The organism is Microbacterium sp. 70-16, assembly GCF_001898315.1.
Lineage (GTDB): Bacteria > Actinomycetota > Actinomycetes > Actinomycetales > Microbacteriaceae > Microbacterium.
The window spans coordinates 139,127-254,469 of the sequence record NZ_MKTQ01000009.1; the positions used below are offsets into that span (position 1 = coordinate 139,127).

Sequence of the window (115,343 nt, forward strand, 5' to 3'; positions counted from 1 at the left end):
GCCGCGAGACCCGCGGTCAGCACGTCGTGCACGGCCGCCCGACGCACGTCGGCGGGGGCGAACAGCAGCGCGGGATCGAGGTTGCCCTGCAGCGTGAGATCGGTGCCGACGCGCGCGGTCGCCTCGTCGAGCGGCACGCGGTAGTCGACGCCGAGCGCATCGACTCCGACCGAGGCCATGTCGGCCAGAAGCTCGCCCGTGCCGACGCCGAAGTGGATGAGCGGCACCGGCTCGGCGGTCTCGACCGCCCGCACCGGTGCGAGGGCCGCCGCCGACGCCGGCAGCACGGCACGGCGGTAGTCGGCGGGAGCCAGGGCTCCCGCCCACGAGTCGAACAGCTGGCCGGCGCTCGCGCCCGCGCGCACCTGCAGCGCGAGGAACCGCCCCGTCACCTCAGCGAGCCACATCGTCAGGTCGTGCCAGGCGGCCGGGTCGGAGTGGATGAGGCTGCGCGCGGCGAGGTGGTCCTTCGACGGACCGCCCTCGACGAGGTAGGCGGCGAGGGTGAACGGCGCGCCGGCGAAGCCGATGAGCGGGATCGGCTCGCCGCGCTGTGCGGACTCCTCCGCGAGCATCGCGGTCGTGCGTCCCACGGCGTCGGCGATCTCGCCGCCTCGCTGCTCGACGAGTGCCGGATCGATGCGCACGAGTTCGGCGATCTGCGCGGCCGTGCGCACGGGCTGCGCGAACACCGGCCCGCGGCCGGCCGAGATCTCGACGTCGAGGCCGACGAGCTTCAGCGGCACCACGATGTCGCTGAAGAACACCGCGGCATCCACTCGGTGTCGCCGCACCGGCTGCAGCGTGATCTCGCTTGCGAGCGCCGGATCGAGGCACGCGTCGAGCATCGATCCCCGGCTGCGCAGCGCCCGATACTCGGGCAGCGAGCGCCCCGCCTGCCGCATCAACCACACCGGCGCGACCTCGGGCCGTCGGCCGCGCAGCGCCTGGATGAGCCGGGAAGAAGCTGTGTCGTGCGCGACGAGGGGGTGCGATGCAGGCAAGAGCAGGAACCTTCGATGGGGCGAGCGAGTTAATCGTTATACTACTCACGATCCGAAGGAGCCCCCGCCGCCGTGCTCGTCTGCCTCTCCGCCCACCAGCGCACGACATCGCTCGAAGACCTCGAGCGACTGTCGGTGATCGGCGACGCCGCCGCGACCGAGCTCACGGCGGCGCACGAGGCGATCCGCGGGGCCGTCGTCCTCGCCACCTGCAACCGCTTCGAGGCGTACTTCGACGTCGCCGATGCACCGGATGCCTCGCCGATCCCGGCGATGGATGCCGTCATGGAACGCCTCGCAGATCTCACCGCGCTGCCCTACCGGCACGTGCGCGACACGGTCGACTTCACGCACGGAGCGGGCGTCGCCCAGCACCTGTTCGCCGTCGCGGCGGGCCTGGACTCGGTCGCCGTCGGCGAGGACGAGATCGCCGGTCAGGTGCGGCGCGCGCTCGACGCCGCGCACGGCGAGGGCGTGACGACCTCGCCGCTCGAGCAGCTGTTCCAGCGCGCGACCGAGACCTCGCGCGCCGTCAAGAACTCCACGCGGCTCGGCGAATCGGGCCGCTCGCTCGTGCGCCTTGCAGTCGAGCTGGCGACTCCGCGGGTCGGTGAGTGGGAGGATGCCCGGGTGCTGCTCGTCGGGACGGGCCGGTATGCCGCGGCATCCCTCGCGGCCCTCCGTGCCGTCGGCGCGCGTGACATCCGCGTCCACTCGCGGTCGGGCCGCTCGCGGTTCGCGCAGCGTGAACATCTCGTCCCGATCAACGCCGCCGACTTCGCCCGCGAAGCGGCCGAGGCGACCGTCATCGTCACATGCACGACGACAACCGATCGCCCCGTCCTCACCGCCGAAGACCACCGCGCGGCGCGCGCCGACAGCACCGCTGAGCAGCTCATCATCGATCTGGGGATGCCCCGCAACGTCGACCCGGGCATCCGCGGTCTCGCCGGTGTCGAGCTGCTCGACCTCGACACGATCCGCGTGCACGCGCCGATCGACGAGTTCGCCACCGTCGACGAAGCGCGCCTGATCGTGACGACGGCGGCGCAGCGTCACGCCGCCGCTGCCCGCGTGCACGAGGTCTCGCCCGCGGTCGTCGACATGCGCGGGTATGTGCACGGCGTGCTCGAGGCGGAGATCGCCCGGGCGCGCGCCCGCGGCAGCGATGATGACACCGAGGCGCTGCTGCGGCACTTCTCCGGCGCGCTGCTGCACGGACTCATCGCGCAGGGCCACGGGCTCGCCTCGACCGGTCTCGGACCGGACTGGGCGGACGCCGTGCGCACGGTGTTCCCGGCGCCGGGCCCGTCTTCGGTGTCCGGGCCGGCCTCCGACTCGGCATCCAGTGCGCCCTCCACCTCGGAGGACTGATGAGCCGCGTCACGCTGCGCGACGTCGCCCTGAAGGCGGGCGTGTCGACGGCCGCGACTAGTCAGGCCCTCAACGACCGCGGGAATCTGCGGCCCGAGACCCGCGAGCGAATCAAGGCGATCGCCGTCGAGCTCGGCTACTCGCCGAACCGCCACGCGGCGGCGCTGCGCAAGGGGCGCACGATGTCGATCGGCTTCGTGATGGCCGCCACTTCGCTGCAAGACGGACGGCGCGCCCTGCAGCGTGCGCGGCAGCTCGACGCCCTCGTGGGCGCCGGCGCCGTGCGCGGGTTCACCGTGACGGTGCTGCCCGACACGCGTCCCGACCTGCTCGCCGGCGCCCAGATCGACGCGCTGTACTTCCCCGATCCCGCCGACCACCGCGCGATCCTGCACGAGGCGGAAGCAGCGGGCATCCCCGTCGCGGCGAACGATCTGACGGTGCCGGGCGGCATCACGATCCGCACGGGGTATGCCGCGGCGGTGCGCGCGGGGCTCGCCCACCTCGTCGAGACGGGCGCGCAGCGCATCGGGTTCCTCGTCGACGAGAGCGAAGTGCCGCGGGATCAGCTCGGTGAGAGCGCCTACCTCGCCTGGAGCGCCGTGAACGGCCGCACCCCGCTCGTCGCCCGCGTCGACGCAGGGCGGCGGCGCCTGATCAGCGCCGTCCACTCGCTGCTGGATGCCGGGGCCGACGCGATCTTCGCGTACTGCGAAGAAGGCCCCGAGATCTATCTGCACCTTGAGGAGATCGGCATCGTCATGCCCCGCGACCTGCAGCTGCTCGCGCTGTGCACGACGGGAGGCGAGCTGAACGACCGGCTCGGCATCACCCACGTGCGGCTGTACCCCGAGCGGGCACCCGAGGTCCTGTTCGACGCGCTGGAGCGCGAGCCGCACTCCACCCGCAGCGTCGAGCTGCCCTTCGAGCTCGTGCGCGGCTCCACCACGCGGTAGCCGCGGTCCGGCCCGCTAGCCCCCGAGCCTGTCGAGGGACGCGCCGTCGTCATAGGATGACCCAATGCCCTCGATCGCCGAACTGATCGCACCGCGGCGCCTGGGCACGAGCTTCCGGTGGCTGTTGAGCTCGTCGTGGACGAGCAATCTCGGCGACGGCATCGCGCTGTCGGCGGCACCGCTGCTGTTGGCATCCATGACCTCATCACCCCTGCTGGTGGCCGCCGGCGCCATGCTGCAGTATCTGCCGTGGCTGCTGTTCGGGCTGTACGCGGGCTCGGTCGCCGACCACCACGACCGCCGCCGGCTCGTGATGGCGGCCAACGCCGTGCGCGTCGCGATCGTGGGGGCGCTCGTCGTGTTCCTCGTCACGGGCCACGCGAACGTGTGGATCGTGCTGGCGACCGCATTCCTGTACGGCACCGCCGAGGTGTTCGCCGACTCGGCGGGCAGCACGCTGCTGCCGATGTTCGTGCGGCCTGCCGACCTCGGCGTGGGCAACGCGCGCATGCAGGCCGGCTACCTCGTCGCGAATCAACTGGCAGGGCCTCCACTGGGAGCTTTCCTGTTCGCGATCGGGTCGTTCTGGCCCTTCCTGGTACAGATCCTCTGCGTCGCGCTCGCGGTCGTGCTGATCTCGCGTGTCGCGCACACGCCGGTTCCGGCGCGGGAGGCGGCGACGGATGCCGGTGCGCCGAAGCCGCATCCGATCCGGGAGGGGCTGCACTGGCTGCGCCACAATGCGCCGGTGCGCACGCTCGTGCTCATCATCCTGGTGTTCAACGTGACGTGGGCGGCTCCCTGGGGCATCCTCGTGCTGTACGCGACCGAGCACCTGGGCATGGGCGCGGTCGGCTACGGCTCGCTCACGGCGGTGTCCGCCGTCGGCGGGTTCGTCGCGATAGCGAGCTTCGGCTGGCTCGAGCGGCACGTGTCGTTCGCGGCGCTCATGCGCGTCTGCCTGTCGCTCGAGGTGATCATGCACCTGGCGTTCGCGCTCACGACGGTGCCCGCTGTCGCGTTCGTGATCATGTTCTTCTTCGGCGCGTATGCGTTCGTGTGGGCGACGATCTCAACGACCGTGCGTCAGCGCCTGGTCCCGATGCAGCTGCAGGGCCGGATCGCGTCGGTCAACATGGTCGGCGTCTTCGGCGGCCTCGTCATCGGACAGCTGCTGGGAGGTCTGATCGCGCAGGCGTGGGGCCTCACCGCACCCTGGTGGTTCGCGTTCGCGGGCTCTGCGATCACGCTCGCGCTCGTCTGGCGCCCGATCCGCAACATCGCCGCCGCGAAGCCCGTGCTGGAGGATGCCGCGGAAGAGGCATCCGGCGCGGGGGCGTCCTGAGCTCTGGCCCCCGAGCCTGTTCCTCTGGCCCCCGAGCCTGTCTAGCGACCTCCGTCGCGAACCAGGTGTCACCCCCGACCACCTCACCCGCGCTGAGCTGTGCCGGCGCGCCACCTGCCTCCCGACGCCCGAATCCAGGTGGCGCTCCGAGCCACCTCACGCCCGCTGAACTGTTCCGGCGCGCCACCTCTTTCCCGACCTTCAGATCCAGGTATCACCCCGACCGCCTCACGCGCCCGATCGCGCGGTGTAGACCACGGTGAAGCCCGCGGCGCCGGCGGCGTCGAGAAGGCGTCGGTCGCCGGACGCGAACACCAGGTCACGCGCAGGGAACAGAAGCGCCGTCGCAAGGTGCATCGCGTCGTAGCCGCGCAAAGAGTGCGTCACCGCGAGATCCGCGGCTTCATCGATGACCGACGCAGAGACATCGACGAGGATCATGTTCGTGGCGTAGCGCCAGGCATCCTCTCGCACAGGTTCGTAGTCGGCCGCGGTGAGGCGTCCCAGCCGCAGCCCCATCCCGATGGCCGCCGCCGCTTCGACGATGATCAACCGTGAGCTCACGCGTGCGGTGGAGTCGCGCCACAAGCGAAGCGCCGCCGCAGACCCGCTTTCCTCGACCAGCAGCGGGAAGAACGCGGAAGTGTCGAAGTAGACGATCACTCGCCGCGTTGCCTCGACACCAGATCACTCAGCGGCCCGGCTGTCGACCGTGGGTGCGGCGTCGGCGGCTGAGACTGTCGCGGCGGCATCGCGAGTCCGTCATCGATGAGGCGCTGCAACACGGCATCCGCCTCGATGGGAACGATGGCTGCGACCACCTTCCCTCTGTCGGTGATGACCACCCGCTCGCCCGAGCGCGCGACGTCGACGTACGCGCTCAGTTGGGCCTTGAGCTTGCGGATCCCCACGGTCTCCATGCGGCACCTCCGATGTAGTCCCATCGTACGCCGGGTGCGACTACTTTGGGACCCACCGCGGCGGCAGATCAGCGCGAGACCGCCCGCGCGAGAAGCACGCCGAGTTCATCGAGCCGGTTGACCCACGGCCCGGCCATCTCGCCCCGGGCGCCGCGACGGAACGCCTCTTCCAGCGTCACCCATTCGCTCTCGCAGACTTCGAGCGGGTCCAGTTCGAGCGACGGGTCGCCGTCGACGTGCGCGACGTAGAGATCGAACAGGGCGGATGCCTCGGTCACCCGCCCGACCAGCGCGAGGTCGTCCGGCGATACCCGCACCCCGGCCTCTTCGGCCAGTTCTCGCGCGGCCGTCTCAGCACTCGACTCACCGGCCAGCGCACTGCCGGCCGGGAACTCCCACGCGAGCGGCCAGTCCTTTATCGCGGCACGCCGCGTCATCAGCACGAGGCCGTCGCCCCGCACAACGCACACGGAGGCCACGATGTGGAACACCCCGGCCGGCATCGCGTCACCGCGACGCTGCAGACGACCGAGCGGCGCGCCGTCGGCATCGGTGAGGTCCCACAGCTCGTCGTCGGCCATGCTCAGTCCTCGAAACTGCCGTACACCTCGAGGGTGTTCGCGGCGAGTTGCGCGCAGAACGCGTCGAGGTCGACGCCGAGCTCGGATGCCATGAACCGCACCGTCAGCGGGATCAGGTACGGCGCGTTGGGCCGACCGCGCAGCGGCGCGGGGGTCAAGAACGGGGCATCCGTCTCGACGAGGATCCGATCGCGCGGCGTGACCGCGAGGGAATCCCGCAGGTTCTGCGCGTTCTTGAACGTGACGTTCCCCGCGAAGCTCAGCCAGTAGCCGCGGTCGGCGGCAATGCGCGCCATGTCGGCATCGCCGGAGAAGCAGTGGAACACCGTCCGCTCGGGTGCGCCGATCCGCTGAAGCGTCTCGAGCACCGCGTCGTGGGCGTCGCGATCGTGGATCTGCATCGCGATGTCGTGCTTCTTCGCGAGCGCGATGTGCGCCTCGAAGCTGGAGAACTGCGCGGGCACACCCTCTTCGCCCGTGCGGAAGAAATCCAGGCCGGTCTCGCCGATCGCCCGCACGCGCGGCTGAGCAGCCAGCTCGTCGATCACGGCGATCGCGTCCTCGAGCATGCCGCGCTCGGCATATACCGGCGCCTCGTTGGGGTGGATGGCGACCGCGGCGAGCACGCGAGGGTGGGATGCCGCGGCCCAGGCCGACCAGCGGCTCGACTCGATGTCTCCCCCGGCCTGCACGACACCCGCGACGCCGACGGCGACGGCGCGGTCGAGCTGCTCGTCGAGCGGCAGACCCTCGCCGTCCTCGATCTCGAGGTGGGTGTGGTTGTCGTAGACCGGCACGGTCAGCGGTTCGGGCGCGGGCGGGTACGAGGCATCCCGCGCGCCCTTCTCGCGCACGCGGACGTACTGCGACGGGTCGCCGCTCACTGCTCGACGCGGGGGAAGAGCGGCGCCAGCCCGTTCACCGAGGTACCGGGGCGGAGCACGCCCCACGCCCCGGCTTCGCGCAGCGGCTGGTCCTGCAGACGTCCGTCGTGACCGAGCGCCGCCCACAACTTGGCCGTCGCCTCGGGCATGAAGGGGCTCAGCAGCACCGCGAGGGCGCGCAGGCCCTCGGCGGCCGTGTACAGCACGGTGCCCAGGCGCGCGCGCTGCGCGTCGTCCTTGGCGAGGACCCACGGCTCGTTGTCGGTGATGTAGCCGTTGAGGGCATCCACGATCGTCCAGATCGCGCCGATCGCCTCATCGGGGCGGAAGCGCTCCATCGCCGCGTCAGCGGCGGTCGCGGCGTCGGCGACGATCCGCTGGATCTCGAGATCACCGGGCTCGTAGGAAGCCGCGGGCGGCACGATGCCCTCGAAGTAGCGCTCGATCATGGCGGTCGTGCGCGATGCGAGGTTGCCGAAGCCGTTCGCGAGCTCGGCCTGGTAGCGGGCCGACAGGTCCTCCCACGAGAACGAGCCGTCCTGGCCGAAGGCGATCGCCGACAGGAAGTAGAACCGGTAGGCATCCGACCCGAACACGTCGGTGATCTCGGTCGGCGCGATGCCGGTGAGCTTGGACTTGCTCATCTTCTCGCCGCCGACGAGCAGCCAGCCGTGCGCGAAGACGCCGCGCGGCACGTCGAGACCCGCCGCCATCAGCATCGCCGGCCAGATGACGGCGTGGAAGCGCAGGATGTCCTTGCCGACGACGTGGTAGGCCGGCCAGCGACGCTCGAACTGCTCGGGGTCGGTGCCGTAGCCGACGGCCGTTGCGTAGTTCAGCAGCGCGTCGACCCACACGTAGATGACGTGCGACGGGTCCCACGGCACCGTGATACCCCAGTCGAACGCCGAGCGCGAGATCGACAGGTCCTTCAGACCCGACCGCACGAACGAGACGACCTCGTTGCGCGCAGACTCCGGCCGCACGAAGTCGGGCTCGGTCTTGTACAGCTCAAGGAGACGGTCCTGGAACTCGCTGAGTTTGAAGAAGTAGTTCTTCTCCTGCAGCAGCTCGAGCGGCTTCGAGTGGATCGCACAGACCTTGAGGCCCTCGAACGCGCCCGTGCCGTCGACGATCTCGGCTTCGGGCTTGAACTCCTCACAGCCCACGCAGTACAGCGCTTCGTACTCGCCGGCGTAGATGTAGCCGCGGTCGTATAGCGCCTTGACGAACTCCTGCACGCGCTCTTCGTGGCGCGGCTGGGTCGTGCGGATGAAGTCGTCGTTGGCGACGTCGAGGGTCTCGAGCAGCGGGAACCACGACTCGGTCACGAGCTTGTCGACCCACTCCTGCGGCGTCACGCCGTTGGCGGCGGCGGCGCGGAGCATCTTCTGGCCGTGCTCGTCGGTGCCCGTGAGCATCCAGGTGTCATCGCCCGACTGACGGTGCCAGCGCGCGAGCGCGTCGACGGCCACCGTCGTGTACCCGTGCCCGATGTGGGGCAGATCGCTCGGGTAATAGATCGGGGTCGTGATGTAGAAGGACTGACCGGTGCTCACCCGTCGATTCTAGATGGGCCGGTCACTTTGCCCGCGGCGTGTGACGAGCCTCAGGCGCTCTCGCGCACGACGAGGTCGGTCGGCAGCATGACCGACTCGCGCGGCGTTCCGGCGATGACGTCGAGCACCATGTCGACCATCGTCGACGAGATCTGCGACCACGGCTGACGCACGGTCGTCAGCGGCGGCTGGAACGTCTCGGCGAGCCCCGAGTCGTCGAAGCCGGCGACGGCGACGTCCTCCGGCACGCGGCGTCCCGCGCGGCGCAGGGCATCGATCGCGCCGACAGCCATGACGTCGCTCGCGGCGAAGACGGCGTCGATGTCGGGGGCGCGTTCGAGCAGGCGCGTCATGGCGGCATCCCCCGTCGCGCGCTCGTAGCTGCCCTGTTCGACCAGGTCGGGGTCGAACCGGTCGCCGAGCTCTTCGCGGAAGCCGACGAGACGGAACCGCCCGCCCGGCGTGTCGTTGGGGCCCGTGATCAGCGCGATGCGCTCGTGCCCCTTGTCGAGCAGGTACCGCGTCATCATGCGCGCCGACCCGATCTCGTCGACCGAGACGTTGGGGGCGGATGCCGCATCACCGAGCGGGATGCCCGTACAGACGGTCGGCACCCCGGCGGCGACGAGCGAGGCCAGTAGCGAGTCGGACTCGTGCGAAGACACCAGCAGCACGCCGTCGACGTGGCCCGCCCGCACGTAGTTCTCGACGGTGGACTGCTCTTCGGCCGTGCCAGCGATCAGCAACACGAGCGTCATCGAGCGCTCGGCGAGCGCTTCGGTCGCGCCGCGCAGCAGCAGGGCGAAGGTGGGGTCGGAAAACAGCAGGTGCTGCGGCTCTGTCAGCAGGAATGCGAGCGAGCCGGCCCGACCGGTGGCGAGACTGCGGGCCGCGTGGTTGGTGGTGTAGCCCGTCGTGCGAATCGCTTCTTCGACCGCGGCGCGCGCTTCGGGCGAGACCCAGTGCCCGCCGTTGATGACGCGTGAGACGGTCCCATGCGAGACGCCGGCCACGGCCGCGACATCGCGGATGGTCGGCTTCCGGGTGCTGTCGGTGGATGCCACGGACGCGACTCTACTCGGCAAACCGCCCGAAACCGCGGCATGACCACGAAATCCTGTAACCGGTCACAGTTCGGTAACGAAGGCTCGATCCACTCACGGCGTCGACATATGATCGACACACGGCTGTGACCGGTCACAGCCTCGAGACGGACGATGAGGACCCCGACCGATGCATGACCAGGCGCACACCCGAGCGACGCCCGGCCCCGCCCAGCTGCGGTGGCCTGAGCTGCAGGGAATCGCGTACGGCGGCGACTACACGCCCGAGCAGTGGTCGCGTGAGGTGTGGACCGAAGACGTCGCGCTCATGCGCGAAGCCGGCGTGAACCTCGTGAGCATCGGGATCTTCGCGTGGGCGCTCATCGAGACGAGCGAAGGCGACTTCGACTTCAGCTGGCTCGACGAGATCATCGAGCTGCTGCACGCGAACGGCATCCGCGTCGACCTCGGCACGCCGACTGCCTCTCCCCCGGCCTGGTTCTTCGCGAACCACCCCGACGCCCGCGCGGTCACCCGCGACGGCGTCACGATGGGCTTCGGCTCGCGCGGCATGGCCTCACACTCGGCGCCCGCGTACCGCGAGGCATCCGTCCGCATCGCGACCGAGCTGGCGCGCCGCTACGGCGACCACCCCGCCGTCGTCCTGTGGCACGTGCACAACGAGTACGGTGTGCCGGTCGGTGAGGACTACTCCGACCACTCCGTGCGGGCGTGGCGGCTGTGGCTGCAAGACCGTTACGGCTCGCTGGATGCCCTCAACGCGGCGTGGGGCACGGCGTTCTGGGGCCAGCACTACGGCCAGTGGGAGCACATCGGCGCCCCCGCCGCCGCTCCGTCGGTGGTCAACCCCTCGCAGCGCCTCGACTTCGCCCGCTTCACCGACGACCAGCTGCGCGCGTGCTTCATCGCCGAGCGCGACGCGATCCGCGCGCACAGCGACCGGCCCATCACGACCAACTTCATGGCCAACCAGCACGGCGGCAGCGACCTGTGGAAATGGGCCGCAGAGGTCGACGTCGTCTCCGACGACCACTACCTGTGGGCGGCCGACGAAGAAGGCGAGATCGGCCTCGCGATCGCCGCCGACCTCACGCGGTCGGTCGGTGGCGGCGCCCCGTGGATCCTCATGGAGCACTCCACCTCCGCCGTGAACTGGCAGCCGCGCAACGTCGCCAAGCGCCCCGGCGAGATGGCGCGCAACTCGCTGTCGCACCTCGGTCGCGGCGCCGACGGCATCCTCTTCTTCCAGTGGCGCGCCTCGCGCTCGGGCGCAGAGAAGTTCCACTCCGCGATGATCCCGCACGCCGGCACGGGCTCGCGCGTGTTCCGCGAGGTCGCCGCGCTCGGCGCCACCCTCGGCAAGCTCAGCGAGGTGCAGGGCTCGCGCGTGCACGCCGACGTCGCGATCCTGTGGGACTTCGCCTCGTTCTGGGCGCAGGGCCTGGAGTGGCGTCCCAGCGAAGACCTCGACGCCGCCGAGCGCATCCGCGCTTATTACGAGCGCCTGTGGCGCGACGGCATCACGGTCGACTTCGCCCTGCCCAGCCACGACCTGTCGCGCTACAAGCTCGTCATCGCTCCCGCCCAGTACATGCTCAGCGCGGCGGATGCCGCAAACCTCAACTCCTACGTCGCCGGCGGCGGCACCCTCGTGGTGTCGTTCTTCTCCGGCGTCGTCGACGAGAACGACGCCGTCCACGCGGGCGGCTTCGCGGCGCCGCTGGAGCCCGCCCTGGGCATCCTCGTCGAAGAGCACCTACCACTGCGCCAGGGCGACACGGTGACGATCGACTTCGACGGCCGCCACTATGACGCCGACATCTGGCAGGAAGATCTCTCGGTCACGACGGCGCAGGCCCGTGCCGTGCACCTGGACGGGCCCGGGCGCGGCGAAGCCGCCGTCACGCGCAACGCGTACGGCGCAGGCTCTGGCTGGTACGTCGCGACGCGGCCCGATGCCACGGGACTGCAGGCGATCATGACCGCCGTGTATGCGGATGCCGGCATCAGCCCGGCGGGCTGGCCCGCGGGAGTCGAGGTCATCGTGCGCCACGGCGCCTCCGCCGACTACATCGTCGCGATCAACCACACGATCGAGACCGTTTCGTTGTCTGTTTCGGGGACGGACCTAGTGACAGGAGCCGTCTCAGAGGGAACCCTGATGGTGACAGGGGGCGACGTGGCCGTCGTCCGATCACCGCACTGAGTACAACCACTGCACGAATCACGGAAGGAAAGACCATGCGCAAGATGGGCATCGGTGTCGCCGCCCTCGCGGTGACCACCATCCTGCTGGCCGGCTGCTCCGGCGGCACCAGCACCACCCCCACCGAGGCTCAGACCGATGAGGCGATCGACGCCAGCGGCGTGACCCTCACGATCTGGACCGACGCGAACCGCAAGCCCGCCATCGAGGCGGCCGCGAAGACGTTCGAGGAGGAGACGGGCGGCAAGGTCGAGCTCGTCCAGAAGAACTTCGAGGACATCCGCAACGACTTCATCAACCAGGTGCCCACCGGCAACGGCCCGGACATCACGGTCGGCGCGCACGACTTCCTCGGCTCGTTCGTCGAGGCTGGCGTCATCGACACGGTCGACCTCGGCGCGGCTGCCGACCAGCTCGAGCAGGTTGCGATCGACGCGTTCACCTACGACGGGCAGGTGTACGGCTTCCCGTACGCGCTCGAGTCGATCGCGCTCATCCAGAACACCGACCTCGTCGGTGAGGACGCTCCGGCGACCTTCGATGACATGATCGCGGCCGGCGCGGCGTCGGGCGCCGAGCGTCCGCTCGTCATCAACACGGCCGGCCAGACCGGTGACGCGTACACGATGTACGGTTTCCAGACGTCGTTCGGCGCTCCTGTGTTCGTGCAGGATGCCTCGGGCTCGTACACCAGCGAGGTCGGCATGGGCGGCGACGCGGGCAACGCGTTCGCCGCGTGGCTGGGCGCCAACGGCGAGACCGGCACGGGCTACATCTCGACGACGATCGACTACGACACCAACAACGAGCTGTTCGCGTCGGGCAAGGCCGCGTACACGATCCAGGGACCGTGGGCGATCGAGGCGCTGACCGCGCAGGGCGTCAACATCAAGGTCAACCCGATCCCCTCGGCCGGCAGCGAGACGGCGGCGCCGTTCGTGGGTGTGCAGGGCTTCTACGTGAGCTCGCAGAGCCAGAACGCGCTGGTCGCCCAGCAGTTCCTGACGCACTACCTCGCCACCGATGAGGCGCAGCAGGCACTGTACGACGCCGACCCGCGCCTCCCCGCCTGGAAGTCCGTCGCCGACAAGGTCGCCTCAGACCCGGTCGTCGCCGGATTCCTCGCCTCGGCCGCCAACGGCGTGCCGCAGCCCTCGATCCCCGAGATGGGTTCGGTCTGGGAGCTGTGGAACACGGCACAGGTGCAGATCATCAAGGGAGCCGACCCCGCATCGACGTGGACCACCATGGTCAGCGACGTCGAAGCAGCCATCGGCTGACAGATCAGGTCCGGGCGTGGGACGATGCTCCCACGCCCGGACCGTCCGTCCCCGAAGAAGGAGACACACAGAGATGACGAATCCGCAGGGCGCCACCGTTGAGGCGGCGCCGCCGAGCCCGACCGAGCCGCGCCCACAGCGCAGCGAGCCGCACGGTCGACGATGGAACGGCCTCGGCTGGGGCTTCCTCGTGAAGCTCGCGATCATGGCGATCATCAACGCGTTCGGCGTGATGGGCATCATCGCGGCGTTCCGCGCGGAGTCGTGGCTCATCCTCGCGGTCGCAGTGATCCTGCTGATCGCGGCGGACTACGTCTATTTCAGCAAGCGCGCACTGCCGATGAAGTATCTGCTTCCGGGTCTCGCGTTCCTGCTGATCTTCCAGGTCTTCATCTTCGCCTACACGGCATACATCGCCTTCACGAACTACGGCGCCGGCCACGTCGGCACGCAGGATCAGGCCGTGCAGGCCGCACTCATCCAGGGTGAGCGCCTCGTCGACGGGTCCGAGCGGTATCCGCTGACGGTCGTCCAGCGTGGCGACGAGTTCGGTCTCGCCATCAACGACAACGGCGAGGTCAAAGCCGGCTCCACCGAGCAGCCCCTCGAGGTCGTCGCCGAGATGAGCGGATCGGGCGCCCCGACCGAGGTCCCCGGTTGGGACATCGTGTCGCTGAACCAGATCCTCGCCAACCAGAGCGAGATCACGTCGCTGCGGGTGTCGATCTCCGATGACCCCAACGACGGGTCGCTGCGCACCCGCGACGGCACGACGGGCACCGTGTACCTCTCCACGATGTCGTGGGATGCCGACGCGCAGACGATCACCGATTCCGCGACCGGAATCGTCTACCACGCCACCGATGAGGGCCTGTTCACCTCCGACGACGGGCAGAGCCTGCCGACGGGCTGGATGGTGCACGTCGGATTCGACAACTTCCTGCGTCTGTTCACCGACTCGTCGATGCTCGAGCCGCTCGCGCTCGTGACGGTCTGGACGTTCGCGTGGGCGTTCCTGTCGGTCGCGATCCCGTTCGCGATCGGTCTCGTGATGGCGATCATCTTCAACGACGAGCGCATCAAGGGCCGCAAGATCCTGCGGACGCTGTTCATCCTCCCGTACGCCTTCCCGGCGTTCATGTCGGCGCTGCTGTGGCGCGGCATGTTCAACTCCGAGTTCGGCGTCGTCAACCAGTTCTTCTTCGGCGGCGCGAACATCGACTGGCTGGGCGACCCCTGGCTCGCCCGGTTTGCGGTGCTGTTCGTCAACGTATGGCTGACGTTCCCGTACTTCTTCCTCGTGTGCACGGGCGCGATCCAGGCGCTTCCGGCGGACGCCCTGGAGGCGGCCGAGATCGACGGCGCGGGCAAGTTCCGACAGCTGCGCTCGATCATCCTGCCGCTCGTGCTCGTCGCGACCGCTCCCCTGCTGATCTCGTCGTTCGCCTTCAGCTTCAACAACTTCACGATCATCTACATGTTCAACAGCGGCGGACCGGTGATCCCGGGCGCGCCGTACACCCTCGGCTACACCGACATCCTGATCTCCGCGATCTGGGACATCTCCGGTGTCAACGGCGGCAAGGCCGACTACGGCCTCGCGAGCGCCCTGTCGATCATGGTGTTCATCGTGGTCGCCGTCATCTCCGCCCTGGCATTCCGCCAGACCAAGAAGCTCGAGGAGTATCAGTGATGTCCACTCCGACCGATACCCGCCACGCAGCGCGCGACGCCGCCGCGGCCGTCACTCTCGACGCGGGGCGCCGCGGCGCCGTCCGCAAGCGCTGGGCGCTCGAGGTGGGCTGGAAGTACCTTCTGGCCCTCGTCATCCTCTTCTATGCGATCTTCCCGCTGGTCTACGTGCTGTCGGCGTCGTTCAACCCCAGCGGCAGCCTCGCCGCGTCCAACACGCTGTTCAGCGCGTTCAATCTGTCGAACTACGCGGCCCTCGGTGACACGCGCTACTGGACCTGGTACGGCAACACGCTCATCGTCGGCATCGCGGCGGCGCTCGGCGCCGTGCTGATGGGCGCGGCTGCGGCCTACGCGTTCTCGCGCTTCCGTTTCACCGGCCGCCGCGTGGGTCTGACGGCGCTGCTGATCATCCAGATGTTCCCGCAGGCGCTCGCCTTCGTCGCGATCTTCCTGATGCTGCTCGCGCTCGGCGATGTGTTCCCGGTCCTCGGGCTGAACTCGAAGATCGCGCTGATCTGCATCTACCTGGGCGGCGCGCTCGGCGTCAACACGTTCCTCATGTACGGGTTCTTCAACACGATCCCGCAAGAGCTCGATGAGTCGGCGAAGATCGACGGTGCGACGCACGCGCAGATCTTCTGGACGATCATCATGCCGCTCGTGACCCCGATCCTCGCGGTGGTGGGCCTGCTCGCCTTCATCGCCTCGTTCGGCGACTACATCATCTCGAAGATCGTGCTGGTGTCGGAGGACAACTGGACGCTCGCCGTCGGCATGTACCAGTGGGTGTCGAACCAGCTGGCGAGCAACTGGGGCCTGTTCGCGGCGGGCGCGATCCTCGCGTCGATCCCCGTGCTGGTCCTGTTCCTGACCCTGCAGCGCTACATCGTGGGCGGCTTGACCGCCGGTTCGGTGAAGGGCTGAGCTCAGCGCCGGGCGAGAGCCGACTGATAGAGGTCGCGTGCGGACAGTCCCGTCTGGGACGACACCTCCGCCGCGGCCTCTTTCAGTCGCACGCCGCCGGCGACGAGGGCGAGCACCTGCGCGACCGCGTCGTCCTGCGACACTTCCCGGGCGGGCGCTCCCCCGACGACGACGACGATCTCGCCGCGGACGCCGTCCGCCGCCCATGCCGCGAGCGCGCCGAGGCCGTCGCGGACGACCTCTTCGTGCAACTTGGTGAGCTCGCGGCAGACCGCGGCGGGGCGGTCTGCGCCGAAGGCATCCGCCATCGTCGTGAGCGTCTCGGCCAGGCGCGACGGCGCCTCGAAGAAGACCATCGTGCGCGGCTCTGCAGCGAGTGCGGCCAGTGCGCGGCCCCGGTCGCCGGCCTTGCGCGGCAGGAATCCCTCGAAGGTGAACCGGTCGGTCGGCAGCCCGGCGACGGCGAGCGCCGTGACGACGGCGCTCGGCCCCGGGATGGCCGTCACTGTCACACCCTGCGCGATCGCCTCGGCGACGAGCGCGTAACCGGGGTCGCTGACGGTCGGCATGCCCGCGTCGCTGAGCACCAGCAGGTCTTCGTCGCGGGCTCGCGCGACGAGGTCAGCGGCGCGCTGGCGTTCATTGTGGTCATGCAGGGCGAGCAGCTTCGGCCGGTTCGCGACGCCGAGCGCCTGCAGCAGGCGCTGCGTCGTGCGCGTGTCCTCCGCCGCGACGACGGTCGCCTGCTCGAGCGCCGCGACGAGCCGCGGCGACGCGTCACCGAGGTTTCCGATGGGGGTCGCGGCCAGGATGATCACCGCCCCAGCATAGGCTGGAGCCCGTGACGACGCCCGCCCAGCCACTGCTTGCCGCTGATCGGCCGTCCCGCTACGACCTCTGGCGCACGCGGGTCGCGGCAGACCCTCGACTGCAGCGTCTGTACGGCTGGCTCGCGCCGACGCTGATCACTCTTCTCGCGGGCATCCTGCGACTGTGGAACCTGGGGCATCCGTCCACGCTCGTCTTCGACGAGACGTACTACGTGAAGGATGCCTGGACCCAGTGGATCCTCGGCTACGCCGCCAAGTGGCCCGACGGTGCGGACGACCTGTTCAACGCCGGCACGACCGACGCCTTCACGACCGACCCGAGCTTCGTCGTGCACCCGCCGCTCGGCAAGTACCTGATCGGGGCGGGCATGGCGCTGTTCGGCCCGGACAACCCGTTCGGCTGGCGCATCGCCGCGGCACTGTTCGGCACGGCGCTCGTGCTGCTGCTGTTCTTCTTCGCGAAGAGCCTCACGAACTCCCTCGCGTTCGCGAGCCTCGCGTCCTTCCTGCTCGCAATCGACGGTCTCGGCATCGACATGAGCCGCGTCGCCCTGCTCGACATCTTCCTCGCCTTCTTCGTGCTGCTAGCCTTCTGGTTCGCGGTGCTCGATCGGCACACGCGCCTGGACCGACTCGCGGCGGCGACCGTCGCCCGCGAACGCGGCGACCGGTCGCCCGCGTGGGGGCCGATCCTGTGGAATCGCCCGTGGGTGATCGCCGCGGGTGCGGCGGCAGGGGCGGCGGGCGCCGTCAAGTGGTCGGGCGTGTGGGTGCTGGCCGCGATCGGCCTCTATCTTGTCGTCACCGACGCACTCGAGCGTCGCCGACTGGGCATCACGTTCTGGCCCATGGACGCCGTGCGCCAGGGCCTGGCATCCTTCGTGCAGCTCGTTCCGATCGCGTTCGTCGTCTACCTCGCGTCGTGGACAGGGTGGCTCGTCACCGACGGCGGCTATGACCGCCACGCCGCCGACGCGAGCCCCGCGACGGGCTTCTTCTCGTGGGTGCCGCTGTCGTTGCAGAGTCTGTGGAAGTACCACGTGACGATCTACAACTCGACGGCGAACATCACCTCGCCGCACAGCTACGCGAGCCCGGCGTGGCAGTGGCCGCTGCTGTGGCGCCCGACGTCGATGTACGCGAACGCGACGGCCGGCGGCGAGTCAGGCTGCACGGGCGGCGACTCAGGATGCCTCGAAATCCTGTACAGCATGCCCAATCCGCTGCTGTGGTACGCGGCCGTCGCCGCGACCGTGTACCTGCTCTACCGGTTCGTACTGGAACGCAACTGGCGGCATGCGGTCGTCCTCGTGGGCGTCGCCGCGACGTGGCTGCCCTGGCTCGCCTACCCCGAGCGGACGGTGTTCCAGTTCTACACGATCGTGATCTGGCCGTTCATGCTGGTCGCGCTGACCTTCGCGCTGCGCGAGATCGCGGGCCCCGCGCACGCGAGCGTCGACAGACGCACGGCAGGCCAGCGGGTCGTGTTCGTCTTCCTCGGTGTCGCGATCGCGTTGTCGATCTTCTGGTACCCGCTGTGGTCGGCGATGCAGGTGCCGTACGAGTTCTATCGCCTGCACAGTTGGATGCAGGGCTGGATCTGACTCCATGGGGAGTGCTCCCCATCGCCGCGACGCGCGTCTGTTGCGTAGGTTGAAGACGACCAAGGAGGACCGATGGCCGACCTGAAGCTGGACGCCGACGAACTGCTCGCAAGTGCGACGCGTGCCGAGCGCATCGCGGGCGACATGTCTTCGGCAGAGCGGATCGCGAGCGAGACCGCCGGCTACACGGGGCACGACGGCCTCGCCGGCAAGGTGCACGATTTCGCCGACAAGTGGGACATCGCGCGCGGCAAGCTCGAAGAGAACCTCACGACGATCGCCGACTACCTGCGCGCACTCGTCGACACGTTCGACGACCTTGACACCAACCTCGAAGCGTCGCTGGAAGAATCCGCCGCGAAGGATGCCGAGGCGAAGCAGGAGCTCGACGACGCGATCGCGGCGGCCGAGTCCCCCGCGCCGACACCGTCACCCGGACCCGCACCGACCGATCCCACTGACGACGATGGAGAAGGCTGATGGCTCTTCCCGGCAATCCGCAGGCCCTCGCCGATCGGGCCGGTTCGCTCGTGACCTCCGCATCGCGTATCTCGCAGGCCGCGACCGATCTGCGATCGCTCGCGTACGACGGCACCGCGAAGTCGCTCGACGGCATCCGTGAACGGTCGACCGAGGTCGCCGGCACCCTCGACGACGCCTACGACCGCTACAGCGGCACGGCGAACGCGCTTGTGGAGTACGCGGCGGCGCTGCGTGACGCGCACCGTCGCGCGAACGCCGCCGACGAGGCCGAGTCGACCGCCGACACCTACGGCGCGCAGGCTGACTCGACCGTCCTCGCGCTGACTCGCAACGTGCGCTCGCTCGAAGAGGCCGACGCCCCGCAGGGGACGATCGACGCGGCGCAGCAGCGCCTCGACGACGCCCGCCGGGCGGCGCGTCGCTACGTCGACGCCGCGTCGAGCGCGCGCAGCGACCACGAGGCCGCGCGCGCTGAGATGGAGACGGCGGCGCAGCGCGCGATGTCGCTCATCGCGAATGCGATCGACGCCACGAACGAGAGCTGGCTCGACCACGTCGGCAACTTCTTTGAGGGCATCGGCTCGTGGCTCGCCGACATCGGCAAGTGGCTGGGCGATTTCCTCCAGGATCTGTGGGATGCGCTGCAGCGCATCCTCTCGACGGTCCTCGCGATCGTCGGCGCGATCCTGATCCTCGTCCTCGTCTACACGCTGCTGTCGATGATCCCCGTCATCGGCCCGATGATCGCGGCGCTCGTGGTCGGCATCCTCGCCGGATTCCTCCTCGCGAGCATCCTCTCCGATGTCACCAAGCCCACGCCCGAGGTCAGTGAGTACGAGCGCAACGACGACGAGGAGATCCTGAGCGACGGGCAGCCGAGCGACCTCGCACACGCATTGAAGGATGCCGCCTACGTCGACCAGTTGGGCCACCGCGTCGTGCTGAACCCGGACGGAACGCCCGAGCTCGACGCCGACGGCAATCCCGTCACGACGGCGGATGAGACGGTGATCCAGGTGACCCAGGTCGTCGATGCCGACGGCGTGACGCGCTGGCGCGTCGCGTTGCCGAGCACCCAAGAGTGGCTGTCGCGCTTCGGTGACCAGGGCGCCGTGAACGACCTCGACAGCAACCTCGCGCTCATGCTCACGCCCGCGCTGCAGTCGCAGTACGAGCGGGCCGTCCTGCAGGCGATGCAGCAGGCCGGCGTCGACCCGAGCGACCCCGTCATGCTCGTCGGATTCAGCCAGGGCGGCATCTTGGCCGGACACCTCGCTGCCTACAACTCCGACTACAACTGGGATGCCGTCGTCGTCGCGGGCGCCCCCATCGACAGCATGCCGATCCCCTCGTCGACGACGGTCGTCTCGGTGCAGCACGACTGGGATCCGGTGCCGCGCATCGACTCCGTCATCACGGGGGGCTACGGCGGGCACCCGCCGTACTCCAACAATTGGACGACGATCCAGGAGGCCTCGCCGCTCGCGGCGGAGGGCGTCGGCGGCATCCACAACGCGGCCGCGTACAACCAAACCCTGCAGAACAGCATCGACCAGATCCCCCAGTCGGCCCAGGACGAGCTCGCCGACTACTTCGTCGGCAGCGATTCGGCCTACGGTTATGACACGAGCTACTACAGCTGGAGCGAGGACTGATGCAGCGCCCCCTACTTCGCGGTTCGCGCGCCGCGGCGACCGTCGTCGCGGCGGCTCTCGCGGTCGCCGCCGTGAGCGGTTGCACGGCGTCGACGCCGAATGAGCCCACATCCACCACCGCCGAAGGGCAACAGACCGTGACCTACCCCGAGATCCGCGCGGCCGTGCAGGCCGCCGAGCCCCGCGTGCAGCGACTCGGCATTGTGGCGAGCAAGTCCGGCGCCTCGAACGTCCTGGCCGTCGGCGTCGTGCTCTCCGGCGACGAGCCGGTGACGACGACCTCGCTCACGGCGATGCTCGTGGCGGTGCGGGAGAATCTTCCGGCGAACATCGACCAGGTCAACTTCCTGGCACGCGACGACGCCGAGAACAGTCACCTCATCGACATCTCGGACGCCATCGACGGGCTCCCGGATGACGTCACCGTGCCCTACGACGGCACGATGACGATCATGCGCGGCGATCTCGACAAGCTGTGATGGCGGACATCGCGCCCGAGCTCGTCTTCCGCCTGCTCGGCACTTGGTGGCGCGTCGACGTCGAGTCCGACGACGCGGCCCGCGCGTCGGCGACCGTCGTCGCCCGCGGCACGCTCGGCGTGGCGGATACCGAGGCCACGGCCCGCCGCCGCATGCGCGATGACCTCGTGCGGGCGGCCGCCGCGGCGCGTGAGGCGCACGCCCGCCTGCTGCTGTTGCAGACCGAGCTCGGCCCCGGCGACCCCATGTCGGCGACGCTGACGGTGTACGACGACGACCGGGTGCGGATGAGCCCGGCGATCGGCACGGCGCCCGAGCGGGTGTTGGGGGTGCTCGAGGAGAGCCTGCCGCAGATCGCCCCCGATCTCGCCCCGACGGCCGTGCGCCGCCCGTTCACGGGCGGTGAGGTCGTGCGCGTGCACCGCATCGAGGAGACCGTCGAGGTCGAAGACGGCGCGGAGTTCACGCAGCGCCGCCTCGTCGCGCAGTACTGGTACCCGCAGCCGGACTCGAAGCAGTTGGTGCTCGTGGTGCTGTCGACGCCGCTCGGTGACATCCCGAATGCGCTGCTGTCGTACTTCGACGCGATCGTAGAGGTCTCGCGGTTCGCCATGCCCGACCCCGCGTAGCCGCCGCGCAGCTCGGCCACGCCGCCGCTCGTCTTACGAGCGTCTTAGGATGGAGGGCTATGCCTTCTGCCGAACCCGTCATCTCCTATCCCCCGGAGCTGCCCGTCAGCGCCGCGCGGGACGAGATCGCGCGCGCCATCGCGGGCAACCAGGTCGTGATCGTCGCCGGCGCAACAGGGTCGGGCAAGACGACGCAGCTGCCGAAGATCTGCCTCGAGCTCGGTCGTACCTCCATCGCGCACACGCAGCCGCGGCGCATCGCGGCGCGCACGATCGCCGAGCGCATCGCGCACGAGCTGCAGGTGCCGCTCGGCGGCGCGGTCGGCTACAAGGTGCGCTTCACCGATCAGGTCTCGGCCGACACGAAGATCGCGCTCGTCACCGACGGCATCCTGCTCAATGAGATCCACCGTGATCGGCTGCTGAGCCGGTATGACACGATCATCGTCGACGAGGCCCACGAGCGGTCACTGAACATCGACTTCCTGCTCGGATACCTCGCGCGCATCCTGCCGCAGCGCCCCGATCTCAAGGTCATCGTGACCTCGGCGACGATCGATCCCGAGAGCTTCGCGAAGCACTTCTCGGATGCCACCGGGGCGCCCGTCCCCATCGTCGAGGTGTCCGGGCGGACGTACCCGGTGGAGATCCGGTATCGCCCCCTGTCGGTCGTTGAGCGAGCCGGGGAAGCCGGCCAGTCGAAACGCGGCGACCCCGCGACAAGCTCGGGGGCCAGTGAGGACGAGGTCGAGGCGCTCGTGGCCGCGCTGCGCGAGCTCGATCGCGAGCCCGCGGGCGACATCCTCGTGTTCTTGCCGGGCGAAGCGGAGATCCGCGACGCGATGGATGCCGTGCGCGGCATGTACGCGAAAGACACCCGGCCCACCGAGGTGTTGCCGCTGTACGGACGACTGTCGGCCGCCGAGCAGCACCGCGTGTTCGAGCCGTCCACCGTAGCGGGTGTACGCCGCCGCGTGATCCTGGCGACCAACGTCGCCGAGACGAGCCTCACGGTGCCGGGCATCCGCTATGTCATCGACGCAGGTACGGCACGCATCTCGCGGTACAGCGTGCGCTCGAAGGTGCAGCGACTGCCGATCGAGGCGATCTCGCAGGCATCCGCGCAGCAGCGATCGGGGCGTGCGGGGCGCACCTCGAACGGCATCGCGATCCGGCTCTACGCCGAAGACGACTTCCTCGCCCGGCCCGAGTACACCGAGCCCGAGATCCTGCGCACCTCGCTCGCGTCGGTGATCCTGCAGATGCTCGCGCTCGGGTTCGGCGACATCGAGGAATTCCCGTTCCTGACGAAGCCCGACAGTCGCGGCGTGAAGGCCGCGTTCGAGCTGCTCACCGAGCTGCGCGCCGTCTCGGGCGCGCGGCGACTCACCAAGATCGGTCGCGAGATCGCGCGACTGCCGATCGACCCACGCTTCGCGCGGATGCTCATCGAGGCGCGACGGCTCGGGGTCTCCTCCCCCGTGCTCGCGATCGTCGCGGGGCTGTCGATCCAGGACGCGCGCGAGCGCCCGTCGGCCGAGGCAGGCGCTGCGCGCGAGCAGGCCGACCGGATGCACGCGCGGTTCGCCGACCCCACGAGCGACTTCCTGTCGCTGCTGAACCTGTGGAACCACCTGCGCGAGCAGCAGCGCGAGCTCGGCTCGAGCGCGTTCCGCCGGCTGTGCCGCAGCGAGTACCTCAACTACGTGCGCGTGCGCGAGTGGTTCGACGTGCACCGCCAGCTCCGCCAGCTGATGGGCCGCGACCGCAACGCGCCGGCCCCCGAGCCATCCCTGGCCCCCGAGCTTGTCGAGGGGCCCGAGCCTGTCGCGACCCCCGAGCTTGTCGAGGGGCCCTCCGCCGACCCGGCTCTCGTGCACCGCGCGATCCTCGCGGGCCTGCTCTCACACATCGGCATCCTCGACACCCGCTCGCTCAGCAAGCAGAAGCCCGGCGATCGTCGCAAGCAGATCGCGCAGTACCGCGGGGCGCGCGGCGCGAACTTCGCGATCTTCCCGGGTTCGGCGCTGCGCAAGGCATCCCCCGATGCCGTCATGGCCGCCGAGCTCGTCGAGACCTCGCGCTTGTTCGCCCGCACGGTCGCCGTCATCGACCCCGCCTGGGCGGAAGAACCTGCAGGAGATCTCGCGCACCGCACGCTCAGCGATCCGCATTGGTCGAAGGATGCCGGTGCCGCCGTCGCCGCCGAGAAGGTGACGCTGTTCGGCGTCGAGATCATCCCGCGGCGACGCGTGCAGCTCGCCCGCATCGACGCGGACCTCGCCCGCGAGTTGTTCCTGCGGCACGCGCTCGTCGACGGCGACTGGAACTCGACGCACCTGGACAAGCGGCTGACCGCCTTCGAACGACGCAACCTCGAGCTGCGCCGCCGGCTCGAGAAGGTCGAAGAACGCGAGCGTCGCCGCGACATCCTCGTGGGCGACGAGGCCGTGTTCGCCTTCTACGAGGCGCGCATCCCCCGCGACGTCTTCGACGCGCGCTCGTTCGAAGCGTGGTGGCGCGAGGCATCCGCGCGCACGCCGCGCCTGCTCGATCTGACCGAGGCCGACCTGCTCGACGAGGCATCCCGCTCGGACGAGCGCGCGTTCCCAGGGCGCTGGGAGCAGGGCGACCAGACGCTCTCGCTCGCGTACCGCTTCGAACCGGGCAGCCCCGAAGACGGCGTGAGCGTCGTCGTGCCGCTGCCGCTGCTCGCCGCCCTGCGCCCGGATGGCTTCGACTGGCAGGTGCCGGGGCTGCGCGCCGAGCTCATCACGGCGCTGCTGAAGGCGCTGCCCAAGGCGATCCGTCGGCACGTCGTGCCCGCGGCCGACTGGGCGGCCAAGCTCGGCGACGACATCGCGGGCGATGGGCCGGAGCACCACCGGGGGCTGCCACCGCAGTCGCTGCGCGAGGCGCTGGCATCCCGCATTCAGCGCGTTGCGAATCAGCCGGTGACAGCGGCCGACTTCGACCTCGAGCGCGTCCCGCCGCACCTGTCGGTGACCTTCCGCGCTGTCGATCAGCGCGGCCGCACGGCGGGCAGCTCGCGCGACCTCGCCGATTTGCAGACGCGACTCGCCGGCCGCGCGCGTGAGCAGGTCGCCCGTGCGCTGACGCGCGAGAACGCGCCGCGGCCGGGCGCCGGGCCTCGTCCCACTTCCGGCTCTCCGGCGGCCTCCGCAGCGACCGCTTCTGGGACGCGCTCTGCACAGAGTGGGACATCCACGGTCGTCGAGCGCGCGGGGATGACCACGTGGGACGTCGGGACGTTGCCCGAGGTCGTCGACACGAAGGTCGCCGGCGGCGTCGTGCGGGGGTACCCCGCGCTCGTCGACGAGAAGGACAGCGTCGCGCTGCGCATCGAGGCGACCCCCGAGCGCGCCGCTCGGCTCACACACGCGGGCATCCGCCGACTGCTGCTGCTCGCCGTCCCCTCCCCCTCGGCGTACGTGCTCGACCACCTGACCGCCGCCGAGAAGCTGTCGCTCGCCGCCTCCCCCTACCCCTCGGCGAAGGCACTGATCGAGGATGCCCGTGTCGCGGTCGCCGACGCCGTCATGGCGCGCACGCCCGCGGGCATCCGCACCGCCGAGCAGTTCGCCGCCGTGCGCGACGCGTTCTCAGCCGCCGTCGTCGACGAACTGTTCCAGGCGGTGTCACTGACAGCACGCATCCTGACGGCGCAGCGCGACGTCGACCGCGCGATCAAGGCGCAGAACTCCATGACGCTGCTCGCGGCGCTCGGAGACGTGAAGGCCCAGCTGGCTGGACTGGTTTTCCCCGGATTCGTCGCGCGCATCGGGCTGACCCGGCTCGCGCACCTGCCGCGATACCTGCAGGGTGCGCTGCTGCGCGTGCAGAGCCTCGCCGACGGGCCGGGCCGCGACCGGCAGCGGATGACCGAGTTCGAGCGCGCCGCGACGGCGTACAGCGAGGCCGGCGGCACGATCCCGCTCACGCCGGATGGCCCGCCGAACCTCAGCCGCGCGCGGTGGCTGCTCGAGGAATACCGGGTGAGCCTGTTCGCGCAGCAGCTCGGCACGGCCGTGCCGGTGTCGCTGCAGCGCATCACGAAAGCACTCGCTGGCGCGGAGTAGCCGGGGCGGAATAGTCGGGACGGGCGCCGGGGTTGTCCCCGGTATGAGCACCGCGATCGCCTACTCCGAGTTCGGTTCCGCTGACGTCCTTTCTCAGATCGACATCGCCGTCGCCGCACCGGCACACGGCGAGGTCGCCGTGCGTGTCGAGGCCGTCGGCGTCAATCCGCTCGACGCCAAGCTGCGCTCGGGCAAGCGCGTGTCGCCGCCCATCACCGAGCCACGCCGCCTCGGCTCGGACGGCGCTGGCGTCGTCACGGCCGTTGGCGACGGCGTCGAGGGCTACCGAGTCGGCGACCCCGTCATCGTCTTCGGCGCCGCGGGCGTCTACGCGAGCGACATCGTCGTGGGTGCCGCCCATGTCGTCCGCCGGCCCGAGAACGTGAGCGCCGCTGTCGGCGCCGCGCTCGGCATCCCGATCGGCACGGCGTACCAGACCGTCCGCTCCCTTGCGATCGGATCCGACGACACCGTCCTCGTGCACGCGGGGTCGGGCTCGGTCGGGCAGGCCGTCATCCAGTTCGCGCGCCTGTTCGGCGCGACCGTGCTGGCGACGACGAGCGACCGCCGCGCAGACCGCGTGCGCGAGCTCGGCGCGACACCGCTGCCGTACGGTCCCGCGGTCGAAGACCGCGTGCGCGAGCTCGCCCCGCAGGGCGTGACCGTCGCGATCGACCTGGTCGGCACCGACGAGGCGCTCGCGCAGTCGATCGCGATCGTGGCCGACAAGAGCCGCATTGCGACGCTTGTGCGCGGTGCGGATGCCGCGGGCCTGGGCATCCGTGCCTTCAGCGGCGGCAACCCGGTGCCGCTCACGGCGCAGGAGCTCGCCTGGCGCGCCGAGGCGATTCCCGTCGCCGCCGCCCTGATCGCCGCCGGCGCGTTCTCGGTTGAGCTCGGCCCGCAGCTGCCGCTTGCCGAGGCCGCCGAAGCGCACCGGCTGCTCGAGGCCGGCACCGACGGCAAGATCGTGCTGCTGCCCTGACTCAGCGCGGGTCAGCTGGCGCGGCGCGGGTCAGCTGGCCGTGACGAGGTCGCGGTAGAAGCCGATGCCGCTCAACCACACGTCGACGCGGATGCGCTCGTTGTGCGAGTGCAGCGCGTCGCGCTCTGAACGCGTCAGGTGGAACGGCGTGAAGCGGTACACGTGGTCGCTGATCGGCGTGAACCAGCGGCTGTCGCTCGCGCCGAGCTGGATGTAAGGCGTCGTCACGACGTCGTCACCCAGCGCGCTCGCGACCGCACCGGCGATCCGCCGCCACGGCTCGCCGCGCCACGGCGACACCGGTGACGGGTCTGAACCGTGCCGTACCGCGATCTCGATCTCGGGGTCGGCGATCACCCGGCGCACCCGTTCGGCGGCACCGGCGACGGTGTCACCGGTCAGCAGCCGGATGTTGATCGACGCCCGCGCCGTCGTCGCGAGCACGTTCTCGCCCGGCGCCCCCGACAGCTCGGTCGCGACGGCCGTCGTGCGCACCATGGCGTTCATCTCGGGGCCGAGGCGCGGCAGCACTTTCGTCAGCAGCGGACCGGTCAGCGCGAGGTTACCGAACACCCAGCGCAGCGGCTGTGTCGTGTGCGGGGCGATCGTCGCGAACATCGCCCGCACGGGCGGCGCGATGCGCGTGGGGAACGGACGCCGGTGCAACCGGCGAATCGCGTGCGCGAGGCGTGCCGTCGCGGGCGTTTCGGGCGGCGTCGAGGCGTGACCGCCGCCCTCGCGCGCCGTCAGCACGAGCGTCATGACGCCGCGCTCGGCGACCCCGACCATCGCGGTCGGCACGGTCACTCCGGGCACGACGCCGTCGACGACCGCGCCGCCCTCGTCGAGGACGAGACCGGGGCGGATGCCCCGCTCACGCAGCAGCGCGACGATCGCACGGGCACCGCCGCCCGCCGTCTCCTCGTTGTGTCCGAACGACAGGTACACGTCGCGTTCGGGGGTGAACCCTTCTGCCGCCAGCTGCTCGACGGCCTCGAGGATCGCGACGAGCGAGCCCTTGTCGTCGATCGCGCCGCGCGCGTGCACCTCGGCATCCGCCCCTTCGCCGACGATCTCGGCGGCGAACGGTGCGTGCTTCCACTCGCTCTCGACGACAGGCACGACATCGAGGTGCGCCATCAGCACGAGCGGATCCTGCGCCTGCGCGCCCGGCCACCGGTACAGCAGCGAGTGCCCGTCGACGACCTCGCGCGACAGCGTCTCGTGCGTGCGCGGATACAGACGCTGAACCGCCTCGACGAACCGGTCGAACGGCTGCCAGTCGATCTCGCTCTCGTCGGCGTGCGACACGGTCGGAATCTGCAGCAGCTCACGGAACCGCGCGAGCGCGGCGTCGTCGTGTTCGTCGAGGGGGGTCACGATTCGAGCCTACGCGTCGGCTGTGACGCCCTAGGCTCGATGCATGACAGAGATCCGATGGGGAATCCTCGCGACCGGTGGCATCGCCCACGCCTTCACGCGGGATCTGCTCACGGCGGGACTGCAGCCGGCCGCGGTCGGTTCGCGCCGCCTCGAGTCGGCTCAGGCGTTCGCCGACGAATACGGCATCCCGCGCGCGTACGGGTCGTACGAGCAGCTGGTCGCCGACCCCGACATCGACATCGTCTACGTGGCATCCCCACACAGTCACCACCACGAGCACGCGATCCTGGCGCTCGAAGCGGGCAAGCACGTGCTCATCGAGAAGGCCGTGACGCTGGATGCCGCAGAGGCGATCGCTATCCGCGATGCCGCACAGGCACGCGGGCTGCTCGCGATGGAAGCCATGTGGACGCGCTACCTGCCGCACATGCGACGGATCCACGAACTCATCGACGAGGGCGTCATCGGCGAAGTGCGCACCGTCATCGCCGACCACACGCAGAAGATCACGTCTGACCCCGACCACCGCCTCAATGCGCTCGAGCTGGGCGGCGGGGCGCTGCTCGACCTCGGCATCTACCCCGTGTCGTTCGCCGTCGACATCCTGGGACCGGCGACCGAGGTGCGTGCGAGGGGCCGGCTCGGCGAGACGGGCGCCGACACCGAGAACGCGATCGCGCTGACGCACGCGAGCGGCGCCGTGTCGTCGCTGGCGGTCTCGTCGCGCTCGGCCGGGCCCAACGTCGCGCACGTCATCGGCACCGAGGCCCGCATCGACATCGACCGTGTCTGGTACACGCCGACCTCGTTCCGCGTGACCTCTCCCGACGGCACCGTGATCGAGGAGTACACCTCCGAGGTCGAAGGCCGCGGCATGCAGTTCCAGGCACTGTACGCCGAAGCCCTCATCCGCGCGGGACGCACCGACAGCGACCTGCTGCCGTTCGACGAGTCGATCGCGATCATGCGCACACTCGACGACATCCGCGGCCAGCTGGGCGTCGCGTACCCCGACCGCACCGCTGGAGAGCACTGACATGCCCGACCTGCAGAACCCGCGCGTCGCGGTGTACCTCGACTTCGACAACATCGTCATGAGCTGGTACGACCGGGTGCACGGGCGCAACGCGTACGCGGGCGATCGGCAGAAGATCATCGCGAACCCCGACGAACCTGAGATCGCGCAGAAGCTCAAGGACGCGACGATCGACGTCGGCGCGATCATCGACTACGCGGCATCCTTCGGCACACTCGTGCTCACCCGCGCGTACGCCGACTGGTCGTCGCCCGTGAATGCGCTGTACCGCTCGCAGCTCGTCGCGCGCGCGGTCGATCTGGTGCAGCTGTTCCCGGCCGCGGCGTACGCGAAGAACGGCGCCGACATCCGTCTCGCGGTCGACACGGTCGAAGACATGTTCCGCCTGCCCGACCTCACGCACGTCGTGATCGTCGCGGGCGACAGCGACTACGTGCCGCTCGCGCAGCGGTGCAAGCGCCTGGGCCGGGTCGTGGTCGGTGTCGGCGTCGCGGGGTCGACGGCGAAGTCGCTTGCCGCCGCGTGCGACCAGTTCGACGCGTACGACTCCTTGCCCGGGGTGCACGCGCCCGAGCCGCCGGCGAAGAAGACGGATGCCGCGGCCGCACCCGCCACGACGACGTCGCGCCGACGCAAGAAGCCCGAGGATCCCTCCGCCGAGCTGCTGCGCCGCGCACTGATCCTGGAGCGTGAGCGCACCGACGAAGAGTGGGTGCACCTGTCGGCGGTGAAGAACCTGCTCAAGCGCATGGACCCGTCGTTCTCAGAGAAGGCGCTCGGCCACCGCTCGTTCTCGGACTTCGTCAAGGCGCACGCGACCGTCGCCGACATCGACGAGACGACGAACATCGTGCGGGTGCGTCTGCACGTCGCCGACTGAGGTCTGCGCGACCTCAGAACGGCGGCCGGTCGGCGGGATCGGGCGCGGGCAGGTCGAGATAGCGCGCCCAGGGCGGCTTTCGCACCGCGGCGGTCACGACCGGCGGCGCGTCGTTTCGGTGTCTTCGTCGGGTCGGTGAGACGAACTCGAGGGTGCCGCCGCCAAGCTGGATGACAGTCCACAGTGACGCGTGCTTGAGCGAGTGATGCTTCTTGCACAGCGCTTCGAGGTTGCCCGCGCACGTGGGCCCGCCGTCCTCCCACGGGATGGTGTGGTCGAACTCGGACTTTCGGACGGGCCGGCGACAGCCCGGCCACCGGCAGTGCTGGTCGCGTGCGCCGAGCAGCCGGCGCAGTCGCTTGCTCGGGCGGTAGGTGTCGAGCCGCAGGGGTTCCGCCGTCACCGGGTGGGTCATCACCCGCTGCCAGCACGGGGCACTCGCGGCCAGTTCGCGCGCCGTCTCGGTGTCGATCGGGCTGTGACCGTCCAGCAGCACCGGGTCGTCGTCGACGCCGGCAAGCGTCAGGATCGGGGTCGTGACCTGCACCGTCGCGCGGATCGCACCAAGCCCAGTGTCGCCGCCTGCCGCGGGAGCGCCGGTCAGCAGCATGTCGCACATGATGTCGGCGCGGCGCTGGTCGAGGGTCCGCTCGTCGGGCGCTGCGGCGTCGGAGTCCTCCTCCGCGGCATCCACCTCTGCCTGCGCGACGCCCATCGAGGTCAGGCGGTCGTAGATCGCGTGGATGAGCACGGCCGGCCCGTCGAGCAACAGGCGACCCACGCCGTCGTCGAGGTCGAAGGCACGCACGCAGCGTTCCGCCAGTGCACGTCGGGCGTTCTCGTCGACGATGTCCGGTTGCAGTCGCGCCGCGATCGTGCGCGCGTACTGCCGCGTCGCGGGGGCCGTCTCGGTCTCGGCGATCGGCAGGATCAGCCGTTCGTACTCCGCGCGGTTCTCGGCTGTCAAGGGCATCCCGGCGTCGATGATCGCCGAGGCATGCCGCTCGTCGATGCGCCCTGCCCGCAGCGCATCGAGCGTCGCGGAGTACGTGCCGACGAGCGCCGCGCCGTCGCCGAGCCAGTTCGAGACGGTGCGTTCGCCGACGTGCAGCGCCGCGGCGAGTTCGGCCAGCACCTCGCGCAGGGGGATCGTGTCACCGATCTCTCCCGCACCGCGCCGGGGCCTGGCCGCCGCGCGCTGGGCGACGCGCAGCGCCTTTCCTCGATTTCTGGACTGCGTGCATGAGCGCACATAGAGTTTGCAGAACTGATCCTTGAACATGAATCGGCTTTCAGGTAACGTCGGGCACCGGCATATCGACCGTGCCGTTCGCGCTCTACAAGGAGGTATCAGCGCATGGCTTCAGCCACCGCATCCGACGGCATGTACAAGGAATCGAGCCTTCGTCGTGTCGTCACCGCGTCCATGGCGGGCACCGTCGTCGAGTGGTACGAGTTCTTCCTCTACGCCACCGCAGCGACGCTCGTGTTCAACCTGATCATGTTCCCGCCCTCCGACGACCCGTACGCCGGCATCATCGCGGCATTCGTCACGTACGCCGTCGGATTCATCGCCCGCCCGCTCGGCGGCATCGTGTTCGGCCACTTCGGTGACAAGTACGGCCGCAAGAAGCTGCTGCAGCTCGCGATCATCCTCGTCGGCGCGGCGACGTTCCTGATGGGATGCCTCCCGACGTTCCAGCAGGTCGGCTACCTCGCCCCGGCACTGCTCGTGCTGTTGCGCTTCGCGCAGGGCTTCGCGGTCGGCGGCGAGTGGGGCGGCGGCGTGCTGCTGGTCGCCGAGCACTCCCCCGACAAGACGCGCGGCTTCTGGGCATCGTTCCCGCAGGCGGCCGTGCCGATCGGCAACCTCGTCGCGACGATCGTGCTGCTGGTGCTGTCGAGCGTGCTCTCGCAGGAGGCGTTCCTCGCGTGGGGCTGGCGCATCGGATTCTGGCTGTCGGTCATCATCGTCGCGATCGGCTACTACATCCGCACGAAGATCACCGATGCCCCGATCTTCATCGACGCGCAGAAAGAGGCCGAGGCCGCCAAATCGGCCAACTACGGCGTCTTCGAGGTGCTCAAGCGCTATCCTCGCGGCGTTATCACCGCGATGGGCCTGCGCTTCGCCGAGAACATCATGTACTACCTGGTCGTGACGTTCTCGATCACGTACCTGAAGATCGCGCTCGAGATGGACACCGCAGAGATCCTCGGCATGCTCGTCATCGCCCACGTCGTGCACATGATCGTGATCCCGTTCATCGGCGGACTCACCGACCGTGTCGGACGCAAGCCCATCTACGCTATCGGCACCGTCATGGCAGCTGCGTGGGGCTTCGTCGCGTTCCCCATGTTCGACACGAAGCAGCCGGTGATCATCATCCTGGCGATCTGCCTGGGCCTGGTCGTCCACGCGTTCATGTACGCACCCCAGCCGTCGATCATGTCGGAGATGTTCCCGACCCGCATGCGCTACTCGGGCGTCTCGCTCGGATACCAGGTCACCTCGATCGTCGCCGGCTCGCTCGCCCCGATCATCGCGACCGCGCTGCTGTCGGCGTACGGCTCGTACATCCCAGTTGCCGTGTACCTCGCGATCGCCGCAGCGATCACACTGGTCGCGGTGCTGTCGATGCGCGAGACCAAGGGCATCTCACTGCACGAGGTCGACCGCGTCGACCGTGAGCGCCTCATCGCCGAGACCGGCAACGTGAAGCTGCCCGTCGGGCGCTGACCGGATCGACACATGAATGAGGGTGGATGTCTCACGGCATCCACCCTCATTCATGTGTGTACAACACACAAATTGGCAGCCAGCTCTAGTAGCCGCCATTCGCGATGTATGTCCCGATGACGGTCTCGCCGTCCCGCTCGTACAGCGGCACGACTTTGCGCGTTGGGCTCCCGACGCGCGCGGCTTCGTCGAGGGTAACAGCCGGCTCGCCGAAGACGTCGCGGGTGTAGACGTATCCTTCGACGCCTCCCTCACCGACCGCCAGAATTAGCTCAGGGTCAGCACTCGGGTCGCCCTGCAAACCGATCCCATACTCACCGACCGTCTGTCCGTTCTCGTTGACTTCGAAACGATCCGGCGCCCCCGTGCTTGGGAATATCTCCGTCGGGGTGGCAGCGTCGGCGTGTTGCGGTGCGCTACTGGCAACGGTCCCGAGTGCGGCGCCGCCCAGTGCCGCAGCGACGAGTAGCAACCCGCCGATGGAGATCGACGCGATACGGTTGTGCGTGTTGCGGTTGTCCATCGTGGCCATCTCCTAGAAGGCTTGGTACGGCGCCTCGATCGGAGCCGAGGAGTACCCCGCGCCGCTATACACGTAGCCCCGGCCACCGCCGGACAGCTGTGTCCCATATGAGCAGCTGCCTACGCCCATGTACGCCATACTGCTCTTGTAAGCCGTTGTGGCCGTGCTGTACGTAGTGGACACTGAGGAGCACACCGCCCCAGAAGCCTGCTTGAGGTATGCATTGCTGCCGAGATGGCCCGCCGGCTTCGCCGCAATTTGGCCTGAAGCGCAGCCGCTCGGGAAACCAGCCGCATAGCCAGTCACGTTCAACTGCCCGCGGTCGTTTGACGAGTTGATCGTGGCCGCCACACCGCGCGCACAACCGCCCGCGCTACTGACGCCAATGTAGATTGTGGAGCTCGCACTATCCGCGTTCGCGGCGACGCCTACGCCCAAGCCGCCGGCAAACACGAATGCGAGCGCTCCTACCGCCGTCAACTTCTTCCACCGCCGCATCAGGACCCCAAATCTCAAGCGACCGCCGACCTCATCGATTGCGCGGCAAGGTCTTTGACAATAACTGTCCTGCGCCAGATGGCCGCTGTCAAGCATCCTGCGCCAACATGGGGCCACCCGCGGGCGCCGTCACGCCGCGAGCGGGATCACCCCGACGAGCACGCCGACGGCCAACATCGCGAGCGACACGATGCACGCGCGCCACAGCACCTTCTTGTGGTGGTCGCCGAGGTTCACACCCGACAGCGACACCAGCAGCAGGATCGCGGGCACCACCGGGCTCTGCAGGTGCACCGGCTGACCGGTGATCGAGGCACGGGCGAGTTCGACCGGCTCGATGCCGAAGTGCGCCGCACTCTCGGCGAGCACCGGCAGGATGCCGAAGTAGAAGGCGTCGTTGGACATGAAGAACGTGAACGGGATCGACAGGATGCCGGTGATCACGGCCATGAAGGGGCCGAGCGCGTCGGGGATCACGGTCGTGATCCACGAGGCCATGGCGCTCACCATGCCCGTTCCGGTCAGGACGCCCACCAGCACGCCGGCGGCGAGCACCATCGACACGACCCCGACGATCGACGGTGCGTGCGCCACGATCTCGTCGGCCTGCGCCTTCAGCTTCGGGAAGTTCACGGCGAGCGCGAGCGCGGCTCCGACCATGAACACGTACGGCAGCGGGAACAGGTCGAGCACCAGCAGGATCATGACGGCGACCGTCAGCGCGAGGTTGAACCAGATGAGCTTCGGCCGCAGCGTCGAACGGAACGGGTCGAGCATCGTGTCGGCCATCGCGGTGTCGGTGGCATCCACGAGCTGTGCGGCCTCGACGCCGCCGCGCCCACCGCGCACCGTGACGATGTTGCCGGTGCGCAGCGTCGCGAGCGCGCCAGGCTTGGGGTCGGCGCCGCGGAAGATCCGCGGCCCCGCCAGCACGCCCTCGCTGCGCGTGGCATCCATGCGCGTCGTGTCGATGACGCCGGCCAGGCGGCGACGCTCGGACAGACCGAGGAACCAGGCGAAGGTCAGCGAGATCACGATGCCCGCCGCCAGCGATGGCAGCATCGGGACGAAGATGTCGGTCGGCGAGAGCCCGAGCGCCGTCGCCGCCCGCACCGTCGGGCCGCCCCACGGGACGATGTTGAGCGTGCCGTTCATGAGGCCCGCGACACACGTCAGCACGACGGGACTCATGCCGAGGCGCAGGTAGATCGGCAGCATCGCCGAGGTCGTGATGATGAAGGTCGTCGATCCGTCGCCGTCGAGCGACACGGCGCCGGCGAGGATCGCCGTGCCGAGCACGACCTTCGCGGGGTCATCGCCCAGCACCCGCGTGATCACACGGATCAACGGGTCGAACAGGCCGACATCGATCATGATGCCGAAGAACATGATCGCGAACATCAGCAGCGCCGCCGTCGGCGCCATGTTGCCGATCGCGTCGATGATCATCTCGCCGAGACCGAGCCCTGCTCCGGCGAGCAGGCCGAAGATCGTCGGCACGAGGATGAGCGCGACCATCGGCGTGAGCCGGCGCGTCATGATCAGCGCCATGAACGCGAGCACCATCGTGAACCCGAGCACGACGAGCAGGCCGTCGGACGGGGTGAACGCGAGGTCGTAGCCCTCGCCGGTTGCAAGCGGCACCGCAGCGCCGAACGTGTGTGTCATCTCGACTCCTTTGTCCGCCTGCCGCACGACACCGAAACGCGAAACAGGATGCCGCGAATCTAGACAGCCGCGCCGCCGCACGCGCGTTATCTCGCATTGCGGCGCGTTCTGCGCGTACGGTTGGTTGCGCGCATTCTGCTCACGAGGAGGTCGCCGTGCGATTCACGACCCGCGTGCTGCTGCTGCAGCTGGCGACCGTCGGTGCGGTCGTCGTCGTGAGCGCCGGCGTGTTCCTGCTGCTGGGCGTGTAGCAGTTGCGCGCCGAGGCCGAGACCTCGGCGCTCAACATCGCCCGCACGGTCGCCGCCGATCCGCAGGTGCGCGCCGCCGTCGCGGCCGAGTCGGCCGACCCCGCCACCCCCGACGCGGCGACGCTGGCAGAGGGCGAGCTGCAGCAGGTCGCGTCGGCGATCAAGGCACGCACGGGCACCCTGTTCGTCGTGATCACCGACGACCACGGCATCCGCCTGGCCCACCCCGATCCGAGCCAGCTGGGCCTGCCGGTCAGCACCGACTACACGGATGTGCTCGCGGGCAACGAGGTCGTCACGTGGGACCGCGGGACGCTCGGACTCTCCGCACGCGCGAAAGTACCGATCTATCCGCCCGGGGATGTACCGGGGGATGCCCCGGGCGGGGCCGCCGTGGGTGAAGTGAGCGTCGGGTTCGAGCCGGCCAGCGTCTTCGATGACCTGCCCGCCCTGGCACTCGCGATCGGAGCAGTGGCCGCGGGAGCCGTCGCGATCGGAGCGATCGCCTCGCTGGTGCTGCGACGCCGGTGGGAACGCCTGACCCTCGGCCTGCAACCGGAAGAGCTCGTCGCGCTGCTGCAGAACCAGTCCGCCGTGCTCGATGGTGTCGGCGACGGCGTCGTCGCGCTCGACCCCGACGGCACCGTGCGCGTGTGCAACCGGGCCGCCGCCGAGATGCTGGGCGTCGAAGAGCCGGTCGGGCGCCCGTTCACCGCCCTCGGTCTGCCGCCGGTCGTCGTGGCGGCCGTGCAGGACGGCACCGCCCGCGAGGGTGTCGTCGTGGGTGACCGTGTGCTCTACGTCGACTCGCGCCCCGTGCAGCGAGACGGCCGACCGATCGGCGACGTGCTCATCGTGCGCGACCGCACGGGAGTCGCGGCGCTGAGCGAACGCCTCGAGTTGGTGCGCACGATGACCGGCGCGCTGCGGGTGCAGCGGCACGAGTTCGCCAACCGCCTGCACGTCACAGCGGGGCTCATCGACGCCGGCCGCTCAAGCGAGGCGCGCGCGTTCCTCGACGAGCAGATCGCCCGCGGCCCGGTGGACTTCCCCGTGGCGCAGCTGGAACTCGTGGGCGACGCCGCCCTGCAGGCGTTCATCGGAGCGAAGGCGATCGAGGCCGGCGAGCGCGGCGTGCGTCTGGCCGTCGCCGACGACACGCTGCTCTGGCAGCGCCTCGACGAAGTCGAAGACGTCGCCGCCGTGCTCGGCAACCTGATCGACAACGCCGTCACCGCCGCCGTGGCCGGTGACGAGCCGCGCCTGGTCACCGTCGGCTGCTACGGCGACGGTGACGCCCTCGTCGTCACGGTGGCCGACTCGGGGCATGGACTGCGAGTGGATGACCCGTTCGCGCGGCGCCGCGGGGCGGGTACGGGCGCCGGGTCGGGCGCCGGCTCGTCGGACACCGATGAGAGCATCCACGGCGGGGGCGTCGGTCTGCCGCTCGCGCGCGAGATGGCGCGCCGCCGAGGCGGCGACCTGTGGGTGATCGACCGGGGCGGGTCGGGGTCGGGCGCCGTCTTCGGGGCGCGCCTCGAAGGCATCCTGCACCCCGCCACACCCGGCGATGAACGAGAGGACAGCGCATGAGCGCTCTGCGCGTGCTGGTCGTCGACGACGACTTCCGAGTGGCGGGACTGCACCGCGACATCGTCGACGCACACCCCGGTCTGCAGGCTCTCGAGCCCGCGCGCACGCTGCACGACGCGCTCGCCGCGGTGCGCGCTGACCCGCCCGACCTCATGCTGGTCGACGCCTACCTGCCCGACGGCGACGGCATCGCGTTCGTGCGCGCGCATGAGATCGACGCGTTCGTGCTGTCGGCGGCGACGGATGCCGCGACCGTGCGCCGCGCGCTCCGCGCGGGCGCCGTGGGCTATCTCATGAAGCCGTTCGAGGGCGCGGCACTCACCGAGCGCCTCGATCGCTACGTGCGCTACCGCAACCTGATCGGCGGCGACGCGACGCTGCGTCAGGATGACCTCGACCGCGCGCTCGCGATCCTCGCCGGCTCCGCCGCGGGGTCGGTGTCGCGGTCAGCGACCGAGCAGCTCATCCTCGAGGCCCTCGCGGTCGGCGAAGCCTCGTCGAGCGAGGTCGCCGAGCGCGCGGGGCTGTCGCGCGCGACCGCGCAGCGCCATCTGTCGACCCTGGCATCCCGCGGGCACGTCGTCGTGCGCCTGCGCTACGGCACCACCGGCCGCCCCGAGCACCTGTACCGCGTCGCGTAGCCCGGCGCGCGCGCCCACCCGCGCACGCGCCGCGTCGCCCCGGCGCTCCCCCACCCAACCCGCGAGACTGCATCGGTGCACCGAGACTGCGTGCGGCGTCTGCAGTCTCGGTGCAGGAACGCAGTCTCGCTATCCACGGCACCGCGGGCCCGTGCCCGTGAGGGCGGGCGAGTAGGGTTGCGGGTGTGAGCGAAGGTGCGCAGAACCCGATCCGCCGGATGCCCGATGGCACGGTCAAGCAGGTGGGGCCCCTCACCGGAACCCGCGTCTGGACCGTTCCGGGGCGCGCGAACCGTCCACTCGCAGCCCCGCGCGACGCGGCCCGGCCGCTCAAGCGCGGCGAGTCCACGCAGCTGTGCGCGTTCTGCAGCGACCGCTACCTCGAGACGACGCCCGAGAAGGCCCGACTGGTCGGTCCGCAGTTCGAGCAGCTGCGGCATGTGCACGCGTCAGAGCTGACCGACACAGTCGCCGAGTTCCGCCGGTTCGGCAACCTCTTCGAGATCGTGTCGGCCGAGTACTGGCGCGAGAACCACGGATTCCGCCAGCCCTCTGCCGTCGTCGAGTGGGCGCAGGAGTACCTCGCCGACCCCGCCGGGCGCGCGCACATCGAGTCGCTCGCCGCGATCCGCGCCGCCGCGACCGGCGAGCAGGTGTCGGTTGAAGAGGCCGCCCTCGACCTGCTCGGGGGCTCGCACGACGTCATCGTCGCGCGCCGCCACGTCGTCGACGGCGCGACGACCGACGACCAGCTCGCCTCGTCGGGAACGCTGACGCCCGACGAGCACGCCGCCTACACGGCGTTCACGGTGCAGGCGCTCGCCGACATCCAGGCGGCGCAGCCGAACGCGGCGTACGTCGCGGTGTTCCAGAACTGGCTGCGGCCGGCCGGCGCCTCGTTCGAGCATCTGCACAAGCAGCTCGTCGCCGTGGACGAGCACGGCCCGCAGGTCGATCACGAGCTCCGGCTGCTCTCACACGATCACGACCTGTACCAGCGCGAGCTGGCCGATCTGGCCGTCTCAGAGCGACTGCTCGTCGCGGCGACCGACGGCGCCGTCGCATTCGCGGGCATCGGGCACCGCTATCCCGCGTTCGAGGTGTTCTCCACCTCCGAAGCGAACCTGCCGCAAGAGCACTCCCCCGAGGGCATCCGCGCGGTGTCCGACCTGCTGCACGCGCTGCACGCCGCGACGGGCCCGCTCGTGCCGACCAACGAGGAGTGGCACTACCGCCCGCCGGGGGCGCCGTGGCCGATGCCGTGGCGCGTCGTGCTGAAGTGGCGCATCTCGAACCCGGCCGGCTTCGAGGGCGGCACGAAGATCCACGTCAACACGATCGACCCGTGGGAGCTGCGCCGTCGGGCCGTCACCGCGCTGGAGCAGTTGCGCGCCGAGGGCGCCATCGCCGACGGCATCCGCATCGGCGACGAATGCACGCCAGAGGATGCCCGGTTGCGGTACGCCGGCGACGCGGACGCCTGGTGACCTTCCCGTTCGAGGCACTGCGGCGCGCGCCGGACGTCGAAGGCGAAGGCCTCGTCGCGGCCGACGCCGCCGACCGCCTGATCCTCGACACTTCCGCCGAGGCGCGCACCGCCGTCGGCGACGGCGAGCTCGTCGTGATCGGTGATGCGTACGGCGCCCTCGCGCTCGGAGCGGCGTGGGACGGATGCCGGGGCATCCGCGTGCATCAGGATGCCCTCACCGGTGAGCAGGCGCTCGCGCGCAATGCGGCGTCGCTCGATCTGGCCGGGCGGGTCGCGTCATCTCCGACGCTCGACGCCGACCTCGTGCGCGGCGCGCGCGTCGTGCTGCTGCGGCTGCCGCGGTCGCTGGATGCCCTGCGCGACATCGCCGGGCTCATCGCCGCGCACGCCCGTCCCGATGTCGTCGTCTACGCCGGCGGCCGGCTGAAGCACATGACCGTCGCGATGAACGCCGTGCTCGGCGCCTTCTTCACGCGCGTCGACGTCACCCACGCACGGCAGAAGTCGCGCGTGCTCGTCGCGCGCGGACCGCATGATGGCGCTGACCCGATGCCGGCCGCGAGCCGTGTCGACGGACTGGAGATCCGCGCCTTCGGTGGCGCGTTCGGCGGAGCGCACCTCGATATCGGAACGCGCCTGCTGCTCGCGCACCTGCCCGACTCCCCCGGCGGCGGCACCGAAGATGACCCGCTGATCGACCTCGCGTGCGGCACGGGCGTCATCGGGGCGCACCTGGCGCTGCGGCATCCGTCGGCGTTCGTGTGGTCGTCGGATCAGTCCGCTGCCGCGGTCGCGTCGGCGCGCGCGACGGCGCGCGCGAACGGTGTCGAGCCGCGCATGCAGGTCGTGCGCGACGATGCGTTGTCACAGTGGCCGGATGCCAGCGCCTCGTTCGTCGCGCTCAATCCGCCGTTCCACTCCGGCGCTGCCGTCACCGACCGCATCGCTCCGCACCTGTTCGCGGATGCCGCGCGCGTGCTGCGGCCGGGCGGTGAGCTGTGGTGCGTGTGGAACTCCCCGCTGCGCTATCGCCCCGTGCTGGAGCGCATCGTCGGTCCGACGCGGCAGGTCGCCCGTGACCCGAAGTTCACCGTGACGGTGTCGACGCGCCGCTGACGCGCGGGTGGGGCGGTCGCGGCTGTACCGAGTGCGCCCGTCACCCGCGCGCACGGCCGGGGTCGTTCAGACGATGCCGGCGCGGATGCCGTCGAGTGATGCCGCGACGTTCGGCAGGCGCTGCGTGAGCGCGCCGTCGAGCTCGGCGAGGCGCGCCCGCGCCTGCAGCAGCACGCTCGCACCCTTGGGCGTGACGTTCAGGTCGCTGGCAGCTCCGGCGTGCGCCGTGGCATCCGCGACGAGCCCGTCGTCGACGAGCGTGCGCACGGCCGTGTGCGCCGACTGCACCGTGATGTGCGAGCGGCGTGCGAGCTCTGAGAACGAGATGCCCGGCTCGGCGTAGATGTGGCCGAGCAGACCGAACTTGCGGGTCGTGATGCCGAGGTCCTTGAGAATCGCCGACAGTTGGCCCTCCCACATCGCCGACACCGCGAGCAGCGCGATGACGGGGCTGAAGCGGGGGGCGTCCTGACTCATGCGCCCATGTTAGCGAGACCCTTGCCGTGTCGGAGGCGCGGCGTACCGTGAAAGAACGAGCGAAAGGGAGTGCCATGGACTGGAAGATCGAACTCATCCACGTGCCGGTCACCGATGTCGACCGGGCGAAGGAGTTCTACACCTCGATCGGATTCCACGCCGATCACGATGCGACGCCCTACCCGGGGCTGCGGTTCGTACAGCTCACGCCGCCCGGATCGGCGTGCTCGATCGCGATCGGCACGGGGATCGGCTCGACGCTCGCCCCCGGGTCGCTCGACGCCATCCAGGTCGTGGTCGGCGATGCTGACGCCGCGCTCGCGCAGCTGCGCGAGGCGGGTGTCGCAGCCGAGGGTGTCGACGAGCTGGACTGGGGCCGGTTCGTGACGTTCACCGACCCCGACGGCAACCGCTGGACATTGCAGCAGCTGCCCGCGCGCGACTGAACGACCCGCGTCAGCTCTCGCTGCCGCCGGGAGGTCCGACCAGCAGCAGTACGGCGAACAGGGCGACGACGAGCACGGCGATGAGGCCGAACAGCACCCACGGGCGCGCGAGGAACCATGCGAGCGGGCGGTCGTACCAGCGCGCGTCCGCGGCGCTCGGCTCGGGCTCGGTGCGCCAGGTACCGGCGAGAAGGCCGCGGCGGTGCAGCCAAAGTTCGGCCGGGATCGTCGCGTAGGGCACGATCGCGGAGACGAGCGCGGTGATCGTCGGGCCGACCTTCCAGCGGTTGTTGAGCGCGACGAGGATGACCGTCGCACCGAACGAGAGGAACACGAAACCGTGGATGCCTCCACCGATCGTGACGGCGGGCGCCCAGCCGGTGGTGGCGCGGACGATGAGGCCGGCGATCAGGAGCGTCCACGAGATCGCCTCGGCGATCGCGAGGGTACGGAACAGAGTCAGGGGATTGCGAAACACACCTTCAGTGTACCTGAAGCTCTCATCGCACTGGAGCGAAAGGCACGGGCGTACGGTGAGTTCACAGACGGCCGAGCCTCGGAGGCACCGCGTGGGCTACTTCATCCTCGTCATCGCACAGACGGTCATCCGTGGGGACGGTGGCGCACGCGATCGGGTGAGGGGTCGGGGTGGATGCCAATCCATGGGGCGCTCCCGACCAACTGAGCACCCGCAAGCTGGTCCGCAGCGCCACCCCGCCCTGCTCCGACCAGGAGAAAGCCCCCGCCGAGCGCTCGTATGAGCGGCTCGCCGGGGGCTTCTGAGTGGGTGGAGCTCAGAACTCCCAGTCTTCGTCTTCGGTGGCGACGGCCTTGCCGATGACGTAGCTGGAGCCCGATCCGGAGAAGAAGTCGTGGTTCTCGTCTGCGTTAGGCGAGAGCGCCGACAGGATCGCCGGGTTCACGTTCGTCAGCTGCGAGGGGAACATCGCCTCGTAGCCGAGGTTCATGAGCGCCTTGTTGGCGTTGTAGTGCAGGAACTTCTTGACGTCTTCGGTCAGGCCGATGCCGTCGTAGAGGTCCTGCGTGTACTGCACCTCGTTGTCGTAGAGCTCGTACAGCAGCGAGAAGGTGTAGTCCTTCAGCTCGTCGCGCTCGGTCTGCGTGAGCTGCTCGAGACCCTTCTGGAACTTGTAACCGATGTAGTAGCCGTGCACCGCCTCGTCACGGATGATGAGGCGGATGATGTCGGCCGTGTTCGTCAGCTTGGCCTTGCTCGACCAGTGCAGCGGCAGGTAGAAGCCCGAGTAGAACAGGAACGACTCGAGCAGCGTCGAGGCGACCTTGCGCTTGAGGGGCTCGTCGCCACGGTAGTAGTCCATGACGATCTGCGCCTTCTTCTGCAGATTCGGGTTCTCGACCGACCAGCGGAACGCGTCGTCGATCTCGGGCGTCGAGCACAGCGTCGAGAAGATCGACGAGTAGCTCTTGGCGTGCACCGACTCCATGAACGCGATGTTCGTGTACACGGCCTCTTCGTGCGGCGTGATCGCGTCGGGGATCAGCGACACGGCGCCGACGGTGCCCTGGATCGTGTCCAGCAGCGTGAGTCCGGTGAACACGCGCATCGTCGTGGTCTGCTCTTCGGGGGTCAGCGTCGCCCACGACTGCACGTCGTTGGACAGCGGCACCTTCTCGGGCAGCCAGAAGTTGTTCACCAGGCGGTTCCAGACCTCGAGGTCCTTGTCGTCCTGGATGCGGTTCCAGTTGATCGCCTGCACGTGGTCGACGAGCTTGAGCGGTTCGTGGGGGGTCATAGTTCTCGGTTCCTCAGTTGCGCAGTCGACTCAGAGCATGCAGCTGACGCACTGGTCGAGCTGCGTGCCCTCGAGCGCCATCTGCCGCAGGCGGATGTAGTAGATCGTCTTGATGCCCTTCTTCCAGGCATAGATCTGGGCCTTGTTGATGTCGCGCGTCGTGGCGGTGTCCTTGAAGAACAGCGTCAGCGACAGGCCCTGGTCGACGTGCTGGGTCGCCGCGGCGTACGTGTCGATGACCTTCTCGTAGCCGATCTCGTATGCGTCTTCGTAGTACTCCAGGTTGTCGTTCGTCATGAACGGCGCCGGGTAGTAGACGCGGCCGATCTTGCCTTCCTTGCGGATCTCGATCTTCGACGCGATCGGGTGGATCGAGCTCGTCGAGTTGTTGATGTACGAGATCGAACCGGTCGGCGGCACGGCCTGCAGGTTCTGGTTGTAGATGCCGTGCTGCTGAACGGATGCCTTCAGCTCGGCCCAGTCTTCCTGCGTCGGGATGTGGATGCCTGCGAACAGCTCGGCGACCCGCTCGGTCTGGGGCACCCACGGGGCATCCGTGTACTTGTCGAAGAACGTCCCCGACGCGTACGTCGAGTCGGCGAAGCCGTCGAAGGCCGTGCCGCGCTCGATCGCGATCTGGTTCGACGCACGCAACGCGTGGAACAGCACCGTGTAGAAGTAGATGTTCGTGAAGTCGATGCCCTCTTCGGAGCCGTAGCGCACGTGCTCGCGCGCCAGGAATCCGTGCAGGTTCATCTGACCCAGGCCGATCGCGTGCGAGCGGTCGTTGCCGTCTTCGATCGAGCGGACCGATGCGATGTGGCTCTGGTCGCTGACCGCGGTCAGCGCACGGATCGAGGTCTCGACGGTGCCGGCGAGGTCCTTGCCGTCCATCGCGAGCGCGATGTTCATCGACCCGAGGTTGCAGGAGATGTCCTTGCCGATCTCGGCGTAGGAGAGGTCTTCGTTGTACGTCGTCGGCGTGTTCACCTGCAGGATCTCGCTGCACAGGTTCGACATGTTGATCCGACCCTTGATCGGGTTGGCCTTGTTCACCGTGTCCTCGAACATGATGTACGGGTAGCCCGACTCGAACTGGATCTCGGCGAGGGTCTGGAAGAACTCGCGCGCGTTGATCTTCGTCTTCTTGATGCGCGCGTCGTCGACCATCTCGCGGTACTTCTCGGTCACCGAGATGTCGCCGAACGGCACCCCGTAGACCTTCTCGACGTCGTACGGCGAGAAGAGGTACATGTCCTCGCCGCCCCGCGCGAGCTCGAACGTGATGTCGGGGATGACGACACCGAGCGAGAGCGTCTTGATGCGGATCTTCTCGTCGGCGTTCTCACGCTTCGTGTCGAGGAAGCGCAGGATGTCGGGGTGGTGCGCCGACAGGTACACGGCGCCGGCGCCCTGACGCGCACCGAGCTGGTTGGCGTAGCTGAAGCTGTCTTCGAGCAGCTTCATGACGGGGATGATGCCGCTGGACTGGTTCTCGATCTGCTTGATCGGGGCGCCCGCTTCGCGGATGTTGGAGAGCAGCAGCGCGACACCGCCACCGCGCTTGGACAGCTGCAGGGCCGAGTTGATGCCGCGGGCGATCGACTCCATGTTGTCTTCGATGCGCAGCAGGAAGCAGCTGACGAGCTCGCCGCGCTGTGCCTTGCCCGTGTTGAGGAAGGTGGGCGTCGCGGGCTGGAAACGGCCCGAGATGATCTCGTCGACGAGGGCCGTCGCCAGCTGCTGGTCACCGTCGGCGAGGCCGAGCGCCGTCATGACGACGCGGTCTTCGAACCGCTCGAGGTAGCGCTTGCCGTCGAAGGTCTTCAGCGTGTAGCTCGTGTAGTACTTGAACGCGCCCAGGAACGTCTCGAAGCGGAACTTCGCGGCGTACGCGCGGTCGTTGAGGCGCTGGATGAACTCGAACGGGTACTTCTCGAGCACGGCGCCCTCGTAGTACTCCTTCTCGACGAGGTAGTCGAGGCGCTCCTTGAGCGAGTGGAAGAACACCGTGTTCTGGTTGACGTGCTGCAGGAAGTACTCCCGCGCGGCACGCTTGTCGGCGTCGAACTGGATCTGCCCGTCCTCGCCGTACAGGTTCAGCATCGCGTTGAGGGCGTGGAAGTCCAGTCCCTCGAATCGCGCATCGGTCTTGAAGGTCGCCTGAGTCACTGCTGTGTCCACCATCGTTCCAATCCGTCGCTCACCCGTGCGACGTCGTCTGGCGTGCCGAAGAGTTCAAGCCGGTACAAGTGCGGCACGGTGCACTTGCGGCTGATGATGTCGCCGGCGGCACAGTAGTGCTCGCCGAAATTCGTGTTGCCCGCGGAGATCACTCCGCGGATCAGGCGTCTGTTGTTCTCGTCGTTGAGAAAGCGGATCACCTGCTTGGGAACGGCGCCCTTCTCCACACCCCTGCCCTGACCGCCCCCGTAGGTCGGGGTGACGAGCACGAAGGGCTCGTCGACCTCGATCTTCGGGTCAGCGGCGGTCAGTGGGATGCGCAGGGCCGGGAGCCCCAGTTTCTCGATGAAACGCGCCGTGTTGCCCGACACGCTCGAGAAGTAGACGAGCAGCGGCGCGCTCGTCGCGAGTCGCATAGTTCACCCCGGTACCTGAGCGTCGTCGAAGGTCAAGCCAGACGGCTGGCGAGCTCGTCGATCTTGTCGGGACGGAAGCCCGACCAGTGGTCCTCGTCCGTGACGACGACCGGTGCCTGCAGGTAGCCGAGTGACTTGACGTGCTCGAGCGCCGCAGGGTCCTCGGAAAGGTCGAGGACCTCGTAATCGATGCCCTTCGAGTCCAGTGCCCGGTACGTCGCGTTGCACTGCACGCACGACGGCTTCGTGTAAACCGTGATCGCCATATCGATCCGTTCTCCCCTCAATCTCCACCCGTATGTCCGACAGTGCCCTGCCGGGAGTCCAATACTACATATGGGTACCGACACCTTCCAGCACCACAAGGGCTAGTAGTTACAAGAGTGTAGTTTTGCACCGCTCTCCCCAGGTACAACACATCTTCTCCACCGTTTCATCCACATGTCGGCATCGCGCTAGAAGCCTGGAAAACGGCTGAATCACGCGAGATTCACGGATGCCTCGGGCATCCATCCACAGGCGCGACGCTACGCGGGGCCTCCGACACCGGATCTTCTGTGGATAGTGCGCTTCGGCGTGTCGCGGCGTGTCGCGGCGTGTCGCTCGCGCGGCACCTTTCAGACCCGGCCCGCTCATGCGCCGATGTCTGCCGCGACCGGTAGCGTTGAGGGGTGGCGGGATATCGGGACTTGCTGCGCACCTCCGGGGTCGCGCGGATCATCGCGGCACAGCTGACGGCACGCTTCCCCAACGGCATGACGAGCCTCGCGATCCTGCTGCACGTCGAGAACCAGACCGGCTCCTACGGCGCCGCCGGTCTCGTGCTGGCGGCGGCTTCGCTCGGCCAGGCCGTGTCGGGCCCGGTCACCAGTCGCTGGATGGGCATCTGGGGCATCCGCCGCGTCCTCACCCTCACGACCGCCGTGTGCGCGCTCGCGCTGCTCGCGATGGCGCTGATCCCGATGGGCATCCCGGGGTACATGGTGTTCGGACTGCTGGCGGGACTGTCGACACCGCCCGTGCAGTCGGCGGCGCGCACGATCTACCCGAAGCTCGTCAACGCCCGCCAACTCACTGCACTGTTCTCGCTCGATGCGAGCCTGCAGGAGATCATCTGGATCCTCGCGCCCGTGCTCATCACGCTCGTCGCGACGCAGGTGGGCACGGTGCCCGGCCTGCTGCTGATCGTGACGATCATGGTGCTCGGCGGCGCGTGGTTCATCCTCTCCCCCGAGGTGGGGCGGGTGCGCATCCCCCGCAGCCGGCGCGCGTTCGGGCGGGTGCTCGGAAAGCCCGTCGTGCTGCTCGCGACCGTCATCGGGTTCCTGCTCATCGGTGCCTGCGCCGCGGTCGAGGCCGCCGTCGTCGCGACGTTCGACCACGGCGGGCTCGAGGCCGGTCTCGTCCTCGCGGTGTTCTCGGTCGGCAGCCTCGCGGGCGGTCTGGCCTTCGGGCACATTCCGATCGGACCGTGGGCGATGGCGCGGCGCCTCACCGTCGTCGCGGTCGGCCTCACCGCGGCCGTGTTCTTCGTGAACGAGATCTCCGCCGCGACACCCTGGTGGGTGGCCGCGTGCCTCATCGTCGCGGGCGTGGGCGTCGCGCCCGCTCTCGCCGTCATGTTCGCGATGACCTCGGCATCCGTCAAGTTCAGTGAAACGGCAGAGGCCTACGGCTGGATCGGCACCGGTCAGCTGCTTGGCGCGGCGCTCGGGTCGTCGATCGCGGGGTTCCTCATCGACGGCGTCGGCCAGGCGGGCGCGTACGCGGCAGCGGGCGGCTTCGCGATCGTCGGCGCGCTCGTCGCGATCACGTTCGTGCGCGGCTTCCCCGATCTGCGCGGCCGCGACGCGAGCCCGATCCCCGACACCGAACCGGTGCCGGTTATCACGTGACGCGCTGAATCTCCCGGCGCTCGACCGGGGTGAACGCGCCTCAGGCGATGCGGTGCAGCAGCTCCAGCACGGCCAGAGCGTACGCGTCGGCCGGCTCGGGATGCTCGAAGACGTGGGGTTCGCCGCGCACGGAGATCTCGACGCGGTAGGTGTCGGCCAGTCGCACGAGCGAGCGGAAGGCGCCGCGCAGCAGCTCGCGCAGCTGGTCCTCGCGCGGCAGCCACAGCGCATCCTCGAGCGCGACGGAGTCGAGTGCCCACTCGGTCGTGCCGTTGAACGCGAGGATCGTGCCGGTCGGGTAGCGGCGCGGCTCGATCGTCATCTCGCTCACGGTGAAGACGTCGGCCTCGAACTCGGGCTCGTCGAGCTGGAAGCGGTCGCCGGATGCCGGGTGCCAGACGAGACCCGCGGCGCGCAGCGCGAGCGCGGCATCCGTCGAGATCATCTCTCCATCCTGCCCGCCTCGCGCCGCTTCGGGGCCAGGATGGAAGGGTGAGCACCTTCGACCCCGCCGTCCACCTGCCCGACGATCTGCTCGAGCGCATCCGATCGCGCGCCGCGGCGGTGGATGCCGAGAACCGCTTCCCCGACGAGGATCTCGCGGAGTTGACGGATGCCGGATACCTCGCGCTCCTCGTTCCCACCGAGCTCGGCGGTGCGGGCCTGGGACTTGCCGAGGTCACGGTGCTGCAGCAGCGCCTGGCATCCGCCGCCCCGGCGACAGCCCTCGCGATCAACATGCACCTGGTGTGGACCGGTGTCGCGAAGGTGCTCGCCGATCGCGGCATCGACACGCTGCGGTTCGTGCAGGAGGGCGCCGTCGCGGGCGAGGTGTTCGCGTTCGGGATCAGCGAGGCCTGCAACGACCTCGTGCTGTTCGGCAGCGACACCGCGGCTGTGCCGCGGGGCGACGGCTCGTACGCGTTCACCGGCACGAAGATCTTCACCTCGCTCGGGCCGGTGTGGACCCAGCTGGGCCTGCACGGCCTCGACACGACCTCGCCGGATGCCCCGCAGATGGTCTACGCGTTCGTCCCGCGGACGGATGCCGTCGTCACCCGCGACGACTGGGACACCGTCGGCATGCGCGGCACGCAGTCGCGCACGACCGAGCTGCACGGCGTCGTCGCCCCCGCCGACCGGGTCGTGCGGCGCGTGGCGCCGGGGCCGAACCCCGACCCGATCGTGTTCGGGATCTTCAGCGTGTTCGAGATCCTGCTCGCGTCTGTCTATACGGGCGTCGCGCGCCGAGCGCTCGACCTCGCGGTCGAGACTGCGAAGAAGCGGACCTCGAAGAAGACGGGCCTCGCCTACAGCGACGACCCCGACATCCGGTGGCGCGTCGCCGAGATGGCACTCGCGTACGACGCGATGCTCCCCCAGATCGCCGCTCTCGCGGCCGACGTCGACGGCCGCGCCGACCATGGCGGATTGTGGTTCGCGAAGCTGTCGGGCCTCAAGCACCGCGCGGCCGTGGCCGCCAAGGGCATCGTCGACGAGGCGATGCTCGTCGCGGGCGGCTCGTCGTACTTCACCCGCTCCGAGCTCGGCCGCCTGTATCGCGACGTGCTCGCCGGGCTCTTCCACCCATCCGACCCCGAATCGGCGCACTCGACAGTCGCCGCCGCGTGGCTCGGGCCGGTGTCGGGCGGCTGAGCGGCCGCCCCGCGCCCCGCGCCCGAGCTCAGCGGGTCTCGAGGTCGTACGCCTTCAGCAGCTCGACGACGGCCTGGTCGCGCTGCTCGCCGCCTTCAGCGAACATGTGGGCGACGTGGGTGCGCAGGTGGTTCTCGATCAGCAGCTTGTCGAGCGAGGCGAGCGCCTTCTGGATCGCCCGGGACTGGGCGATCATGTCCATGCAGTAGTCCTCGTTCTCGATCATCCGGGCGAGCCCGCGAACCTGCCCCTCGATGATCGCGGTGCGGTGCAGGGCGCGCTTCTTGATGTCGTCGATCACGTCGCCAGGATACGCGCCCCGCGGAGGACGTCGTGCGAGACTGACGGACATGCCGCGCACCCCCACCGAGCTTCTGAGCCCCGCTGACCGCGAGCGACGCCGCTCGCTGCAGGTCATGAAGGGCGTCGCGCTCGGTGCACTCCTGTTCATGGCGGTCGTCTTCGTCGTGGCGTTCGTGCTGCAGGAGCGCTTCACCTGGCTCGCCTACGTGCGGGCCGCAGCAGAGGGCGGCATGGTCGGCGCGCTCGCCGACTGGTTCGCCGTGACGGCGCTGTTCCGACATCCGCTGGGCATCCCGATCCCACACACGGCGATCATCCCGAAGCGCAAGGACGAGATCGGCCGCAGCCTCGGCGAGTTCATCGAAACCAACTTCCTCGCGGGCGAGGTCGTACGCACCAAGCTCGAGTCGACCGCGATCGCGACGGCGGCAGGCGCCTGGCTGCGCGACCCCGAGCACGCCGACCTCGTCTCGCGCGAGGCGTCGACGATGGCATCCGGCATTCTGCGGGCGCTCAGCGACGACGAGGTTCAGGACCTCATCGGCGACCTCGCGCGCGAGCACCTGCTGAGCCCGCAGTGGGCGCCGACGATCGGCGGATGGCTCGAGCGGGTCGTGGATGCCGGGGCGCACGAGGGCGCCGTCGACCTCGCCGTCGACAGCCTCGCGACGTGGCTGCGCGCGAACCGCGAGTCGTTCAGCGGGCTGGTCTCGCGCCGCCTGCCGTCGTGGGTGCCGTCGGTCGCGATGCGGCTCGTCGACGACACGGTCTACAACGAGGCGGTCAAGTTCGCCGCGGCCGTGCAGGCCGATCCCGATCACCCCGCCCGCCACGCCGTCGACGGCTATCTGTCGCGCCTGGCCGGAAACCTGCAGCACGATCCGACCACGATCGCGCGGCTGGAAGACGCCAAGAGCGCCGTCTTCGACAGTCCGCGCGTGCGCGAACTGGCCGCCGAGGCGTGGAACACCGCGAAGGCGGGGCTGCTGAAGAGCCTCGCCGATCCTGACAGCGCGCTGCGCCGCCGGGTCACCGCGGCGCTCGTCGAGATCGGCGACCGGCTCGCGACCGATGAGGCCCTGCAGCAGCGCGTCGACACGCGCATCGCGGATGCCGCGGTGTTCCTCGTCGACCGCTACCGGCACGACATCGCCTCGATCATCACCGACACGGTCGAGAAGTGGGACCCGGCCGAGACCACGGAGAAGATCGAGCTCATGGTCGGCCGCGACCTCCAGTACATCCGCCTGAACGGCACGATCGTGGGCGCCCTCGCGGGCCTCGCGATCTTCGCCGTCGCGCACGCCGTGCTGGGGTGACGCACGGGGTAACGCACGGCTCGGTGCCTGTACGCGCCCGGCGCCCGCGGAGTAGCGTGGCAAGCGTGAGCGACGCGCCCGCCGACCAGTTGTTGTTCACCTACGGCACCCTCCAATATGCCGAGGTGCAGCTCGACACGTTCGGGCGCCTGGTCGCCGGCGAGGCGGACACGCTGCCGGGGTACACGATCGACTACGCCGAGATCGACGACCAGCGCGTGAAGGATGTCTCGGGCCTGTCGGTCCACCCGATCCTGCGCGAGACGGGCAACCCGCTCGACAAGGTCGTCGGCCGCGTGCTGCACATCACGGCCGATGAGCTCGATGCCGCCGACGAGTACGAGGTGTCGCTGTATCGCCGCATCGCGGTGACGCTCGCGAGCGGCTACACCGCCTGGGTCTACGTCGGCTGATGGCGCTCGCGCACGATCCGCTGTGGCCGCGCGCCGGCGACTGGCCGGCGCCGGTCGACGGTGAACGGTGGGATGCCGTGCTGCTGGGCGCTCCCGCGTCGCAGACGTCGCTGTCGCCGACGGGCGCGCACGAGACCCCCGGCGCGGTGCGGGCGGCGCTGCGCCGGTTCAGTCCGACGCTGATGGGCCCGCCGCCGGTCGACCTGGCCGCGGAACTGCGCATCGCCGATGCCGGCGACGTCGACGATCCCGACGGGCCGGCCGGCGAAGACGCGCTGCGTGCACGCGTGCGCGCGCTGGCTGCGCACGCGGGCCTGGTCGTCGCGCTCGGCGGCGACAACTCGATCACGTACGCGGTGACGCAGGGGGCGGATGCCTCGGGCCTGATCACGCTCGACGCCCACTTCGATCTGCGCGACGGCATCTCCAACGGGTCGCCCGTGCGCCGCCTCGTCGAGGGCGGCCTCGATCCGCGTCGCATCGTGCAGATCGGCATCGCCGACTTCGCGAACTCCGTGGCGTACGCCCAGCGCGCCGCAGATCTGGGCATCCGCGTCATCACGCTCGACGAGTTGCGCCGGCGCGGCAGAGCGGATGTCGTCGCCGAGGCTCGTGAGGTCGCGGGTGCGGGCGGCGGAGGCATCCATCTCGACATCGACGTGGACGTGTGCGACCGCGCCGTCGCGCCGGGTTGCCCGGCGTCTGTGCCGGGCGGACTGCAGGCGTGGGAGCTGCGCACCCTCGTACGTGCTCTCGCCGCCGATGCCCGCGTGCGCACCGCCGATATCGTCGAGGTCGACGCGACGGCAGACGCCCCCGACGGCCGCACCGTGCGGCTGGCCGCGCTGTGCGTGCTCGAACTGCTCGCGGGTGTGCACGCCCGCACGACAGGAGGATCATGACCACTCTCGTTCTCGTCCGGCATGCGAAGAGCGACTGGGGCAACCCCGGTCTCGACGACCACGACCGCCCGCTGAACGACCGCGGCATGCGCGATGCGCCGGTGCTGGCGGCCCGCCTCGCTGACACGGGGTTGCAGCTCGGCGCGCTGTTGTCGTCGACCGCGCTGCGTGCTCGGACGACGGCGGGGTTCTTCGCGGCGGCGCTGGGCGTCGAAGCCGAGCTCGATGAGGAGCTCTATGGCGCTCCCGCCTCGACGCTGCTGCGCACCGCGGCGGCTCGCGGCGTCGACGCGGTCATGGTCGTCGCGCACGATCCCGGCATGACCGTGCTCGCCGATCGGCTGTCCGGCGGCGGCATCGGACACATGCCCACGTGCGCGGTCGCGACGTTCCGCTGGGACACTCCCGACTGGGATGTTGCGACGGCCACCGACCCCGACGCGTGGGAGTTCGACCGTCCGGGACGGTGAGCGTCAGCGCAGCGGCACGCCGTCCTTGACCACGGTGTGCACGAGCGGCACGCCCGGCCGGTAGGCCAGATGGGTGCTCGTCGGGGCGTCGAGGATCACGAGGTCGGCCCGCGCGCCGACGCCGAGGTGGCCCACGTCGTCGCGTTCGAGGGCGCGGGCGCCGCCGGCGGTCGCGGCCCAGACCGCTTCGGCGACCGTCATCCCCATCTCGCGCACGGCGAGGGCGATCATGAGCGGCATCGACGTCGTGAAGCTCGTGCCGGGGTTGCAGTCGCTCGCGAGCGCGACGGTGACGCCCGCGTCGATCAGACGTCGCGCGTCGGGGTACGGATGCCGCGTCGAGAACTCGACCCCCGGCAGCAGCGTCGCGACCGTCGTGCTCGCCGCGAGCGCGGCGACGTCGTCATCGCTCAGATAGGTGCAGTGGTCGACGGATGCCGCGCCCAGCGCGACCGCGAGACGCGCGCCGTCGCCCGGCCCGAGCTGATTGCCGTGCACGCGGGGGCGCAGGCCCGCGGCGATGCCCGCGCGGAGGATCCGCTTGGTCTCGGCCGGGGTGAACGCGCCGGTCTCGCAGAAGACGTCGATCCACCGTGCGTAAGGGCGGACGGCGGCGAGCATGACGCCGCAGACGAGGTCGACGTACGCGGCGCGGTCGTCGGCATACTCGGGCGCGACCACGTGAGCCCCGAGGAACGTGACCTCATCGGTCACCTCGGCGGCGAGGCGGGCCAGGCGCTGTTCCCCCGCCACGGTGAGGTCGTACCCCGTCTTCACCTCGAAGGTCGTCGTGCCCTGCGCGTGCAGCTCGGCGACGAGGGCCTTCAGGCGCGCGCGCAGCTCATCGTCGGTGGCGGCGCGCGTCGCGGCGACCGTGCGACGGATGCCACCCGCGGCATACGCCTGCCCCGCCATCCGCGCCGCAAACTCGTCGGCCCGGTCGCCGCCGAAGACGAGGTGGGTGTGGCTGTCGACGAACCCCGGGATGACGGCGCGGCCGGCGGCGTCGAGCACGTCAGTCTCTGCCTCGGGTGCCGGGTCCGCGCCGCCGACCCACGCGATGCGGCCGTCCTCGATCAGGATGGCGGCGTCGGTGATCGTGCCGCAGGGGTCGCCCGCGCTCGCGACGTTGGTCGTGAGCTCGCCGATGCCGGTGATGAGGAGGCGCGTCACGGGGCATCCATCATCGGGATCTTCAGGCCGCGCTCGTGCGCGACGTCGCGGGCGCGCTCGTAGCCCGCGTCGACGTGGCGCATGACGCCCGTGCCGGGGTCGTTGGTGAGCACGCGCTCGAGCTTCTCGGCAGCGAGAACCGTACCGTCGGCGACCGTCACCTGCCCGGCGTGGATCGAGCGGCCGATCCCGACGCCGCCGCCGTGGTGGATCGACACCCAGCTCGCGCCGGAGGCCGTGTTCAGCAGCGCGTTCAGCAGCGGCCAGTCGGCGATCGCATCAGACCCGTCGGCCATCGCCTCGGTCTCGCGGTACGGACTCGCGACCGACCCCGCGTCGAGGTGGTCGCGGCCGATGACGATGGGCCCGGCGAGTTCGCCCGACGCGACCATCTCGTTGAACTTCAGGCCCGCGAGGTGACGCTCCTTGTAGCCGAGCCAGCAGATGCGCGCGGGCAGCCCCTCGAAGTGGACGGTCTCACCGGCCTTCTCGAGCCAGCGGCGCAGCGCCGCATCTTCCGGGAACAGCTCGGCGACGGCGCGATCGGTCTTCGCGATGTCGTCGGGATCACCCGACAGCGCGACCCAGCGGAACGGCCCGCGGCCCTCCGCGAAAAGCGGCCGGATGTACGCCGGCACGAACCCCGGGAACGCGAACGCACGGTCGAACCCGCCGAGCTCGGCCTCGCGGCGGATCGAGTTGCCGTAGTCGAAGACGGCGGCCCCGGCATCCTGGAACCCGACCATCGCGGCCACGTGCGCTGCCATCGAGGAGCGTGCGCGCTCGGTGAAGGCGGCGGGGTCGGATGCCGCGGCATCCTTCCATTCCGAAACGGGCATACCGATCGGCAGATACGCGAGCGGGTCGTGCGCGCTCGTCTGATCGGTGACGATGTCGATCGGCGCGCCGCGGCGCAGGAGCTCGGGGAACACCTCGGCGGCGTTGCCGACGACGCCGATCGAGCGCGCCTCGCCTGCGTCCTTCGCGGCGACCGCCCGCGCGAGCGCGGCATCGAGGTCGGTCGTGTACTCGTCGAGGTAGCCGTGCTCGACGCGGCGGCGCAGGCGCGACTCGTCGACGTCGACGATCAGCACGGCACCGCCGTTGAGCGTGACCGCCAGCGGCTGCGCGCCGCCCATGCCGCCGGCGCCGGCGGTGAGGGTCAGCGTGCCCGCGAGCGAGTCGCGGCCGAGCGAGCGCGCGACGGCCGCGAAGGTCTCATATGTCCCCTGCAGAATGCCCTGCGTGCCGATGTAGATCCACGAGCCCGCCGTCATCTGGCCGTACATCGTGAGGCCGAGCTCTTCGAGCCGCCGGAAATCGGGCCACGTCGCCCAGTCACCGACGAGGTTCGAGTTCGCGATCAGCACGCGCGGCGCCCACTCGTGCGTGCGAAACACCCCGACGGGCTTGCCCGACTGCACGAGCAGCGTCTCGTCGGGCTCGAGCTCGTCGAGCGTGCGCACGATCGCGTCGTACGCCTCCCATGACCGCGCCGCGCGGCCCGTGCCGCCGTAGACGACGAGGTATTCCGGATGCTCGGCGACCTCGGGATCGAGGTTGTTCATCAGCATGCGCTTGGCGGCCTCGGCACCCCAGCTCTTCGCGGTGCGCTCGGCGCCGCGCGGCGCGCGGATCGGCTCTCTCATGCGTCTTCTCCTTCGATGACGCCCGTGACCTGCGTGACGGATGCCGCGGCGCGCGCGACCTCGCCCGCGAGCACGAGCTCGGTGACGGTCTCGATGTCAGGGCTCACAAACCGGTCCTGTCCTGGGCCCGCAACCCCCGCCGCGCGCACGAGGTCGCGGACGGCCCCGGTGGCGGGGGCGGGCTGGAGCGGCGCGCGGAGGTCAAGGGCGCGGCATCCCGTCACGACCTCGATCGCGAGCACGCGGGCAAGCCCGTCGATCGCGCGGCGCAGCTTGCGCGCGGCGGCCCACCCCATCGAGACGTGGTCCTCCTGCATCGCCGACGACGGGATCGAATCGACCGACGCGGGCACGGCGAGACGCTTGAGCTCCGAGACGATGCCGGCAGCGGCATATTGCGCGATCATGAGTCCCGAATCGACGCCGACCTCGTCGGCGAGGAACGGAGGCAGCCCGTTGCTGCGGGTGCGATCGAGCGCGCGATCGGTGCGGCGCTCCGAGATGGATGCCGCGTCAGCGACGGCGATCGCAAGGAAATCGAGCACATACGCGACGGGCGCGCCGTGGAAGTTGCCGTTCGACTCGACGCGCCCGTCGGAGGTGACGACGGGGTTGTCGACGGCGGCCGCGAGTTCGCGCCCCGCGATCAGGGCGGCGTGGGCGAGCGTATCGCGCGCGGCGCCGTGCACCTGCGGCGAGCAGCGCAGCGAGTAGGCATCCTGCACGCGCGTGCACACGGCCGGGTCGCGGTGGCTCGCCATGATGTCGGAGCCGCCGAGCAGCGCGCGCAGCCGCGAGGCGGAGGCTGCCTGACCCGTTTGCGGGCGCAGCGCCATGAGGTCGGCCGCGAACACGGCATCCGTCCCCAGTTGGCTCTCGATCGAGAGGGCCGCGGCGACGTCGGCGGTGTCGAGCAGCACCTCGAGGTCGGCGATCGCGAGCAGCAGCATGCCGAGCATGCCGTCGGTGCCGTTGATGAGCGCGAGACCCTCCTTCTCTTCGAGCACGAGCGGCGTGATCCCCGCCTCCGCCGCCGGCACTGACCCGTCGGGGGTGTGGACCTCGCCCTCCCCGAGCGCCGCGAGCGCGACGTGCGAGAGCGGCGCGAGGTCGCCCGAGCATCCCAGCGAGCCGTACTCGCGCACGATCGGGGTGATCGCCGCGTTCAGCATCGCGGCGTACGTGTCGACGACGACGGGCCGCACGCCCGTGTGCCCCGTCGCGAGCGTCTGCAGGCGCAGCAGCGTGAGCGCGCGGATGACCTCCGTCTCGACGATGGGTCCGGTACCCGCCGCGTGCGAGCGGATGAGGCTCGCCTGCAGCTGGCGCCGGCGCTCGGGCGCGATGAAGGTCGTCGCGAGGGCTCCGAATCCGGTCGAGATGCCGTAGTGCGGCTCGGGATCGTCGGCGAGCCGCTCGATGAGCGCGCGGGATGCCGCGACGCGCTCCATCGCCCCGGCGTCGATCACGACGCGCGCTCCCTGGCGGGCGACGGCGACGACATCTTCAGGGCGGAGCGGCGCGGCGCCGACGATCACGGGTTCGGTCATGCCCCGATTCCACACCGGGTCGACCGGCCGCGGCAGTGCTCCCGGGCATCCTCTGTCTGTGATCTCAGACGCCGGATGCATTCAATGGGCATGACGAGCCTCCACGATGAGGAAGAGCCGCTGCACGGTAGGTAGTGCGCGGTAGGTAGTCCGCGGGAGCGCGCACGTGGCATCCTGAGTCTGTGATCTCAGACGAGCGTCCGCAGGTCCCAGCGGCCGACCAGACGCTGCGGATCCTGACTTTCCTCGCGCACCAGCGCGGGCCCGCCGCGGCGCGGACGATCGCGACCCATCTGGGCATCCCGCGGTCGACCGTCTACCACCTGCTCGCGACGCTCGAGCAGCACGGATTCGTCGTTCATCTCGCCGCCGATCGGCGCTGGGGCCTCGGCACCGCGGCGTTCGAACTCGCTGGCGGATACTCGCGACAGCAGCCCCTCACGCGGCTCGGCAGACCCCTTGTCGCCGCCCTCGCCGACCGGGTGAATGAGAGCGCGCATCTCGCAGTCATGAACGGGCGCGACGTGCTCTACATCGTCGAAGAGCGCGCTCCGCGCCGCCCGGCCCTCGTGACCGACGTCGGCGTGCGGCTACCCGCGCACCTGACCGCGACCGGCCGTGCGATGCTCGCCGCGCTGCCGCGGGAGCAGGTGCGGGCGCTGTACCCCGATGCCTCGGTGTTCGCCGACCGCACCGGACACGGCCCGCGGTCGCCGGGCGACCTGCGCGAGCTGCTGCGTGCCGCGCGGGCCGAGGGCTTCGCCCGTGAGGATGGCGAGGTGACGCTCGGCTTCCGGTCGGTCGGCGCGGCCGTGCTCGACCACGCAGGCTGGCCCGTGGCCGCCATCGCCGTGACCTGGCAGGGCGAGGCCGCGGTCTCGCCCGCCGTGGTCGAGTCGGTGACGACCGCCGCTGCCGAGCTCTCCCGCCGCGTCCGCTGACCCGGCCCCGCACACCCCGCTCAGCGCACGACGAGTCGGGGCTCGACCAGCACGTGCGCCTCGTGCGGGGCGATCTCGCGCAGGGTGACGTCGCGCCCGCCGGCGAGCAGCAGGTCGAGCGCGCCGCGCGCGACCTGTTCGGGCAGCTGCTCGATGCTCGAGAGCCCGAGGGCCTCAGCCGCGGGCGTGTTGTCGAACCCGGTGATCAGCAGGCCCGGTCGGCCCGAGGTCACCGCCGCGAGGTGCGCGCCGACGGCTAGCGAGTCACTCACGCACACGAGCGCGTCGAACGCCTCGCTTGACAGCGCCTGCTCGGCGACCTCTCGCGCCGTGGCGACGTTCTCGGGGCTCGTCAGCCGCACGGGCTCCACCCCCGCGGGCAGACTCTCGCGCCACCCGCGCTCGCGGTCGTCGCCCGTGCCCGACCCCGCCGGCCACCCGAGGAACGCGACGCGGGGCCCCGCCGTCGCGATCGCGTGCCGGGTCGCCTGTGCCGTCCCGGCCGCGCCGTCGACATCGACCCACAGGTGCGCGGGCGCGCCGACGTCGTCGTCACCCCAGGGGCGGCCGAACGCGACGAACGGCACGCTGTGCTCGATCAGCCACTGTGCCCGCGGGTCGCCGTGGAAGGTGCCCGTGATGACGACGGCGTCGATGTCGCCGCCGTCACGCAGATCGGCCATCCGCCGGATCTCCTCCTCGGGCGACCGGGCGGCGTACAGCATGACCCGCAGTCCGCGCTCGCCCGCGTGCTCGGTGAGGGCGTGCACGAAACGGTCGAGGACGACGCCCGAGATACCCCCGGCGTACGGATCGAGATGGATGCCGAGGGTCGAGCTGCGCCGCGTGCGCAGCCTGCGCGCCGACGCGTGCGGTGCGTAGCCGAGCCGGCCGATCGCCTCTTTGACCCGCTCGCGCGTCTCCTCGCGGACGACGCCCGGGGCGTTCAGCACGTTGCTCACCGTCTGCCGCGAGACACCTGCCGCGCGGGCGACGTCCTCGATGGTCGCGGGTCTGTTCATGCTGTCCCTCGGTATTGACGACGGGTCCTTCTCGCCCTATCGTGTCAAGCATCCCACAATTTGAACGATCAAAATACGCGAACTGCACCGGATTTGATCGATCAAAGCCAGGACACTCACCCCATGGGCACCACAAGAGAGGTGCCGCACCGTTTCGAAGGAGATGCGATGAAGCGACACACAGCACGGACGCTGCTCGCCTCGGGAGGACTCGCGGTCGTCGCCGCGCTCACCCTCTCGGGCTGCGGGCAGGGGTTCGATGACACAGGATCCAGCGCGGCACCGAGCGCCGGCGAACTGACCAGCTCGGACGATGCGCTCACGATCATGATCGGCTCGAGCGGCGACGCCGAGACGAAGGCCGTGCAAGACGCCGTCGCCGCCTGGTCGGCGGACTCCGGCGTCTCGGCTGAGGTGGTCCCCGCGACCGACCTCGCCCAGCAGCTCTCGCAGGGCTTCGCTGCCGGCTCCCCGCCCGACCTGTTCTACCTCGGCTCTGACCAGCTCGCCGGATTCGCCGAGAACGGGTCGCTGCAGGCCTACGGCGACCTGCTCGCCAACAAGGACGACTTCTACCCGTCGCTCGTCGACAACTTCACGTACAACGGCTCGTTCTACTGCGCGCCGAAGGACTTCTCGACGCTCCAGCTCGTGATCAACGAGAACCTCTGGACGGCGGCAGGGCTGACGGATGCCGACGTTCCGACGACGTGGGACCAGCTGGCCGACGTCGCGGCGAAGCTCACGAGCGGATCGACGACGGGCCTCGTGTTCGGCGGTGAGTATGCCCGCATCGGCGCGTTCATGGCGCAGGTCGGCGGCCGACTCGTGTCGGCGGACGGCACGACCGCCGAGGCGAACAGCGACGCGAACGTCGAGGCGCTCGCTTACGTGCAGCAGCACCTGCAGGACGGCAGCTTCGCGTACGCCGCCGATGTGGGCGCAGGCTGGGGCGGCGAGGCGTTCGGCAAGCAGCTGGGCGCCATGACGATCGAGGGCAACTGGATCACCGGCGCACTCGGCGACTACCCCGACGTCAAGGCCAAGGTCGTCGAGCTGCCGGCAGGCCCGGCGGGCCAGGGCACGCTGCAGTTCACGAACTGCTGGGGCATGGCCGCCGACAGCCCGAACCAGAAGGCCGCGCTCGACCTCGTCGAGTACCTCACGAGCGCCGACCAGCAGCTCGCCTTCTCGAAGGCGTTCGGGCCGATGCCCTCCGTACAGTCCGCCGCCGACCAGTGGAAGAGCGACAACCCCGACCTCGTCGCGTTCCTCACCGGCGCCGACTACGCCCAGGGCGTCCCGACGAACAAGGGCGCAGCCGATGTCATCACCGACTTCAACGCCCAGCTTGAGTCGCTGAAGACCGGAGACCCGAAGACGATCCTCGACTCGGTGCAGTCGAACCTCGAGGCCGTCGTCGGCTGACAATCATGACCACGTCCGTCACCCCGGCCCAGGCCGCGCCACGGTCGTCCTCTCCCCGACGGGCCCGCTCCGGCGGGACCCGTCGGGGAGAGGGGACCGCCGGCTGGCTGTTCGTGTCGCCGGTCATCCTCATTCTGGGCATCTTCCTGTTCGTGCCCGTGCTCATGGCGCTGTGGGTCAGCTTCTCGGACTGGTCGGGCCGCGGCAGCCCCCTCTCCCCCTCCGTCGGCTTCGTCGGTCTCGACAACTACGCCGCCGTCACGACCGCTGGTGGCCTGCCGACGCGCGACTTCGGCATCGCCCTCCGCAACAACGCCTGGTACGTGCTGCTGGTCGTGCCGCTGCAGACGGCCATCGCCCTGATGCTCGCGGTCTTCGTGAGTCGCCGGATGCTCCGCGGCCGCGGCTTCTTCCGCACGGCGTTCTACTTCCCTTCGGTGACGAGCTCGGTCGCAATCACCGTGCTGTGGCTGTTCCTGTTCTCGTTCGCGGGGCCCGTCAACGCGATCATCCAGTGGTTCGGCGGCACCGGCCCGAACTGGCTCAATGACCCGCGCGGCATCGTCCACGTCGCCCTCGGCAACGTCGGACTAGCCACCGGGCCCGATTGGCTGACCAGCAACCGGTTCCTCGGCATCTCGTGGTGGGAGTGGACTGCCGGCCCCTCGATCGCGATGTTCGCGCTCATCCTGATGGCCGTCTTCACGACGAGCGGCACCTTCATGCTGCTGTTCATCGCGGCGCTGCAGAACGTCGGCTATGAGCTGACCGAGGCGGCCATGATGGACGGTGCGAACGCGTGGCAGCGGTTCTGGCGCATCACGCTGCCGCAACTGCGGCCGACCCTGTTCACGGTCATCACGCTCGGACTGATCGGATGCTGGCAGGTATTCGACCAGATCTACACCGGCACGCAGGGCGGGCCCGCGAAGACGACTGTGACGCCCGCGTACCTGTCGTACACGGCGGCGTTCCAGAACCAGAACTGGGGCATCGGCGCGGCGATCGCGTTCATGCTGTTCCTCATCATCATCGTGTTCACGATCTTCCAGCGCTGGGTGCTGCGCGACCGGCCTGTCTCCAAGCGCCGCATCCGCGCGTACCAGCCCCGCTCTGCGAAGGAGGCCGTCCGATGAGCGTCACCACCGACGCCGCGGTCGAGGTCCGCTCCCCCGCCGCGACCCCACAAAGGCACCGGCTCAGCCCCCGCGATCGGCTCAACCAGACGGCGCTATACGTACTGCTCGCCGCCCTCGCGCTCATCTACATCTACCCGTTCCTGGTGCAGGTGGCGACGTCGTTCAAGACCGAGCAGGAAGCGGCATCCGACCCCATCTCCCTCATTCCGCAGACGTTCACCTTCGCGGCCTACGAGCGGCTGTTCCTGCACAGCGACTTCCCGCTGTGGTTCGCGAACTCGGCGATCGTGACGATCTGCGTGACCCTAGGCCGCGTGTTCTTCGTGTCTCTCGCCGGCTATGCGCTCGCGCGACTGCGGTTCCGCGGTCGCAGCGTGGTGTTCGCCCTCGTCGTGGGCGTCATGGCCGTGCCGGCGGTGGTCCTGCTGATCCCGAAGTTCCTCGTGCTGCGCCAGCTCGGTCTGTACGACTCGTACGCCGGCATGATCTTGCCGTTGCTGGTGGATGCCGCGGGGGTCTTCATCATGAAGAACTTCTTCGAGTCGATCCCGGCCTCGGTCGAAGAGCAGGCCCGCATCGACGGCGCGGGCACCTTCCGGGTGTTCTGGTCGGTCGTGCTGCCGATGGCGCGGCCCGCCCTCATCACGATCGTGATCCTGTCGTTCCAGGGGTCGTGGAACGAGCTGAGCCACTTCATCGTCTCGACGCAGTCGCCGGGGCTCACGACGCTCACGAAGGGCGTCGCGTCGCTCGCCTCAGGCCAGCTCAGTCAGGGCACCCAGTATCCGCTGAAACTCGCCGCGGCGGCGATCATGACGATTCCCGTCGCCGTGCTCTTCTTCATCTTCCAGCGGCGAATCATGAACACCAGCGAAGGAGCCGTGAAGGGATGACCGCGGGACTGCAGCCATTTCTCGATGACCGCACGATCGTGCTCGACGCGCCGACCCAGGCGTGGTCGGGGCGCGGCGGCGACATAGGCGACGCCCCGATCGACGGCGTCTACCACGGCGACACCCGATTCATCGGGGCGCTTGAGCTGACCTATGCGGCGGCCGACGGCGCCTTCGTGCGGCCCGAGTGGGTGCGCACGACCGCGGCGACCGCGTCGCGCGTGCGCTTCGACGGACTGCTGCGCGGCGTCGACGATGCGTGGCCCGATCCGAAGGTGCGGCTCGTGCGCGAGCGCGAGGTGCGCCACGGACGGATGACCGAGACGCTGACCGTGCGCTCGCACCTGGCTTCCGCCGTGACGGTGCGGCTGCAGCTGCGCGTGGATGCGCAGTTCGCGCCGCTGCAGGAGGTCAAGGCGGGCGCCGCCGCCGGCGACCCGGGCGCGCGCACCCCGCTGCCGGACGGCGTCGCGATCGCGGCGGGCGCCCTGCGGCTCGAGCTCTCGGCATCCGGTGCGCAGGTCGGCAGCGACTCCGACGCGGTCGTGCTCGACTGGACCCTCGAGGTGCCCGCGTTCGGCACCGCGACGGCGACGTGGCACGCCGAGATGACGGATGCCGCGATCGTCGTCCGCGGCGTGACCGCACCCGCGCCCTGGCATACGCCGGGTCCCGTGCCGGGTGCGGATCCGCGCCTGGGCCGGTGGCTCGACCGCGCGTTGGGTGACCTCGCGGCGCTCCGCCTCGCTCTGCCCGACGCACCGGAAGATGTCTTCTTCGCGGCGGGTGCGCCGTGGTTCTTCACGCTGTTCGGTCGCGATTCGCTGTGGGCGGCGCGGCTCATCCTGCCGCTGGATGCCTCTGTCGCGGCATCCACCCTGCGCGTCCTCGCGCGCCTGCAAGGCACCGCGCACGACCCGCAGACGGCAGAGGATCCCGGCAAGATCATGCACGAGCTGCGCGCCGGGACCCTGTCGATGCCGGGCGAGGGGATCGTGCTGCCGCCGCTGTACTACGGCACCGTCGACGCGACGCCGCTGTGGGTGTGCCTGCTCGCCGATGTCGCCGACATCGCCGACGCGATGGCGCCCGGCGAGGTCGAGGCGCTGCTGCCGAACCTTGAGGCGGCGCTCGGGTGGATCCGGGCATCCGCCGGCGACGACGGGTTCCTCGACTACATCGACGAGACGGGCCACGGCCTGTCGAACCAGGGGTGGAAAGATTCGGGCGACTCGATCCAGTGGCGCGACGGGTCGCTCGCGCAAGGGCCGATCGCGCTGTGCGAAGTGCAGGGGTACGCGTACGAGGCCGCGCTCGGCGGTGCCGGGTTGCTGGAGCGCTTCGGGCGGGGCGGCGCCGACGAGCTGCGGGCGTGGGCGGCGGCGCTCAAGCGGCGCTTCGCCGAGCGGTTCTGGGTCGAGACGCCGGAGGGCCGCTACCCCGCGATTGCGCTCGATCGTGACGGCCGGGCGGTCGACACACTGACCTCGAACATCGGGCACCTGCTCGGCACGGGCATCCTCGATCCCGCCGAGGAGGAGGCCGTGTCGGCCCTGCTGGTGGGGCGGAGCATGTCGTCGGGCTTCGGCGTGCGGACCCTCTCAAGTGGCGCGGCAGGCTACTGGCCGCTGAGCTACCACGGCGGAAGCGTGTGGACGCACGACACCGCGATCATCGCGCGCGGTATGCAGCGTGCGGGTCGGGGTGCCGACGCGCGCGCCGTCGTCGCGGGCATGCTCGCCGCAGCCGCGGCCTTCGAATACCGCGTGCCCGAGCTGCACGCGGGTGACGCGGCCGACGAGGTGCCGGCACCGGCCCCCTACCCTGCGGCGTGCCGCCCGCAGGCGTGGTCGGCCGCCGCGGCCGTCACCGCGTGGGACGTGCTGCGGGGCAGCGCCGCCTGACGCGCTGCGTCAGTCGACCTTGGCGACGGTCCCGCCGGTGAGCGCAACCAACTCGTCGTAGGTCAGCGGGAAGACCGTGCGCGGCGTGCCACCCGCAGCCCAGATCTCGTTGAACGCGGCGAGCGCCTCGTCGACCACGGTCGGCAGCGGCGCCGGATGCCCCGTCGGGGCGACGCCGCCGATGGCTTGGCCGGTCACCTCGCGTACCTGCTCGGGCGTCGCGCGCACGATGCTCGAGCGTCCCAGGCGTGCGGCGAGCGCCGCCGTGTCGACGCGGTGCGCACCGCTGGTCATCACCAGCAGCGGCCCGCCATCCGACCAGAAGACGAGCGAGTTCGCGATCGCGCCGACCTCGACGCCGAGCGCCGCCGCGGCCAGAGCGGCCGTCGACGCGGCATCCGGCAGGACGACGATCTCGCCCGCGATGCCCGCCGCACGCAGCGCGTCGTGGACGAGTCGGCTCCGCGGCGACAGGTGCTCGCTTGTCATTCCTGCACTCTAGGGCGGCGAAACGGCGCGGCACGAGTTCCCGCGCCCTTGTCGGACGATACGGTCCAATCATGACTTCGACCGACACCACCGGACTTCGGCTGCGAAAGGCGACTGCGGCCGACGCACCCGCGATTCACGCGATCGACCAGGCGTGCTTCCCACCCGGGCGTGACGATGTCGAGCCCGCACATCCCGACGAGATCGAGAACGCGCTCGCCACCGATCAGATCACCGTGGCATCGCTCGATGGGAAGATCATCGGCTTCCTGCAAACGGAGGTGCTTGGCGAAGAACACATCTACCTCGGCGCGTTGGCTGTGCACCCGGACTTCCAACGAACAGGAGTCGGAGCGCGCCTGATCGCGCGCTTCACCGACTTCGTCGCACAGAAGCGGCCGCGCCCGTCGGCGACGACGGTCACCAGCCCGCAGAACGTCGCGATGATCGACCTCCTCACGCGAAGCGGCTTCGTGGGCACCCGAGGAGTCGCGAACTACTTCGGCCCGCACAAGGATCGCGTGTACTTCCAGCTGAAGAGTCGTCGGCAGGTCGCCGACCCCGACGACCGCGTCCTCGTTCCCGTCGGGGCCGTCGACCACGTGTTCGACCTTCTGACGGCCGATGGTGCGGCGATCACACGCGTGGTCAAGAGCGTCCAGGGCACGTTCTACGAAGTGTCGACGTTCGAGGTCGAAGACCGACCCGGCCTCCGCGCCGACGAGACAGCAGTCAGCACCGGTGAAGCCGGTGCTGTGCTCGCGGCACTCACTTTTCTGCTCGGTCTCTCGTTCACGACACCCGACTACTCCGAATCTCTGCGCACGTTCATCCTCGTCGCAACGATCCTCACGCTCGGCGCCACGCAGGTGTATGCGAACGCCTCGGGTTCCCTCGCCCGGCTCCAGGACGATCAGTTCGGCGCCCACATGAAGTGGGGGAATCTGCTGCTCGAGTTCGGTGGCGTGTACCCGCTCGTGCTCGTGCTGCCCGCCGTGTTCGCGAACGCCTCAAGCAATGAGGCCCTGTCCCTGGGCACATCGATCGCCGTCGCTCTGCTCATCCTGGTGTACGAAGCGTCGCCGTTCTCGATCAGCGGCCGCTACTCGCGCGGCCCCGCGTTCTGGACTCTCGTCGTCATCACGGCGGCACTTCCCGTGCTTGCCCTACCGCTGCAGATGTCGACCGGACGTGACACCGCATGGATCCTCATCACGGGAGCAGTCCTGGTCGCCCGGCTCCTGTGGTTGCTCCCTGCGAAGCAACAGGAGCTCGGTGTGCGGCTGCGACCGATGTGGCGGAGGCGTTCCCGCCGCTGACCCCGCCGCGCAACCCCCAGTGCCACAATGGGGGCAGGATGCCGCAACGCCGCGGCATCCGCTGAGCACAGCCCACAAGGCCCGCTGAAAGAGGTTGCGATGACGCACACCCTGCCGCTGCCCGATTTCACCCACGAACGCGTGGAGGTGATGACCGGCCCGCGCAGCGGCCTCATCATCACCGTCGCTCTCCACTCGTCCGTGCTCGGTTCCGCCCTCGGCGGGGCCCGGCTGTGGACGTACCCGCACTGGAGCGACGCCATGGGCGACGCCCTGCGGCTGTCGGCCGCGATGACCCTCAAGAACGCCGCGGCGGGCCTCGATGCCGGAGGCGGCAAGGCCGTCATCGCCCTGCCGCAGGCCGCCCCCGACACCACCCCGACACCACTCGACGCCGAGCGCCGTCGCGCGGCGTTCCTCGACCTGGGCGATGCCGTCGAGCGCTTCGACGGGCTGTACCGCACGGCCGAGGACGTCGGCTCGACGACGGAAGACATGCTCACCGTCAGCGAGCGCACGAGTCATGTCGTCGGGCTCCCCGACACGGTGGGCGGCTCGGGCGAACCCGCCGGGCCAACGAGCCTCGGGGTCTACGAGTCGCTGCGCGCGACCCTCGAGCGCGTGACGGGCTCCCCCGACGTCGCGGGGCGTCGCATCACGATCTCGGGTCTGGGCCAGGTGGGCAACCGCCTCGCCGTGCGGCTGTCGGCCGAGCACGCGACGCTGACCGTGACCGATGTGAACCCCGCCAAGCGCGCGCTTGCCGCCGATCTCGGCGCACGCTGGGTCGAACCCGGCACCGAACATCTCGTGCCGGCAGACGTCTTCGTGCCTGCCGGAATCGGCGGGCTCCTCGACGACGAGGTCATCGACGCGCTCGCGGCCGCGGCCGTCTGCGGCCCGGCCAACAACCCGCTCGCCGACCGCTCCGGCGCGGAACGGCTTGCCGCGCGCGGCATCTTGTACGCTCCCGACTTCGTCGTCAACGCGGGCGGCGTCATCTACCTCGACCTCGAGGCGAAGGGCCTCGGCACGCGCGCCGAGATCATGGAACGCGTCGCCGCGATCGGCGACACCGTGCGCACCCTGTTCGACGTCGCCGCCGCGCGCAGCATCACACCGTTGGATGCCGCGGAGCAGCAGGTCGCCGAACGCCTGCGCGCCGCGCAAGCGGCGGCATCCGTCAACGCATAGCGCCAGACCGCACACAGGATACCCGGTTCCGTAGATGGTGGAACCGGGTTCACCCAGATGGCAAGATGGTGCGCACCCGGCAGCGCCGCCGGAACCGCCGCCGTCGAAGGAGACTGCCCGTGTTCACCAGCCCGTTCCCCGACATCGAGATCCCCGCCACGAGCATCTACGACGACCTGTTCGGTGATCTCACTGCCGAGGATGCCGGCCGCGTCGCGCTGATCGACCCGGCGACGGGGGCCGAGACGACGTACGGCGCGCTGAAGGCGCAGGTCGACGCGTTCGCGGGCGCGCTCGCGGCGCGCGGCGTCGGGCTTGACACGGTGCTGGGCCTGCTGTGCCCCAACGTCCCCGCGTTCGCCACCGTGTTCCATGGCATCCTGCGTGCGGGCGCGACGGTCACGACGATCAACTCGCTCTACACGCCGGGCGAGATCCAGAAGCAGCTGACGGATGCCGGGGCGACGTGGCTCATCACGGTGAGCCCGCTGCTGCCGCAGGCGAAGGCCGCCGCCGAGGCCGTCGGCATCGCCGACGACCACCTGATCGTCCTCGACGGCGCAGAAGGCCACCCGAACCTGCGCGGGCTGCTGACCGAGGGCAGCCCCGCCCCCGACGTGACGTTCGACCCCGCGACGCACGTCGCCGTGCTCCCCTACTCGTCGGGTACGACGGGCATCCCCAAGGGCGTCATGCTCAGTCACCGCAACCTCGTCGCGAACGTCGCACAGTGCCGCGTCAACATCGACCTGCGCTCGAGTGACCGCGTGCTCGCCGTGCTCCCGTTCTTCCACATCTACGGCATGACGGTGCTGCTGAACCTCGCGCTCAAGCAGCGCGCGAGCCTCGTCACGATGCCGAAGTTCGACCTCGTGCAGTTCCTCGAGAACATCCAGAACTTCCGCTGCACGTACCTGTACATCGCGCCGCCGATCGCCGTCGCGCTCGCGAAGCATCCGATCGTCGACCAGTACGACATCTCGACCGTGCATACCGTGTTCTCAGGCGCCGCGCCGCTCGACGGCGAGACGGCGGAGCTGGCCGGTCGGCGCCTGAACACCCGCATGATGCAGGGGTACGGCATGAGCGAGCTGAGCCCCGTCTCCCACGCGATGCCGTTCCAGCGCGACGACATCCCGGTCTCGTCGGTCGGCGTCATGCTGCCCAACACCCTCAACAAGCTCATCGACACCGAGACGGGTGAAGAGATCACCGAGCTCGGCGAGGACGGCCAGACCCGCCCCGGTGAGCTGTGGGTCAAGGGCCCGAACGTCATGCTCGGCTACCTCGGCAAGCCCGAGGCGACGGCCGAGACGCTCGATGACGACGGATTCCTGCACACGGGCGACATCGCGATCTATCACGAGGGCGGCTACTTCTCGATCGTCGAGCGCGTCAAAGAGCTCATCAAGTACCACGGCTACCAGATCGCTCCGGCAGAGCTCGAGGCCCTGCTGCTCAGTCACCCGAAGGTGATGGATGCCGCGGTCATCGGCGTCCTCGACGATGAGAAGGAGGAGATCCCGAAGGCGTTCATCGTCGCCCGGCCGGACTCCGGCCTCACCGAGGACGAGGTGAAGGATTTCGTCACCGCGAACGTCGCGCCGTACAAGAAGGTGCGCCGCGTGGAGTTCGTCGAGGCGATCCCGAAGTCGACATCGGGCAAGATCCTCCGCAAGGACCTGCGCGCCCGCGAAGCCGCCGCGCGCGTGTAGCCGAGGCCGCCTGCGCGCCCGCGAAGCCGCCGCGCACGTGTAGCCGATGCCGCCGCGCGCGTGGCGACACGTTCATCGGCCCGGCCATCGGTGTCGGGGGGATGCCACGGGGCGGCACAGCGGGCCGGGCTGCTACGCCCCGGGCCGATACCGCAGCGCCGTCGCGCCGGAGGCGAAGTCCCGTCGGTCGATCAGTTCGAGGTGGATGCGGTCGCGCAGGCCGGCGAGGAGCGTCGGACCGCGCCCGGCGATCACCGGGTGCACGAGGAGCTCGTATTCGTCGATGAGGCCGAGCTCGGCAAGCACGAGCGGCAGTCGCACGCCGCCGACGGCGATGAGCCCGCCCGGCTCGTCCTTGAGGCGCCGCACGGCGGGCTCGAGGTCCCCCTGCACCAGCTCGGCGTTCCAGTCGACCGTGCGCAGCGTGCTGGAGACGACATGCTTCGGCGCCTGGTCGATCGCCTCAGCGAACGGCACTTCCCAGGTCTCCATCCAGTCGGGCCAGATTCCGGATGCCGGCCTCCGCCAGGCATCCTGCATCATCTCGTAAGTGACGCGGCCGTAGAGCAGGGCATCGGCCTGCCGCATGCCGTCGGTCCAGAAGTCCATGAACTCCTCGTCGGGCGTGAACCCGGCGTCGTGGTGGACACACCCGTCGAGCGTGACGTTGATCGAGTAGCGCAGAGTCCGCATGTTCTCCTCGGCGCTCACTGTACTCGGAGATGCCGGCGCCGCCCGAGCAAGACGGGCCTGAGACAAGAAAAGCCCCCGCGATGCGGGGGCTCTTCTGTGGTGGACCTAAGGAGATTCGAACTCCTGACCTCCTCGATGCGAACGAGGCGCGCTACCAACTGCGCCATAGGCCCGTGAACCTCAATAGGCTATCACGCGTTGCGCGGGGTCGACGACGCGGGTCACTGCCCGCTGGCGCGACGCTCGAGCAGCTGCCGCACGTGCGCTTCGATTGCCTCGTCGCCCGCGGCAGGGCCCCCGGCGAACTCCGCCTCGCGACGGGCAGCACGCGCGGCGATGGTCGGCGGGCGCAACTGTTCGGCGCGCGTGCGCATCGCCTCTTCGACGGCGGCGCGGCGCAGAGCCTCGCGGGCTTCGACCTCGTCCAGCACGCTCGCGGCGCGCGAACCGGCCGACGCGGTGAGGGGTCGGGGCAGCTCGCGCGGTGTCCACACGGTGCGGTCGGATGCCAGGGCCACATCCTGCAACGCTCCCGCGACGCCCGGTGCGCGCACGACCTGCGGCGCCGCAACGCGCACCACCGAACGGCGCTGCACGGCGGACATCCGCTGCAGCAGCGCGAAGCAGCCGATCGTAACGGCGACGGCGCTCCACAGCAGCAGCTGAGATCCGGTCGCGGCAAGCACGAATCCGCCCCCGACAGCGAGGCCCGCAGCGACAGCGGCAATGACGGTCGTGGTCAGGCGCGCACGACGACGCGCGTTCGCACGGCGCAGTTCCGGCCGCGCCTTCTCGGCGCGCGACTGCGCGGCCGCCCGCTCGCGAGCCGCAGCGGCATCCGCCTTGGCCTGCAGCGTCGTGACGGCAAGCTCCGCGCGAGCACGATCGAGCTCGGCCTGCTCGCGCTCAGACTGCGCCTGGCGCGCGAGGCGCTGCTGTGCGAGCGCCGTGCGGGCGTTGAGCTCGAGGCGGACCTCTTGCGGGGTCTCGCTGGTCTCGGCGAGCACGCGCAGGGCCTGGTTCAGACGCACCGCGTTGCGCTCGGCGGCATAGAACTGGTGTCGGCCGTGCCACGACGGCAGAAGGTACGCGAGCCACAGCACCACCGCCACGAGGACGATGACACCACCGCCGAGAACCTGCCCACCCATGGCGTCAACGGTAAGGCCGAGACAGCGTAGGGCGTGGCATCCCGCCCGCGTGTCTGACCTTCGAGTGAAAGGTGAAGGTCAGCGTCCCAGCCGGTCGGCGGCCGGTACCGTGGCGGCGTCCGCCGGCGCGCGTCCGCTCACCCAACGCTGCAGCACCCCTTCGGGCACCTCTTCACGGACGAGCGCGAACGCATAGTGATCGCGCCAGTCGCCTGCGATGTGGATGAACCGGCGCCGCAGCCCCTCGTAGCGGAAGCCGAGCTTCTCGACGACCCGCAGGCTCGCCCGGTTCTCGGGACGGATGCAGATCTCCATGCGGTGCAGCCCCATGTCGCGGAAGCACAGGTCGGTGGCCAGCGCGACGCTCGTCGGCGTGATGCCGTGCCCCGCGAAACGCTCGCTCACCCAGTAACCGATCGTCGCCGACGACAGCGAGCCGCGCGAGACGCCCCACACGTTCAGCTGCCCCGCGATCTCGCCCTCGTACTCCATGACAAGCGGGATGCCACCGCCATCGCGGTACTGCTGCAGCAGGCGCCGCACGCCCTGCCGCATGTCGAACGATACCGGGCCGTCGGGGCTCGTCGCCTCCCACGGGCGCAACCATCCGCGGTTGCTGAGCAACTCCGACTGCAGGACGCGCGCGTCGCGCTGCTTGACGAGGCGGATCGCGACGCTGCCGTACTGCCGCGGTACCGTCAGGTCCACCGGATCTCCCTCACGCGGCGTGCGTCACAGCTGCGACGCGAAGTCCTTCAGCCACGGGCGCAGTTCGGGCCCGAGGTCGTCACGGTCGGATGCCAGCTGCACGATGGCCTTGATGTAGTCGACCCTATCGCCGGTGTCGTACCGGCGGCCGCGGAACACGACGCCCAGAACGCCCTCGGTGACCGCGAGCTCCTGCAGGGCATCCGTCAGCTGGATCTCCCCGCCCTTGCCAGGCTCGGTGCGCTCGAGGATGTCGAACACGCCCGGGTTGAGGACGTACCGGCCGATGACGGCGAAGTTCGACGGCGCGTCCTCCTTCTTCGGCTTCTCGACGAGGCCCGTGACACGCACCACGTCGGGGTCGTCGGTCGCCTCGACGGCGGCGGCGCCGTACATGTGGATGTGCTCGGGGTCGACCTCCATCAGCGCGATGACGGTCAGGCCTGACTTCTGGTTCTCGTCGATCATCTTCGTCAGCAGCGTGTCGCGCACATCGATGAGGTCATCACCCAGCAGCACCGCGAACGTGCTGTCGCCCACGTGGTTGCGCGAGCGCAGCACGGCGTGCCCGAGGCCCTTGGGCTCGCCCTGGCGCACGAAGTGGATGTCGGCGAGCTCGGTCGGCGCCTTCACACGGCGCAGCTTCTCGTGGTCGCCCTTGTTCGCGAGGTTCGACTCGAGCTCGGGCACCGAGTCGAAATGATTGGAGATGTTGTTCTTGTTGCGACCCAGGATGATCAAGATGTCGTCGATCCCGGAGGCGACGGCCTCTTCGACGACGTACTGGATGGCCGGCTTGTCGACGACCGGCAGCATCTCCTTCGGCATCGCCTTCGTGGCCGGCAGGAACCGCGTTCCGAGTCCGGCGGCAGGGATGACGGCTTTGATGCGCTTCTCAGTCATGCGAATACCATAGCGCCCGCATACGACGTGACCCCCAGCGGCTCTGCAACATGCGCGCCGCCTACAATCGGAGAATGGCCGACGTGATCGACGACGCGAAGCGCGCACTGCGCGCCGACCTGCGCGAGCGTCGACAGCAGCGCTCCGAAGCAGCACGCGACGCCGCCGAAGCCGGTGTGAAGACCCAATTGGATGCCCTGGTCGCCAGCCTCGGCGCCCGGTCGGTGTCGTGCTTCCTGTCGACGCCCACTGAGCCTGGAACGCACGCGTTCATCACGGCTGCCGTGGCACGTGGCATCCGTGTTCTGCTGCCCATCACGCGCGCCGACGGCCTGCTCGACTGGGCCATCGCCGACCCCGACGGCGACATCGCCGACGGCCTGTTCGGCATGCCCGAGCCGGTCGGTGAGGTGCTCAGCCCCCTGGCCGTCAACGACGTCGACCTGCTGATCATCCCGGCGGCCGCCGTCGATCGCACCGGCATGCGCCTGGGCTGGGGACGCGGCTACTTCGACAAGACGATCGGCTCGATGCAGAACTGCCCGCCGGTGTACGCCGTCGTCTTCGACTCCGAACTGCTCGACGAAGTGCCCCGTGACGTGCACGATCAACCCGTCACCGGCATCGTCACCCCGACCCAGACCGTCGTGTTCGCACCCTCGCGGCGCTGACACGGCCACCGACCCCGCCCACGCCATCCGAGGATCCCCATGCCCACCTACGCCTACGCCTGCACGCAGTGCGGCCACCGCTTCGACGCCGTCCAGTCCTTCAGCGACGCCGCCCTGACCGAATGCCCCGAGTGCGGCGGCGCGCTGCGCAAGCAGTACGGCTCGGTGGGCGTCACCTTCAACGGCTCGGGCTTCTACCGCACTGACTCTCGCGCGACACCCGGGAAAAATGCTGGCGCCGGCACGGGATCTTCGACATCATCGAAATCTGAGGCGAAGGCCTCACCCGCGCCGTCGGGTTCATGACCGGCCAGCGGACCGCGCTGTAAGTCAGAAGGAGACTCCATGGCAGAGAAGAAGGGCCTCGTTGAGGGGTTCAAGGAGTTCATTGCAGGAGGCAACGTCATCGAGTTGGCGGTTGCCGTCGTCATCGGCGCGGCATTCGCCGCGATCGTCAACGCCGCCGTTGAGACGATCATCAACCCGCTCATCGGCGCATTCGTACCGTCGGGCGACCTCTCGAGCTGGACGATCCCGATCCCGGGTCTGTTCGACACCGCCGAACTCGGCATCGGTGCGCTGATCTCGGCCGTGATCAACTTCCTCGCGATCGCGCTCGTGGTGTACCTGTTCATCGTGCGCCCGTACAACACCTTCAAGGAGCGTGCGGCGGCGAAGGCCGGCGTCGCCGAGGAAGAGGCAGCTCCCCTGCCGACCGAGCAGGAGTTGCTCATCCAGATCCGCGATCTGCTCGAGAAGCAGAAGTCGGCGTAGCGCTAGTAGTGCGGCGGAACGTCCCGCCGCATGCGCTCATCGTTCGGACCGGATGCCCCCGCCTCTACGGCGGGGGCATCCGTCGTCTCGGCAGGAAGTTCCGGATCGGGATCGGTGCCGGGCGCCGGCGTCAGCTTCGCGCGACGCGCACCACGGACCCGCACGACGTGCTGACGAGCGTCAGCGTCGCCCGGGTCACCGGACATCGAGCGGCTCGGTCTGCTCGTGCGAGGTCGGCGTCTCGGGCGGCACGCCGAGGATGACGGCGATGCGCTCGGCGACTCCTGCCGGGTCGCTGTACAGATCGAACGCGTGCACGCGCACGTAGTGCCACCCCAGGCGGCGCAAGACCTGCGGACGCAGGCGCAGGGTTTCGCGCAGCGTGTCGCCGGCGGCATCCGAGTCGCTCTCGGCCACGATCGCCTTGCCCTGGTATTGCGCGACCAGCGGCAGCTGGCCGCGGTAGTCGACGTCGACCGACACGCCGCGGGCGCGCAGGTGGCGCGCGAGGTTCAGCGTGAGCGGGTCGGCGAGGTCTTCGAGTCGGGCCTCGCGGCTGCGCGCGGCGATGCCGCCGAGGATCGACATGAGGTTCGCGGCGCCCGTCGTCAGGCGGCCCTCGTCGAACGCCGACGGGCGGATCGACGAGACGATGACCATCGACCGGCGGGCGCGCGTCATGCCGACGGTGAGCAGGCGTTCGCCGTCTTCACCGGACAGGTCGCCGAAGTCGCTCAGCACGCGGCCGTGCTTGGTGAGTCCGAATCCGAGCGAGAAGATGACGCGGTCGCGGCTCTCGGCGACCGACTCCTCCAGGCCCAGCACGGCGAATGGCTCGGCTGTGTCGCGTCCGACGAAGTCGGCGACGTCGGTGCGCCCCGAGAAGGCGGCGGCGACGGCGGCACGCACCCGCTCGGCGTGCCGAGTGGATGCCGTGACGACCATCAGCGTCTCGGTGGGGCGGTTGACGGCGTGCTCGACGACGAGCGTCACGACGCGCGACACCTCGGCATCCGGGCTCTCCACCGCGCCTGTGACGGGGTCGGGTGTGCCGTGGCCGCCTTCGACGTAGTCGACGCTGAGGCTGCCGCGGCCGAGGTAGGACCCCGCCCAGGGCAGCGTCGAGAGCCGGCCACCGTAGAAGGCCGAGTTGACGAGCTCGGCGAGGTCTTCGCCGCCCGCCCGGTAGCTGTGGGTGAGCGTCTCGCTCGGAATGACCTCGGCGAGACGCTCGAACACGCTCACGTCGTCGAAGTCGACATCGGTCTCATCGTCGGGCTGCGCGTCACCCGCTCCGACGCGGAACGGCGTCGGCTTCTGCGTCACGGGGTCGCCGAACACGACGACCTGGCGCGCACGGCGCAGGGCGGGCGCCGCCTCGGCGAGGCACAGCGCCGCGGCATCCGCGATCACGACGACATCGAACGGCGAATCGGCGGGGATCGTGGGCACCTCGTACGGCGAGGCGAGCCATACGGGGGCGAGGGTGCGCACGAGCGCCGGCGCGGCGCCGATGAGCTCGGTCGGCGTCGTCGCCCCCGACCGCAGCGCGTGCTTGAGGGCGGATGCCTCGTGCGCTTCGTCGACGACGGCGATCTTCCACTTCGTCGCGAGCTCGGCGGCCAGCAGCGGGCCGGCCGACCCGGCGTGGGCCTCGTCGACCAGACGGAAGTCACGCTCCAGCCGGTCGACGATCGAGGTGTTGGCGCCCAGCAGCGCGCGATCGGTGCGCAGCATCGCCTCGAGGGCGGACTGCCACCAGGCGAACTCGAACTCGGCTGCGACCTGGTCTTCCGGCACGTGCCGCACCGACAGCTCGGTGAGCAGGGTGTCCAGCCCCATCTCGGCGAGCTGACCGCGCAGCGTCGCGCGCTCGACGAGGTTGTCGAAGACCTCGGATTCGGCCGCGAGCCCCGCGAGCGTGCGCAGCAGCAGCGGGATCGGCAGCGATGACAGCGGCCGTGTGCGGCCGAGGGCCGTGTCGAGCGCCGTGAGGTCGGCGCCCACGCGCTGCCAGGCGGCGGCGACGTCGTCCAGCCCGATCGGCACCTCGGGCATGACGCCGGGCTCGACGAGCGCCTGCCACTGCGTGCGCTGGGCCTGCACGCGCACGAGCGCTTCGTGCATGTCGGTCACGTGCATGCCGGGGCGCACGTATTCGCGCGAGAGGTGCTTGAGGCGACGACGCTGCGCTCCCGACATCTCCGGGGCGTCGCGGCGGGCCGCGTGCGCGTCGATGAGTTCGCCGAGCGGGCGTTCGAACACCGTCAGGCTGAACTTGTCGAGCGACGCGCGGATGCCCTGCAGCAGCTGGATCGCCGTGCCGAGCTCAGCGACCGTCGTGAACGGCCGCATGCGCGTCTGCGCGATCAGTGCGTAGCCGCGCTCGAGGATGCCCGGCACGTCGGTGCGGTGCAGGCGCCCCGCGAGCGCGTGCGCGTCGCGGGCCTGCGCGGTCGTGTCGAACGCGACGGCGTACCAGGGCGAGTCATCCGGCCCGAAGCGGAACTCGCCCAGTCGGGCCGCCGTCGAGAGGGCCTGGGCGGCCTCGGCGCGGCGCGTGCCGAGCGACTGCAGCGTGCGCATGTCGAAGCGCGTCTGCGCGGCGGGCTGCGGCGTCTGCCCCGTGATCGTGGTGAGCGTACGCAGCGCCTCGAGCGGCGAGATGCCGAGCTGGGCGTGGCGGCCGGTGAGCGCTTCGCGATAGTCGCGCAGCACCGTGCGCAGCCGCACGAGGGCATCGTCGACGTCGGCGACCTTGGGCTGCTCGGCTTTCTCGTTGCGGCCGATCGCGCGGATGAGGTCGCGGTGCAGCTGCGTCGGCGAGACGGCGAGCGCGGGCAGTCCGATGCCGCCGAGGCGGTGGCGGACACCCTCGAGCGTCGAGCGGCGCGCGCTGACGACGAGCACGCGCTTGCCGGCGCGGACGAGTTCGCCGACCGCGTTGATGACGGTCTGCGTGCCACCCGTGCCCGGCAGAGTCTGCACCGTCAGCGACTGCCCCGCGAGGATCCGCGCGAGCACGGCCTCCTGCTCGGCATCGGCATCCAGCAACAGGCGATCGGATGCCGGCGGGCGTTCGTCGGCGCCGATGAGTGTCGGCAGCGGGTGGACGATCCCCAGCTCTTCGCGGTCGGCGGCGTGGCCGGCGAGCGCGTTGAGCACGGGGTGGTCGAGGTCGGCCGAGTCGCGCGTCATGTGCGACGCGACGTCGGCGAACGTCGAGACGACGAGGCGCGGCAGCACCGTGAACGTGTCGATGTGGGCCGTCAGCGCGCGCAGATGGTCGATGACCGGCTGCGGCTTGAAGACGCCGTCGTCGTAGGCGAGCGCGGCAAGCGCCCGACCGTCCAGCGCGATGCCGAAATGGGTGCGCGCAGCTTCGACGAGTTCGGGGTTGATCGTGAACGACCCGTGCAGCTTGAGGTCGAAGTCGAGGTGGTGGCGGCGGATTGCAAGCGGCCGCAGCAGCACGGGTGCCGCGTACGACACGCCGCCGATGCGCCACGCGGCGATCGCGACGGCCAGATGCACCGTGTCGAGGCCTCGCGCGGTGCGCAGTTCGACGTCCTTCGCCGCGATCCGCTCGGCGGCGAGGCGCGCGGTGCGCAGCGCGACTTCGTCGCGGAAGAGGTTCGACAGCAGCGTCGAGCGGCCCGTGATGAACTGCGGCAGGCTGCCCGGGTGGGCCTTCGTGATGTCGATGCCCGCGTCACCGGCATCCGTGTAATGCAGCAGCGTCGAGCGGCCGCCCAGCTGCGCAGCCTCTTCGCGCAGACGCGCCCGCTCGGACTGCGCGATGTGCGCCACGACGACTCCCGGTTCGGCCAGATCGAGGTCCGCAGGGGTCACCGAGATCTCGTGCTCGGCGTCGCTCACGCCTCGCACAGCGCCACCGTCTCCTCGCCACACACACGACACCCTAGGCGCCCGTTGCCGCCGCGGGCCGTCACGGCGGCGGGTTTCGCATCTTTTCCTCCACAATCGACCGATTCGGCAGACTGTGCACAGATCCGCCGTCTGCGCCGCCGCGCCGCCACACGGGGCGCCATCATGGGACGCATGACCACCTCCGCACACGCCCCGGCCGCCTTCGCGGTGCACCCGACTCCGCTGGGCGAGGTCCTCGTCGTCGTGACCGACGAGGGCCTGGCCGGGCTGCATGTGCTCGAGGTGCGCCTCGGCGCGGTCGATGCGGCGGTGGCTGCCGCGTCGGCCGCGCTGCGCGCGGTGCTCGAACCGGATGCCACGGCGACAGCCTCCGTGACCACGCAGCTCGACGAGTACTTCGACGGCGCGCGCCGCGACTTCGACCTGCCGCTTGACCTGCGCGGCACGGACGGGTTCGTCCGCCGCGCGCTCGACGCGATCTGCGGGATCCCCTACGGTGAGACCGCGTCATACGGCGAGGTCGCGATCATGGCGGGCTCGCCCGGAGCGCACCGCGCGGCCGGATCGGCCTGCGCTCGCACGCCGATCTCGATCGTCGTGCCCGCGCACCGGGTCGTCCGCGCCGACGGCTCGCTCGGCGAGTACGGCGGCCACCCGGAGCACAAGCGGTTCCTCCTCGACCTGGAGGCCGGGGTCGCCGGCGCCGCGCCCGCCGCTCGGGTAGCCGTCGCGCAGGTCGCCGCCGCCGCGCAAGCCGGCACCGCGCAGGCATCCGAGGCCGTGTAGGCCGGCCACGGACCCTCGAGCGGCACCGAGACCGCCCGAAGATGCCGAGACCCCGCGGGCAACCGCGGGGTCTCGGTGTGCAGAGCGGGTCTCGCGTCCCCCGGCGCGAGGCCCGCAAGCGGTCAGTGCTCGACGGCCTTCTCCGCTCCGTAGCCGGTGAGCGACCGTACCTCCATCTCGGCGGCCTTGCGCGGGTCTTCCGCCTTGCGCGATGTGACCGAGCCGAGCCAGCCGAGGAAGAACCCGAGCGGGATCGACACGATGCCGGGGTTGTTCAGCGGCCAGATCGCGGTGCCGACGTTCTTGAACACGCTCGTCTCGGTGCCCCAGAACACCGGAGACAGAACGATCAGGATGATCGCCGCAGCGAGACCCCCGTACATGCTCCAGACCGCACCGCGGGTCGTGAACTTGCGCCAGAACAGCGAGTACAGGATCGTCGGCAGATTCGCCGAAGCAGCCACCGCGAAGGCCAGCGCCACCAGGAACGCGACGTTCTGGCCCTGCACGCCGATGCCACCGAGGATCGCGAGGATGCCGATGACGATCACCGTCCGGCGCGCGACCTTGACCTCACCGTCCGGCGGGACGTTGCCCTTCTTCACGACGTTCGCGTAGATGTCGTGCGCGAACGAGGCCGCGGCCGTGATCGTGAGGCCGGCGACGACCGCGAGGATCGTTGCGAAGGCGACCGCCGAGATGAACCCGAGCAGCAGCGGACCGCCGAGCGCCTGCGCAAGCAGGGGCGCGGCCGAGTTGACGCCGCCGGGGGCGGCCTTGATGGTGTCCGAACCGACGAGCGCACCGGCGCCGTAGCCGAGCACGAGGGTCAGCAGGTAGAACAGGCCGATCAGCCAGATCGCCCAGACGACCGACCGGCGCGCCTCCTTCGCCGTGGGCACCGTGTAGAAGCGCATCAGCACGTGCGGCAGACCCGCTGTGCCGAGCACGAGCGCGATCGCGAGGGAGATGAAGTCCCACGGGTTCTTGCCGTACTGCAGGCCGGGTCCGAGGATGGCATCCTTCGGGTCGGTCGTCGACGCGGCGACGGCCGACTCGAGCAGCGTGTTGAAGTTGAAGCCGTTGATCGCGAGCACCCAGATCGTCATGACGATCGCCCCGCCGATCAGCAGGAACGCCTTGACGATCTGCACCCAGGTCGTGCCCTTCATACCGCCGATGAGCACGTAGACGATCATCAGCACGCCCACGACGGCGACGACGATCGACTGTCCGATCTGCTCGTGGATGCCCAGCAGCAGCGACACGAGCCCGCCGGCGCCGGCCATCTGCGCGAGCAGGTAGAAGAAGCAGACGGCGAGGGTCGTGATGGCGGCCGCCATCCGCACCGGGCCCTGCTTGAGACGGAACGACAGCACGTCGGCCATCGTGAACTTGCCGGTGTTGCGCATGAGCTCGGCGACGAGCAGCAGGGCGACGAGCCAGGCGACGAGGAAGCCGATGGAGTAGAGGAACCCGTCGTAGCCGTTGATCGCGATCGCGCCGACGATTCCGAGGAAGGATGCCGCCGACAGGTAATCTCCGGCGATCGCGAAGCCGTTCTGAGGCCCCGTGAACGAGCGGCCGGCGGCGTAGTAGTCCGCCGCCGTCTTGTTGTTGCGGCTCGCGCGGATGACGATGAACAGTGTCACCGCGACGAACGCGCCGAAGATCGAGATGTTGAGAACCGGGTTGTTCTCAGCGGCCGCGGCGGGCGCTGCGGCGACGACGTCCTGAGCATGGCGGAGGATCACAGCGCGGCCTCCTGGCGCTCGAGGTCTTCACGGATCTCCGCGGTGAGCGGATCGAGCCTGCGGTTCGCGTACGAGACGTAGCCCATCGTGATCGCGAAGGTCGTCACGAACTGGCCGAGCCCCAGCAGCAGGCCGATCGTGATGTCGCCCCAGACCTTGGTCGCCATGAACTCGGTCGCGAACGACGAGAGCAGCACGTAGGCGAAGTACCAGACGAGGAAGGCGATGGTCAGCGGCCAGACGAAGCTGCGATGGCGGCGTTTCAGCTCGACGTAGCGCGCGGACTCCTCCTCGGCGACGTAGTCGATGCCGCCCGTCGGGGCGGCGTCGCGGGGTGTGACGGACATGTGGCCTCCTTGCCAGATGCGGGGGTGCGACGGTGCACCACGACCGGTCGACGTCGACGGGCCGCGTGGTATCGTCGACGCTACGAAAACGAGTGACGAAGCTGTCACCCCCGGAAGTAGGTAGCGGTGAAGGCAGTCGGATCCCTCGCGTCCGAGGACGATCTGCTCGCGAACGCGGTCGGCGACCTCGTGACGCGAACCGGACTGCCCGTCGCATTCGGCGGGTTCGAGAGATCGCACGCCGTCGAGGTCACCGCGGTCGTCGGCAATCGCACGCCGCACCTGTCCGGACTCGTGGTCCACGCGTCGCGAGGCCTCGGAGGGCGCGCGCTCGTCGAACGCCGTCCGCGGCTCGCGCTCGACTACCGTTCGTCGCGCAACATCACGCACGATTACGACCGTGCTGTGCTCGGCGAGGGCATCTCGACGCTGTTCGCCGTTCCGGTGATGGTGTCGGGGCGGGCGCGCGGCGTCCTCTACTGCGGGTCGTGGGCGGCGTCGCCGTTCGGCGAGTCGATCGCGCGGACGGCGCTGCGGGTGGCATCCGACCTGGCGACCGAGTTGCGCGTGCGCGAGGAGGTCTCCCGTCGCCTCTCACTCACGGCACCCGCTCCCGCACTGCTGGGTCTCGACGCGCCGGCGCGCGAGCAGCTGCGCGAGAGCTACGCGGAGCTTCGCCGGATCGGCGCGGAGGTCGCCGACGCCGGCATCCGCGCTCGCCTCGCCGAGATCGAGCGGCGCCTCGCGACGCTGTCGAACGACGGAGCGGCGCAGGATCCGCTCGACGTGAAGCTCTCGCCGCGCGAGACCGACGTGCTCGCGTGCGCCGCACTCGGGCACACCAACGCCGAGATCGCCGCGACGCTGAGCCTTCGCGAAGGCACGGTGAAGTCGTATCTGCAGTCGGCGATGGCGAAGCTGGATGCCGGCACCCGCCACGCCGCCGTCGCGAAGGCCCGCCGCGCGGGCCTGCTGCCCTGACGAGGCTGCTGCCGGCTCGTGCTTCGGCTGGTAATCGTGGCTGGCTCCCCCGCGCTGAGACCGCCGCGACTGCCACCTGCCGATGCCGCGCGGTGCGGCATCCCACTAGGCTCGCCCCATGGCCCGCAGAATCGTGCATCAGCTCGTCGACGACCTGGACGGCACCGTCCTGGAGGTTGGATCTGGCGAGACCGTCCTGTTCTCTCTCGACGGCACCGCCTACGAGATCGACCTCACCGACGACAACGCCGCGGCGCTGCGCGAGGCGCTCGCGCCTTTCATCGCGGCGGGGCGCTCGGTGTCGGCGCGGGGCGCGGGCACACGCGGCGTGTCGGCCGGCAGCCCCCGCGGCACCGCCGGAAGCTCCACGCGTCGGCAGAAGCGCGCCGGCCAGCGCGACTACGCGCCGGTGCGCGAGTGGGCGGCCCAGAACGGGTACACGGTCTCTGAGCGCGGGCGGATCCCCGCCGCCGTGCTCGAGGCATACGACGCGGCCCACTGAGCCAGCGCCGCGCTTCGCCCGCCGCGGCCGGTGGCGCGCGTCAGCCGAGCGGCCCGTGCCGCACGATGCCGCTGGGCACTGATCCGCCGAACAGCGCGTCGATGGTGACGAGCTGGAACCCGCGGTCGCGCAGGCTCGCGACGACCTGAGCGAAGACGCTCTCGGTCACGGGCTGGATGTCGTGCATCAGCATGATCGTGCTCGGCTTGGGCCGGTCGATCGCGTAGCGCGCCAGGGCGGCGGCTTCGGGCCCCTCCCAGTCACGCGTGTCGACGCTCCACAGGATCGCGGGCTGCCCCGCGAGTTCGACGACGTGGTCGTCGACGTACCCGCCGGGCGGGCGGAAGATGTCGACGGGCTGCCCCGACAGTCGCTGCAGCAGTTCGCGTGTGTCGCCGAGCTGGGCCTGCACCTGGGCATCCGTCAGGTCTGTCAGGTACGGGTGGTCCCACGTGTGGTTGGCGACCTCGTGACCTTCGGCGGCGACGCGCGCGACGGTGTCGGCATGCCGCGAGGCGTTCTTGCCGAGCATGAAGAAGGTCGCCGCGGAGTGCTGGTCGCGCAGCACGTCGAGGAAGGTCGGAGTCAGCGTCGACGGGCCGTCGTCGAGGGTCATCGCCATGCACGGAACGAGGTCGCACGGCATCCGCTCGAACCCGGCACCGGCGCTGACGGGGCCCGAATAGGGGCCGGATGCCACGGCGACGGCTCGCCCCAGATCGCTGAGCGCGCCGCTGATCTCGTCGAGGGTGAACGTGACGAACAGCGGCCGCTGCGCGCCGCGGGCGTTCCAGCGCACGAGTCCGTCCAGCTCGGGCGCGTGCAGGTCGGCAGCAACGGGAACGGCGACGTCCCCACCCGCGAACCGTGCGGAGGCGAGGCTCTGCGTGAACGCGGCGAGCTGCGCGTCGCCGGGCGGCTGCACGTCGGCGAGCGACAGGCTGCCGAAGTCGCGGCGCAGCGCGTCGACGGTCGCGACCCACACGGCCGCGGGGCCTTCGAACAGATCCGCCGCAGACCCGACCGCGCCGGTGGCGAGGTCGGTGTAGAAGGCCTGCGTGGTGTCGGAGGTGACCTCCCCGGCCGCGCCCGTGACGGTGCGCAGAATCTCACCGAACACCGTTCCGCGCGCCACCGTGATCTCGCACACGACGACGCTGCCCGTGCGATCGCCGAGAACGCTGGATGCCACGGCCGTCGCCGCACCGGTAGCGCAGCCCCGCTCCCCCAGCCCCGCACCGGCGTCGAAGACGGCCGGCCGGTAGCTCGTGCCGGTGGTCGTCGCCTGCGTCGCGACGGCGCCGCGCACCACCTGCTCGATCGCGGCGTTGATCGGTTGGTCGCCGGGCAGCATCGCCCAGCGCGCGTCGATGCCGACGTCGTCGTTGCGCAGGCGCATCGCGACGGTGTCGGCCGTGGCAGCGGCGGTCGGGGCATCCGTCGTCACCTGGCCGACGACACTCCACGCGGCGGGCGTCCACTCCGTGCGCGGCGCCTCGGCGGCGCAGGCGGTCAGGATGCCGGTGGCAAGCGCCGCCACGGCGATCATCGCCGCGACCGGTCGCAGCCCTCGCCTGTTCACGGCGCGACCTCGATGCGCGAGAGCAGCAGAGCGAGTTCAGCCTCGTAGGCGGTGCCCGGCCGGGCGAGGAACACGACGGCGGCGGCGCCGTCCACGACGGCACCGACGATGGCATCCTCGCCGACGACGCGCGCGTGCACGACGGTCGCCGCGCCGATCGGCTCGCGGTCGAACGGCGCGACGGTGCCATCGACGAGGTCACGCGCGGCCTGCTCGGGGTCGACGCCGTGCGCGGCGGTGAGGTCCAGTTCGAAGGAACCGTCGGGGCTCGTGAGCGTCGTGTGCACGTCACCGGCGGAGTCGGAGACGTACGACCAGCCGGCATCCACCGGCACCGTCGCCGTGACGCCGTCGCCGCGCAGCGCGATCGTCGTGTCCGTTGCGGCGATCTCTGTCGACGAGGCGCGGATGATCTGCGGGATGACCGTGATCGCGGCGAACGCGACCGCCGCGGTGACCGCGAGCCCGGCAAGGGTCGCCACGATCAGCGGGAGGCGGGATGCGCGGCGGGCCACAGTCTCGATGATGACAGACGCCGCAGACATCGCCCGGCTGACGTTCGGGCGTCGCGCGACCCGGGCGCGCTGGTCGTGTGCAGCGGGGGCCGCCTCACCGAGCGGTGACAGCCTCCACCGGCACCGCCGGCCGCCGCCGTACGACGATCGACAGCACCGCCGCCACACCACAAAGGGCCGCTCCACCCCACCACGCGTAGGTGTAGGTGCCGAACACGTCGCGGATGACGCCGGCACCGAGCGCCGCCGCGGCGGCGCCGATCTGGTGCGCGGCGAACACCCAGCCGAACACGATCGTGCCGTTCTCGCCGAAGATCTCGCGGCACAGGGCGGCGGTCGGCGGCACGGTGGCGACCCAGTCGAGGCCGTAGATGACGATGAACAGCACCATGCTGGGGTGGACGGCGTCCGACAGCAGCACCGGCAGCATGACCAGGCCGACGCCGCGGAACGCGTAGTAGGCGACGAGTAGCACGCGCGGGTCGAAGACATCGGTGAGCCAGCCCGAGGCGACGGTGCCGAGGATGTCGAAGACGCCGACGACGGCGAGCAGGCCGGCGGCCGTCGTCGTCGCCATGCCGTGATCGTGCGCGGAGGGGATGAAGTGGATGCCCACGAGGCCGTTCGTCGTGGCGCCGCAGATCGCGAACGCAATCGCCAGCGCCCAGAACGAGCGCGTCTTCGCCGCCTGCGCGAGTCCACTGAGCGCGCGACGCGCGGCGTTTCCGGTCGCGCGTGCGCGGGGTGTGTGCGTCGCGGCATCCGCGCCATAGGGCAGCACGCCGCGGTCGGCGGGATCGTCGCGGAGGACGACGGCGACGATCGGTACGGCGGCGAGCGCGACGGCCGCGATCAGCAGCGACGCCACGCGTCAGCCGGCGCTCTCGGCGAGGTCGGCGACGATCGGCAGGAACAGCAGTTGCCCCGTCGCCGAGCCTGCGGTGAGGATGCCCATGACAAGACCTCGCCGCGCGACGAACCAGCGGTCGGCGATCGTGGCCGCGAACACGAGGGCCATCGATCCGGTGCCGAGCCCGATGAGCACGCCCCAGAACACGACGAGCTGCCACGACTGGGTGACGAGCACGCTGCCGCCGGCGCCGAGCGCGACCAGCGCGAGCGCCGTGGCGACGACGTGGCGGATGCCGAACCGATCCATGAGCGCGGCGGCGAACGGGGCAGTGAGACCGTAGAGCAGCAGGTTGACACTGACGGCGAGCGACATCGATGTCGTCGACCAGCCGAACTCGACGTTCAGCGGCACCATGAGCGCGCCGGGCGCGGCGCGGAACCCTGCCGCCGCCAGGAGCGCAAGGAACGCGACGGCGGCGACCCACCACGCCGGGTGGATGCGGCGCACAGTGCTGGTGCTCACTCGGACTCCTCGTTAGACTTTCTTCAGCGAAGTTACATGACGCACCACGACTTCCGCCACTGAAAGGTCTGACGATGGCTTTGAGGTCCGACTGGTCGACCGAGTTCTGCCCGATCCGGCGCGCGCTCGATGTTCTCGGCGATCCGTGGGTGCTGCTCATCGTGCGCGACGCGCTGCACGGCCGCGGGCGCTTCGACGCGCTGCGCGAGAATCTCGGGATATCTGAGGCCGTCCTCAGCCGTCGCCTGGGTGCGATGGTCGAGGCGGGCCTGCTCGTGCGGGTGCCTTATCGGGACGGTGCACGCACGCGTCACGAGTACGCGGTGACGGATGCCGCGGCCGAGCTCCTGCCGATCCTGCAGCAGCTGGCCGTCTGGGGCGAGAAGCACACGGCGATGCCGCCCGGCGGCGCGCACATGGCGATGATCCACGAGGCGTGCGGGAGCGAGACCACGCAGGGTGAGATCTGCAGCGCGTGCGGCGAGGTGCTCACTGCGGATCAGATGGTGTGGGTCAAGCCGTGGCAGGGCACGCGCGAACACCTGGTGGGTGCGGCCGCCGGTTGAACGGTCGGGCGGATTCTGCGAGCGGTTTAGGGGCGCACGCGCACGCGGCGCCCTTCGGCCGCCACGACGTCGCCGACCTGCAGCTGGCGGCCGCGGCGGCGGTCGACCTCGCCGTTGACGGTCACGAGTCCGTCGATGATCGCTTCTTTCACATCTCCACCTGAGTCGAAGACGCCCGCGAACTTCAGGAACTGCCCGAGGCGGATGCCATCACTGCCGATCGACACGTCCTCGATGGGCATCCCGTTTGTCATGTCGCCGATGGTAGTCGACGGCGACCTGCCCCGGGCCGGGCGCGGCGTCTGCGGCAGGTGCCGCCCGACGTTCACCGAGCGTTGGGTCGCGCGTCTGTGGTGAGGCGTAGGGTCCTGGCATGAGCGAAGTGCGCCCTGATATCACCGTCGCCGCGACCGGGTTCGACGTCGACTTCCTCGGCACGGCGACGCCGCTCCCCGCGCTGACGGAGTGGGCCGCCGCCGACACGCTGCGCGTGGACGGGTCGGAATGGCTCGACTACACGCACTTCTCGCTGTCGATGAGTCGTAGCCGCCGGCTTGCGCGCGTGGTCGCCTGGAACATCGACGGGGCGACGCTGAAAGACGTCTCGCGCTCGGGCATCCCGTTTCGTCCGGATCCGCGGATTCCCGAGAGCGCGCAGTTCGTCAACGACCTCTACGCCAACAATGACCTCGACCGCGGGCACGTCGCACGGCGCGCCGATCTGACGTGGGAACCGGGCGCCGGGCAGGCCAACCGCGACTCGTTCTACTTCACCAACATCACCCCGCAGCTGAACGACTTCAACCAGGCCTCGCGCGGCGGTCTGTGGGGCCGGCTTGAAGACGATCTGCTCGCCGAGGCGAGGCTGACGGAGCAGCGGATCTCGGTGTTCGGTGGGCCGCTGCTCACTGACGCAGACCCCGTGTACCGGGATGCCGGCATCCCGACCGCGTACTGGAAGATGTTCGTCTACCGCATCGACGGCGAGCTCAGGCTGCAGGGATTCCTGCTGCGCCAGAACCTCGACCGGCTCGAGACCTCGGCCTTTCCGACGGAGAAATGGGCGATGTACGCCTACTCGACCGAGCAGCTGCGCGTGGCCGCGGGCGTGGACTTCGGGGCGTACACGGGGTGGGAGCGGGCGCGGCAGGCGGCGGTTGGGGCCGCAGAGTGGGGCCCGCTGTCGGCGGTTGAGTGGTGATTCAGAAGCAAGACCCCTGGAGGGATTCGAACACGTTTTGAGCATTTTGCATAGCGACCTCAATCGACAAAATCCGCGGAATTACGCGGATTTTCTTGATGCCTCCGACATCATACGACGTCTGAAAACAGCCAACGGCAAACCAAATGCGGGCAAAAAGCGGCCACGAATCACCAGTGCTGGTGGGGTGCTCAGGCGTATGCCAAAAGTGAATGCGGCCACGAACGAATTCACCCTGTGGATAACTTCGCGATTTTGAGCAGATTGCTCGCGTTGAAGGATGCTGTTTAGCAATGTGCAGAAACGCAGTTTGATGCGTCAGTTCGCCGTCAGCGCCCGATCGAGGGGCCCGCGGGCGAGTCCGGGCCGACGTGCGGACCCGCCTGCGCCGCTTCGTCCGCGCGCATCCGGTTGTACGTCTCACGGGCGATCAGGTCGACCGCGAGGCCCGCTTCGCGGGCGCGAGCCATCATGCGCGTGGCCGTGCTCACGCTCACCCCGAGCTGCTCGGAGACGAGCTTGAGGGGCGCCAGGTTCACGGTCGTCGCGATCCGGTAGAGCGTCACCGCCTCGCGCACGGTTTCGTCGTAGGAGCGATCGGTGCGCGACCTGACGTCGTTGAGGTAGTCATTTAACCGCTCGGGCTTGCCCGCCTCGCGCGTCACGGTGACCACGCGCATCGATGAAAGCGCGACGAGGTACTGGACGCGCACGTCTCGGAGCGCGGCCGCGGTGACCTCGTCGCCCTCCCCCACGCGATCGAGGCGGACGGATGCCGCCGCGGTGCGTCGCAGCTGCTCGTCGAAGACGACGTGAAGGTGGATGGCGCCGGCGACGTTGGGCTCGCCGACGGCGACGGCATTCCACGCCTTGGGCAGGCTCACGCCGTCGCCGACGTCGATCCGCTCGCTGTCGGTCACCTCGACCTCGACGCCACTCATGGGATCAGCCTGACACGATTTCGGACTGGTGAGCAATACATGTCGCGGATTGCTCACGTGAGGAGTACGGTGTGGGCAAGTGATGACACACATTGCTCACGAGGAGAAGGACATGAACAATTCAAGCAACTCACTCGCCCTGACGATGAAGGATGCCGCCAAGCTCGTCGGCGTCGACTACCGTACGATCAAGCTCGGCATCGAGAGCGGGACTATCCCCACGATCCAGCTCGGCCCGCGACGGATGATCCCCCGCGTCCCGCTGCTGCGCGCGTTCGGGATCAACGCCTGAGCGATCGAGACCAACCTCGCCGTCTGTGCCCCGGCGCCGATACGGACCAGGCTGGGTTCCGGCTCAGCGCGGCCGTGCGACGCGGGTACGGATGCTCGCGATCACCTGGCGGTAGTCGAACATGATCCTGGGCGGCGGTTGCGCCTCCCATCCGTCAGCGAGCGAATGCAGGATCTGTCCGACATCGCGTCGCACGCCCCGCGCCGGCGCTTCATCGAGCTGCCAGCCACCGATGTCCTCAGTCGGGTGCGCTTCGACGATCCGAAACAGGCTGTGCAGGTCGATCGCGTCCTTCATCGCGCGACGGTTCTTCCAGGCGTACGCCTTGAGCATGATCGCACCCTCGACCGACGGGACCGTGGTCGTGAACAGCAGCTCCTCATCGTTGCTGAGCGTGACCGACACCTCGAGCGAGAGCCGATGCGCCAGAGCGACACCGAGACCAGGCATGCTGTCGAACGTCCTGCCGCCGAGCGTCTCCTGGCGCAGTCGGGTATCCAGGTTGGGCACGAGCAGATCCACCGCGAGGGTGGTGTCATCCGCGCCTGGCCGTACGTACCGATTGCTGTTCGTGGGCGCGTAGCCGAGCGCCATCAGCCGGCCGTGGGCGGTGCTCGTGCTGGCCAGCGCACGCGGGATGCCGCCGTCTGCGTCTCCCGTGCGACGCAGGACCGAGCCAGGGCTCGGGAAGCGTGCGCACAGCATCGATACCATCTGACCGCCGATGATGCCGGACTCCTCTTCACCGTCGAGGACCTGCGACAGGTCGGCGAGAGCTAGGAACGCAGCGTCGTCGGCTGCGGTGCGCGAGACGAGGTACGTGTCAGGCATCGGCGTGCTTCGCGTACCAGCGCACGACGTAGTCGCGGAGCTTGTCGACCGCTTCGTCCTGGTCGCCCGTTGTCGCCGTACGCAACACGTCATAGGCCGCGATGACCGGGTCGACGATGCCTTCCCTCCCCCACGCCGCGGCCGTCGACCATAGAGTCAGGTCACTCGGGATCGTGACGAGCGTCGTGTAGTCGGAGTCGTCTGTCAGGACGTAGCCGTCTGAAGCGAGGTCGATCGTCGCCTTCGCATAACCGACGACACGCTCGGACACTCGCCACGGCGCGATCGCATCCGCGGCGAAGTCTCCGGACAGCAACGCGCCGCGGGCGGTGAGCTGCTTCGCCTGCTCGTCCACGGGGCGATCGCTCCACCAATAGAAGGACTGACCTCCGGGGCCCGGGTAGCCGGCCACGAGCTCGTCGAACAGCTTCGCGGCGTCCTCGTCGTCGGGCAACAACCGCAGAGCATTGGACACAGAGCCCTGCGACGCGCCGGCGAGCTCGGCAAGCCGGGCCTGCTCATTGTGGGGCGCGCCAGCGAGGAGTGCCCGCCACACGGCGAAACGCGCATAGGGACGGGGGCCCCTCGTGGCTGGCTGCGCAGCGGGCGTCTCCTCGAGCATGTGGACCTCACCATCACGAACAACTCGATCGTCGAGCACGAGCGTCAGGTCGCGGTTGGCTCGCGCCCATTCGATTGCATTCACCGTCGCGCGCGGCGCGACGACGACGAGGTGCGCGCGATCCCGGCGTGACTCGTGCGCCGCGTAGATCTTCTGGAGCCAGGCCCGTTCCGGTAGCCGCCCGGTGGTTTTGAACTCGAAGTCGACGGGCTCGCCGTCGACGAGGATGGTGAGATCGGACATCTTCACGTGCGCGCCAGCGCTGCGAAGCTGCTTGATGACCCGACCGACGTCCATATCAACCTTCATATTAAAGAAAACGTAGATTGCGTTTATTCTAATATGAACCTCGCGAGTGCACACGTTGGGTGGGCACAGCGGACCTCGGGGCGCTTCTCAAGATCCGTTCGTCGCGGGTCAAGTCCTGGGGCGTGGTCTATCGGTGATTGTGTGATTCCTCGTGTTTGTGGTCAGGCGGTGAGGGCGAGGAGATCGCCGCACACGGCGACTCGTGGTTCTATCTCAAGGACCTCCCGCCCAACCGTTGATCCCCCTCCCCGCTATGCACGGTAGGCTAGATATCGATAGGCGAACTTCTCATTCGTCTCGCCCCGGCTGTGTGGTAACAGTCGGGGCTTTTTCTTTGTCCCAGTCGCTCTCAGCGCTATGGACGCTCCAACCAACGCAGCGCCGCCCCCGGGGCGTGAGCTCCGCTCGACTGCACGAGCAGCCCTGCACAAGCGACGCCTTCGGCGGATACGCAAAGGTGCACAACTCAACGGCACCTTCCGCATGCGTCCCTGCGGCAAGGAGCCGCACCCCGACCCGTACCGCAGCATCTGTATCAGGACTCCACGCCGGCGAACGCCTCGATCTCCACGCGGTACCAGCTATCCAGGATCTCTACGAGAGCGTCCGCCAGAAGCTCGACTTGTTCGAGCGGCATCCGGGTTGAGGCCGGCCCCACGATCCAGTCGATGTACCCCGTGGTCAACCAGCGCTCGCTGTCGTCAAAGTGGTGACCGACGATCGCCAGTTTGCGAGCGTGCGCACGGCCGTTCTCGGTCTTGGAGTTCACGTGGGCCGAACTAGGGCGACGCCTACTGAGATGAAAGTCCTCAACTCGATCGCCGATGACATCTCGCTGCAGCCGGCGCACCGCGTCGACCCACGTCGGCGTCTTGGCAGAGTCTCGCGGATAGCTCGTCGAGTCCGCCTTCACGCTGATGCCGACGCTGAAACGGAGCGGCACGGGCTCGCCCGCGGGCGGCATAGCCCGCTGAGCAACCTGCAGGACGGCCCGCAGCTGCGCATCGCCAATCCAGGGCGAGTAGAAGTTGATCGCTGGCATCCCCGAGCCGCCACGTCTGCTGTCGATCGCCCACCCCGACCCCAACCGCTGCTGGGCGGGTTCGATCAGCCGGCGGAGCCTCGCCTCAACCGCACTCTTCCCCGATCGCGCAGCCCCCACCTCGGCGAGCGTCAGGCGTGAGTGCGGGAAGCAATCGAGAGCTTCTTCCCATGTCATCAGCGTGACCCGCGCCTTGCGGGGAAGCCATTCCGGCGCATGCTCCCTCTCGAGTAGCAACACGACGAGGTGATCCGCGACTGTCAGCTCGCGGTCGACTTGGTCTTCCGTCAGCGTGTGATCGAACTTCGCCTCGATGCCGACAACGAGTCCCGGCTCCACGAAGGTGAGCGCGATATCGATCTTCTGGTCGCCGTGCTCGGCCCTGACGTCCGCAAATCGACCGAGGCGGCCAGCGCCGACGTGTTCGGCGAGCTTCGCGACGAAGCGAACGTGGTCGTGGCGAATCTCAGCCGCGAGCGCGCGTGTCGCGAGCGGCTCGGTTGTGAAGATGAGTGATGCGGCCACCGGGTCCCCTCGGTTGTCGGTCTCCAGAGTACCGAAGCCAATGCCCGATGCGTATCGCCACCAACGCCGCTCCGATGCTGGCAGCACACGAACCCCGAACGCCTTCCGCGCTCGACGAGGTCGGTCGCGATCACGACCCACACGATGCAGAACGCGGCGAATCACCCATCCGCTACACCCGCCGACTGTTCCCGGTCGGCTCGATCGAAGAGCCGGGCGTGAAGCGCCAACCGGAACTCACTGGTCGTCCGCGTACACAAGGCGAACGCCCTCTTCCCCGACCGTGTTGACTCCGCCGAGCCAGTGGGACTTCTGGTACGGGTGGGATCGGCCCGAGCAACACGCGACGTCAACCTGTTCGGCAAACAGCAGCCGCTCGAAGTCGCCGACCTTCGACGACTTGCCTCGATCGACCTCGGCGGCTACTTCCGATTCGAACACGCGGGGCACGGCGGCGCTGTCGGCGGGCAACAAGACTACGTCGAGGGATACCGTGCGCGCGCCGATAAGCTCCGACGTGCGCTCGTCGCGGAGGCTCGAGTCCGCAACCTGCTCCTGCCGGATCGATTCGTCATCCCGCCCACCTGGGGTCCTCGCTATGCGAAGGATGCCAAGCCTGTGCCAGCGTGCGGCAACTACAGAACCGTCGACCTTGCCGCGGCACTCGCCAGCGACTTCCTCGATCCGGTGCTCTCTGCAGATTTCACGAGCGGAATGACCTGGTCTCGCGACGCGCTCGCCTGGCTCTGATAGACCGTCGCTTCGCGAGGGTGGCCAGGCCCGGTACGCTCATACCCCGATCCCACGCCCCGCCCCCGGCACCCCCACCACCGGCCCGGTAGCCACCGCGACGTCCCTTGCCGCCCGTCGCACCTCCGCCGCCGCCGCACGCACCGCATCCTGCATGGTCAGCTCCGGCGTCCCGCGCTGCATCGACTCGGCGAGGCACTCGCGCGCCTCGTCGTCCGTCCGCGCCACCACGATCGCGGTGTTGTGCGCCCGCCCGCGGGTGAGGCCGACATAGAGCCCCGCGGCATCCACGTCGGGGCCGACGATCGACGCGTCGGCGGTGTCGCCCTGCACGCCGTGCACGGTCGACGCGTACGCCAGCTGCAGATGCTCGCGCGCGTACTCGGACGACACGCGCCGGAACTCACCGCTGTCGCTCACCGACACGAGGTCGACGTGCTCATCACGGATGCCCCACACGATCCACTGCGCACGGTTCTCGACCCCGGTGTGCCGGTCGTTGCGGCGCGTCTGGACTGCGTCGCCCACGAGGATGCGTTGCTCCCCCATCCCCCACGCGACCACGCCCGCGTCGAGCTCACCTACCTCGACGCGCCGCTGTTGAACGGCATCGTTGATGGCATCCGCCTCGGCGTTCGTGCCCGACACCAGCGCGACACGCTTGCCGCGCGCGTGCCAGTCGAAGTACGCCTCGATCATCCGCTCGCGCGCCGCGTCGAGGTGATCGACCCGGTCGACGTGACCGCGGTCGACCAGCTCACCGGCGACGGCCATCGCGCGGTCGCCATCGCCGGCATCGCGCAGCCGCAGCGTGAGCGCGGCGTAGTCGCGGTCGCGGAACCGGTGCACCGTGTCGAGCTCGACCGCCGCATTCGCGTGCCGGATCGCCGACCCCATCGCACCCGCGTGCCCGACCGGCGTCGCCTGATGCGTATCGCCCACGAACGCCACCCCGACCCCCTGCTCGATCGCCAGCTCAGCGAGCACATTTGCCGTCTGCAGGTCGACCATGCCGGCCTCGTCGACGACGATCCGATCACCATGCGCCAACACGTACCGCGAAGGGCCAGCGTAGACAGCACCGGTCGCCGGGTCGACATCGCCCGCGCCCAGTCGCGTCCACACCATCGCGCCGGCCTCATCGCACCCCCACCGGTAGCCGTGGTCGGCGAGCAGCGCGTGAAGACTGGATGCCGCGGCCCCCACCTCCCGCGACGCGACCGACGCCGCCTTGCGCGTGGGCGCCACGACGAGCAGCCGCCGCCGCTGCGTCGTGAGCGCCGTAAACGCCGCGCGCAGCATCGTCGTCTTGCCCGCGCCGGCGGGGCCGGTCACCGTCACGAGTCCATCGGTGCCGGCGATGGCGCACGCCGCGACCATCTGCGAGGCATCCAATGTCGACGGGGCCTCGGCGTGCGCGAACCGGCGCAACTCGCCAGGCAGCAGCGAGCGGCCGGGCTGGGCGAGCACGTCGAGACGCCCGGCGAGCCGGATCTTGGCGCGCACCGTCTCGGTTGCCATGAAGGCCTTCACGTGCGCGGGCGAGTCATCCGCGACGAGGCGCTGCACGCCGCGCATGGCACGCTGCGTGATGTCGGCGATCACGTCGTCGAGCCGGTCACGCGCGACGACGATCCCGGTGCGCGAGAGCGCGCGGATCGCCCCCGCGCGCAGGTCGAAGACGCTGAATCGCCCGCCGCTCGAGGTCGACCGTTCGTCCGCGTCAACCACCGCCTGCGCCGCGAGCAGATCGAGATCGATGGCGTCCACATCGCGCGCCGCGACGGGAACGGCCGCGCGCGCCCCGAGGAGGCTCGGATCGATCGCCGCCATCTCGTCGCGGACCGTCTGCTCCCACGACATCTCGTCGAGATCCGCCGGCTTGTTCGGGCGCGCCACCGCCCACGCGCGCCGATCGATCTGCTGCAGCACGTCGATGCTCGGCGCAGCTCCCCCGTGCGCCGCCGACCATTCCGCGATCAGACGTGCCCGGTTCGCCGCGATCTGTGTGGACCGTCGCGAGAGGGGGCGCACGGCGCCGGCGAGCTCGGCGATCTCGCCCGCGTCGTCGAGCGTGTACCCGTGGCGCGCGAGCGCGGCGATCCAGGCGGGGTCGGTGCGGGCGGCGAGCTCACCCTCGGCGTTGATCACGGTGTGCAGCTTCATCGCGACGCGCGAGTCGAGGTTCGACCACTTGCCGTCGGCGCCGCGCACCTTGATGTTCAGCCAGAGGTGCCGGTGGATGTGCGGGTCGAGTGCCCGCGAGCGCCGGTGCTGCAGCTCGACGACCTCGATGCGGGTGATCGCTTCGCGGATGCGTCCGCCGTGTCCGCGTCGCGCGTTGAGCTCGGATTGCCAGGTGAGCAGGATGCGTTCGCGCAGCCGATCCTGCAGCGCCTCGAACTCGGTCGCGAGCTCGGGGTGCAGCAGCGCGGCGAGGCTGTAGGACTTCGGGTGATTGAGCGTCCCATCAAGCAGCAGGTCGGCGTCGGGGCTCAGCCGCTGGTGGCCGCGCTCCTCCCCCGTAACCGGATCGTGCCCGGTGACCCACACCCGCATGCCGCCGGCGGTGAGCTGGTCCGACGTGATGACGCCGTTGTCGACGATGAAGCGCGTGACGGTCGAATCGGATGCCGCGCTGTACGCCTCGAGTGCGTCGACACCCGCCCCGGGGTGCAGATGTGCGTCGCACGTGCCCTCGAGCGCATACGCGATCGCCTGTCGAACCCCTCGAGATTCGACGCCCCGCTTCCACCGCTCGAGCCCTCCCCGCATGCCGCCAGAGTATGAGCGTTTTTCCTGATTATCCAGGTATTTTTACGGTATGAAGGTTGGTGTTGCAGGATGCCTCTAAGGGGTGTTGCTCACCGGGGGGTGCCTGCGTGCATCGTCCTTGTTCTTGTCCATGGTCGGCGTCCAGGGAATCGCGAGCGAGCACCTCGGTCGACCGCCATACTGGCCGGGATCAGCGTCAGAAACGACGAGCGTCAGAACGACCCGCGCCTCACGCTCTTTCGAACAGCTCCGCCGGCCTCCCCCGCCCTTCGATGAGCATCTCCCCGGTCGCGCGCAGCTGCGGCAGCATGGCCCGGCGGAAGGTGTCCGGCATCAGCGCTTGGCCCGACACCGCCTCGTGCACCAGTCGAAGCTGCCGCATCGTGAACGGTGCTTCGAGAAGACCAGCGGGGTCAGGCGAACTGAGGTACTCGGCACGCAGAGCATCGACCGCGAATCCGACGATCTCGCGGTGGTCGTACTTCAGGTCGGGCAGGTTGTCGACCGGCGCGAGCCGGTGCTCTTCTGACGCCGGTAGCCGGTCGACACGAACGACGTCCACGTGCGCGACGGACAGCACCCATCCCCGGTCATCCCGCCCCGGCTCGTCGAACACGTGAAGCTGACGAGGGCGGAGCCCGTCGATCCCCGCCTTGGTCCGTAACGAGCGCAGCACGGCACCACGAAGCGTCTCCCCCTCATGCAGAAACGACCCCGGCAGACGCCACTCGCCATCAGAATCGCCGGCGCGGACGAGGAGCACGGCCAGCGCGCCGTCGGCGACCGTGAGGACCGCGGTGTCCACCGCGACGGACGGCTGCGGGTAGTCAAACAGTCGTCTTCCTGAGCTGTCGCGGTAGTCGGCCATGCGATCAATTTAGCGCACCCTTGCGCAATGTCGGAACCCAGGTGCATGATCTATTTAGATCACATCAGCGCTAAAGAAGGAGAAGACGATGGGCAAACAAATCAAGGGGACGATCCCCTGCGTCCTGTTCGGCGGCCCGCTCGACGGCCAGAAGTACGGTGACCTGCCCGACATCGGCAGCGCCTTCACGGGGGCGACCGTGTCGATTCCGCTGGGCGCCGGCGACAACCCGATGAAGGCGGTCTACGTCTGCCTCGGAGATGCGCCGATCGACGGACTGTGGCAGTTCTTCTACGAGCGCACGGAGTTTCCGGCCAGCCTCGAGGTCGTGGACCTGCCGATCCCGCATCCGCCCCTTCCGCAGGGCACGACACTGGCATCCAAGAAGAACGAATGGGATGCCGGCACACAGGTCGCCCTGGCTCGTGCGATGGCGGTGATGGCGCACCGCAGTCAGACCGACAAGTCGGGCGTGGCGTACATCACCCATCCTGCCCGTGTGGCTGCCCGGTTCAACCCGGCGACGAAACCGCTGGAGCACTGCGCGGCCTGGCTTCACGACGTGGTGGAACACACCGACCTCACGCTGGACGACCTGTGGACTGCAGGCATCCATCCGAAGGTTCTCGCGCTCGTCGCTCTTCTCACACCGCGCGCAGAGCTCTCGACCGAGGAGTACTACGCGAGAATCGCCGCCGATCCGCGCGCGCTGGCAGTGAAGGTCGCCGACATCGACGACAACACCAATCCCGCTCGTCTGCAGAAGCTCCACCTAAATGTTCGGGAACGCATGAAGAGCAAGTACGCCCGTGCCCGCCAGGCGCTCGGTCTGACGGAAACGGAAGGAGCCCACTGATGCACCTCTCTGCTCAGCAACTCGACCGCGCCGTCGGTGCCGTCCTTGCGTCCGCCGCGGGTGACGCGCTCGGGTCGCAATACGAGTTCGGCCCGGCATTGCCCGATAGCGTCACACCCGAGTTCGGTGTCGGATGCTTCGGCCACGATTCCGGTGAATGGACCGACGACACCAGCATGGCCATGCCGATCCTGCGGCAGCTCGCCGAGGGACGGGCGCTGGAAGACGCCGAAGCGATCAGCCAGGTCATCGCCGAATGGAGAGGATGGGCGCGTACCGCGAAAGACGTCGGAACACAGACCCGAGCGGTCCTCAGCCGCCTCGGTGACGACACCGGCGAGAACGCGGCACGCGCGGCATCCGAAGCTGCGCACCGCCACACCGGCCGCAGCGCAGGGAACGGATCGCTCATGCGCACGGGCCCTGTGGCACTCGGCTACCTCGACCGCTCCCCCGACGAGCTCGCCGCCACCGCCGGGCGACTTGCACAGCTCACCCACTGGGAGCCGGACAACGTGGATGCCGTGACCCTCTGGTGTCTCGCAATCCGGCACGCCATCCTGACGGGCGATCTCGACATCCGCGCACAGCTCGAGTGGATCCCCATCGATCGGCGGAATCGCTGGGCAGAACTCATCGACGAGGCCACCGCGCACGGCATCCACCCGCGCGACTTCCGTCCCGGCAACGGCTGGGTCGTCCGCGCGTTCCAAGCCGCGCTCGCGGCGATCACCGGTGCGAACTCGTTGCGCGACGCGCTGGAGCGCGCCGTCCGCGGCGGCGGCGACACCGACACGGTCGCGGCGATCGCCGGATCCCTCGCCGGCGCGGTGTGGGGCGGATCGGCGCTGCCCCTGTCGTTCAAGCGCCGGCTGCACGGATGGCCGGGGTTCGACGCGAATGAGCTCACGCGGCTCGCTTGCCTCGCGGTCCGGCACGGTGAGAGCGACCGCGAAGGCTGGCCGAGTGCTGCGCGCGCGACGGTCTACGCCGGCAGCGACTACCTCTTTCGACACCCGCACGACGACGGAGTGTGGATCGGATCGCTCGCAGCACTCGACCGGCTCCCGTCCGAGGTGGATGCCGTCGTCTCACTCTGCCGAGTCGGGCGTACGCAGGTGCCCGCCGGGCTGGAGAGCCTGCAGGTGTGGCTCGTGGATCAGGAAGGTCGAAACGCGAACCTCGATCTCGTTCTCACGGAGGCAGCGGATGTCGTCGCCGAACTCCGCAACGAAGGACGACGGGTGTTCCTGCATTGCGCCGAGGGGCGGAGTCGCACCGCCGCGGTCGCCGCTCTGTATGGCGCACGTCACCGAACGATCCCGCTGGCGCAATCGTGGGAGGACGTCCGCCGAACCCTTCCCGGGTTCACTCCTCAGCGGTTTCTGCGTGAAGCGGTGGAGCGTCTTGTGTCCGGGGAATCTCCGGCGCCCCGTTCCGGGACGTGAGGCGAGTCGCGCGGGATGCCAAGGTCGTCCAACATCGCTGAGACGACCGCCCACGATGTCGGCGACTTGGCGCGCTCAGGGAGGTCGGAAACCATCCGAAGGATCGCATCGCGCAGCAACCGCTCGTCGTCGGAGAGTCCGTCGTTGTAGGTCGCGTCAAGGAGGTAAGGGTGCGCGTCACTCGCGAAAGCGAGGACAGCGTCGAGGAAGATCTCGAGACGACGCGCTGCCGAGGCGAAGTCAGGCTCGCCTCCGTCCGGCGAGAAGGGGACGAACTGCAGCTCCCGCAGGAGCTCACGGTCGAGCCGATCCTCCTGGAGGGTGAGTACGGTCCCGATGCCGCTGAGCGGCACCCCCGAAGACTCCATGGCTCGACGGACGTCGTGGATGATCTCGTGGAAGTGATCGTCGCGCATTCCGAATCCGACGAACAGTACGTGCCGAGTCAGAAGCGTCGCCTTGACGATGCTGCTCAAGGCTGCGCGGTCGGTGTTGAAGCCGAGGTAGTCCGAGCGGGTGAGGACGATCGACCCGGGATCGTCCACCGACCCGTGGAGTTTGAGGAGCCAGCGGTCGTGCGTGTGATCGCGCGGTGCCGTGCTGGGGATCGTGCGCCTGGGCATCCCGCCATCACCGGCCGCCAGTTCGAAGAGCCGATCGTAGTTGAGCGTGATCGCCTGTTCGCTGTCTAGCGACGCCAATAGTGCCGGAGCGAGACCGTAGCGCGGCATGTCGGTGATGGCGGCGATGCCACGCGCGAAGGCCAGTGGATCGTTCGGCGACTGCTCGTCGATCGCCTGCCTGACGAACGTCGCCTGGTCGAGTACATCGCGACCCTTGTCGAGAAGTGCCGTACGCACCTCAGCCTCGAGGCGGGCGCGATCCGCCAGTTTCTCGATGAGCTCCGCCCAGGTCGGGGCACCCGCGCTCACGCTCACACCGGCTCCCATGAACGGCACGAGCCGCCCCATCCGCGCGAGGTCTCCGAGCCGACGCGCGTGGTCCAGCTCATCCGCGTTCAACTCCGGCCACGCGTCGACTCCGGACGTCTTACGAAGGTGTTGCGCGAGCGCATAGGCCTTCGCATCATCGCGGAGGACGATCGCGATGTCGACCTCGAACTCTGCGGCGAGCGTGCGAGCCTCGTCGAGAAGCATCCGGATGACGTCGCCCTTGCGCAGATGCGCGCCGCCTCGACCGAACCCGATCGGCGGGATGCCCAACAACGGGCGCGGCCTGCCGCCGGTCAGCCGCGCACGCGCGATCGGCACAGCGGCCTCGACGAATGCCCGGATGCGTGGACGGAACTCATCGGCCGTTCTCACCCCGTAGAAGGGCACGGCGGTGAGAAAGGGGACCGGTTCGCGCGCATCGCCTCGTGGCCACACGGGTATCGCGTAGACCCGCTCGGCCTCGAAAGCGGCGCGATCGTTCGGATCGAGGCGAGTGGGAGCATCGGGGATATCGACCTCCCAGCGGCCGCCGGGGCGCAGTCGCTTGTCGGTTGTCTGCATCCAGGCGGAGCATGCGAGGTTCCGCAGGTCCCCGCGGATGACGAAAACGTGACCGGGGTCGGGCTTCATGTCGTCTCCTCAGAGCAGCATCGTGAGCGTCGTCGTCGACCGCGCGGATCGGACGCGCGCGTCTCCGCGATGTCCAACGCTAGCGCCCGAGCGCGGGGTTGCGTGGTCCCCCGTGGGCACAGCCGGTCACGCTCATGGTCGGCGGCGGTTACGTCAAGGGCCACGGTGATGCTCTGAGCCCAGCCCCCCGGGTAGCAAACGGGCGAGCGCCTGGCGACGCACCGCGCATACGGACAGCTTGTGTCGTACGACTCGGCTGCCGAAGGTGCGTCGTAGAGCTTCACGGTGCGAGTGGGTGCGCAGTCGCCGACCATCCAGCACTCAGCGGGAGCCAGCATCCAGTGCCCGATGACGAACGCTGGGCGGGAGAGTAGTCGCGCCGCAGCAGTGCGCCGGTCAGTATTTGCTCAAGCGGGAGGAAGGCGTACGGACTACAGAGGCTCGCCGCAACTGGCGCAAGCAGACTCACCATCCTCATAGATCACGCCGCAGCAGTACTTTGCATCGTCGGCGTACTTGCCGTTGCCCCATTCGCAACCCAGTTCGCGATGGATCGCGAGACCTTGTGGATATCCGAAGTCGATTTCACAGCTGGGACAAACATACGAAACCAAGGCTCAGATCCTCCATTGCTTAACGGACGTTGGCGCTATGGACGACGCGGATTGCGTCCAATGAGCCTGATGATGCTCTTGAATGGCCCGCCAGTCTTCTTCGTGCTCATGTAGTTCCCGCGCTTGTCGTACTTGTCCCAGAGTCCTGTGCGTGAGTTCTTCTTCTGGTAGCGACCCTTTATCAGCCCCACCCGCTTGCCCTGACCGGTGTTCTTCGCCACGGATCCCCCCAATCTGCGCTCAGTATATGGTGCGCAACGGCATCGAACGCCGCGCGCTACCGCTTTGCTGCGGGGAGGTGACAGCGCTGGACGCACGCGTATGACCCGGCGCGCCGTGCTGGTAGTCGCAACCCTCGGCATCGCCGCTCCGCCGGCGTTCGAGTTCTTCAGCCGCGTGCTTGGCATCGGCACCAGCTACCACCACGCGAGATAGGGCGGCGCGCGGTCGTCGCGCGCCGCGTTAATTAGCGTTGTCACGCGGCCTACGTGCTTGTCGCCCACCTGCCGAGAACGTAGCGATCGTCCACAATTCCATGGTCCAACCACATGCGCGCGCAACTCTCTGCCATGACCGAGGATGACAGCACCTTGGCTGGAGAGACCGCGGGATGTCCCAGCACGTCGCGTTCATCATCGGCTACCCAGCGCTCCTCCCCGAAGCGCATTGGATCCTCAATGACGGCACAACCATCCACACCATGGAGTTCCACGACGTACTGTCGATGGCCAAGTTTGACGACGCGCGCTACCCGGTCTCCAGATTCGTCCGTCCACATCCAAAACTCGCGCGCCACGTCGGTCTTGTTCATCAGTGCCAGCCCGATCCCCATATAGCCGCTCGGGTCCGGAACCGGGAACCACGCCAGTGATTCGTCATGCGCGCGACGCGTGATCACCCTGCGCTCACGAAACGCCCAGCCTTCCGGCATCGGAAACCAGCCGTCCGGATCTTCTGGCAGCATCACCACCGCCGCCACTCAGCCAGGTTGTCGCCAACACTCTCGGGGTGGCCATTGCGTTGAACGTGCATCCCGGCGCGGCCCCCGAATCCGTTGAACGCACAGCCACTTCTGTCCCCACCACCGGGAACGCGAACACTCATGTTGGTATCGAGGGCCGTACTGCTGACATGTGCGATGCCCACCTCGACTACGCCAGCGGTATCCGAGAGTAGCCCCGCTCCTCGCCAAGGACGAGACCGGTGAACGAATCCACAAGCACCCTCTTGACACTGACGGAAGTCGCGAACTTCCTGACGCAAGGGATCTGCCACAGCACGGCGCCCGCTGCGCCGAGAACACCGCATACAAATGCCGTTTCCGCGACACGTCGCAGATCGAGCTGGGGTGCGATTTCGAGGTTCGACATGTCGGGGTCCACCGTTCCGGGTCGAGATCGCCGAACTTCGACGACAGAGTGAAGGTATCACACTTTCAATCAGATGAGTAGAACGCGCACAGATACGCGCCGGAGGTCGGATATGGGCTACAATTTACGCATGTCCAGCCTTCGAGTGACAGTGGTTCCGGTAGCGCTAAAGGCAGACGACGACCCAACGCAGCCATCGCTGGCAGTCTCCTACTTCGGCGAGGGATCGGACTGGCTAGCTGAAGATGTCCCCGACTCGTCAACTGTTGCTGACGCGGGAAGGAGCCTTCTCGCCCGCGCCATACCGGACGAGCTCCGGACCGACGAGTTCGACGCGGTCACTACCATTCCTCTGGAGAACGCGGGCGTCGACTACTCATCTGGTTGCCCGAACCTCCTACTAACGGCGGTTCTACCGATCGCGGTCACCGAGTTCCGAGGTGAGGCATGGACGAAGTTGATACCTTCCCCCGGCAGCGTCCAGGGCGGCGGACGACAAACGCGACTAGATCCCGTCCGGGCCGCAATCGCCTCGTATTGGCGCGAGCAACTCACGAAGACAACGGCAGCACTCGACTTCTTGCCTAAGTATTTTCCTGCGTCGCAGGTGCGGGCTGTGTACGAGTCCTTATGGGGAGGAAGCCAGCCTGAGAGCAACTTCCAACGCTGGTTGACGACAGCGCGCGATGCAGATGGAACTGTCATCTGTGAAGAGGTAGTCGATTCATCGGTGCGGGCGGAAGCTCAAGCCGCCTTCGCGAAGAATCTCACGGCGGCCGCCAGCACGACTGCAGGCATGACAACAGCGACTGCCGTTGCGCGCGCATGGGACCCCAGGTTCATTGGCACCAGCGGCAAGGTATCGGCAATGGCCGGACTCGCGGTAATTCCCGCCGCGGTCGTCGCAGGCGCGCTCGTCGGATCGCTGGTCAGTTGGCAGCGTTCCAGAGTCACGGGCCGACCACCAGCCTGGTATCACCGAACGGTCGCGACCCGAGCGGATCTGAAGGCCCTCTATGTCGTCCGTCCGGTCGTGTCGCTACCATCCGCGACCTTTCTGAGCTGAGGGTGTGCCACTTACGGCGCGAACCCAGGTCGTGTGCGACCGACCAACCGACGCCTCACTCCTCCAGGCAGTCTGGCTCGCGCCCCGACTCTTGGGGGGGACAAGCGAGCGACAGCCGTTGCCGACAAGATCCTCCACGTGGTTGGCATGTCGCACTCAGTTCAGTAGCTGTCGACGATCGCCGCGTCCGCGTCCTCCTCACGCCGTACAGCAAATCCGATCCGGCCTCTGGGCGCCGATCCGTACGGCATGGCGAGCGAGAGCAGGGTCGCGACGTTGTCGCTGGTGATCACCGCTGGCCAGGCATCTCGTTTGACACGTGCACGATCGGCCCGCTCGCCCTTGGCGGCTTCCTCAGCGGTCAGTACCGGATCGAACGCGAATGTGAGTAGGAGCGCACCACGCGTCGGTGTCGAGTAGGCGACAGCGTTCTCCCCCCCCTCGGCAGTACGGTCCGGCTTCTGTGTGATCACCTCGAGTGCTGCACGGTGCCGACGCTCGCTGCCAGCGAAGCCCGGACGGTCGGGGCGACGCTGACGTTCTGCGAGCGATACGACCGAACCTTCGACCTCGCGTTCGTAGTCGCCCCCGAGGTAAGGGACGACAACCGCCCAGTCTTCAAGGGTTCCCTCGGCACGTGCCTTCTCGATCATGCTGATCGTCGGACTCAGCTGATCGGGGGCGTAGAGCGTGATGCTGCGCAGCGCCTCGAGCACGACATCTGTCGAGAACACGCCGACGCGAGCCCGGTAAGTCGTGCTGTTCACTCCGGAGAACATCAGCACCTCCGAAAGCCCTTGCAACAGCGGCTTCACCGCCGCGAAGTGCTTCACATTGCGACTGCCGTCTTCACGGTAGTCGTGCGCGTTGAAGTCCTTGACGACACCGCCTTCGCCTTCGTACTTGAGGACCGCGTTGTACATCTTCGCCGTGCCTGTGGGCTTGAGCCACGGCAGCTGCTGGAAGACGAGCGGGGGCACGTGAATAGGCCGCACGACAGGCCGGCCGTCCTCCTTGATCTCGGAGAACTTGCGCAGCTGATCGCGGAACTCCTCCTCGTCCTCGATGATCGAGGTGAAGGCGTCGTAGAGGTCGTAGACCTTCCCACGCGGGCCCGGCACATTGCGAGCAATGTAGAGACGGACAAGGTCGCCATATCCGGGACGGTATCCGAACCAACGCCCCATCTGCATGAGCGTGTCCGCTGCCGCGGCCTTCCGGCGGTAATAGGTGACCGTGAGCCCTTCGACGGTGAATCCACGGCTGAGTTTCGCCCCGCCGACCATGACGCGCCAGTACGGGCCCGTCTGGAAGTCCATCGAGTTGTAGTCGCTCTCCTTCGTCCCGTTGACAACAACGACGGGGTCGGTGGCCGCAGTGATCGCATCGACGGCCTGTCCGATGTACGGCTTGAGCGCATCGAACGAATCGGGCAGAGGAAGGTCCGCCCACGCCTCCCGTGAGTCGTGCACGCGGACGAAGTCCTTCGCATAGTGCTCGCGCAGTCGCGCCAACCCGGCAGGGCTGCTGTACGCACCGAGACTCCAGACTTCGCGGAACCTGTCCGCGAGCTCCGAATGCTCGGCAGTGCTGACCGACTCGTGCACCAGCATCGTGTGGTGACGGTACGAGAACTTCGCCGGGTCGATCGACTCGCGCCACTTCTTGATCGCGCCGGTCAGCACGAAGGCGTCCAGTGCTGCCTGAATCTCGCCGGCCTCCGCTGCGGGGTCGGCATCGCCATCGGCTTTCAGATTCCGGACGAACGCAGCCTCGTTCGAACACGCAGGGTCTCCTCGACACTCGTCAGGCACACCGCCGAGGTCGTGGAAGTAACGCCCGCCCATGTACTGCGACGAAGGCTGAAGACTGACCAGGAAGTCCTTGGGGAAGAGGTCTTCGGCATCATCCGGCGAGATGAATACGTTCGCGAACGGCGTGGCCGTGTAGCCGACGTACTGCGCGCGCGGGAGCTGCTGAAGCAGCTCAGAGATCAACTTGTTGATCGCCGAGCGCTTCCTCGATTCCGCACGCGCTTCCGCCGACTTCGGGTTGACCGTATTGACGGATGCCTGGTCGGCCTCGTCATCGATGATGAGCGCCGGGATCTCCTTGCCGTCCGCTCGGATGTTCTTGAGATCGTGGAGAAGATTCTTGAGCGCCGTCGTGTTCTTCTTCATCACGGCGATGCGAACGTCGACGGAGTGGATGTTCTCCGGCGCGTAAACGGGCTTCGAAATGTCTTGCACCTCACCCGTCCGCCGGAAGTCAAGCGTGTCCTTCCCGAGCCGCAGCTTCCGGTAGTCACGGTCCACGGTGGTCAAGCGCTTGATCTCCGGGACTTCGGGGAGCGCATGCAGATCCTGTCCGTGCTTCAAGAACCTCCCTGCGTACCAGTCGGAGTCCTGCGTCCCGATGTAGTCGATGTCGCGGATGGAATCGGGGTCGGTCCTGTCGGCGCTGCCGAGGATGTTCTCCTCCCCCAACAACTCCATGTCGAGCCGTCGCTGCGTCTGGCCGCGCAGCAGTTCGATCGTTCCGGTGAGGACGATGATCAGGCGGTAGCCTGCATCGACCGCCTTCGCGACGATCCCGGTGAAGTTCGCGGTCTTTCCGCTCTGCACGTGGCCGACGACGAGGCCTTTGGTCTGGTAGCCCTTGTCCGCGCTCGGGTCCGCAAGCCGCTGCACGATCTCGGTGGTCGAACGGTCGAGCGTCGCAAGCGCGTCCACGTCCCACCCTTTGTCCTCGAGAACGCCTCGATAGGCCCGCCAGTAGAAGTCGTGCGCCGCGCGGCGGTCTTCGTCGTACCAGGGGGTCCAGTTCTTCGGGTCGACGATCATCGCATCCATCTGCGATGCACTGGGCATGGCCTTGTCGAGCGCCTCGCGTGCCTCGGGGCCAAGTCCCAGTCGGTCGTAGATCAGCTCCCGACGGTCGGGGGTCGCAGGCGAGGTCTCTCCCACCCATTCCTGCGACGTCGCAGCGTCCCACACGGCGAGCGCCATGTGCATCTCGCGACGAGCCGGGTCGTTGAGCTCGGGTACGGTCACGGCGGCGATGATCTCGGCTTCCGTCGGCGTCACCTCTGTCCTGCGCAGATCGAACGTGACGTTGTCGACCAGTTCGTCGGGCCCGGTGTCTCTGATCTGCTTCAGCACCTTGCGAACGGACTCGGAAAGGCGGGAGTCGACGGATGCGGTCATTCAGGAACCTCGCAGAAGTCATTGAGCGGAGCGGGGATCACGGCGTGGTCGAGGTCCGTGACATTCACACGGTAGGAGACGCTTACGACATTGGCGCGCTGCGGGATGACCTGGTCGAGGCGGTCCGATGTGATCGCGGGGAACGCCTCATCGACGAGGTAGGCACGCGGCGTCGACCGCAGCTGGAATCGTGTGCGGTAGAGATCCGCATCGGCGCTGCGCCAGCCCAACCTGTCGAGCGCGGCATCGAACGTCCGCAGCGTCTGGTCAAGGCGCGCACGCGTGCGGGCGACGGCCTCAGCCAGAGAGAATCCCTGTTCTGCGAGCCCCGCCCGGGTGAGCTGGATTGACACGAGGTACAGCGGGCGATCCGGCTCGGGCTCGAGCTGGGTCTCCGATCCGATCAGATGCGTACGGCTCTCGGACTTCGTGGTCTTGACCTCCGCATCGAAGTCCTTGAACGCGAAGTCGTGTTCCTCGGCCAACGGACCGAGCCATGCCTCGATCGCGAGAACCTCCCCCAAGGCGTCGATTGCGTGCTCGAGCACGAGCAGCTCGCCGAGCAGCCCCCGCGCGGCCTCGTCCGTGAGGCCGCGACGCCCTGCGAGCAGATCCTTGAACGAATGCACCGCGTCCGACACCGCATTGCGGAATGCTGCACCGCCCTTCATCTGATCGACGACCGACTCCATCAGAACGTAGGCCTCGTAGTGCATGTCCCGCGCCGACACCGCGAGGCGGAACCACTCGCCGCCGTCGTTGATGATGCGTGAGAAGTCCAGGCGCTCAAGCGCAGTGACGTCGGGGTCCGGACCCGCCGCGGGAGTCAGAAGCTCGATCTCCTCCTGCTGCGGAAGGATCCGCATGACGATCTGCGGGTCCGTGTGCAGCGGGAACGCCGCCTGCGCGCCCAGCCGGAAGTACGCCTCGACCGTCCGCGGATCGAGGTGCGTGGGATCGGCACCTGAAGTACCTGCATCACCCTTCGGCGTCATCGCGCAACTCCTTCTCCTCGCGTGCGGACTCATCCCGCACCGCAGCGGTCAGCAGCTGGCCCCAGGCGTCCAGCTCAGCCTTCTCACGTGAGCCCAGATACGACCCCTCGAAGTATCTCGAGTAGACGATCGTCAGCAGTGTCTTCACGAGCGGCGCGTCCTCGTTGTCGGTGCCGTCGCCGCCCGCCATGAGCGATCGGTATGCGCTGTTGATCCAGATCGTGCGGCCCTCGAGATCGAGGGTGACCGGTGATTCGGATGCCTCGACGCGCCACCGGATGGCGACAGGCCCACTCTCGTCGGCCTCGACCGACTCAGCGAAAGCCTCGCGCATCGTCGGGCTCATGCCGCGTGCCGGCTGCACGAGCGAGACAGGTCGCTTGACGTACCGTCGACTCTCGCGCCGACGGTTCTCGGCGGCCTCCAGGAACTCCTGCAATCGCATGCCGCCCGGCTGCAGCCGCGCGTCGAGCAGCGCATGCTTCGCGTCGGCGTCGAGCTCGAGACCGGCCTTCTCGGGATTGATAGTTACATGCGGTTCGAGCGATCCGTCGATGTCGACCGCGATCCGCACGTACTCGAGCTCCGGCCGGTCGACGGTGAGCGTGTTCCAGCCACCGATCTGCAGCAACCGATCGTTGCGGTAGAAATACAACCCCTGTGCCAGCCCACCGGGACGTCCTCCGAGGCGGAACTCCGGTAGCCCCGCCTGCGACGCAGGCCACACATGCGCCTCGCCGGACGCGGTGATGTTGTCGATTTCGAACGTGAGCGCTGCGGGGAAGAGGTCATTGGGCAACCTGCGGTACCCGAAGGGGTCGAGCGCGGTAACGGCGCGCGGTGCACCAGACTCGCCAAGGAACTCATCCAACACATCGATCGAGACCGCAATGGAGCCAGCAGCCAGGTGCCTGTGGAACACCGTCCCGAGGTGGGTCCGAAGCGCCGCCACTCGTTGATCGAGCCACCGGGAGCGATCGCGATTGTCGTCGCTGCTCAGAAATGTCCGCGCACCCACCCACTCGACGACCGTGCCATTCGCCCACGGGAAGTCAACGCGGAGACCCTGGAGAACATCCGCAGCATGGTCTCCGTCGAGGTCGCCGATCCGCGTCGGATCCTCGGCACCGATTGTCCGGCCGACTGCGAGCGCACCATAACGACGGGAGTAGACGTTCAACGTATTGGCTTGACTGAGGGATGCCGCCTTCAGCCCGAGTCCGAAATGACCTTGCTCCGTTTTGTCGTAGGACCTCTTGCGCGCATAGGCCATCGCGGCATCGATTTGGTCGCCATCCATCCCACGACCGTCGTCAATCACTTGGAGCCCAGTAATGGCACCGTGAGTCTCGAGGAAACGGATGAGGACGTGGGATGCGCCAGCATCGAGGCTATTGTCGACAAGGTCCGCGACGGCAGTCTCGAAGGTGTGGTGGCGACCCACCGACTTCGCGATCGACGGATCGGGTGCCACTTGTTGAAAGCCGGTGACGTGCCGCTCCGCGCTCATCAGAGATCCTCGAACCTGTTCGGATAGAGGCCGAGATTCGTTCCGTTCTCCTTGACCGTGCGGACAACGGATTCGGGAAATCCGTCGGACCGGCCCGCCTCGATGTCGACGCGGATCTCCAGCGTGTCGGGTGCTGCGCCACGCAGGTGCTCGAGCAGTTCTTCAGCGAGCACGATCACTTGTGCCCTCAGGTCCGCGCCTGGTTTGAGTTCGAGCGTCCCCCGGTAGCGGGCATTGCGGATAGGTGCTGGCGGTCGCTGCGGAGCCGGTTTGGGAGTGTGTTCTGGGGACAGGTCAGGCTGCGGATGAGGACCGGGAATGGGGACGACCGCAGCAGTCTCCCGGTCACGCTGCGCGCGCGCGAGCGCGGGTGAGACGAGAAGCATGTCGTCGGTCAAGACGGCTGGCGCGGCGTCCTCAATCGGCAAACGCAGGCCGACGAAGTCCCCGGTCGCGTCGTCATAGCCGTCGGCGAGGGCGAACCCGATACCCTCCCAGCCGAGGTCGGTCATCGCACCGGAGATCGCATCGAGGAGCACCTGCTTCTCGCGGAGCCGGGCGAGGTAGGGATACCGCGAGTGGAACTCCCACAGTTCGCCGATGCTGATGCGCCCAGCGTTCCATCTGCTTCGCAGCACGTTCTGCAGTTCGATCGCGATCGATTGCATCGAGAAATGCGCAATGACGATGTCGTTCTTCTCGAACTTGTCGCCGACCGTGCGGATCACCGACTCGGTGGCGCCGTCGGCCTTGATCTGGGATGTCGTCCACGGCTCGTTCGCCTGCGGCTGTTGCGGATAGAGCCCCCAGATCCACGTCTCACGAATGCGCTGGTCGACAGTGCGGTTGAACGTCGTCACACGGTTCTGCGCCGTCTCTGCCTGACCTTGCGTGAGGTCGAGAGTCTTTCGCGACTCATGCACGCCCCGCCAGGCGAGGTACTGGCGAACAGACTGCTCGAGATCGGTCCATCGCGACTGGTCGGGAGCGAGCACGACGACGGTGTTGACGTTCTGGCGCGGGGCGTTCCCCCTGGTCGACGCGAGCTCGCGCGTGAAAGCGTGCGCCTTCGACTCGTAGCTCTTGCCGTCGTGTACGTGCTGTGGGCCCGCCACGACGAGGCGCACACGTTCGGATTCGGCGACGTCTGCCGAATCGTCGGGTGCGAAGACGACGTCGGCGAATGCGCCGGGATGCCCCGGATGCCGGCGGATGCGGCCGATGACCTCGGCTGCGACGTCGGCCTCCGAGAACGACTGCGCGCGCTCCGCGACGGTGCGGTTGAGCGAGACCTGGAGGTCGAACCAGAAGCGGTCGCCCTCGGCGTAGAGATAGGTCGCACGCTCGCCGAGCAGCTGCAGCGCGCTGCCGAAGTTCCCAATGGTGTCGCCGGGCATAGCGACGCCAAGGAACATCCGCTTGCGCTCGACGCCCTTGTGATTGGCGCCGAGGGTCGCCGCCGACCCGACGAAGGCGGCCCGCGCGATGCGCCGGGTGAGCGCGCGCCCGCCGAACAGCGGCTTCTCCTTGTCGACGAGCACCGCCGTGGCGTTGGTCCCGTCGATGTCACTCTCGATGACCGACTTCCAGCGGTCGCCGTCGTCGAGGTAGCCAGTGAGCTCGTCGCGCACCGCGGCCGAGTCGAGCGGGATGGACCCAGGCATGATGAGCGGCGAGTCGTCGCCGGCAGCGTGTAGGGCGTGCACGACGGCGCTCATGAGGCGAAGCACGCCGCGAGTACGCTGGAATTTCTCCAGCGTCGACCAGTCGCCGTAGAGTCGGTCGAACAGCTCGGGATGGATCGGGTAGGCGCTGCGGATGCGATCCTCATACGACGACTCGCGCGTCTCGGCGGGGAGTTCCCCGACGCTGCGGCGGTAGTACTCGACGAACGTCTTTGCGGTCGCGTCGATCCGTCGCTGAGCGGCGGCGTCCGGCTCGCGGAAGAGCCGGCGCCGCACGATCTCGAACGACTCGTTGCTGCTCGCGGGCGTCCACGGCTGCGCAACGCGGGTGACGACGTTCTGCAGGCGTTCGAGCGCTGCACGGCCGTGCGCACCGCCGACTTCGAGATCGGATGCCACAGCTGCGTCATCATCGCGTCGGATGTCGGATGCCGGGATGGAGACGAGCAGCAGCGCCTGCGGTACCGACTTGACGGCCTCGGTGAGCTGCTGGGCGAAGGTGAACTGCGTCTCGAAGGTGCCGCCGACGAGGTCGTCCTGTCCGTACAACCCGCGGGCGTAGGCAACCCATTCGTCGATGAGGATGATCGACGGCGAGTTCTGTGCAATGACGGTGCGCATCGCGGCACCCGGATTGGTGCCAGTGCGGTCGGCCTCGGCGACGAGGGCGTATGCGTCGGCACCGCCCAGTTGCCAGGCGATCTCGCCCCACAGCGTGCGGATCTCGGTGCCGTCGGGCTTGGTCCACGGCTGGCCGGGAGAGAGCTCATTGCCGACGATCGCGACGCGGCGCACGTCCTGCGCGACGGCTGCGGGGTTGACGTCGAGCGCGGCGACCGCGTCTTGCACGCCCTGCGGGAAGTCGGCCAGTGGGCGGCCACTGAACAGGTGCCAGGCCGCGAGCATCGAGTGGGTCTTGCCACCACCGAATGCGGTCTGCAGGTTGACGACCGGCGCAGCGTTCATGTCGCCCGCGAGGCGTCGCACGGCGATGCCGAGCAGGTTCTTCAGACCTTCGGTGAGGAAGGTCCGCTGGAAGAACTCGACGGGGTCGTTGTAGTCGACGGATGCCTCGGCACCGGTGGCGACCTGATACAGGTCAGCCGCGAACTCCGCGCGCGCGAAGTCATTGGCCGCGATATCGGCGTGTGGCTGGAGGACATCGCGCCATGGGGTGAGCTCGGAGGACGCGAGTCCGGGCATTCCTGAGGAGGACCGGGTGTCACGGCGAGTCTCATCGGCGTAGGCCGAGCGCTGCACGTCGAGACGTGTCTTCCGCACACGGTCGGCCGCAGGACCCGACCCGATCGCACGGAGCAGGCGCTCGATCGTGTCGAGCGCGCGGTAGGCGTCGTCGGCGCTGAACGGCTTCCGGTGCGCCCACGAGTCGCGCACGGCGCGCGTCTCGCTGGCGAGGTTCTGCTCAGCGCGCGAGAGAACGTCGTTGAAGGCGTACTTGAGCGCGCCGAGCGGTTCGGTGATGACCCGCAGCTGCACCTGCGGGTCGGCGGGCGAGTACTCCTTGCCTGCGATGTCGTCCTTCGCTGCGAGGATCAGGGTCCAGTCGTGCGCGCCGGCGGGAAGGTGCGGCGAGAGCACGCGCGCGACGAACGGCTCGAGCTCTGCGGCGAGGATGTCGAGCGCACCGCCCACGCGGTCGAGGTTGGATGCCACGTCATGCCTCCAGATCGTCGAAGTCAAGGGTGGGTGCGTCGAGCGCTTCGGGCTTCTCGGCTGCGGATGCCGCGGCGGCTCGCACCTCGGGCCACGACGACCCGAGCGTGTTGAAGAGGATGCCCGCCTGGGTGAGGCCCTTCTTCTCAGCGATCGAGTAGAGGAGGTAGGCGAGCTCGTGCGCCGACGCGGTGTCGACTCCGCGCGCCTCGGCGCCTGCCAGGATGCGCCCGGCGGCGTCGAGGCCCTGCGCGGAAAGGGCACGCGCCATGTGCAGCACGACCTCCCAGAGCGAGATGCGATCGTCGGTGCGCGGGTCGTAGCTGGCCGGGAGCTCCTCCGGGGAGAACAGCTTCACCTTGCCGCCGCCGCTGGAGACCGCCCCGCCGCGCGCGAGGGCAGCAACTGACGCGTTCTTTGCACTGGCGAGGGTCTCGGCCTCGCCGTACGAGGCGACGTCGAAGCCATGCGTCTCGAACCACGCCACGCACCAGCGTGTGTCGTCGTCGAAGTCGCCCTCCTGCGCGGAGAGCACCTCATCGAGCACGCCGTTGATCGCACGCAGCGCGTCGCGCACACTCATGGCTTCGCCGGACGGTTCCACAACGCGCGCATACCTCGAGAATGTCGCCATGCCGGGACCGATCGCGGCCTGGGCCATGTCGACCGGTGCGACGCTGCCCTGCTGCAGATCACGCAACGCCTCGGGAAGCGTGGCCTTCAGCTCGGCGAGGACTCCGCGGCGATCGATGATCGGCGCGTCGGTGGGACGAGGGCGAAGCGCGAGCACGATCGAGGACGCCAGCGCGTTCGTTCCCGACGCGATCATGCGGTTGCCGAGCTCGGAGCGCACCGGCCAGGTCGCCGTCACGGTCCACCCTGCGCGTACCATGCTGCCGAGGATGGTCTCCCATCCCGTCGAGGCCGTTCCACTCGCGTCCGTCTCGGACTGTTTGAACGCGTAATACACCGTGATCGGGAACTGGTCCGTCGCCGTCTCGCGAGCGTGCTCGAAAACGTGCTCGAAGCCGTCCTCAAAGAACGATCGAGCACCATCCTTGCCACCGTGGCGATACGGATTGGCGACCAATTCATCTGCCTTGGGAACGAGCATCGTCTGGGTCAGTTTCGCTTGCACTGAACGCAGCGAGCGGCGCAGCCAGACGTAGAAGAAGTCCGACAGGTCCGAGTAACCGATGTTGTCGTAGTACGGCGGATCCGTGGATATCAGCACACCCGCGTACGGCCGGTTGGCCGCATCCTGCTGCACAGCCACCCCGGCTGTCCGCGCTGGCAGCCGTTCTAGTGTCGTAACCACATTGCCGATCTGACGGGACACCGTGCCCGCTGCCTCACCGAGAAGGGCGCCCTCCGCGAAGTCCCAGATCATTGGGATTGCTTGCCGCGCGAAGAGATGACCAACACCTTCGTTCTTCGGATCGCTCCGCCACGAGCAGAGCGCATTCTGGTAGTCAGTCGACTTGGATATCGCGAATCCCAGGTAGGTGGCGACTGCGTCGGCGTAGGCGGCAGCGCCGGAGCCGCCCTGCTCGAGGCGGTCTCCCTCGTCGAGGCCTGCGGCCAGGGCATCCTGCAGCACCCGCTCGCGCGCTTCGCCGACGAGGTCGCTAAAGGTCGTCAGCGCCGTCAGCTGTCGGTTCGTGAACAGCGACGCGAAGGTGCTCATGCCGTAGTTGGGCGTCTTGAAATCGCGCGGGTTGGCGGCGAGGTCTCCGAGCGGGACATCGACGGGCACGGGCACCGAGGCCGCATCGACGTCGGCGGGCGTCGGCGCCGTATAGATGCGCTGCCGCTTCCCTTCTGCGACTATCGCCATCAGATGCGTACCCAGTCCGTGGTACTTTCCTTGCGCCCGGATGTACTTCAGCGGGACGGCAGAATCGCATCCGATACAAGTTGCACCGAGCCTGCCGACAGTGCCGTCGTCATCTTTCGTCGGGGCATCCTTCGGGTCGTGACCGATCGAGTACTCCACCCGTCCGTCGACGACGGTGGGGACGACGTACGCCTCCTTGCCCTTCTTCTTGCCGAGCCACCACGAGCGAACGAGGGGCATCTCGATGCCGCAGGCGGGATTGGGGCAGGTGACGGTGCGGGCCCAGATCCAGGCGATGACGTTCGCCTCGGTGCCGTCGTCGAGGCGCGCCTTCGGGTAGAGGTGTCCGATGCGCGTCTGCGCCTCGTCCCGCATCCATTCGCCGTAGCGGCGCACGTCATCCGCGAGGCCGGTCGCCTTCGGCCAGTGAGTGCGGGTGCCCTCCGCACCAGGGAACACGGGCGGGCGGTCGGCAAAACGCGGGGGGATCTCGATGAGCGCCTTGTTGATGAGTACGGCGACCGGGTTGAGGTCACTCGCGTGCGCTTCGAGTCCGAGCCGCTGCGCCTCGAGCGGGATCGTCCCACCGCCAGCAAAGGGATCGAGGATGGCGGGCGGGTTGCCATCGGTCGAGCGGCGGATCTCTGCGCGCACCTCGTCGAAGAGAGCCTCGTCGCCGAGGTTGTCCCAGTCGACCATCCGAGTGATGAGGTCGAACAGACGCTCGCGCTCGGCGTCGACGCGCGCGGCGGCGTGCGCGGCAGCGTCCTCAACGCCGCTTTTCTCGGCCTCGGCGCGGTACTCGTCGAGGTTCTCGCCCGGGTCGTCGACAAGCTGCGCGAAGAGCACGGCGCGCGCGGTCGCGAGCGGGCGACGAGCCCACCACAGGTGCAGCGTCGAGGGGTGCCCGTGACGGATCGACTTCTCGCGCGCGGACTGCGCATTGATCGCCTCGAGCGGCAGCGCGACCTCGATCAGCTTCTTCTTGGACACCAGACTCCCCAGACACGTACCAGCGGCCGTCGTGCACGGGTGGAGCATTCTCCGGCCAGAGACTCTTCCTTTCTATCGCATGGACACGGCTTCGTTCGCACGGC

The 115,343-nt window shown here is 69.0% G+C and carries 99 protein-coding genes, 1 tRNA gene and 1 pseudogene; 49 read left to right on the top strand and 52 right to left on the bottom strand.

The features are described 5' to 3' along the window. Positions 1-953, bottom strand: a 953-nt coding sequence (gene hemE, locus BGO46_RS02230; protein ID WP_366246778.1) for a uroporphyrinogen decarboxylase, incomplete at its 3' end; no start/stop codon positions are given. Positions 954-1,076: 123 nt separating this feature from the next. Between hemE and BGO46_RS02235 the strand changes: the two genes are divergently transcribed. The 3 genes from BGO46_RS02235 to BGO46_RS02245 all read left to right on the top strand — a co-directional run bounded on the left by BGO46_RS02235 (position 1,077) and on the right by BGO46_RS02245 (position 4,679). Beyond that, a complete protein-coding gene (locus BGO46_RS02235; RefSeq protein ID WP_292677652.1) occupies positions 1,077-2,378 on the top strand; it encodes a glutamyl-tRNA reductase in 1,302 nt (433 codons plus the stop codon). Continuing rightward, entirely contained in the window at positions 2,378-3,334 is a 957-nt protein-coding gene (locus BGO46_RS02240) for a LacI family DNA-binding transcriptional regulator (protein ID WP_292677650.1), read from the top strand. Before BGO46_RS02235 ends, BGO46_RS02240 begins: the two co-directional genes overlap by 1 nt. 64 nt (positions 3,335-3,398) lie before the next feature. Then, positions 3,399-4,679: an MFS transporter gene (locus BGO46_RS02245; RefSeq protein WP_292677648.1), complete on the top strand. Its 1,281-nt coding sequence runs from the start codon at positions 3,399-3,401 to the stop codon at positions 4,677-4,679. Positions 4,680-4,907: 228 nt separating this feature from the next. Here BGO46_RS02245 and BGO46_RS02250 read toward each other — a convergent pair whose 3' ends face one another. From BGO46_RS02250 to BGO46_RS02275, 6 genes are all read right to left on the bottom strand, one after another. Continuing rightward, complete coding sequence (locus BGO46_RS02250; RefSeq protein WP_292677646.1) at positions 4,908-5,342, bottom strand: type II toxin-antitoxin system VapC family toxin; 435 nt, start codon at positions 5,340-5,342, stop codon at positions 4,908-4,910. Then, entirely contained in the window at positions 5,339-5,599 is a 261-nt protein-coding gene (locus BGO46_RS02255; RefSeq protein WP_292677644.1) for a type II toxin-antitoxin system Phd/YefM family antitoxin, read from the bottom strand. The genes BGO46_RS02250 and BGO46_RS02255 overlap by 4 nt, the downstream gene beginning before the upstream one ends. Positions 5,600-5,667: 68 nt before the next feature. Beyond that, positions 5,668-6,180 carry an NUDIX hydrolase gene (locus tag BGO46_RS02260; protein ID WP_292677642.1) on the bottom strand — a complete coding sequence of 171 codons (513 nt, stop codon included), beginning with the start codon at positions 6,178-6,180 and terminating at the stop codon, positions 5,668-5,670. Between the two features lie 2 nt (positions 6,181-6,182). Continuing rightward, positions 6,183-7,064: a TatD family hydrolase gene (locus BGO46_RS02265; RefSeq protein ID WP_292677640.1), complete on the bottom strand. Its 882-nt coding sequence runs from the start codon at positions 7,062-7,064 to the stop codon at positions 6,183-6,185. Continuing rightward, positions 7,061-8,623 carry a methionine--tRNA ligase gene (gene metG, locus BGO46_RS02270; protein WP_292677638.1) on the bottom strand — a complete coding sequence of 521 codons (1,563 nt, stop codon included), beginning with the start codon at positions 8,621-8,623 and terminating at the stop codon, positions 7,061-7,063. The genes BGO46_RS02265 and metG overlap by 4 nt, the downstream gene beginning before the upstream one ends. Positions 8,624-8,673: 50 nt before the next feature. Then, positions 8,674-9,687, bottom strand: a complete 1,014-nt coding sequence (locus tag BGO46_RS02275; protein ID WP_292677636.1) for a LacI family DNA-binding transcriptional regulator — start codon at positions 9,685-9,687, stop codon at positions 8,674-8,676. 169 nt (positions 9,688-9,856) lie between these two features. Here BGO46_RS02275 and BGO46_RS02280 point away from each other — a divergent pair, with 169 nt between their 5' ends. The 4 genes from BGO46_RS02280 to BGO46_RS02295 all read left to right on the top strand — a co-directional run bounded on the left by BGO46_RS02280 (position 9,857) and on the right by BGO46_RS02295 (position 15,792). Further along, positions 9,857-11,893 carry a beta-galactosidase gene (locus BGO46_RS02280; RefSeq protein WP_292677635.1) on the top strand — a complete coding sequence of 679 codons (2,037 nt, stop codon included), beginning with the start codon at positions 9,857-9,859 and terminating at the stop codon, positions 11,891-11,893. A gap of 35 nt (positions 11,894-11,928) precedes the next feature. Next, positions 11,929-13,173 carry an extracellular solute-binding protein gene (locus tag BGO46_RS02285; RefSeq protein WP_292677633.1) on the top strand — a complete coding sequence of 415 codons (1,245 nt, stop codon included), beginning with the start codon at positions 11,929-11,931 and terminating at the stop codon, positions 13,171-13,173. Between the two features lie 73 nt (positions 13,174-13,246). Continuing rightward, positions 13,247-14,866 carry an ABC transporter permease subunit gene (locus tag BGO46_RS02290; RefSeq protein WP_292677631.1) on the top strand — a complete coding sequence of 540 codons (1,620 nt, stop codon included), beginning with the start codon at positions 13,247-13,249 and terminating at the stop codon, positions 14,864-14,866. After that, positions 14,866-15,792 (top strand): sugar ABC transporter permease, encoded by a 927-nt coding sequence (locus tag BGO46_RS02295; RefSeq protein WP_292677629.1) that lies wholly within the window; start codon positions 14,866-14,868, stop codon positions 15,790-15,792. Before BGO46_RS02290 ends, BGO46_RS02295 begins: the two co-directional genes overlap by 1 nt. A 2-nt stretch (positions 15,793-15,794) precedes the next feature. Here BGO46_RS02295 and rsmI read toward each other — a convergent pair whose 3' ends face one another. After that, positions 15,795-16,610: a 16S rRNA (cytidine(1402)-2'-O)-methyltransferase gene (rsmI, locus tag BGO46_RS02300; protein WP_292677627.1), complete on the bottom strand. Its 816-nt coding sequence runs from the start codon at positions 16,608-16,610 to the stop codon at positions 15,795-15,797. Positions 16,611-16,633: 23 nt separating this feature from the next. On the opposite strand from rsmI, the gene BGO46_RS02305 reads away from it, so the two are divergent. The 7 genes from BGO46_RS02305 (at position 16,634) to BGO46_RS02335 (ending at position 26,557) form a co-directional block, all read left to right on the top strand. Beyond that, the gene (locus BGO46_RS02305) at positions 16,634-18,226 is read left to right on the top strand and encodes a phospholipid carrier-dependent glycosyltransferase (protein ID WP_292677625.1); all 1,593 of its coding nucleotides are present in this window, start codon (positions 16,634-16,636) and stop codon (positions 18,224-18,226) included. A gap of 72 nt (positions 18,227-18,298) precedes the next feature. Then, positions 18,299-18,706, top strand: a complete 408-nt coding sequence (locus BGO46_RS02310) for a hypothetical protein (RefSeq protein ID WP_292677623.1) — start codon at positions 18,299-18,301, stop codon at positions 18,704-18,706. Next, positions 18,706-20,364 (top strand): EI24 domain-containing protein, encoded by a 1,659-nt coding sequence (locus BGO46_RS02315; protein WP_292677621.1) that lies wholly within the window; start codon positions 18,706-18,708, stop codon positions 20,362-20,364. The genes BGO46_RS02310 and BGO46_RS02315 overlap by 1 nt, the downstream gene beginning before the upstream one ends. Beyond that, positions 20,364-20,843 carry a hypothetical protein gene (locus tag BGO46_RS02320; protein ID WP_292677619.1) on the top strand — a complete coding sequence of 160 codons (480 nt, stop codon included), beginning with the start codon at positions 20,364-20,366 and terminating at the stop codon, positions 20,841-20,843. The genes BGO46_RS02315 and BGO46_RS02320 overlap by 1 nt, the downstream gene beginning before the upstream one ends. Then, positions 20,843-21,472 carry a hypothetical protein gene (locus BGO46_RS02325; protein WP_292677617.1) on the top strand — a complete coding sequence of 210 codons (630 nt, stop codon included), beginning with the start codon at positions 20,843-20,845 and terminating at the stop codon, positions 21,470-21,472. Before BGO46_RS02320 ends, BGO46_RS02325 begins: the two co-directional genes overlap by 1 nt. A 59-nt stretch (positions 21,473-21,531) precedes the next feature. Further along, positions 21,532-25,572 carry an ATP-dependent RNA helicase HrpA gene (gene hrpA / locus BGO46_RS02330; protein WP_292677615.1) on the top strand — a complete coding sequence of 1,347 codons (4,041 nt, stop codon included), beginning with the start codon at positions 21,532-21,534 and terminating at the stop codon, positions 25,570-25,572. A 43-nt stretch (positions 25,573-25,615) separates the two neighbouring features. Beyond that, entirely contained in the window at positions 25,616-26,557 is a 942-nt protein-coding gene (locus tag BGO46_RS02335; RefSeq protein ID WP_292677613.1) for an NADP-dependent oxidoreductase, read from the top strand. A 30-nt stretch (positions 26,558-26,587) separates the two neighbouring features. On the opposite strand, the gene BGO46_RS02340 is transcribed toward BGO46_RS02335, so the two are convergent. After that, positions 26,588-27,937, bottom strand: a complete 1,350-nt coding sequence (locus BGO46_RS02340; protein ID WP_292677611.1) for a M20/M25/M40 family metallo-hydrolase — start codon at positions 27,935-27,937, stop codon at positions 26,588-26,590. Positions 27,938-27,980: 43 nt separating this feature from the next. On the opposite strand from BGO46_RS02340, the gene BGO46_RS02345 reads away from it, so the two are divergent. Beyond that, the gene (locus BGO46_RS02345; RefSeq protein ID WP_292677609.1) at positions 27,981-28,976 is read left to right on the top strand and encodes a Gfo/Idh/MocA family oxidoreductase; all 996 of its coding nucleotides are present in this window, start codon (positions 27,981-27,983) and stop codon (positions 28,974-28,976) included. A gap of 1 nt (position 28,977) precedes the next feature. Then, a complete protein-coding gene (locus BGO46_RS02350) occupies positions 28,978-29,856 on the top strand; it encodes an NYN domain-containing protein (protein ID WP_292677607.1) in 879 nt (292 codons plus the stop codon). 13 nt (positions 29,857-29,869) lie between these two features. On the opposite strand, the gene BGO46_RS02355 is transcribed toward BGO46_RS02350, so the two are convergent. Further along, positions 29,870-31,138, bottom strand: coding sequence for an HNH endonuclease signature motif containing protein (locus BGO46_RS02355; RefSeq protein ID WP_292677605.1), 1,269 nt, complete (start codon positions 31,136-31,138; stop codon positions 29,870-29,872). Between the two features lie 75 nt (positions 31,139-31,213). Here BGO46_RS02355 and BGO46_RS02360 point away from each other — a divergent pair, with 75 nt between their 5' ends. Further along, positions 31,214-32,596 (top strand): MFS transporter, encoded by a 1,383-nt coding sequence (locus tag BGO46_RS02360; RefSeq protein WP_292677602.1) that lies wholly within the window; start codon positions 31,214-31,216, stop codon positions 32,594-32,596. A gap of 85 nt (positions 32,597-32,681) precedes the next feature. Here the strand turns inward: BGO46_RS02360 and BGO46_RS02365 are convergent, their stop codons facing one another. Both BGO46_RS02365 and BGO46_RS02370 read right to left on the bottom strand, forming a co-directional pair. Beyond that, a complete protein-coding gene (locus tag BGO46_RS02365; RefSeq protein WP_292677600.1) occupies positions 32,682-33,128 on the bottom strand; it encodes a hypothetical protein in 447 nt (148 codons plus the stop codon). Between the two features lie 618 nt (positions 33,129-33,746). Beyond that, on the bottom strand, positions 33,747-35,285 hold the full coding sequence (locus tag BGO46_RS02370; protein WP_292677598.1) for a CitMHS family transporter: 1,539 nt from the start codon (positions 35,283-35,285) through the stop codon (positions 33,747-33,749). 254 nt (positions 35,286-35,539) lie between these two features. Here BGO46_RS02370 and BGO46_RS02375 point away from each other — a divergent pair, with 254 nt between their 5' ends. The 4 genes from BGO46_RS02375 to BGO46_RS02390 all read left to right on the top strand — a co-directional run bounded on the left by BGO46_RS02375 (position 35,540) and on the right by BGO46_RS02390 (position 40,375). Beyond that, on the top strand, positions 35,540-37,129 hold the full coding sequence (locus BGO46_RS02375; protein WP_292677596.1) for a sensor histidine kinase: 1,590 nt from the start codon (positions 35,540-35,542) through the stop codon (positions 37,127-37,129). Continuing rightward, positions 37,126-37,770 (top strand): response regulator, encoded by a 645-nt coding sequence (locus tag BGO46_RS02380; RefSeq protein ID WP_292677594.1) that lies wholly within the window; start codon positions 37,126-37,128, stop codon positions 37,768-37,770. Before BGO46_RS02375 ends, BGO46_RS02380 begins: the two co-directional genes overlap by 4 nt. Before the next feature lie 185 nt (positions 37,771-37,955). Beyond that, entirely contained in the window at positions 37,956-39,257 is a 1,302-nt protein-coding gene (locus BGO46_RS02385; protein WP_292677592.1) for a DUF4921 family protein, read from the top strand. Beyond that, on the top strand, positions 39,254-40,375 hold the full coding sequence (locus BGO46_RS02390) for a methyltransferase (RefSeq protein WP_292677590.1): 1,122 nt from the start codon (positions 39,254-39,256) through the stop codon (positions 40,373-40,375). The genes BGO46_RS02385 and BGO46_RS02390 overlap by 4 nt, the downstream gene beginning before the upstream one ends. 66 nt (positions 40,376-40,441) lie before the next feature. On the opposite strand, the gene BGO46_RS02395 is transcribed toward BGO46_RS02390, so the two are convergent. Continuing rightward, positions 40,442-40,852: a helix-turn-helix domain-containing protein gene (locus BGO46_RS02395; protein WP_292677588.1), complete on the bottom strand. Its 411-nt coding sequence runs from the start codon at positions 40,850-40,852 to the stop codon at positions 40,442-40,444. 74 nt (positions 40,853-40,926) lie between these two features. Between BGO46_RS02395 and BGO46_RS02400 the strand changes: the two genes are divergently transcribed. Then, positions 40,927-41,298 (top strand): VOC family protein, encoded by a 372-nt coding sequence (locus BGO46_RS02400; RefSeq protein WP_292677586.1) that lies wholly within the window; start codon positions 40,927-40,929, stop codon positions 41,296-41,298. A 10-nt stretch (positions 41,299-41,308) separates the two neighbouring features. Here BGO46_RS02400 and BGO46_RS02405 read toward each other — a convergent pair whose 3' ends face one another. The 5 genes from BGO46_RS02405 to nrdH form a co-directional block, all read right to left on the bottom strand. Continuing rightward, positions 41,309-41,776 (bottom strand): DUF3817 domain-containing protein, encoded by a 468-nt coding sequence (locus BGO46_RS02405; RefSeq protein WP_292677584.1) that lies wholly within the window; start codon positions 41,774-41,776, stop codon positions 41,309-41,311. A 316-nt stretch (positions 41,777-42,092) separates the two neighbouring features. Beyond that, positions 42,093-43,073 carry a class 1b ribonucleoside-diphosphate reductase subunit beta gene (gene nrdF, locus BGO46_RS02410; RefSeq protein ID WP_292677582.1) on the bottom strand — a complete coding sequence of 327 codons (981 nt, stop codon included), beginning with the start codon at positions 43,071-43,073 and terminating at the stop codon, positions 42,093-42,095. A 30-nt stretch (positions 43,074-43,103) separates the two neighbouring features. Further along, a complete protein-coding gene (gene nrdE, locus BGO46_RS02415; protein WP_292897068.1) occupies positions 43,104-45,260 on the bottom strand; it encodes a class 1b ribonucleoside-diphosphate reductase subunit alpha in 2,157 nt (718 codons plus the stop codon). Beyond that, on the bottom strand, positions 45,242-45,673 hold the full coding sequence (gene nrdI / locus BGO46_RS02420) for a class Ib ribonucleoside-diphosphate reductase assembly flavoprotein NrdI (RefSeq protein ID WP_292676027.1): 432 nt from the start codon (positions 45,671-45,673) through the stop codon (positions 45,242-45,244). The genes nrdE and nrdI overlap by 19 nt, the downstream gene beginning before the upstream one ends. A gap of 32 nt (positions 45,674-45,705) precedes the next feature. Next, positions 45,706-45,939, bottom strand: coding sequence for a glutaredoxin-like protein NrdH (nrdH, locus tag BGO46_RS02425; protein WP_005052310.1), 234 nt, complete (start codon positions 45,937-45,939; stop codon positions 45,706-45,708). 405 nt (positions 45,940-46,344) lie between these two features. Between nrdH and BGO46_RS02430 the strand changes: the two genes are divergently transcribed. Further along, a complete protein-coding gene (locus BGO46_RS02430; RefSeq protein ID WP_292676023.1) occupies positions 46,345-47,568 on the top strand; it encodes an MFS transporter in 1,224 nt (407 codons plus the stop codon). A 40-nt stretch (positions 47,569-47,608) separates the two neighbouring features. Here BGO46_RS02430 and BGO46_RS02435 read toward each other — a convergent pair whose 3' ends face one another. Then, positions 47,609-48,013 carry a pilus assembly protein CpaE gene (locus BGO46_RS02435; RefSeq protein WP_292676021.1) on the bottom strand — a complete coding sequence of 135 codons (405 nt, stop codon included), beginning with the start codon at positions 48,011-48,013 and terminating at the stop codon, positions 47,609-47,611. 47 nt (positions 48,014-48,060) lie between these two features. On the opposite strand from BGO46_RS02435, the gene BGO46_RS02440 reads away from it, so the two are divergent. Then, on the top strand, positions 48,061-49,224 hold the full coding sequence (locus BGO46_RS02440) for an acyl-CoA dehydrogenase family protein (RefSeq protein WP_292676019.1): 1,164 nt from the start codon (positions 48,061-48,063) through the stop codon (positions 49,222-49,224). Between the two features lie 28 nt (positions 49,225-49,252). On the opposite strand, the gene BGO46_RS02445 is transcribed toward BGO46_RS02440, so the two are convergent. After that, positions 49,253-49,525 (bottom strand): metal-sensitive transcriptional regulator, encoded by a 273-nt coding sequence (locus BGO46_RS02445; protein WP_292676017.1) that lies wholly within the window; start codon positions 49,523-49,525, stop codon positions 49,253-49,255. Between the two features lie 49 nt (positions 49,526-49,574). Here BGO46_RS02445 and BGO46_RS02450 point away from each other — a divergent pair, with 49 nt between their 5' ends. The 4 genes from BGO46_RS02450 to BGO46_RS02465 all read left to right on the top strand — a co-directional run bounded on the left by BGO46_RS02450 (position 49,575) and on the right by BGO46_RS02465 (position 52,631). Next, entirely contained in the window at positions 49,575-50,846 is a 1,272-nt protein-coding gene (locus BGO46_RS02450; protein ID WP_292676014.1) for a DUF445 domain-containing protein, read from the top strand. A 65-nt stretch (positions 50,847-50,911) separates the two neighbouring features. Beyond that, the gene (locus tag BGO46_RS02455; RefSeq protein WP_292676012.1) at positions 50,912-51,259 is read left to right on the top strand and encodes a gamma-glutamylcyclotransferase family protein; all 348 of its coding nucleotides are present in this window, start codon (positions 50,912-50,914) and stop codon (positions 51,257-51,259) included. Next, a complete protein-coding gene (locus tag BGO46_RS02460; protein ID WP_292676009.1) occupies positions 51,259-52,161 on the top strand; it encodes an agmatinase family protein in 903 nt (300 codons plus the stop codon). The genes BGO46_RS02455 and BGO46_RS02460 overlap by 1 nt, the downstream gene beginning before the upstream one ends. Beyond that, positions 52,158-52,631: a histidine phosphatase family protein gene (locus BGO46_RS02465; RefSeq protein ID WP_292676006.1), complete on the top strand. Its 474-nt coding sequence runs from the start codon at positions 52,158-52,160 to the stop codon at positions 52,629-52,631. Before BGO46_RS02460 ends, BGO46_RS02465 begins: the two co-directional genes overlap by 4 nt. Positions 52,632-52,634: 3 nt before the next feature. Here the strand turns inward: BGO46_RS02465 and hutI are convergent, their stop codons facing one another. The 3 genes from hutI to hutH are packed head-to-tail and all read right to left on the bottom strand — an operon-like array spanning position 52,635 to position 57,003. Then, complete coding sequence (gene hutI / locus BGO46_RS02470) at positions 52,635-53,804, bottom strand: imidazolonepropionase (RefSeq protein WP_292676003.1); 1,170 nt, start codon at positions 53,802-53,804, stop codon at positions 52,635-52,637. Then, a complete protein-coding gene (gene hutU / locus BGO46_RS02475; RefSeq protein WP_292676000.1) occupies positions 53,801-55,453 on the bottom strand; it encodes a urocanate hydratase in 1,653 nt (550 codons plus the stop codon). Before hutU ends, hutI begins: the two co-directional genes overlap by 4 nt. Further along, complete coding sequence (hutH, locus tag BGO46_RS02480; protein ID WP_292675997.1) at positions 55,450-57,003, bottom strand: histidine ammonia-lyase; 1,554 nt, start codon at positions 57,001-57,003, stop codon at positions 55,450-55,452. Before hutH ends, hutU begins: the two co-directional genes overlap by 4 nt. A gap of 185 nt (positions 57,004-57,188) precedes the next feature. Between hutH and BGO46_RS02485 the strand changes: the two genes are divergently transcribed. Beyond that, positions 57,189-57,944: an IclR family transcriptional regulator gene (locus tag BGO46_RS02485; protein ID WP_292676033.1), complete on the top strand. Its 756-nt coding sequence runs from the start codon at positions 57,189-57,191 to the stop codon at positions 57,942-57,944. 20 nt (positions 57,945-57,964) lie between these two features. On the opposite strand, the gene BGO46_RS02490 is transcribed toward BGO46_RS02485, so the two are convergent. After that, positions 57,965-58,966, bottom strand: coding sequence for a LacI family DNA-binding transcriptional regulator (locus tag BGO46_RS02490; RefSeq protein WP_292675993.1), 1,002 nt, complete (start codon positions 58,964-58,966; stop codon positions 57,965-57,967). A 168-nt stretch (positions 58,967-59,134) separates the two neighbouring features. Here BGO46_RS02490 and BGO46_RS02495 point away from each other — a divergent pair, with 168 nt between their 5' ends. From BGO46_RS02495 to BGO46_RS02510, 4 genes are read left to right on the top strand one after another with little or no spacing between them, the layout of a single operon-like run. Then, positions 59,135-60,394 (top strand): extracellular solute-binding protein, encoded by a 1,260-nt coding sequence (locus tag BGO46_RS02495; RefSeq protein ID WP_292675991.1) that lies wholly within the window; start codon positions 59,135-59,137, stop codon positions 60,392-60,394. A 5-nt stretch (positions 60,395-60,399) separates the two neighbouring features. Then, complete coding sequence (locus BGO46_RS02500) at positions 60,400-61,530, top strand: sugar ABC transporter permease (RefSeq protein ID WP_292675988.1); 1,131 nt, start codon at positions 60,400-60,402, stop codon at positions 61,528-61,530. After that, a complete protein-coding gene (locus BGO46_RS02505) occupies positions 61,527-62,426 on the top strand; it encodes a carbohydrate ABC transporter permease (RefSeq protein WP_292675985.1) in 900 nt (299 codons plus the stop codon). The genes BGO46_RS02500 and BGO46_RS02505 overlap by 4 nt, the downstream gene beginning before the upstream one ends. Beyond that, entirely contained in the window at positions 62,423-64,330 is a 1,908-nt protein-coding gene (locus BGO46_RS02510; RefSeq protein ID WP_292675983.1) for a glycogen debranching N-terminal domain-containing protein, read from the top strand. The genes BGO46_RS02505 and BGO46_RS02510 overlap by 4 nt, the downstream gene beginning before the upstream one ends. Before the next feature lie 9 nt (positions 64,331-64,339). Here BGO46_RS02510 and BGO46_RS02515 read toward each other — a convergent pair whose 3' ends face one another. Continuing rightward, positions 64,340-64,819, bottom strand: coding sequence for a YbaK/EbsC family protein (locus tag BGO46_RS02515; protein WP_292675980.1), 480 nt, complete (start codon positions 64,817-64,819; stop codon positions 64,340-64,342). Between the two features lie 71 nt (positions 64,820-64,890). Between BGO46_RS02515 and BGO46_RS02520 the strand changes: the two genes are divergently transcribed. The 3 genes from BGO46_RS02520 (at position 64,891) to BGO46_RS02530 (ending at position 69,047) form a co-directional block, all read left to right on the top strand. Next, complete coding sequence (locus BGO46_RS02520) at positions 64,891-66,138, top strand: N-acetyltransferase (RefSeq protein ID WP_292675977.1); 1,248 nt, start codon at positions 64,891-64,893, stop codon at positions 66,136-66,138. Between the two features lie 99 nt (positions 66,139-66,237). Next, complete coding sequence (locus tag BGO46_RS02525) at positions 66,238-67,332, top strand: Glu/Leu/Phe/Val dehydrogenase family protein (RefSeq protein ID WP_292675974.1); 1,095 nt, start codon at positions 66,238-66,240, stop codon at positions 67,330-67,332. Positions 67,333-67,451: 119 nt separating this feature from the next. Further along, positions 67,452-69,047, top strand: coding sequence for an AMP-binding protein (locus BGO46_RS02530; protein WP_292675972.1), 1,596 nt, complete (start codon positions 67,452-67,454; stop codon positions 69,045-69,047). 132 nt (positions 69,048-69,179) lie between these two features. Here BGO46_RS02530 and BGO46_RS02535 read toward each other — a convergent pair whose 3' ends face one another. The 5 genes from BGO46_RS02535 to galU all read right to left on the bottom strand — a co-directional run bounded on the left by BGO46_RS02535 (position 69,180) and on the right by galU (position 72,502). Further along, a complete protein-coding gene (locus BGO46_RS02535; protein WP_292675970.1) occupies positions 69,180-69,740 on the bottom strand; it encodes a dihydrofolate reductase family protein in 561 nt (186 codons plus the stop codon). Between the two features lie 97 nt (positions 69,741-69,837). Beyond that, positions 69,838-69,913 (bottom strand) — tRNA-Ala (locus tag BGO46_RS02540). Positions 69,914-69,961: 48 nt separating this feature from the next. Then, entirely contained in the window at positions 69,962-70,891 is a 930-nt protein-coding gene (locus BGO46_RS02545) for a large exoprotein (protein ID WP_292675967.1), read from the bottom strand. A gap of 78 nt (positions 70,892-70,969) precedes the next feature. After that, complete coding sequence (locus tag BGO46_RS02550; RefSeq protein WP_292675964.1) at positions 70,970-71,599, bottom strand: GNAT family protein; 630 nt, start codon at positions 71,597-71,599, stop codon at positions 70,970-70,972. Between the two features lie 24 nt (positions 71,600-71,623). Continuing rightward, positions 71,624-72,502 (bottom strand): UTP--glucose-1-phosphate uridylyltransferase GalU, encoded by an 879-nt coding sequence (galU, locus tag BGO46_RS02555; RefSeq protein ID WP_292675961.1) that lies wholly within the window; start codon positions 72,500-72,502, stop codon positions 71,624-71,626. A 74-nt stretch (positions 72,503-72,576) separates the two neighbouring features. Here galU and BGO46_RS02560 point away from each other — a divergent pair, with 74 nt between their 5' ends. The 3 genes from BGO46_RS02560 to mscL are packed head-to-tail and all read left to right on the top strand — an operon-like array spanning position 72,577 to position 73,947. After that, positions 72,577-73,173: a 5-formyltetrahydrofolate cyclo-ligase gene (locus BGO46_RS02560; protein WP_292675958.1), complete on the top strand. Its 597-nt coding sequence runs from the start codon at positions 72,577-72,579 to the stop codon at positions 73,171-73,173. Between the two features lie 39 nt (positions 73,174-73,212). Further along, positions 73,213-73,479: an FmdB family zinc ribbon protein gene (locus BGO46_RS02565; protein ID WP_292675955.1), complete on the top strand. Its 267-nt coding sequence runs from the start codon at positions 73,213-73,215 to the stop codon at positions 73,477-73,479. Between the two features lie 39 nt (positions 73,480-73,518). Continuing rightward, a complete protein-coding gene (gene mscL, locus BGO46_RS02570; protein ID WP_292675951.1) occupies positions 73,519-73,947 on the top strand; it encodes a large conductance mechanosensitive channel protein MscL in 429 nt (142 codons plus the stop codon). A gap of 2 nt (positions 73,948-73,949) precedes the next feature. Here the strand turns inward: mscL and BGO46_RS02575 are convergent, their stop codons facing one another. Further along, positions 73,950-74,153, bottom strand: a complete 204-nt coding sequence (locus BGO46_RS02575) for a hypothetical protein (RefSeq protein WP_292675948.1) — start codon at positions 74,151-74,153, stop codon at positions 73,950-73,952. Then, complete coding sequence (locus tag BGO46_RS02580; RefSeq protein ID WP_292676031.1) at positions 74,143-77,826, bottom strand: AAA family ATPase; 3,684 nt, start codon at positions 77,824-77,826, stop codon at positions 74,143-74,145. Before BGO46_RS02580 ends, BGO46_RS02575 begins: the two co-directional genes overlap by 11 nt. A gap of 183 nt (positions 77,827-78,009) precedes the next feature. On the opposite strand from BGO46_RS02580, the gene BGO46_RS02585 reads away from it, so the two are divergent. Beyond that, positions 78,010-78,624: a methylated-DNA--[protein]-cysteine S-methyltransferase gene (locus BGO46_RS02585; RefSeq protein ID WP_292675946.1), complete on the top strand. Its 615-nt coding sequence runs from the start codon at positions 78,010-78,012 to the stop codon at positions 78,622-78,624. A 122-nt stretch (positions 78,625-78,746) separates the two neighbouring features. Here BGO46_RS02585 and BGO46_RS02590 read toward each other — a convergent pair whose 3' ends face one another. Next, positions 78,747-80,378, bottom strand: a complete 1,632-nt coding sequence (locus BGO46_RS02590; protein WP_292675943.1) for a sodium/solute symporter — start codon at positions 80,376-80,378, stop codon at positions 78,747-78,749. Beyond that, positions 80,375-80,725: a DUF485 domain-containing protein gene (locus BGO46_RS02595; protein WP_292675941.1), complete on the bottom strand. Its 351-nt coding sequence runs from the start codon at positions 80,723-80,725 to the stop codon at positions 80,375-80,377. The genes BGO46_RS02590 and BGO46_RS02595 overlap by 4 nt, the downstream gene beginning before the upstream one ends. Before the next feature lie 126 nt (positions 80,726-80,851). On the opposite strand from BGO46_RS02595, the gene BGO46_RS02600 reads away from it, so the two are divergent. Then, entirely contained in the window at positions 80,852-81,706 is an 855-nt protein-coding gene (locus tag BGO46_RS02600) for a LuxR C-terminal-related transcriptional regulator (RefSeq protein ID WP_292675938.1), read from the top strand. A gap of 118 nt (positions 81,707-81,824) precedes the next feature. Further along, positions 81,825-82,208: an Lsr2 family protein gene (locus BGO46_RS02605; RefSeq protein ID WP_292675935.1), complete on the top strand. Its 384-nt coding sequence runs from the start codon at positions 81,825-81,827 to the stop codon at positions 82,206-82,208. A gap of 40 nt (positions 82,209-82,248) precedes the next feature. Here the strand turns inward: BGO46_RS02605 and BGO46_RS02610 are convergent, their stop codons facing one another. The 3 genes and pseudogenes from BGO46_RS02610 to BGO46_RS02620 form a co-directional block, all read right to left on the bottom strand. Then, positions 82,249-83,748 (bottom strand): polysaccharide deacetylase family protein, encoded by a 1,500-nt coding sequence (locus BGO46_RS02610; protein WP_292675932.1) that lies wholly within the window; start codon positions 83,746-83,748, stop codon positions 82,249-82,251. Positions 83,749-83,786: 38 nt separating this feature from the next. Beyond that, positions 83,787-84,335, bottom strand: a complete 549-nt coding sequence (locus tag BGO46_RS02615) for a hypothetical protein (protein ID WP_292675929.1) — start codon at positions 84,333-84,335, stop codon at positions 83,787-83,789. Positions 84,336-84,399: 64 nt separating this feature from the next. Then, positions 84,400-85,680 (bottom strand): annotated as a pseudogene (locus BGO46_RS02620) (MFS transporter). Between the two features lie 74 nt (positions 85,681-85,754). On the opposite strand from BGO46_RS02620, the gene BGO46_RS02625 reads away from it, so the two are divergent. After that, on the top strand, positions 85,755-86,246 hold the full coding sequence (locus BGO46_RS02625) for a helix-turn-helix domain-containing protein (protein WP_292675925.1): 492 nt from the start codon (positions 85,755-85,757) through the stop codon (positions 86,244-86,246). Between the two features lie 26 nt (positions 86,247-86,272). On the opposite strand, the gene BGO46_RS02630 is transcribed toward BGO46_RS02625, so the two are convergent. Beyond that, complete coding sequence (locus tag BGO46_RS02630) at positions 86,273-86,500, bottom strand: RNA-binding S4 domain-containing protein (RefSeq protein ID WP_292675923.1); 228 nt, start codon at positions 86,498-86,500, stop codon at positions 86,273-86,275. Positions 86,501-86,619: 119 nt separating this feature from the next. Between BGO46_RS02630 and BGO46_RS02635 the strand changes: the two genes are divergently transcribed. Next, complete coding sequence (locus tag BGO46_RS02635) at positions 86,620-87,447, top strand: DNA/RNA non-specific endonuclease (protein ID WP_292675920.1); 828 nt, start codon at positions 86,620-86,622, stop codon at positions 87,445-87,447. Positions 87,448-87,776: 329 nt separating this feature from the next. On the opposite strand, the gene BGO46_RS02640 is transcribed toward BGO46_RS02635, so the two are convergent. Next, positions 87,777-88,388 carry a hypothetical protein gene (locus tag BGO46_RS02640; protein WP_292675917.1) on the bottom strand — a complete coding sequence of 204 codons (612 nt, stop codon included), beginning with the start codon at positions 88,386-88,388 and terminating at the stop codon, positions 87,777-87,779. 112 nt (positions 88,389-88,500) lie between these two features. Between BGO46_RS02640 and BGO46_RS02645 the strand changes: the two genes are divergently transcribed. Further along, positions 88,501-88,680, top strand: coding sequence for a helix-turn-helix domain-containing protein (locus BGO46_RS02645; protein ID WP_292675914.1), 180 nt, complete (start codon positions 88,501-88,503; stop codon positions 88,678-88,680). 63 nt (positions 88,681-88,743) lie between these two features. Here the strand turns inward: BGO46_RS02645 and BGO46_RS02650 are convergent, their stop codons facing one another. The 3 genes from BGO46_RS02650 to BGO46_RS02660 all read right to left on the bottom strand — a co-directional run bounded on the left by BGO46_RS02650 (position 88,744) and on the right by BGO46_RS02660 (position 92,009). Further along, positions 88,744-89,511: a hypothetical protein gene (locus tag BGO46_RS02650; protein WP_292675911.1), complete on the bottom strand. Its 768-nt coding sequence runs from the start codon at positions 89,509-89,511 to the stop codon at positions 88,744-88,746. Then, positions 89,504-90,430, bottom strand: a complete 927-nt coding sequence (locus BGO46_RS02655; RefSeq protein WP_292675908.1) for a hypothetical protein — start codon at positions 90,428-90,430, stop codon at positions 89,504-89,506. The genes BGO46_RS02650 and BGO46_RS02655 overlap by 8 nt, the downstream gene beginning before the upstream one ends. A 547-nt stretch (positions 90,431-90,977) precedes the next feature. Further along, positions 90,978-92,009: a hypothetical protein gene (locus BGO46_RS02660; protein WP_292675906.1), complete on the bottom strand. Its 1,032-nt coding sequence runs from the start codon at positions 92,007-92,009 to the stop codon at positions 90,978-90,980. A gap of 303 nt (positions 92,010-92,312) precedes the next feature. Between BGO46_RS02660 and BGO46_RS02665 the strand changes: the two genes are divergently transcribed. Beyond that, positions 92,313-92,759, top strand: a complete 447-nt coding sequence (locus tag BGO46_RS02665; protein WP_292675903.1) for a hypothetical protein — start codon at positions 92,313-92,315, stop codon at positions 92,757-92,759. A 39-nt stretch (positions 92,760-92,798) separates the two neighbouring features. Here BGO46_RS02665 and BGO46_RS02670 read toward each other — a convergent pair whose 3' ends face one another. Next, positions 92,799-95,534, bottom strand: a complete 2,736-nt coding sequence (locus BGO46_RS02670) for an AAA family ATPase (RefSeq protein WP_292675899.1) — start codon at positions 95,532-95,534, stop codon at positions 92,799-92,801. Positions 95,535-95,763: 229 nt separating this feature from the next. Continuing rightward, positions 95,764-96,402 carry an NUDIX domain-containing protein gene (locus tag BGO46_RS02675; protein WP_292675897.1) on the bottom strand — a complete coding sequence of 213 codons (639 nt, stop codon included), beginning with the start codon at positions 96,400-96,402 and terminating at the stop codon, positions 95,764-95,766. Between the two features lie 88 nt (positions 96,403-96,490). Between BGO46_RS02675 and BGO46_RS02680 the strand changes: the two genes are divergently transcribed. Together BGO46_RS02680 and BGO46_RS02685 are read left to right on the top strand one after the other, a co-directional pair. Further along, positions 96,491-97,258 (top strand): hypothetical protein, encoded by a 768-nt coding sequence (locus tag BGO46_RS02680; RefSeq protein WP_292675893.1) that lies wholly within the window; start codon positions 96,491-96,493, stop codon positions 97,256-97,258. After that, positions 97,258-98,706, top strand: a complete 1,449-nt coding sequence (locus BGO46_RS02685; RefSeq protein ID WP_292675890.1) for an ADP-ribosylglycohydrolase family protein — start codon at positions 97,258-97,260, stop codon at positions 98,704-98,706. Before BGO46_RS02680 ends, BGO46_RS02685 begins: the two co-directional genes overlap by 1 nt. Here BGO46_RS02685 and BGO46_RS02690 read toward each other — a convergent pair. The 3 genes from BGO46_RS02690 to BGO46_RS02700 form a co-directional block, all read right to left on the bottom strand. Next, positions 98,634-100,289, bottom strand: a complete 1,656-nt coding sequence (locus tag BGO46_RS02690; RefSeq protein WP_292675888.1) for an SIR2 family protein — start codon at positions 100,287-100,289, stop codon at positions 98,634-98,636. The genes BGO46_RS02685 and BGO46_RS02690 overlap by 73 nt on opposite strands. A gap of 649 nt (positions 100,290-100,938) precedes the next feature. Further along, positions 100,939-101,124: a hypothetical protein gene (locus tag BGO46_RS02695; protein ID WP_292675885.1), complete on the bottom strand. Its 186-nt coding sequence runs from the start codon at positions 101,122-101,124 to the stop codon at positions 100,939-100,941. A gap of 263 nt (positions 101,125-101,387) precedes the next feature. After that, positions 101,388-101,882 carry a hypothetical protein gene (locus tag BGO46_RS02700; RefSeq protein ID WP_292675883.1) on the bottom strand — a complete coding sequence of 165 codons (495 nt, stop codon included), beginning with the start codon at positions 101,880-101,882 and terminating at the stop codon, positions 101,388-101,390. 521 nt (positions 101,883-102,403) lie between these two features. Between BGO46_RS02700 and BGO46_RS02705 the strand changes: the two genes are divergently transcribed. After that, positions 102,404-103,339 carry a hypothetical protein gene (locus BGO46_RS02705; protein WP_292675880.1) on the top strand — a complete coding sequence of 312 codons (936 nt, stop codon included), beginning with the start codon at positions 102,404-102,406 and terminating at the stop codon, positions 103,337-103,339. Positions 103,340-103,500: 161 nt separating this feature from the next. Here the strand turns inward: BGO46_RS02705 and BGO46_RS02710 are convergent, their stop codons facing one another. The 5 genes from BGO46_RS02710 to BGO46_RS02730 are packed head-to-tail and all read right to left on the bottom strand — an operon-like array spanning position 103,501 to position 115,239. Next, on the bottom strand, positions 103,501-106,545 hold the full coding sequence (locus BGO46_RS02710; protein WP_292675878.1) for a Z1 domain-containing protein: 3,045 nt from the start codon (positions 106,543-106,545) through the stop codon (positions 103,501-103,503). Further along, entirely contained in the window at positions 106,542-107,540 is a 999-nt protein-coding gene (locus tag BGO46_RS02715) for a PD-(D/E)XK motif protein (RefSeq protein WP_292675875.1), read from the bottom strand. The genes BGO46_RS02710 and BGO46_RS02715 overlap by 4 nt, the downstream gene beginning before the upstream one ends. Further along, on the bottom strand, positions 107,524-109,050 hold the full coding sequence (locus BGO46_RS02720; protein WP_292675871.1) for an ATP-binding protein: 1,527 nt from the start codon (positions 109,048-109,050) through the stop codon (positions 107,524-107,526). Before BGO46_RS02720 ends, BGO46_RS02715 begins: the two co-directional genes overlap by 17 nt. Further along, on the bottom strand, positions 109,050-112,436 hold the full coding sequence (locus tag BGO46_RS02725) for a DUF499 domain-containing protein (RefSeq protein WP_292675868.1): 3,387 nt from the start codon (positions 112,434-112,436) through the stop codon (positions 109,050-109,052). The genes BGO46_RS02720 and BGO46_RS02725 overlap by 1 nt, the downstream gene beginning before the upstream one ends. Beyond that, positions 112,411-115,239: a DUF1156 domain-containing protein gene (locus BGO46_RS02730; protein WP_292675865.1), complete on the bottom strand. Its 2,829-nt coding sequence runs from the start codon at positions 115,237-115,239 to the stop codon at positions 112,411-112,413. The genes BGO46_RS02725 and BGO46_RS02730 overlap by 26 nt, the downstream gene beginning before the upstream one ends. Between the last annotated feature and the right edge of the window lie 104 nt (positions 115,240-115,343).

Bases quoted from the DNA above. Each gene is read 5' to 3' on its own strand.
- nrdF (WP_292677582.1), bottom strand. From the start codon at position 43,073: ATGACCCCCCACGAACCGCTCAAGCTCGTCGACCACGTGCAGGCGATC.
- BGO46_RS02505 (WP_292675985.1), top strand. From the start codon at position 61,527: ATGAGCGTCACCACCGACGCCGCGGTCGAGGTCCGCTCCCCCGCCGCG.
- BGO46_RS02535 (WP_292675970.1), bottom strand. From the start codon at position 69,740: ATGCGGACTCTGCGCTACTCGATCAACGTCACGCTCGACGGGTGTGTC.
- galU (WP_292675961.1), bottom strand. From the start codon at position 72,502: ATGACTGAGAAGCGCATCAAAGCCGTCATCCCTGCCGCCGGACTCGGA.
- BGO46_RS02720 (WP_292675871.1), bottom strand. From the start codon at position 109,050: ATGAGCGCGGAGCGGCACGTCACCGGCTTTCAACAAGTGGCACCCGAT.
- BGO46_RS02495 (WP_292675991.1), top strand. From the start codon at position 59,135: ATGAAGCGACACACAGCACGGACGCTGCTCGCCTCGGGAGGACTCGCG.
- BGO46_RS02520 (WP_292675977.1), top strand. From the start codon at position 64,891: ATGACTTCGACCGACACCACCGGACTTCGGCTGCGAAAGGCGACTGCG.
- hutU (WP_292676000.1), bottom strand. From the start codon at position 55,453: ATGAGAGAGCCGATCCGCGCGCCGCGCGGCGCCGAGCGCACCGCGAAG.
- BGO46_RS02605 (WP_292675935.1), top strand. From the start codon at position 81,825: ATGGCCCGCAGAATCGTGCATCAGCTCGTCGACGACCTGGACGGCACC.
- BGO46_RS02260 (WP_292677642.1), bottom strand. From the start codon at position 6,180: ATGGCCGACGACGAGCTGTGGGACCTCACCGATGCCGACGGCGCGCCG.
- BGO46_RS02240 (WP_292677650.1), top strand. From the start codon at position 2,378: ATGAGCCGCGTCACGCTGCGCGACGTCGCCCTGAAGGCGGGCGTGTCG.
- BGO46_RS02650 (WP_292675911.1), bottom strand. From the start codon at position 89,511: ATGCCTGACACGTACCTCGTCTCGCGCACCGCAGCCGACGACGCTGCG.
- BGO46_RS02335 (WP_292677613.1), top strand. From the start codon at position 25,616: ATGAGCACCGCGATCGCCTACTCCGAGTTCGGTTCCGCTGACGTCCTT.
- BGO46_RS02585 (WP_292675946.1), top strand. From the start codon at position 78,010: ATGACCACCTCCGCACACGCCCCGGCCGCCTTCGCGGTGCACCCGACT.
- BGO46_RS02515 (WP_292675980.1), bottom strand. From the start codon at position 64,819: ATGACAAGCGAGCACCTGTCGCCGCGGAGCCGACTCGTCCACGACGCG.
- BGO46_RS02310 (WP_292677623.1), top strand. From the start codon at position 18,299: ATGGCCGACCTGAAGCTGGACGCCGACGAACTGCTCGCAAGTGCGACG.
- hutH (WP_292675997.1), bottom strand. From the start codon at position 57,003: ATGACCGAACCCGTGATCGTCGGCGCCGCGCCGCTCCGCCCTGAAGAT.
- BGO46_RS02655 (WP_292675908.1), bottom strand. From the start codon at position 90,430: ATGGACGTCGGTCGGGTCATCAAGCAGCTTCGCAGCGCTGGCGCGCAC.
- nrdI (WP_292676027.1), bottom strand. From the start codon at position 45,673: ATGCGACTCGCGACGAGCGCGCCGCTGCTCGTCTACTTCTCGAGCGTG.
- mscL (WP_292675951.1), top strand. From the start codon at position 73,519: ATGGCAGAGAAGAAGGGCCTCGTTGAGGGGTTCAAGGAGTTCATTGCA.
- BGO46_RS02675 (WP_292675897.1), bottom strand. From the start codon at position 96,402: ATGGCCGACTACCGCGACAGCTCAGGAAGACGACTGTTTGACTACCCG.
- BGO46_RS02640 (WP_292675917.1), bottom strand. From the start codon at position 88,388: ATGAGTGGCGTCGAGGTCGAGGTGACCGACAGCGAGCGGATCGACGTC.
- BGO46_RS02575 (WP_292675948.1), bottom strand. From the start codon at position 74,153: ATGTCCGGTGACCCGGGCGACGCTGACGCTCGTCAGCACGTCGTGCGG.
- BGO46_RS02325 (WP_292677617.1), top strand. From the start codon at position 20,843: ATGGCGGACATCGCGCCCGAGCTCGTCTTCCGCCTGCTCGGCACTTGG.
- BGO46_RS02715 (WP_292675875.1), bottom strand. From the start codon at position 107,540: ATGACGCCGAAGGGTGATGCAGGTACTTCAGGTGCCGATCCCACGCAC.
- BGO46_RS02365 (WP_292677600.1), bottom strand. From the start codon at position 33,128: ATGGCCACGATGGACAACCGCAACACGCACAACCGTATCGCGTCGATC.
- BGO46_RS02500 (WP_292675988.1), top strand. From the start codon at position 60,400: ATGACCACGTCCGTCACCCCGGCCCAGGCCGCGCCACGGTCGTCCTCT.
- BGO46_RS02710 (WP_292675878.1), bottom strand. From the start codon at position 106,545: ATGACCGCATCCGTCGACTCCCGCCTTTCCGAGTCCGTTCGCAAGGTG.
- BGO46_RS02510 (WP_292675983.1), top strand. From the start codon at position 62,423: ATGACCGCGGGACTGCAGCCATTTCTCGATGACCGCACGATCGTGCTC.
- BGO46_RS02355 (WP_292677605.1), bottom strand. From the start codon at position 31,138: ATGTTCAAGGATCAGTTCTGCAAACTCTATGTGCGCTCATGCACGCAG.
- BGO46_RS02705 (WP_292675880.1), top strand. From the start codon at position 102,404: ATGTCCAGCCTTCGAGTGACAGTGGTTCCGGTAGCGCTAAAGGCAGAC.
- BGO46_RS02685 (WP_292675890.1), top strand. From the start codon at position 97,258: ATGCACCTCTCTGCTCAGCAACTCGACCGCGCCGTCGGTGCCGTCCTT.
- BGO46_RS02280 (WP_292677635.1), top strand. From the start codon at position 9,857: ATGCATGACCAGGCGCACACCCGAGCGACGCCCGGCCCCGCCCAGCTG.
- BGO46_RS02350 (WP_292677607.1), top strand. From the start codon at position 28,978: ATGCCCGACCTGCAGAACCCGCGCGTCGCGGTGTACCTCGACTTCGAC.
- BGO46_RS02635 (WP_292675920.1), top strand. From the start codon at position 86,620: ATGAGCGAAGTGCGCCCTGATATCACCGTCGCCGCGACCGGGTTCGAC.
- BGO46_RS02315 (WP_292677621.1), top strand. From the start codon at position 18,706: ATGGCTCTTCCCGGCAATCCGCAGGCCCTCGCCGATCGGGCCGGTTCG.
- BGO46_RS02255 (WP_292677644.1), bottom strand. From the start codon at position 5,599: ATGGAGACCGTGGGGATCCGCAAGCTCAAGGCCCAACTGAGCGCGTAC.
- BGO46_RS02395 (WP_292677588.1), bottom strand. From the start codon at position 40,852: ATGAGTCAGGACGCCCCCCGCTTCAGCCCCGTCATCGCGCTGCTCGCG.
- BGO46_RS02380 (WP_292677594.1), top strand. From the start codon at position 37,126: ATGAGCGCTCTGCGCGTGCTGGTCGTCGACGACGACTTCCGAGTGGCG.
- BGO46_RS02465 (WP_292676006.1), top strand. From the start codon at position 52,158: ATGACCACTCTCGTTCTCGTCCGGCATGCGAAGAGCGACTGGGGCAAC.
- BGO46_RS02690 (WP_292675888.1), bottom strand. From the start codon at position 100,289: ATGAAGCCCGACCCCGGTCACGTTTTCGTCATCCGCGGGGACCTGCGG.
- BGO46_RS02645 (WP_292675914.1), top strand. From the start codon at position 88,501: ATGAACAATTCAAGCAACTCACTCGCCCTGACGATGAAGGATGCCGCC.
- BGO46_RS02370 (WP_292677598.1), bottom strand. From the start codon at position 35,285: ATGACACACACGTTCGGCGCTGCGGTGCCGCTTGCAACCGGCGAGGGC.
- BGO46_RS02615 (WP_292675929.1), bottom strand. From the start codon at position 84,335: ATGTCTGCGGCGTCTGTCATCATCGAGACTGTGGCCCGCCGCGCATCC.
- BGO46_RS02285 (WP_292677633.1), top strand. From the start codon at position 11,929: ATGCGCAAGATGGGCATCGGTGTCGCCGCCCTCGCGGTGACCACCATC.
- nrdE (WP_292897068.1), bottom strand. From the start codon at position 45,260: ATGGTGGACACAGCAGTGACTCAGGCGACCTTCAAGACCGATGCGCGA.
- BGO46_RS02625 (WP_292675925.1), top strand. From the start codon at position 85,755: ATGGCTTTGAGGTCCGACTGGTCGACCGAGTTCTGCCCGATCCGGCGC.
- BGO46_RS02525 (WP_292675974.1), top strand. From the start codon at position 66,238: ATGACGCACACCCTGCCGCTGCCCGATTTCACCCACGAACGCGTGGAG.
- BGO46_RS02595 (WP_292675941.1), bottom strand. From the start codon at position 80,725: ATGTCCGTCACACCCCGCGACGCCGCCCCGACGGGCGGCATCGACTAC.
- BGO46_RS02565 (WP_292675955.1), top strand. From the start codon at position 73,213: ATGCCCACCTACGCCTACGCCTGCACGCAGTGCGGCCACCGCTTCGAC.
- BGO46_RS02400 (WP_292677586.1), top strand. From the start codon at position 40,927: ATGGACTGGAAGATCGAACTCATCCACGTGCCGGTCACCGATGTCGAC.
- hrpA (WP_292677615.1), top strand. From the start codon at position 21,532: ATGCCTTCTGCCGAACCCGTCATCTCCTATCCCCCGGAGCTGCCCGTC.
- BGO46_RS02245 (WP_292677648.1), top strand. From the start codon at position 3,399: ATGCCCTCGATCGCCGAACTGATCGCACCGCGGCGCCTGGGCACGAGC.
- BGO46_RS02295 (WP_292677629.1), top strand. From the start codon at position 14,866: ATGTCCACTCCGACCGATACCCGCCACGCAGCGCGCGACGCCGCCGCG.
- BGO46_RS02450 (WP_292676014.1), top strand. From the start codon at position 49,575: ATGCCGCGCACCCCCACCGAGCTTCTGAGCCCCGCTGACCGCGAGCGA.
- BGO46_RS02460 (WP_292676009.1), top strand. From the start codon at position 51,259: ATGGCGCTCGCGCACGATCCGCTGTGGCCGCGCGCCGGCGACTGGCCG.
- BGO46_RS02290 (WP_292677631.1), top strand. From the start codon at position 13,247: ATGACGAATCCGCAGGGCGCCACCGTTGAGGCGGCGCCGCCGAGCCCG.
- BGO46_RS02345 (WP_292677609.1), top strand. From the start codon at position 27,981: ATGACAGAGATCCGATGGGGAATCCTCGCGACCGGTGGCATCGCCCAC.
- BGO46_RS02320 (WP_292677619.1), top strand. From the start codon at position 20,364: ATGCAGCGCCCCCTACTTCGCGGTTCGCGCGCCGCGGCGACCGTCGTC.
- BGO46_RS02490 (WP_292675993.1), bottom strand. From the start codon at position 58,966: ATGAACAGACCCGCGACCATCGAGGACGTCGCCCGCGCGGCAGGTGTC.
- BGO46_RS02435 (WP_292676021.1), bottom strand. From the start codon at position 48,013: ATGATCTCGACGGATGCCGCGCTCGCGCTGCGCGCCGCGGGTCTCGTC.
- BGO46_RS02360 (WP_292677602.1), top strand. From the start codon at position 31,214: ATGGCTTCAGCCACCGCATCCGACGGCATGTACAAGGAATCGAGCCTT.
- BGO46_RS02670 (WP_292675899.1), bottom strand. From the start codon at position 95,534: ATGCGGGGAGGGCTCGAGCGGTGGAAGCGGGGCGTCGAATCTCGAGGG.
- BGO46_RS02680 (WP_292675893.1), top strand. From the start codon at position 96,491: ATGGGCAAACAAATCAAGGGGACGATCCCCTGCGTCCTGTTCGGCGGC.
- BGO46_RS02560 (WP_292675958.1), top strand. From the start codon at position 72,577: ATGGCCGACGTGATCGACGACGCGAAGCGCGCACTGCGCGCCGACCTG.
- BGO46_RS02630 (WP_292675923.1), bottom strand. From the start codon at position 86,500: ATGACAAACGGGATGCCCATCGAGGACGTGTCGATCGGCAGTGATGGC.
- BGO46_RS02545 (WP_292675967.1), bottom strand. From the start codon at position 70,891: ATGGGTGGGCAGGTTCTCGGCGGTGGTGTCATCGTCCTCGTGGCGGTG.
- nrdH (WP_005052310.1), bottom strand. From the start codon at position 45,939: ATGGCGATCACGGTTTACACGAAGCCGTCGTGCGTGCAGTGCAACGCG.